Raw genomic sequence first — 95,777 nt, forward strand, 5'->3', positions numbered from 1 at the left:
CTGCGCGGATGCCTCCAAACCCACGTAGACGTCGAAGTTCTCGGGAATCAGGTCGCCGTAGGAGTGCCACCAGCTCTTGACGGCCGCCTGCTGTGCCAAACCCTTGAGTCCGTCGGCGATCTGGACGGGGATCCCGTAGATCCGGCACAGCTCCTGGATGTCGATGGTGCGGATGCGGTCCGCGTTGCCCTTCTCCAGCCGCTGCAGGGTGCTGGCGCCCCACTCCATCAGCTTGGCGGCCTCGGCGATGGTCAGTCCTGCCTGGATACGCCAGTCCCGTAGGTAGCGGCCGAGCTGGCGGCGCGGCAGTGTGGATGACGCGGGACCTTCTGACACAACACGCTCCATTCGCGTTCGCGGGCATGGATCGGGGGACGCGAGGTTCGTCCACTATGGAGAATCGTCCTCTCCCAGGTGGATTCGCTGCTGGGAATTCGCGCAATTTTGCGTTCTCCTTGTCGAAATTCGCCCGCTTGGCGTCTGCTCGTGGTGTGCTAGATGTGTGCCCGGAGCGGTGTAGCTAGGCCCCTTTCCTTTCCTGAACCTCCGGGCACTTCAGGAACCAGCGGGAACGAGGAGTGGTCTGGACATGCAACTGACGTCCCTCAATTTGCACATCGCCGTTTTGTCGCGCTGCCGCCGGGATCCCGGGGTGATGACCGCCGAACAGGCGCACGCAGCAATGCAATTGCACCTCGATTGCACCGTGCAGACCTGCAAGGTGCGTCGACGAGCCCGGGCCACCCTGGTGGAGGAGGGACGGTGCGTGCTCGACGAGCGCGCGTTGCCATGACGGCCGTCGATCCGGCGCACTCGGGCTTCGACCGGGTCGTGTATCGGCTGTTGTGGCTGGTGCTCGACGCCCGTTCCACGCGCCATCACACCCGGAAGATTTCGCGGCCCGGGACATACCGGGGAAGGCCCCCGGCCGCGATAAACGCTGCCGCACAGCGCTTTCGAACGCCCCGCGCCTAACCTCCGGGCAGCGGCGGCGTGGTCCCCACCGCGTGCAGCAGCGCGGTTCGGCCCGTTCGTTCCACAGACGGCGGGCGGGCCGAACCGCACCCAACCCTCGGCGTGACGCTTACCCTGGAATCCATCGCACTATGCGCCCGGGGTGGAGGGGAACACCGTTGTTGGCCTTCGAAGAGCCGGATATTCCGGTATGTCGGACTGCGTCGCTCGCGGATCTGGACGCCATTCGGGCGCTCGAGGTGGTCGAGTTCGAGCATCTCGCGTATCCGTATTTTGTTCTGCGGCAATTGTTCGAATTGCACGGAGCAAACTGGACGGTTGCTGAAGATGCGGGGGAGGTGTGCGGCTATGTCCTCACCGCCATCGACGGCGACAGCACGGCGTGGTTCCTCGGCTTCGCCGTGGCTTCCGCGTGCCGCGGCCGCGGTTTCGGCCGGGTCCTGCTGGAAGCCGCACTGGCCCAATGCCGCAAGGTCCACGCCGAACAGGTCTACGTGACCGTGAAGCCGGGCAATCGCACCGCCTACCACCTGTACAAGGAGGTGGGCTTCGCCTGGGCGGACCATGAGCCCAGCTACTTCGGCGCCGATGAGCCCCGAGATGTGCTGGTGCACAGGATCTATCATTGATCATGCTCGAGAGAAGCGCGCCGTCGTCACCCTTCGTGGCCGATATGAGCATGCGGATCGAGCGCCACGCCGACGCCTACGGCGAGAGCATCACCGAATTCCTGGCCCAGCCACACGGATTGCGCCGGCGTGCCACCGAACAACCCCTGCTGGATCTGTTCACCCGGCACACCGAGGCGGTGGTCGCCACCTACGATCCGCCCGGAATCCGCCGGGCCGGCGACAGTCTCGTCTTCGGCCACATCTACGCGCCCGCGCTGCGCCGCCCGGCCGGGCCGGATCCACAGGCCGTGCCGGTCAACGAGCTGCTCGCGGCGCTCATCGCCGCGGAGGTCGAGTTCCGGGGTCCGCTCCGGTTGAGCCGCACCCAGAATCGGCTGCTCGCCGAGGCATACGAACGTCTGGGCCGTCCGCTGGTCCAGGCCGGACTGCCCGGCCATGCCGCCCTGGCCTATCGGCGCGCGGGCAGTCTGTACCGCATCGACGAGGACACCGACGCCGAGGACCGCTGCGGGCTCGCGCTGTCCCGCGCCCGGCGTCAGGCGCAGCCGCAGGCCTGGCGCCGGCTCGGCGGCCTGGTCCCGGATCTGGTCTGCGGCTACGGGTATCGGCCGTTCCGGATGCTGTGGTTCGTGGTGTTCCAGCTCCTGGTATTCACCGGCGCGGTGGCGTTGCGCGCGGAGCAGCCGGTGGCCGTGACCGTATACCAGGTGCTGATGAACTACCTCAACCCGCTCGGTATCGGCGATACCGATCACCTGCGGGTGGGCGGCCGGGCGGTGTTCGTCACCGAGGCGTACACCGGCGCGGTCACCATGTCGGTGTTCTTCGCCCTGTTGGTGCGTCGCTGGTTCCGGCTCTGAGAACAGTCCTCACCACTGCACGGTGCTGATCTTGGAGCTGCGCAGCGCCTCCAGGGTGGCCACCGCCAGCCGGTCGCGCAGGTGCCCGACCTGCGCGGTCCACTGCCGGGTGAAGCCGGGATCGGATTCCAGCCGGGTCCACAGTTCACGCAGCCGGGGCGGGGTGTGCGCGCCCGGCATCCACAGGTGCACCAGCTGTTCGAGCAGGGGAGCCAGTTCGCCGGTGGGATCGCGTTCGAGCACGGGACGATTCGCGTCCGACAGCGCGGCGGCGAGGGTGGACAGCAGCCAGTCGTGCACGGCGAGATCTTCGCAGAAGCGCTGCACCCCGGCCAGATCCCGGACGGTCGGCACCATGATCCGGACCGATCGGGTGTTCTCGTCCTCCAGCCGGAAGGCGAACAGCGTCCGCCCCCGCGCGCTCCCGTCCACCGGCGGCGCGACCCGGGCGGCCCAGCGCAGCCGGGTCGCCCCGGAGTGCACCGGCGGGTCCTGGTCCAGCCGCGGATCGTTGCGCACCCGGGTGAGCAGTCGTTCGCTGATCGAGCCGAGGTCGAGGGTGGTGGCGCTGGACGCCTCCAGGAAGCCCTCGGTGAGGTCGACCGCCGTGGCGGTGTCGTCGCCGATGCGGTGCACCAGTTCGACGGTCCCGACCCGGTTCAGATAGTGCGACCAGGCCCGCCGGTTCTGATTGGCCGCCCGTACCACGGTGGAACAAGCCGAACTCTGGATCACCCGGCCGCCCACCAGCACCGCGTGCGCGGCGACCGTGCCGATGGCCCGGCTGTCGGACCGCGACACCGTCGCCAGTCGGCAGTCCACGCCCACCGGTGTAGTCGGCGAGATGGCCAGCGCCAGTGGGCGCTCCCGCATCAGCACCCGCTGCCCGGGCAGCAGCGAGAGCAGGGCGGACGCCTCCCGCGCCGCCAGTCCCCCCGCATTCGGCAGCAGCGCCGTGCGCACCTCCCCCAGCAGGACCAGCGGATCGCTCATAGGGCGGCCACCTCAGACGTCACCGAGGAACAGGTGGTTCAACCGGCGGGTGGCCTGACGCGGCACCTCGACCGGAATCCGTTCGCCCGCACCGCGTTCGGCGAGCTTGGCGTGCACGTCGTCGTCGATTTGCAGGTGGTCCAGGATCACCCGCACCGCGTGCTCGATGCCCAGGTAGCTGTAGGGCAGCACCGACAGCGCCCGATAGGCGGCGAACGGTTTGGCCTGCGGATTCAGCTGCACCACCGCGGGCAGCCGGGACCACTCCTCGGGCCACGGGTCGTCCCACGGCACGGGGGCGGCCACCATGGCGCCCTCGTCGCGAATCATCCCCAGCCGCAACAACTGCCAGATGGAGGCGAGGAACGGGCAGGACCAGAGGATGCGTTCCTCCTGCTGTCCGGCCACCTCCTCGAGCTGCCGGCTCCACAGCTGCACGTCCAGGAAGATGGAGTGGTTGCGCGCCCCGAATTCCTCCGGCGGCCGGTACCGCGCGATCCGCATGGCCTGGCCGGCATCGTATTCCGAGGAGCGGCGGCCGTTGCACAGCCAGCCGGATTCGACGGTGGGCGGGCGACGGCCGGTGCTGTCGCGTTCGGGTTCGGCGACGATGCGCGCCGCCATCATCTCGGCCAGCCGCACCGGTTCGCCCACGGGTTCGCCGTCCAGAAAGGACGGCACCTCCGCGCACCCGGCCTCGCGGGCCAGGTAGTCGATGCGGACCTCGCATTCCTCCGCGGCGGTCAGCAGTTTCTCGAGCACGTGCCGGGGGTCGGCGACGCGGCGGGCGTCACGGCCGCGACCCGGGGTGCGGCCCCAGAAGTAGTCGTCGACCAGGAAGCAGGTGCTGACCCGGGCGCCCGGACCGAATTCCTTTTCGGCGGCGGCGATCTGGGTCTCGACGATGGGCGCGACCTTGCGCAGTTGCGCGCGGATCCGGTCGACGCCGTTCACCAGTTCGTCCATGTAGAAGTGCCCGACCTCGATGGACAGGTGCGAGAGCGGCTGCCCGGCCACGCGGTTGCGTTCACCGGCCTCGCTGTAATCGGTCGCGGAGCTCATCTGCGTATCTCCACCTGTTCCCAGACGGCGTCGTTCATGAGTTTCTCGGTGAGCGTGCGGAACGCGTCCACGGTCTCGGCATTGGCGACGTGGGCGGCGACATCCACATCCAGGATCACCTGCTCCCGGCATTGCAGCATCGGTTCCACCGGGGTCTGGCCCAGTATCCCGCTCGGACCCATCCCGTGCCGGTTGGCCGCGCGGGTCAGGGTGTTGTGTTGTTCCTGGAGCCAGGCGGCCTGGGCCGGACGCAGTCCGGCGGTGCGGTTCAGTTCGGGGACCGCGATGCGGACGAAGCGCAGCGAGTTCAGCAGTCCGGTGCGGTCGTGTCCCCACGCCTCCCCTGTGGCCAGCACCCCGTGGTCGTCGTGCACCAGGCCGCGGGCGGCGGCGATGTGCTGGCGGGTCCAGCGATGGAAGATGAGCCACCGGCACACGGCGCGCGACAACTGCGACTGCTTGGTCGCGCTGAGCGCGAGCGCGAGCGCGATGGAGCGGCCCGCGCTCAGATCCACGAAGGTGACGTCGAATTCCTGCTCGCAGGTGGCGAACAGCGCGGCGCAGCGGTCGATCATGCGCTCGTCGAGGGTGGTGAACTCGGAGCCGCCGAGATCGCCGGGGAACAGCACCAAGCGGCCCGAGGGATGCCGGGACCGGCTCAGTTCCATCCGGTCGGTCTCCGAGCGCACGCTCAGCCGGGCGGGGGAGCCGTTCTCGTCGAGCAGGTACGCGTGCAGGCCGGTGCCGTCGCGCACCCCGTTGTCGATGCGGCTGATCTCGAAAGTGCCGCCCGCGGTGGGCGATCCGAAATCGAAGTCCAGATAGGCGACCTTGTGGCCCTTCATGCTCAGCCAGTACGCCATATTGCAGCTGGTGACCGAGCGGCCGGTGCCGCCCTTGTCGGACGCGGAGAACACGAGCACGGTCATTCGCTCCTGGTGGCGTCGAGCCGGGCGTAGGCGAGTTCGTCCAGCTCCATGAGGGCCTGCGAGGCCAGACTGACGGCGGTGCCCGGGCGCTCGTCGATGAGTGTGCGGGCCCGTTCCAAGCGTTGTTCGGCCAGCGCCAAAGCGGTGCGGCCCGCGGAGACGTCGGTTTCGCTGAGCTCCAGCATCTCCCGGTTGAGCAGGTGTTCGGCCTCGGTGAGCAGTTCCATCGCGCGGGTCACCGAGTTCGGCGCGCGCAGCGGCGGTTCCCGGTACATGCGGGCGGCGGTCACCATGCACTCGACCACGCGCTCGGTGAGATACCAGGACGGCAGATGCGAATCGCTGCCGCCGAAGATCCGGCTGGGGTCGTCCCAGAGGCCGGTGGCCGGTCCCTCGCGGAAGGCGCGCAGATCGAGGTGGTCCATGGTGGCCTGGGCCAGCGCCATCAGCTGATCCCGGGTCTCGATGGTGCCGGAGAGCCGGGCCGCCTGCAGGGTGCGCTTCAAAAGCACCGTGGCGTAGTCGGATACGGTCCACAGCAGCAGCGGGCCGTCCAGCTCCTCGCTGCCCAGCAGGCGCAGACTCACGCCCGGGGTGTGCATGGTGCGGGCCGGGTCCTCGGCGGTGAAGCGGCGGATGATGCGGCCGCGGCGGGCCAGTTCGTCGAAGATGGTGGCGGCGCGATCCAGGTCGTCGTCATTGGCCTCGCGGTTGAGCAGATCCTGCATGAGCACCGCGGACACGATGAGACTGAAGTAGTCGGACTCCTCGCCGTCGGAGGTGCGCCAGGGAATGTCCTCCAGCGGCCAGCGGCCATTGCCGAAGCGCGCCACCGCCGCCCAGTACCGCTGGGCCAGATCCCAGCGCAGCTGCAGCGCCTCGGCCAGGCGGCGCTGCTCGGTGTCGAGCAGGTCGAGTTCGCGGGTGCGCTGTGAGGTGAGGTCGTTGATGCCGTCCAGCGCCACCACGGTGAAATGCAGGTAGGGGCGGGCGACGGCGTGGCCGGGCCGCTGCGCGATGGGCAGGTCCACGAAGTCGATGTCGGCGGCCTTGCGGACGATGGCCCAGCTCCAGCCGCATTCGAACAACATGTCCGAACTGTCCAGGTCGACGCCCTCGATCTGGCTCAGCGTGGCGTCGTTGCGTAGTCGGATCCGAACCCGGTCCAGGCGGTCCCGCACCGCGCGCACCACCGCGTCGGTGGAACCGCCCGTCTGATTCAGCATCGACAGCATGGCCTGGCCGGCCGGGGATTTGGGCGTCACCGTGTTCACCACGAAACTGCGGATCAGCCCCACCATCGCGGCGGTCAGACGGGTATTGATGTGGGCGTCCAGGCGGTCGATGCGCGGGCCCAGGTCGATGGCGAGCCGGTTCCGCCGGCCCACCGCCAGCGCCGACACCGGACCGCTGAAGCCGCGCAGGAACTTCAGGGCCGCCAGGCACAGGGTCAGCGACATCGAATAGGAGTCGACGACTTCGAGCGCGTGCTGCTCCGAGGTGGGCTCGGCGCCGTTCGAAGAGGCCAGATAGCTGCCCGCGGCGAAGTTCGGCAGTTCCCTGCCGGTGTCCGGATCGTGGTCGGTGTGCCGTTCGACGTACTGCTCGAGCAGCCACACCACCCGCTCGCCGATTCGCAGGCCGTCATCGCCCAGCGGGGACAGCACCGCGAGGATGTCCTTGGCGATCTCGTCGGGCGTCTCCAGGCCGAACCCGTCGATCTCGGTGGCCGGATACAGCAGGCACAGCAGCTGTTCGGCGTCGCTGATCGAGTTGGAGCCGTTGCGGCCGCCCCAGACCCAGGCCTCGTCCTGGTAGCACGCGGTCAGCAGCGACCGCCAGACTCCGAGGATCTGCTCCCGTGGCTTGATTCTCATCGACGCCGTCCCCTGCCCTGTCGTGGCCAGCCTCGCCGTCATCGCAATGTACGAGCGCGGCACAAACTATCATGCGCCGACACCGCGCACCGGGTGGAAAGCGGGCTCGAAATCGCGTCGCGCACAGCGCAATATCGGACATCACACAATATCGGGCAAGTCGGGCGTGGGGTGGCGCGCGCACCCGCGCCGGGCCGGTAGCGTCGCCCGACATGGACCGGACGGCCCGCCGCGCCACAGCCGGCACCAGGCACGCCGCGGTCGGCTACGCGCTGCTGCTGCCCAGCCTGCTCGGGATCGGCTGCTTCCTGCTGTTGCCGATCGCGGTGGTGCTGTGGCTCAGCCTGCACAGCTGGAATCTGCTGGGGCCCATCCGATTCACCGGCTGGGACAACTGGCGATCGGTGCTCACCGACCGGCAATTCGGACATTCCATCCTGGTGACGCTGGCCTTGACGGCGCTGGTGGTGCCGGTGCAGACGGTTCTGGGATTCGCGGTGGCCGCGCTGCTGGCGCGCCGCGGGCGGGCCGGGACCGTGCTGCGGGTGGTCTACGCGCTGCCGTGGATGTGCGCGCCCGTGGCGGTGGGCGTGGTGTGGCAGTGGATCTTCGCGCCGACCGGTGGGGCGCTGAACGCTCTGCTCGGGCATCGGGTGGAGTGGTTGAGCTCGCCCAGCCTGGCGTTGCCCGCCGTCGCCGCGGTCATCGTGTGGATGAATGTCGGATATGTGGCTTTGTTTTTCGTGGCCGGGATCCGGGCCATCCCGCCCGAGATCCTCGACGCGGGCGCCCTGGACGGGGCCGTCGGGTGGCGGCGGGTGCGCTGGCTGATCCTGCCGCTGTTGCGGCCGACCATGTTCTTCGTGCTGGTCACCGGGGTGCTCAGCGTTTTCCAGACCTTCGACGCGGTGTACGCGCTGACCAAGGGCGGGCCGGGGCATCACACGGATGTCGTTGCCATGCGGATCTATTCGGAGGCGTTCGACGCCGCGCATCCGGGGCGGGCCGCGGTCATGGCGGTGGTGGTGTTCGCGGTGATGTTCGTGATCACGATGGCGCAGCACCGGTACTTCCGGAATCGGACCAGCTATGAGTACTGACCGGCGGGCGGCGGCGCGGGCGGTCGTGGCGTACGGGGTGTTGATCCTCGGGGCGCTGCTGACGGTGGCGCCACTCGTGTTGAGCGCCATGACGGCGTTCAAGACTCCCAAGCAGTTCGCGGCCGAATCCGCTCTGGCCACACCGGATCCAGTGACTGTGGATAACTTCCGCACGGTGCTGGATCAGGGGCTGGGCCGGGCCGTCGCGGTCACCGCGCTGATGACGGTGTGCATAACCTGTGGACAACTCGTGACGTCGATCCTGGCGGCATATGCGTTCGCGCGCACCCGATTTCCCGGCCGGGACGTGCTTTTCTGGGTGTACCTCGGGACCATGATGGTGCCCAGTGCGGTCACCCTCGTGCCGCTGTACCTCATGTTCGCGAAACTGGGGTGGCTCAACACCTTCTGGGCGCTGGTGCTGCCGTTCCTGTTCGGGTCGCCGTACGCGATCTTCCTGCTGCGCCAGTACTTCCTGGCCATTCCGGGGGAGATCATCGACGCGGCGCGGGTCGACGGCGCGAACACCCTCGACATCCTGTTCGGCGTGGTGGTGCCGATGAGCCGGCCGATTCTGGCCACCCTCACCGTCATCACCGTGGTCTCGCAGTGGAACAGCTTCATGTGGCCGTTGGTCGCCGCCTCCGGGTCGAAGTGGCAGGTGCTGACCGTGGCTACGGCCAACATGCAGACCCGGTACAACGCGCAGTGGACGCTGATCATGGCCGCCACCACGCTGGCCATCGCGCCGCTGGTGCTGCTGTTCGTGGTCTTCCAGCGGCAGGTGCTGCGATCCATCGCGGTGACGGGACTCAAATGAGGAGCCTCCGCGTGAAGGATTCGACCCGGGTGGTCCTCGGGATCCTCGTGGTCGCGGTACTGCTGGTGGCCGCGGCGTTGTGGCTCGGGCGCGATGCGGAGAGCGGCGGGCGGACGGTGGTGCGGCTGCGGATCTGGGATCAGAGTTTCGTCACCGCCTACCGGGCCTCGCTGGACGAGTTCCAGCGCGCCAACCCGGATGTCGAGGTGCGAATCACGCTGGTGCCGTGGGCGTCCTACGCGCAGAAGCTGCGGCTGGACGTGGCGGGCGGGATCGCCGACGACCTGTTCTGGACCAACCTCTACGAGGACTACGCCGACAGCGGGCACCTGATGGATATCGGCGCGGCGCTCGGACCGGAGGCCGCGCACGGCTGGGATCCCCAGGCCGTCACGCAGTTCACCCGGAACGGGACGCTCTGGGCGGTACCGCAATTCGTGGACGGCGGTAGCGCGGTCTACGTCAATCGGGACCTGCTCGGGCCGGCCGGAGTGGATCCGGGTGAACTGGCCGGGCTGCGGTGGAATCCGGATCCGGGGCGGGACACCTTGCGTCCCGTCCTGCGGCGACTGGCCGCGGTCTCGGCGTGGCCGTACAACGCCGCCAACGACTTTCAATCGATCTCGCTGCCGTATCTGGGCTCGGCGGGCGGGCAGTTCCAGCGGGACGGGCGATTCTCGTTCGACTCACCCCAGGGGCGCGACGCCTACGGATACACCGTGGGTCTGGTGGCCGACCGGCTGTCACCGTCGGCCGCCGACACCAATACCAGCGGTGACTTCGCCAAGAACGCTTTCTTGCAGGGCCGCATGGCGTTGTTCCAGTCCGGCACCTTCAATCTGGCGACCATCGCGCAGAACGCCGGATTCCAGTGGGGATTGGCCATGATTCCCGAGGGACCGGCCGGTCGGGTCAGCGCCAACAATGCCATCGGGGTCGCGGGCAATGCCGCCACCCCGCATCCGGACGCGGTGCGGCGCGTCCTGGCGTGGCTGGGGAGCGCGGCCGGCAACCGCTATCTCGGCCTGGACGGGAACACGATTCCGGCGGTGGTGTCGGAGCAGCAGGTGTATCGCGACTACTGGGCGCGGCACGGCGTGGACGTGTCACCATTCTTCGACGTACTGCGCGGCCGGACGATCAGCGCCGGTGGTGGGCCCGGATTCCCGGCAGCGCTGCAAGCGGTCACGCCGATCTTCGATGAGATGTACCTGGGCCGTATCCCGGTGCCCGAAGCCCTGACCCGCGCACAGCAGGCGGCGGAGTCCGCGGCCGAACAGCGGTGATCAGATGCGGCTGTGATCGGTGTAGGGCGTGCGCGGACCGAACTTCGGCTTGTGCGCGAAACCGGCCAGCCCGAGCAGCCGCACCGCGCGATACCGGTGCGGGCGTAGCGGTTCCAGGTATTCGACCATGGCGTCGTCGTCGATCGGCTCACCCAGCAGGGTCCAGCCGACCGTGGCGGCCAGATGGAAATCGCCCACCGACAGGGCGTCCGGATCACCGAAGGCCCGCTGCGCGATCTCGGCGGCGGTCCAGATCCCGATCCCCGGCACGGTCCGCAGCCGGTGCGCGGCGTCCGCGTGGCTCAAGGTGGCGGCCTGCTCCAGTTTCGGCGCGATCCGGGCCGCCAGCACAATGGTTTTCGAACGCTGCGGGCCGACATTGGCGCGGTGGTAGACCCACGACGGGATGTGGCGCCAGGTCTCGGCGTCCGGCATCACCCGCAGCCCTTCGGGAGCAGGTCCGGGTGCGGGAGTCCCGTAGCGCCACACCAGTTTCCGCCAGGAATCGTGGGCGGTCCTGGTGTGCACCTTCTGTTCCAGCACCGCGGGAACCAGCGCCTCCCACACCAGGTCGGTGCGGAGCATGCGCAGGCCCGGATTGCGGCGGTGCGCCTCGACGATCTTGGGATGTTCGGGACTGAAGTCGCTGACGTCCTCGTCCAGGCACAGCATGCGCGGCAGCTGCTCGAGGAATTCCTCGCTGCCCGGACCCCAGGCGCGGGCGTCCACGGTGTGGCGGTCGCGCTGCCGCAGCCGGTAGGTGACCTCGCCCGACGGCATCCGCGAGGCGTGCCAGTGCGAGCCGTCGGGGGTCTCGCGGTGGCAGGGGTCGCCGAAACCGTGGCGCAGCGGGGAGATGGTGGCGGCCAGATCCAGCGGCCGGTCCGAGCTCAGCGTCCGGCTGTGGTCCGCGGTGACAGCCACCGGCCCGCGAGCGGGCTGGGCGGGCGGCGCGGAAGTCACCGCGTCATTCTAGGGACGCCTCACCGGTCCAGCAGGAACTGGGCGAGATGGCGAGAGGAACGCCCGGCCAGCTGCGCGGCCTGGGTCCGGCAGGAGAAACCGTCGGCGAGCAGGATCGCGTTGGCGGGCGCGGTGCGCAGGGCCGGGAGCAGGCCGCGCTCGGCGACCGCGACCGACACGTCGTAGTGGCCGCGCTGCATGCCGAAGTTGCCCGCGAGTCCGCAGCAGCCGGTGACCTCGATCACCCGCGCGCCGGTGCGGTCCAGGATCCGGCGGTCGGCGGCGAAACCGAACACGGCGTGCTGGTGGCAGTGCGGCTGCACCAGCACCGTGCGGCCGGAACGGTCCGGGGGCTGCCAGCCGGGCTGGGTCTCCAGGAACTCGGCGAGGGTGTGCACCGCGGCCGCGACGGCGGCGGCGCGCGGGTCGTCCGGGAGCAGACGGGGGAGGTCGTCGCGGAGGGCGGCGGTGCAGGACGGCTCCATGCCGACGACCACGCCGCCGGATCGGACGTGGGCGTCGAGCGCGTCGACGGTGGCGCGCAGTCGCTGTCGCGCGCCGTCCAGTTGGCCGGTGCTGATCCAGGTCAGACCGCAGCAGACGCGCCGGTCCGGGATGTGCACGTGATGGCCGAGCGATTCGATCAATTCGACCGTGGCGGTGGCGATCTCGGGGTCGAAGGCGTCGGTGAAGGTATCCATCCACAACAGCACGCCCGGCCCGTCCTGCCCAAGCGCCGAAGGACGCCGACTCCGGCGGAAGCTCCGCTTCGCCAGGGTCGGCACCGCGCGGCGGGAATCCATTCCGGCCGCACGCAATCCGAGTCTGCGCAGCGGACCGGCACTGCTGAGCCGGTTGGCCAGGCCCGGCACTCGCGACGCCGCTGCCAGCCAGCGCGGCAGCTGACCGAGGGTGTAGTGGTCGATCGGTCGGAGCCTGCCCTGATAGCGGCGGTACAGCGTCTCCGACTTGTAGGTGGCCATGTCGATCCCGGCCGGACACTCGGAATGGCAGGCCTTGCAGGACAAACACAGGTCCAGGGACTCCGCGACGGCCTCCGACCGCCAATCCAGCTCGCCCCTGACGACATCCTGGAGGACTCGGGCGCGACCCCGGGTGCTGTCCTTCTCGTCGGCGGTCGCCAGATAGGACGGGCACATGACGCCGCCGGGGGTGTCCGCGCGGCACTTGCCGATCCCGACGCAGCGGTGCACCGCGGTGGCCAGATCTCCGTCGGCCGGAAAGGAGAATCCACCCGTGGTGGGCAACGGGCGCAGACCCGCCAGGCGCAGGTCGGCGTCGAGCGGGCGGGGATGAACGAGGACACCGGGATTCAGCACCGCGTCCGGGTCGAACAGCGCCTTGAAGCCCGCGAAGGCGTCGAGCGCGTCCCGGGAGTACATGAGCCGCAACAGATCCGAGCGGGCGCGGCCGTCGCCGTGCTCGCCCGACAGCGAGCCGCCGAAACCCACCACCTGCCGGGCCGCGTCCTCGAGGAAGGCGCGGAAGCGTTGCGGCGCTTCGGCTATCGGCAGATCCAGGCGCACATGGACGCAGCCGTCGCCGAAATGGCCGTACAGCAGGCCGTCCACGCCGTGCTCACGGGTGAGCCGGTCGAAGTCCCGCAGGTAGTCGCCCAGGCGGGCGGGCGGCACCGCGGCGTCCTCCCAGCCGGGCCAGGCCGGATGACCGTCCGGCGTGCGGCCGGCCAGGCCCGCGCCATCGGCGCGGATGCCCCACAGCGCGCGAGCCTCGGCCGCGTCGGTCACCAACCGGGCGTCGAGGGCGTGGGCGGACGCGCGCAATCCCTCGGCCTTCTCGCGCGCCTGTTCCGGTGTGTCACCATCGATTTCGATGAGGAGCCAGCCCCCGCCGCGCGGCAGTTCGGGCACCGCGCCCCGGTGCACGCGCACCACATCGACCAGGCGGGCGTCCATTCCCTCCACAGCGATCGGTCCGGCGGCCATGATCGTGGCGATATCGTCGGCGGCCGTGGGCATGTCCGGGTAGCCGAGTACGACCAGCACCGTCGCCGCGGGCACCGGGACCAGATCGACGGTCGCGTCGAGCAGCAGTCCACAGGTTCCCTCGGTGCCGACGAAGGCCTTGGCCACCGACGAACCGCGTTCCGGCAGCAGATGTTCCAGCGCGTATCCGGACGCCTGCCGCTCGAATCTGCCGAGTTCGGTGCGGATCAGGGCCAGGTGTTCCCGGGTGAATTCGGACAGTCCGGCGAGTACCGCCGGGTCGCCCGCGAGGGTCCGCTCCACGCCGCGCCCGTCGAGAATCCGCAACTCCCGCACCGTATCCGAGGTCCTGCCCCAGGCCACGGCGTGCGGGCCGCAGGCATTGTTGCCGATCATCCCGCCCAGGGTGCACCGGTTCTGGGTGGACGGATCCGGGCCGAACCGCAGCCCGTGCGCACCCGCGCGCCGCTGCAACGCGGCCAGCACTACGCCCGGCTGCACCCGCGCGATCCGCCGCTCGGGATCGAGATCGAGGATCTCGGTCAGGTGGCGGCTGAAGTCGAGGACCAGACCCGGTCCGATGGCATTGCCCGCGACCGAGGTACCCGCCCCGCGCGCGGTCACCGGCAGCCCCTCCGCCCGGGCGATATCGAGGGCGGCCATCACATCGGCGGCATCCCGCGGGAACACGACGGCCGCCGGGGGCACCCGGTAGTTCGACGCGTCCGAGGAGTACTCGGCCCGCCGGCGCGGTCCGGTGTCGACCTCGCCGGTGATCGACCCGCGCAATGCCCGCTCCCACGCCGCGCTCACGTCCCGACCTCGCTTCACGGGTCCAACCCTAGGCGGGTTTCGCTGCGAGCGAACTCCTGACCAGGCCGGAAGGATTTGCCCTCAACCTTTGTTGAGGTCTTACTGTCGGTGGTGCGGGGTTAGGTTTCCCCCGACAGGTGAGGAGCGGGGATGAGTATCGAATCGGTGGCGTGGAATCAGCTCTATCGGCAGATGCACGCGCCTACGGAGCAGCGGCCGCTGCGGATGGCGACGGCGAAGCGGATCCTCGCTTTCGCGCGCCCGCATCACCGGCAGCTGGTGTCGTTCCTGATCTTCAGCATCGTCTCCGCGCTACTCGCGGTGGCGACGCCGGTGCTGGCGGGACGCGTGGTCGACGCGATCGTCTCGCACGGCGCGCCGCGCACGGTGATCACGCTGGCGGTCATCATCGCCATCGTCGCAGTACTCGACGCCGGACTGGGACTGGTCATCCGGTGGCTGTCGGCGCGCATCGGAGAGGGGCTCATCTTCGATCTGCGCACCGCGGTTTTCGACCATGTCCAGAAGATGCCGATCGCCTTCTTCACGCGTACCCGGACCGGCGCACTGGTGAGCCGGTTGAACAATGATGTCATCGGGGCGCAACGGGCCTTCAGCACCACCTTGTCCGGCGTCGTCACCAATGTGGTGACCCTCGCGCTGACCCTGGCCGTGATGCTGCGGCTGTCCTGGCAGATCACCCTGCTCGCGCTGGTGCTGCTGCCGGTGTTCGTCCTGCCCGCGCGGCGCATGGGTGAACGGCTGGCCGGGATCCAGCGCGAGGCGGCCGGGCTCGACGCGGCCATGAGCACCCAGATGACCGAACGCTTCTCCGCGCCCGGCGCCACCCTGGTCAAACTGTTCGGGCGGCCGCGGCAGGAGTCGGCGGAGTTCGGGCTGCGGGCCGGGCGGGTGCGCGATATCGGGGTGCGCACCGCCATGCTCCAGACGGTCTTCGTCACCGCGCTCACCCTGGTCTCGGCGCTCGCGCTGGCGCTCGTCTACGGGCTCGGCGGCTACCTCGCGCTGAAGGGACAGATGGAACCCGGCTCGGTGGTCGCGCTCTCGCTGCTGCTGACCCGGCTGTACTCGCCGCTCACCGCGCTGGCCAGCGCCCGGGTGGACGTGATGTCGGCGCTGGTGAGCTTCGAGCGGGTCTTCGAGGTGCTGGATCTGAAGCCGCTGATCGAGGATTCGCCACTGGCCGGGCCGGTGCCGCCGGGACCGGTGGCGGTCGAGCTGGACGGCGTGAGCTTCGGCTACCCGTCGGCGGACAAGGTGTCGCTGGCCTCGCTCGAGGATGTGGCCACCCTGGACACCCGGGGCGGTGAGGAGGTGCTGCACGAGGTGTCGCTGCGCGCCGAGCCCGGGCAGATGGTGGCACTGGTCGGCTCCTCCGGGGCCGGGAAATCGACCATCGCGCAATTGGTTTCACGGCTCTACGACGTGGACTCGGGCGCGGTGCTGCTGGGCGGCAAGGATGTGCGGGAACTGACCGGGCAGTCCATCCAGGACACCGTCGGTCTGGTCACCCAGGACGGGCACCTGTTCCACGACAGTATTCGCGCCAACCTGCTGCTCGCGCGGCCCGAGGCCACCGAGGACGACCTCTGGGACGCGCTGCGGCGGGCCCGGCTGCGCGACCTCATCGAATCGCTGCCCGACGGTCTGGACACCGTGGTCGGCGAGCGCGGCTACCGCCTCTCCGGCGGTGAACGGCAGCGGCTGACCATCGCCCGGCTGCTGCTCAAGCAGCCGCGCGTGGTGATCCTCGACGAGGCCACCGCCTCACTGGACTCCACCTCGGAGGCGGCCGTGCAGGAAGCGCTGGCCGAGGCACTCGACGGCCGCACCGCCTTGGTGATCGCCCACCGGCTGTCCACCATCCGCAATGCCGACCAGATCATCGTGCTCGAGCACGGCCGGATCGTGGAACGCGGCACCCACACCGAACTGCTCGCCGCGGACGGCCGCTACACCGAGCTCTACCGCACCCAGTTCGCCGACTCGAGCGTGCCCGCCACGGCCTGATCGGGCTCGGCGGGGTCGGCCTGATCGGACCGGACACATTGCCGGATCGGCAAAAGGATTCGAGGCGGGTGGGCACTCCCCGATAGCGTCGGGGCATGAGCGCTCACTCCCACGAACAGGCAGGCACGCACGGACACCAGCATTCCCACGGGCATGCGCACGGTCACGGCCACACGCACGACGGAATCGACTGGGCGACCATGATTCCCGACCTGCAGCGCGACGACGCCATGTCGGCCGCCACCAATGCCGAGATCGCGCGCCGGCTGGTCGGATCGATTCCCGCCGGGACCGAGGCGGTCGTCCTCGACATAGGTGCGGGCGCGGGCGGTCAGAGCGTGGCGTTCGCGCGCGAACTGCTCGCCCGCGGCGGCGGCCGGCTACTGATCGTCGACGCCGTGCCCGAACTGCTCGAGGTCGCCCAGCAGGCCGTGAAGGTCGCGCTCGACGGCGACGACCGGGTCCATGTCGAAACGGTGACCGCCGACGCGGCGGCCGAGGACTTCGGCGCGGGACTCCCCGCGGCGGACCTGGTGTGGGCCTCCCGCATGGTGCATCACCTGCCCGATCAGCAGGCGGGCGTGGCACGCTTCGCCGGACTGCTGCGACCGGGCGGCCGGCTGGCGCTGGCCGAGGGCGGAGTGAGTGTGCGGTGCCTGCCGTGGGAACTCGGCATCGGCGCGCCCGGCCTCCAGGATCGGCTGCTGGGCCTGCGCGACGCGGGCTTCGCGCAGATGCGCACCGACATCACCGGCGCGGTCTCCATGCCCTACGGCTGGAATGTGGCACTGAACCGGGCCGGGCTGACCGAGGCCACCTCCTTCAGCGTGCTCACCGATCACCCCGCGCCGCCCGCCCCGGCCGTGCGCGACAGCGTGGTGGCGTGGCTGACCGGATTGAGCGAGCGGGTCGGCGAACGCCTCGAGGCGGCGGACCGGGCCACCATCGCGGCCCTGCTGGATCGCGACGCCGATACGTATATCGGTGCGCGCGAGGATATTTACATTCTCGGGGCCACCACGGTGTTCGTCGGCCGCCGCTGATCCGGCTCCCGCCACGCCGCGGGAGGACATGTCGGTCGGGCGCGATCGTGATCTGGCCGTGCCCGAACCGACACCGTGTTGTGGCCGCAGAACCCGCTCCGACCTCCCGAAATGCCCTGCTATGCGGCATAATTCGAGCTCCCATGGCATAACCCACATGATCGTTTCACATGCCGGGGGAGGAGTTTCGGTGACCCGTACCAAGGAGCAGCGGCAGACGGCCGCGACCCGCGTCGACGATATCGAGGGCGTGCTCGGTGCACGCCGATATCGGCCCTCGATGGACGCGCCTCCCCTGGAACTACGGGTGACCAGCGGCACCAAACGCACCGACGAGGACTGGACGGTCCCCAAGCAGCTGGTCGCCGAATGCGTTTCGGGCAAGCTGGTGGTGGACTTCACCCAGGCCCGGTGCTCCCGGCGCGAGATCGACATCCGGGTCGCGGCCGGTGCGGGCGCCATCGTGCTGATCGTGCCGCGCGGCTGGCGGGTCGACACGGACGGCGTGCGGCCCGGCAACGGCACCGTCGCCAATCGGGTCAAACTGCCGCGGTTCCCGGGCGCCCCGCTGATCCGGGTCACCGGGGAGGCCGATTCGGGTGCGGTGAAGGCGCGCTACGCCTACCGCTCGCCCATCGGGCTGCTGCGCCGCTCCCGCTGACCCGGGCGCGCCGCTCCGCCCGACCGCACCCGGTATCCCGGTAATTCGGAAGACCATGCGGTATGACGGAGGAGTACGCCGGTTTCGCCCCGGAGAGTCCGGGTTCAATACTGCGGGAGGATCCGCCGGCATGACGCGCTGGCTGCTGCACGTCGACCTCGACCAATTCCAGGCCGCGGTCGAATTCCGGCGGCACCCGGAGCTGCGCGGGCAGCCGGTCATCGTGGGCGGGAACGGCGATCCCACCGAACCTCGCAAAGTGGTGTCCTGCGCGTCCTATCCGGCGCGGGCGTTCGGGGTGCGCGCGGGCATGCCGCTGCGCACCGCCGCACGGGTCTGCCCGGACGGGGTCTTCCTGCCGCAGGATCTGGCCACCTACGCCGAGGCGTCCGAGGAGATCATGGCGCTGCTGCGCACCTTCTCCGGACGGGTGGAGGTGCTCGGCTTCGACGAGGCGTTCCTCGCGGTCGACACCGAGGACCCCGAGGAACTGGCGCGCGAGATCCGGTCGGCCATCGCGGAATTGGATCTGACCTGCGCGGTCGGCATCGGAGACAACAAGACCCGGGCCAAGCTGGCCACCGGGTTCGCCAAGACGGTGGGCAAGTCGCTGCCGGCGGCCGACGAGCCGCCGCCGGAACAGGACGCGGGGACCGGGATCTTCCGGCTGACCAGCGCCAACTGGGTCGAGTTGATGGCCCACCGGCCGACCACCGCGCTGTGGGGGGTCGGCGCGCGCATCGCGAAACGCATGAGCGGGTTGGGCATCGAGACCGTGGCCGATCTGGCCGCCGCCGACCGGGCCGTACTGGCGGCCGAGTTCGGTCCCAATACCGGGCCCTACCTGTGGGTACTCGGTCACGGGGCGGGCGACACCGATATCGCCGAGCCGCGAGAACCGGTGGGGCACAGCCGCTCCGAGACCTTCCCGCGCGACCTCACCGAACGCGACGAGATCGACGCGGCGGTGGTGCGGCTGGCCACCCAGGTCGCGGAGGAGACCTTCGCGGCCGGGCGGGCCGTCGGGCGGGTGAGCGTGACCGTGCGGACCAAGACCTTCTTCACCCGCAGCAAGCAGCGGAAACTACCCACGCCGACCACCGACGTGGACGAGATCGCGCAGACCGCGTTGGAGGTGTTGCACGCCTTCGAGTTGGATCGGCCGATCCGGTTGCTCGGGGTCCGGGTCGAGTACGCCATGCTGTGATCAGGTCTACCGACGGAAGGCATCCTCTCGATGAGCGACAACTACGAGAACATCCTGTTCGAGCATGACGGCCCGATCGCCCGCATCACGCTGAACCGGCCGAACGCCGCCAATGGCATCGATCAGGCGCTCGCCGAGGAGCTGGAGCGCGCGGCCATCTACTGCTCGGAGGATCCGGCGGTGAAGGTCGTGGTGCTGACCGGCGCCGGGCGGTTCTTCTCCGCGGGCGGCGACGTGCGGGCCATGGCGGCCAGCGGCGACACCGGCGCGTTCATCGAGAAGCTGGCCGGGACCCTGCACCGCGCGGTGTCCGCGCTGGCCCGGATGGACGCGCTGCTCATCGTGGGCGTGAACGGCACCGCCGCGGGCGCGGGCATGAGCCTCGCGGTGGCCGGTGACCTGGTGGTGGCCGCCGAGTCCGCCGCCTTCACCATGGCGTACACCAAGATCGGCCTGAGCCCGGACGGCGGCGCGTCCTACTACCTGCCGCGGCTGATCGGCCTGCGCAAGACCCAGGAGCTCATGCTCACCAACCGCACCCTGCGCGCGGCCGAGGCCCTGGAATGGGGTCTGCTGCACCGCGTGGTCGCCGACGACGAGCTGGCCGGGGCGGTCGAGGCGCTGGCCCAGGAGTTCGCGGCCGGCCCCAAGGCGTCGAATGCGGCGGTGAAGAAGCTGCTGCTGGTCTCCGGGCAGCACAATCTGGAGGAGCAGCTCAACACCGAGGCCGCTTTCATCACCCGCAACTCGGAGTCGGCGGACGGCCAGGAGGGTATCGCCGCCTTCACCGGGAAGCGCGCCCCGAAGTACGCCTGACGTCCGGATTCGTCTGAGCCCGGCCGTTTTCCCCGATCCGGCCGGAGCTCCGCCCCCTATGCTCGGACCATGGGTTTCCAGGCGATGGTGGCACGTGAATCGGACAACGGGATCGCCCTCATCCGGGAGGAAGTCGCCGACGACTTCCTCATGCCGGGTGACGTGACGATCAAGGTGCACTTCTCGAGCGCCAACTACAAGGACGGACTGGCCATCACCCCGCGCGGCGGCGTGGTGCGGCAGTACCCGCTCATCCCCGGCATCGACCTCACCGGCGAGGTGGTCAGCTCCACCGATCCGGAGTTCGCGCCCGGCGACCTGGTGGTCGCCCACGGCTACGACATCGGCGTCGCCCACCACGGCGGCTTCGCCGAATACGCCCGGGTGCCCGCCGGCTGGGTGGTGAAACTGGACGGCCTCACCCCGCGCGAGGCCGCCGCCATCGGCACCGCGGGCTACACCGCCGCCATGAGCGTGCAGGCCCTCCTCGACCGCGGCGTGACTCCGAACTCCGGCCCGGTCCTGGTCACCGGCGCCACCGGCGGCGTCGGCACCGTGGCCGTCGACATCCTCGCCGGCCTCGGCTTCGAGGTCATCGCCTCGACCGGCAAACTCGGTGCGACCGAACTGCTCTCCACCCTCGGCGCGTCCTCGGTCATCGGCCGCCTGCCCGCCGAAGGCGAAAAGCCCCGGGCCCTCGGCAAGGCTCAATGGGCCGCCGCCGTGGACAGTGTCGGCGGCGAATCCCTCGCCCACATCCTCAGCACCGTCAAATACGGTGGCGCGGTGGCCGTCTCCGGTCTCACCGGCGGCGCCGACCTCCCCACCACCGTCATGCCCTTCATCCTCCGCGGCGTCTCCCTGCTCGGTATCGACTCCGCTCACTTCCCCATCGCCGACCGCCGCGACCTCTGGTCCCGCCTCGCCAAAGACCTGAAACCCCAGCACCTCTCGTTGCTGGAAAATTACGCACCCATCACCGAAGCCGAGTCCGTCCTCCGCTCCATCCTCGACGGAACCCACTCCGGCCGAACGGTTCTCGGCGTGGCCGGGGAGTTCTGACCAGCGGCGCACCGTTTCATGTGAAACAAGTAGCGTTGCCCACCGGTTGCCACAGTCAGCCCGCCAGCACGTCGAGAGCGGCGGACAGATGCGGCAACGCGGTGGGCCCGTAGGACGAGGCGATCTCGGCCAGCGCCCGGGCCAGATGCGGAGCGATGTCCGATGCCGGGAGGAGTTCCTCGGCGAGGACTATGCCGCCGACTATGTGGTCGGCTTTTATGCGCTGGTCACGGGTGAGTTCGTAGCGCCAGGAACCGATCTGGACGCGTTCGGGGGTGGAGCGGAGCAGGGATTTGCGGGGCGGGGTTCGGGTCACGCCGGGGACGTTGGTGAAGACGGTGAAGACCATGGACAGGCCGCCGGGGCCGTCCAGGGCGGAGGCGATGGCCCGGGTGGCGGCGTCGGAGTCGAAGTCGGCGGTCACTGGTTCATTCCGAGGGTGAATTGGGGAGTGATGGGGTCGCCCTCGTTGATGCGGCGGATGGCCGTGCCGGAGGCGTAGAACTCGACGGTGTGATAGCCCCAGGCGTAGTTGGAGATGTCGACGCTGACGCCGGTGACACCGGTTGCGCCGTCGCGTTCCGCTTCGGCTTGCATACGGGACATGGCGAGTTCGCGGGCCTGGTAGTTGCCCTGGGTCCATTGGGGCATCTCCATATTGCGGCCCATCTGACTGAGCATCTGCCGGAAGCCCTGGACGGCCACGTGGAAGACGCAGTTGCCCATGACGAAGGCGATGGGGGCGTAGCCGGTCCGCATCAGGGTCACCATGTCCTGGCCGGAGAGGTGGCTGGTGAACGCCTGACCGTTGGGGCGGCGGTAGCTGCCGGGGGCCTTCGCGTAGCGGACGGCCGTGCCGACCGCGATGAATTCCAGGTGTTCCAGGGATTCGCCGTGCTGGCGCCATTCCAGGCGGACGCCCACGACGCCGTCGGCCTGGAGGGCGTCGGCTTCGGCCTGCATGCGGGACATGGCATTCCAGCGGGCCCGGTAGGTGGCCTCGGTCAGGACCGGGAGTTCCTGCTGCTGGCGGATGCCGGTGAACTGGAAGCCGACGTGATAGACGGACACGCCCATCACCAGGTCGATGGGTTCGAAGCCGGCGCCGTGCAGCAGTGCGAACTCGTTGACCGACAGGTCGGAGGTGAAGATGCGGTTCGCGTGCGAGAGGCGTTCGCCCGCGACCTGATCGAGCTGCTGCGGCTGACTCGGCTGGTTGGGTTGCATGCTGTTCACCCTCCGTCGGATCCCGGTTGGATCCCTCCCCGAGGGTACGACCGGAACACCCCCTCGGCCTGCCGAAACGACCGGAGCCGTGGGTCCGCACAGCGGACCCACGGCTCCCGCTCGAGCACCTACGCGGTGGCGCTCAGCTGCCGCCCGTCGTAGGCCGGTTCGGCGACCGGCTCGATGGCGTAGGCCAGGATCTCGGCCACGTCGGCGACGGGGCGGACATCCAGGGCGGCCAGCACCTCGGCGGGGACCTCGTCCAGGTCCGGCTCGTTGCGGGCCGGGATGAACACGGTCTTCAGGCCGGCGCGCTGGGCGGCGAGCAGCTTCTGCTTCACGCCGCCGATCGGCAGCACCCGTCCGTTCAGCGTGACCTCACCGGTCATGCCGACATCCGCGCGGACCTGGCGACCCAGGGCCAGCGACACCAGGGCGGTGACCATGGTGACGCCCGCGGACGGTCCGTCCTTCGGCACCGCGCCCGCCGGGAAGTGGATGTGGATATTGCGATCCAGCACGCTCGGCTCGATGCCGATCTCTTCCAGGTGGGAGCGGACGTAGGTCAGGGCGATCTGCGCGGACTCCTTCATGACGTCGCCCAGCTGGCCGGTCAGGGTCAGCGAGCGGTCGCCCTCGGCGGCATTGGCCTCGATGTAGAGGACGTCGCCGCCCGCGCCGGTCACGGCCAAACCCGTTGCGACACCGGGGACCGCGGTGCGTTCCACCCCGTCGGGGGTGAAGCGCGGACGGCCCAGGTAGTCCTTCAGGTCACCGAGTCCGATCACCAGCTTGCCGGACGCGGCCGCGTCGGTGTCGTAGCCCAGGTCCTTGTCGTACCCCAGGCCCTCCGGCACGAATTCGCCCTTGCTGACCAGGCTTTCGGTGTCCGAGATGTCCGCGGACTCCGACAGCTTGGTGGCCGCCTTGCGCAGCGCCTTCGCGATCAGCCGCTCCATCTGGCGCACACCGGCTTCCCGGGTGTAGTTGGCGGCGACCTCACGCAGCGCCTCGTCCGTGATCGAGACCTCCTCGGCGGTCAGGGCGTTGCGCTCCAGCTGCCGCGGGATCAGGAAGTCGCGGGCGATGGCCACCTTGTCGGCCTCGGTGTAGCCGTCGACGCTGATCAGTTCCATGCGGTCCAGCAGCGGGCCGGGAATCGTCTCCAGGACGTTCGCGGTCGCGATGAACAGCACGTCGGACAGGTCCAGATCCAGGTCCAGGTAGTGGTCGCGGAACGTGTGGTTCTGCGCCGGGTCCAGCACCTCCAGCAGGGCCGCCGCGGGATCGCCGCGGAAGTCGCTGCCGACCTTGTCGATCTCGTCCAGCAGGACAACGGGATTCATCGATCCCGCCTCCTTCATGGCGCGGACGATGCGGCCGGGCAGCGCGCCCACGTAGGTGCGCCGGTGACCGCGGATCTCGGCCTCGTCGCGCACGCCGCCCAGGGCGACGCGAACGAACTTGCGGCCCAATGCCCGTGCCACGGACTCACCCAGCGAGGTCTTGCCGACGCCGGGCGGACCGACCAGCACCAGCACCGCGCCGGAACCGCGTCCGCCGACGACCTCCAGGCCGCGGGCGGCCCGGCGGGAACGCACGGCCAGGTACTCGACCATGCGGTCCTTGACCTCGTCCAGACCGTGGTGGTCGGCGTCCAGCACCGCGCGGGCGGCCGAAACATCCGCGGAGTCGGTGGTTTTCACCGTCCACGGCAGTTCCAGCACGGTGTCCAGCCAGGTGCGGATCCAGCCCGTCTCCGGGCTCTGATCACTGGAGCGTTCCAGCCGTCCGACCTCGCGCAGCGCGGCCTCGCGGATGTCGCCGGGCAGGTCGGCGTTCTCGACGCGGGTGCGGTAGTCCTCCGCGCCGTCCGGCTCGTCCTCGCCCAGTTCCTTGCGAATCGCGTTGAGCTGCTGGCGCAGCAGGAATTCGCGCTGGGTCTTCTCCATCCCCTCGCGGACGTCCTCGCTGATCTTCTCGCTGATCTCGGTCTCTGCGATGTGCTGGGTGGTCCAGTCGATCAGCTTGTTCAGTCGCGCTTGGGTATCCGGGGTGTCGAGGATCTCGCGCTTCTGCTCGTTGCTCAGGTACGAGGCCCAGCCGGCCGCGTCGGCCAGCGTGGACGGATCGTTCATCTGATTGACCGCGTCGATGACCTGCCACGCCTCACGGCGCTGCAGGACCGACACGACCAGCTTCTTGTATTCGGCCGCAAGCTCTTTGGTGCGTCCGTCGGCGGCCGGAATCTCGACCGGCTCGGCCTCGACCCAGAGCGCCGCGCCGGGTCCGGTCACGCCGTGCCCGATCTTGGCCCGGCTCTCCGCCTTCAATACCGCCGCGGGCGCGCCACCGCGCATCCGGCCGACCTGTTCGATGGTGGCCACCACGCCGTAGGCGGCATAGCCCTCATCGAGGCGAGGCGCGACCAACACCTGGTTGACCTTGCCCGCGCGGGCGGCATCGATGGCGGCCTGCGACGACTCGTCCAGTTCGATCGGCACGACCATGCCGGGCAGCACGATCGGATCGGTCAGGAACAGGACCGGCAGGTTCTGAGGTGTAGTCACGTCTTCGACCCCTTCCAAGGTTGAGCGTTACCCAGTCAACCCTGGAGGTATACCGATTGTTCCGCCTCACCGTTCGCCGGGGGCGAACGCGGCCGTGACCTACGGAATGAGGATCGGGACCAGGTAGGTCTTGGCGAAGGCGGTGAGAGCGGCCTCCGAATCGAGGTCGATGCCGCCGGTCGGCTGAAGGATCAGGGAGTGGACTATCCGGCAGACGACCTCGGTGCGGGCGGAGAGGTCCGGGGGTTCGGGTAGGTCGTTGTCGCTGAGGACTTTTCGGAGGAGGTCGGTGGCGGAGACGACAGCGAGGACGAAGGGGGCGGCGCCGTCGGTGGTGAATTGGGGGAGGAGGCGCTCGGGTTCGAGGGTCATGAGGCGCTCGACCAGGGGGTGGGTGCGCCAGCGGGTGACGACGGTGGAGAAGACGGCGGCGACCGTGTCGGCGAAGGTGTCGTGGCGGGACGGGATGCTCTCGAGGTCTTCGAGGAGGCGGCGGACCTCGCGGGCGGTGACGGCCCGGACCAGTTCGTCCCGGGAGCCGATGCGGCGGTAGACGGTGACACGGTCGACCTCGGCCTGGCGGGCCACGTCCTCGATCGTCGTCTTCTTGACCCCGACGCGGCCGAATTGCACCAGGGCGGCGTCGAGGATGCGGTCCTCGATGGTGTCCGTTCCGGGGGTGTTCTTCGAGGTGGCGGCTGTCGGGGGCACGGTTCGAGGCTAACAGCCGGGTGCGGCGATGCAACAATTTGCGGCGATTTGTGGCTGCAACATTGCCATGGTGTTTGTTGCTTTGTTACGGTCGGGCCATGGCTGAGGACAGTGCAACGAGGCGCTCCTATCAGGACGAAGCCCACGCGATTCAGGCTCGGGACGTGCATTTCGACTTCTCGTCGGTGCCGATGCACTACATCCCGAGGGAGGTGCTGGCCACGCACGTCGTGAATGTCATGCACCTGGTGCTGCCGGAGGGGGAGCGGGCCATGGCGGCCTGCCTGGCCGAGGCGCTGCCATTGATCGACGACGAGCGGTTGCGGGAAGAGGTCGCGGGGTTCGTCGGACAGGAGTCGATGCACGCGAGCAGCCACGAGGGGGCGCGGAAACACCTGCAGGAGATCGGACTCGACGTCGAGTCGTATGTCTCGAAGATCGCGTGGCTCACCGATCGGGTGCTCGGCGATCACGGCCTCACCGGGCGCGCGAAGCAGGAGTGGCTCAAGGAGCGGCTCGGATTGTTCGCGGGGATGGAGCATTTCACCGCGGTCATCGGCGAGTGGCTGCTGGAAACCGACGCACTGCAACGCGCCGGAATGGATCCGACCATGCTGGATCTGGTCCGGTGGCACGGCGCCGAGGAGGTCGAGCACCGCAGCGTGGTGTTCGACGCGTACATGCACGTCGACGGCGGATACGGACGGCGGGCCCGGACCGGGCTGCTGGCCAGCGGACTGCTGCTGCCGCTGTTCGTGGTGTCGACCGCGTACCTGTACCGCCGCGATCCGAGCCCGGACAAGGGGCGCTTCTGGCTGAAGCAGTTCGTGAGCGCGACCCGGCGGCAGGTGATTCCGAACTTCACCACCTTCGTCACCGAGATGCCGCGCTACCTGGATCGGAGATTCCATCCCTCCCAATTGGGTTCGATGGACAACGCATTGCGCTACCTGGCGCACTCGCCGGCGGCCCGCGCATGACGGCCGCGCCGACCTTCGGCCTGCGGGCGCTGGGCGCGGCGGTGGACGTGTACAAGAAGGTGTTCACCACTCCCGGGCTGTCGCGACCGCACCCGGTGCGCCACAACGGCTTCGACATGGACGTCGTCGTCGAGACGGTCGAGGCGGAAGCCGAGGATGTGGTGAGCCTGACCCTGGTGCGGCCCGGCCGGGAACGGTTGCCCGCGTGGCGGCCCGGATCGCATCTGGACGTGTTCCTGCCGTCCGGCCGGCAGCGGCAGTACTCGCTCTGCGGCGATCCCGTCGACCAGCACTGTTATCGGATCGCGGTGCGCCGCCTGCCCGACGGCGACGGCGGATCACTGGAGATGCACGCGCTGCGCCCCGGCGATCTCGTGCGAATTCGCGGTCCCCGCAACGCGTTCACATTCGTCGAGCGCGCGCCTTCCTATCTCTTCCTCGCCGCCGGAATCGGCATCACGCCGATCCTGCCGATGGTGCACGCGGCCGGAAACCGCGGCCACCTCGTGTATCTGGGGCGGTCCCGGGACACCATGCCGTTCCTGGACGAACTGCCCGGCGACACCGATATCCGCCCCGATGACGAGTGCGGCGCGCCCGATATCGCGGCGATTCTGCGGACCGCGCGGCCCGGCGCTGCCGTCTATGTCTGCGGCCCGCCGCCGGTCCTGGAGGCCGCGCAGTGCACGCTGTTCGCTCTGAATCCGACGGCGTCCCTGCACACCGAACGCTTCTCCGCGCTCCCGGTGCTCGACGGCCGGGAGTTCGATCTGACCCTGGCGCGCAGCGGAATCCAGGTGCGGGTCGGCAGCGCCGAAACCGCGCTGGACGCCGTCCGCCGGGTGCGACCCGACGTCGCCTACTCCTGCCGCCAAGGCTTCTGCGGCACCTGCCGGACGCGCGTGCTGTCCGGCGCGGTCGACCATCGCGACCGGCTGCTCACCGAGGCCGAACGACCCGGTCACATGCTCACGTGTGTGTCCCGCGCGGTCGACGGCCCGCTCGTGCTCGACCTCTGACCAGTGAAAGGCCGAACGGTCTCATGCTCACTCGCTTTCCGCTCACACCCACCGACGACACCTTCCTCACCACCGCCGCGCACCGCTACGTCCACGTGGTCGATCTCCCCGGCACCCCGCAGGCGGTCTGGCAGCTGCTGATCGCCGACGATGCCCTGGCCTCCTGGTCGGCGGCGGTCACCGCGGTCGAATGGCTGTCGCCCCGACCTTTCCGGGCAGGCACCACCCGTGTGGTCACGCTCGGCGGCGTCGTCAGCCTGCTGGAGCGGTTCTACCGCTGGGAGCCCGGTTCGCGGATGACCTTCATGGTCGACGCCGCGTCGATCCCCGGTCTGAAGCACTTCGCCGAAGACATTCGGCTCGAGCCCATCTCGACGGGAACGCGGTTGACCTGGACCTTCGCTCTCGAAGGAACCCCGGCCCTGCGCCTCCTGCTCACCGCGGCGAGCCCACTCCAGCGGTACGTCACCGGGACGATCGCCCGGGGCATCGCCCGCCGGGCGCAGCCGACTTCCGCGGAGGCCCGACGATGACCGACACCATCGAACACCGGAACATCGTCATCCTCGGCGCGGGCTTCGGCGGGATCGGGCTCGCGATCAAGTTGCGGGAAGCCGGATTCGAGGATCTGGCGCTGCTGGAACGCGCGTCGGATCTGGGCGGGACCTGGCAGGCCAATACCTATCCCGGGTGCGCGTGCGATGTGCCGTCGCAGTTGTACAGCTACTCGTTCGCGCCGAATCCCGACTGGTCGCGCACGTATGGGCGGCAGCCGGAGATTCTGGAGTACATCCGGGCCGTCGCCACCGAACACGATGTGGTGCGGCACATTCGGCTCGACACCGAGGTGCTGGACGCGCGCTGGGACGAGGAGCGTTCGCACTGGCTGATCGAGACCTCGCGAGGGGCGATCACGGCGGACTACTTCATCGCGGCGGCGGGAATCTTCGCGGAGGCGAAGTATCCGGACCTGCCGGGACTGGATACCTTCGAGGGCAAGGCATTTCACTCCCTGCACTGGGACCACTCCCACGATCTGACCGGGGAGCGGGTCGCGGTGATCGGAACCGGCGCGTCGGCGGTGCAGTTCATTCCCGAGATCCAGCCGAAGGTCGGGCGGTTGACCGTGTTCCAGCGTTCCGCGCCCTGGATCGTGCCGCGCATGGACCGGCGCACGCTCGGCATGGAACGGGCCGTGCTGCGCCGGATTCCGTTGACGCAAAGGCTGGTTCGCGGCACCTGGTACGCGCTGATCGAGAGCTTCGGCCTGGTCGGATTCGTGGACAACCGGTTCCGGCACCCGTTCGAGACGCTCGGGCGGATCCAATTGCGACGGCAGATCCGCGATCCGGAGCTACGCGCGAAGGTGACGCCGGACTACATGATCGGCTGTAAGCGGGCGATCTTCTCCGACGCCTATCTGCCCGCGCTGGAGCGGGACAATGTCGAGGTCGTCACCGACGGTATCGCGGAAGTCCGCCCGCACTCGGTGGTGACGCGCGCCGGCGTCGAAATCCCGGTCGACACCATCGTTTTCGGCACCGGCTTCGAACCCCTCGCCGCCGCTTTCGAACACATTACCGGCCGCGACGGCCTCAGCATCGCCGAGCTGTATCGCAAACAGCCGCGCACCTACCTCGGGACGGCGGTTGCGGGCTTCCCCAACTTCTTCTGCACCCTCGGCCCGTTCGGCGCGGCGGGCAACCAGTCGGCCGTCTACATGATCGAGTCGCAGATCGCCTACATCGTCGACGCCCTCACCACCGTGCGCGACCGCGGCGCCCGCCGGGTGGAGGTGCGGGCCACGCAACAGGACGCGTTCGTGGCCGAGATGCATCGGCGCAGCGCGGCGACGGTGTGGCTCACCGGCGGCTGCGAGACGTACTACACGACGCCGGACGGCGGCAATGCCGGGCTGTATCCGGGCTGGAGCTTCGAGTACCGCAGGCGCACACAGCAGTTCGACTCCGACGCGTACGAGGTGAGCGCCTGATGGAGTACGACATCGACGGCAAGGTCGTCCTGATCACCGGTGCGGGACAGGGCATCGGCCGGGCCCTCGCCGCCATCCTGTACCGGCGCGGGGCGCGGGTGATCGTCGCCGACGTCGACGAAACCGCCGCGCGGCGAACCGCACTCGACCTCGGCGAGCGCGCCCACGCCGTCACCGCCGACGTCACCGATCGGGCGCGGATGGCGGCCGTGGTCGCGGAGGCGGTCGAGCGGTTCGGCGGCCTGGACGTGGTCGTCGCCAACGCGGGCGTGACCCCGGTGCCCGCCACCCTGCGCACCATGGACCCCCGCGACTTCGACCGCGTCCTCGGCATCAACCTGACCGGCGTCTTCAATACCGTGCACCCCGCCCTCGACCACATCGTCCGCGCCCGCGGCCACGTCGTCGTGGTGTCCTCCTGCGCCGCCTTCGCCCCCGGCATGGGCGGTTCGCCGTACATGATGAGCAAGGCCGGGGTCGAGCAGCTGGGCCGCGCCCTGCGGGTGGAGCTCGCCGCGAGCGGGGCCACCGCCGGGGTCGCCTACTTCGGCATCGTCGAGACCGCCATGACCCACGACATGCTCGACGCCGACGACCTCGGCCGCCGCCTGGACGCACTGCTGCCCTGGCCGCTGAGCGTGCGCATCACCGCCGACCAGGCCGCCCGCACCATCGCCGACGGCATCGCGCACCGTGCCGCCCGCACCATCGCACCACGCGGATGGACGCCCTACGCCCTGCTGCGCGGCGCGATCAATGTCGTGCTCGACGGCCGCCTGGCCGCGAATCCCACTGTCCACCAGCTCATTCACGCGATCGAGGACCGCCGATGACCGACACCCTGCCCGCGGCCTTCCAGCACACCGCCGCCATCGACCCCGACGCGATCGCCCTCCGCACTCCCGGCGACACCCTGACTCTGACCTGGCGGGACTACGCCCGTCAGGTGCGGGAGGTCGCCGCCGGACTCGCCGCCATCGGCGTCACGTGTGGGGACACCGTGGCGTTGATGATGAGCAACCGGGTCGAGTTCTATCCCCTCGAAGTCGGTGCGCAGCATCTGGGAGCGACCTCGTTCTCGGTGTACAACACACTGCCCGCCGAGCAGCTGGCGTACGTGCTCGGGAACGCGGGAGCGCGAATCGTGCTGTGCGAGTCGCAGTATGTGGAGCGGTTGCGGAGCTGCGGGGTCGCACTCGATCGGATCATCTGCGTGGACGACGCACCCGACGGGACCATGACGGTCGCCGAGCTGATCGCCGCCGGGGCCGCGGATTTCGACTTCGAGGCCGCATGGCGGGCCGTCCGCCCGGAGGACATCGCCACCCTGATCTACACGTCCGGGACCACCGGCAATCCCAAGGGCGTGGAGACCACGCACGCCAATCTGCTGTTCCAGGTGCGCGGGATCGCCGAGGTGCTGGGGTTCGTCTTCGGCGACACCATCACCTCGTTCATGCCGACCGCGCACATCGCCGACCGGCTCACCGCGCTGTACGTGCAGGAAGTGCTCGGTACCCAGGTGACCTGCGTCCGCGACGCCAAGGAGATCGCGCCGGCACTGGTCGATCTGAAGCCGACCGTGTGGGGTGCGGTGCCCCGGGTGTGGGAGAAGCTGAAGGCCGCAATCGAATTCAAGGTCGCCAACGAACCGGATGTGGATCGGCGGTCGGCGATGGAGTGGGCGCTGTCGGTGGCGGCCACCCGTAGCGGCTACCAGCTGGCCGGCGCAGCCGTGCCCGAGGACGTCGCCGCGGACTGGAAGCGTGCCGACGACCTGGTGTTGCGGCACCTGCGGGCCGCTCTGGGGTTCGACCGGCTGCGCTGGGCGTTGTCGGGAGCCGCGCCGATTCCACCGCAGACCCTGGGATTCTTTGCCGGACTGGGTATTCCGATCGCGGAGATCTGGGGCATGTCGGAGCTGTCGTGCATCTGCAGCGTCTCCCATCCGGACGACGCGAAACTCGGCACGGTCGGAAAACTGTTGCCCGGCATGGCGGCCCGACACACCGCCGACGGTGAGCTCCAGGTGCGCGGACCACTGGTGATGAAGGGGTATCGAGGGCTGCCCGAGCAGACCGCGGAGGCGATCGACGCGGAGGGCTGGCTGTCCACCGGCGACATCATCACCGTCGACGCGGACGGATTCCTGACGGTCGTGGACCGCAAGAAGGAACTGATCATCAACGCGGCGGGCAAGAACATGTCGCCCACCCACATCGAGAACACGGTGAAGGCCGCCACCCCGCTGATCGGGGCCATGGCGGTGATCGGTGACGGGCGGCCGTACAACACGGCGCTGATCGTGCTCGACGAGGAGACCGGGGAACGATTCGCCGACCCGGCGGTGCTCGAGGCGATCTCGGCCGGGGTGACCGCCGGGAACGAACGCCTGTCCCGGGTGGAGCAGATCAAGCGGTTCGTGGTGCTGCCGACCTTCTGGGAGGCGGGCGGCGACGAGATCACGCTGACCATGAAGCTCAAGCGCAAGGCCATCGCCGTCAAGTACGCGAAGGAGATCGACGAACTCTACGAAGTCAGGGGTTGACGCGGTTGGCTAACTCGATTAGCTTTATGGCTATCGCAGTTAGCTACTCCCAGAGAGCGACAAGACCATGACGCAGTACGTGGACATCGACGGCGGCCGGATCGCATACGACGAGCAGGGCACCGGCCCGCTGGTGGTGCTGTCCCACGGAATGGGCATCGACCGCACCGTGAACCGGCACCTCGCCCCGCTGCTGGCGGCGGCCGGATACCGGGTGATCAACACCGATATGCGCGGCCACGGCGAATCCAGCCTGGACTGGGCGTCGGAGACCGGGAAGGCGGCCATCAGCCGCACCGACGTCGCCCACGACCTGCTGGCCGTCATCGAGAAGCTGGGCGGCGGCCCCGCCATCGTGGTGGGCCACTCGCTCTCGGGCGGATCGGCCACCATCGCCGCCGCGCTGCGGCCCGACCTGGTGCGGGCCATCGTGGAGATCAACCCCTTCACCCTCACCCAGAAGGCCGACGTGGGAGCGCTTTTCACCAACGCGCACCACCGCCGCGGCATGCTCCCGCTGATGGGCACCATGATGTTCAAGAGCATCGGGCAGTGGCTGAAGTACCTGCGGGTGGCCATGCCGTCCCAGCCCGCCGACCTCGACGCCTACCTGGGCGAGGTGTCCGCCAAGCTGAACGAGCCCGGCCGCATGGCCGAGTTCATGAAGTGCGGCAAGTCCACCCCGGCCGACGCGGAAGCCCAGGTGCCCAACGTGACCCGGCCCGCGCTCATCCTGATGGGCACCGCCGACCCGGACTTCCCGAGCCCCGAGGCCGAGGGCCAGCGCATCGTCGCCGCCCTGCCCGCCGGACTGGGCAGCCTGGGCCTGATCGAGGGCACCGGCCACTACCCGCAGTTCGAGGCCGCCGAGCGCACCGCCGAACTGATGCTGCCGTTCCTGAAGGAACACCTTGCCTAGGGTCGGGCTGAACCGGACCGACGTCATCGCCGCCGGCGCCGTCCTCGCCGATGAGGTCGGCTTCGGCGACCTGGCGCTGGGCGCGCTCGCGCAGCGGCTCGGGGTGCGCACGCCCTCGCTGTACAAGCACATCGAGAGCCTGGCCGACCTGCAGCACGGCATCGCCGCGCTCGCCATGGCCGAACTCGACACCCGGGTCCGCGACGCCATGCACGGACTCGCGGGCCGCGACGCGCTCACCGCCTTCGCCAACGCCTTCCGCGGCTACGTGGTCGAACATCCGGGCCGATACGCCGCCACCGTGGGCGCGCGGTTCACCGGGCCGGACGACCCACTGCTGCAATCGGGTTCACGGCTGCTGGAATCCATGGAGGCGGTGCTGCGCGGCTACGGCATCGACGCCGACGAGATGGTGCACGCGCTGCGCACGCTGCGTTCCACCTTCCACGGTTTCGCCAGCCTGCAGGCCTCCGACGGCTTCCAGTGGAGCGACGACGCCGAGCAGAGTTTCGTCTGGATGATCCGTTTTCTCGACCGTGGACTCACCGACATCGGCCTACGATGAGCCGATGACGATGCTGGCCGCACGACTCCATCTGGGACCCGAACGCCGACTCGAACTGGACCGGGTGCCGATCCCGGAACCCGGCCCGGACCACGTCCTGATCAAGGTCGAGGCCGCCGGCGTATGCCTGTCCGACGTGCACCTCATCGACGGCACCCTGACCCCGCTGTTCCTGCGCGGCGACGTGGTGACCCTGGGCCACGAGGTCGCGGGCACCGTCCACACCCTCGGACCGGGCGTCACCACCGCCAAGGTCGGCGATCGAGTCCTGCTGCAGGCGGGCGAACTGCGCGGCGGCGCCACCTTCACCCGCGGCGTCGACTACGACGGCGGCTGGGCCGAATACACCCTGGCCCGCGTCGACACCCTGGTCCCGATTCCCGACGAACTGCCCTTCGAACAGGCCTGCTTCATCCCCGACGCGGTGTCCACGCCGTGGGCGGCCATCACCGCCACCGCCGAGGTGAAAGCCGGTGAAGCCGTGGGCGTCTGGGGCGTCGGCGGGCTCGGCGCGCACGGGATCCAGCTGCTGCGCCTGGTCGGAGCCGCACCCATCATCGCGGTGGATCCGCTGCCGGCCGCCCGCGAACGCGCGCTGTCCTTCGGCGCGGATCTCGCCTTCGATCCGGCCGATCCGGACCTGCGCGCCAAGATCTTCCAGGCCAGCGGCACCGGTCTGGCCGCGGCCTTCGACTTCGCGGGCGTGGCGCCGGTGCGCGAACAGGCGGTCACCTGCCTCGCGCCGCAGGGCCGCCTGGTGCTGGTCGGGCTCACCGACAAGCCGATCACCATCACCGGCGGCACCGCGTTCAGCTTCTTCCAGCAGCAGCTGCGCGGACACTACGGGTCCGCGCCGGAGCACGTCACCCAGCTGGTGAAACTCCAAGGGCTGCAACGAATCGACTTCGCGCGCTCGGTGAGCGCCGTGGTGCCGCTCGCCGACGCCCCCAAGGCCGTGCACGCCCTGGAGGCCAAGGAAGGCAACCCGATCCGGATCGTCCTGAAGCCGTAGGCGGCGCGAGGGTCTTTCCCGGTCAACCCAGCCGACGTTGGAAGACGTTGGCGGACCGGCCGTTCGAGAGGTCGACGGTGTAGACCCCCAGGTCCGCGGATGAGGGGGTCAGGTCCAGGACCATGAAACCCAGATCGTTGTAGTTCTCGTACAGCGCGCCGTTGGGGCCGCTCTTGCCGCCCGAGGACGGTTCGCCGTGCACGGATTTCGCGGCCGCGCCGGAGATGATCTGCCGGGTGCCCTTCGACGCCATGGTGGGTTCGAGCACCTGCAGCGAATGGTCGTGACCCGAGAGCAGGAACTGGCAGCGGCCGACCACGTGCGCCTCGAAGAACTCCCGCGCGTGGCGGCCGTCGATCGGGTCGATGGTCAATCCGTCGTATTCACCAGCGTTCCCGTGCGGCCCGTTGTTGCGGTACGGGTGGTGGGTGCAGGCGATCTTCCAGGGCGCGGGGGATTCGTCGAGGGCGCGGTCCAGCCAGGCCGCCTGCTCGGTCATGAACTGGCCGTCGGCCGCCCAGTACGGCTGGAAGAGCGGGGGCAGGTAGGCGGCGACGGGGTTCAGGTCGAGCACGAAGAACTCGACGACCGGGTTCTCCTGCGGAACCCGCACCGAGTAGTAGCGCGACGGCATGAACCAGCGAGCCGAGCGGGCGTGATAGGCGACCTCGTGATCGCCGCGTAGCAGCCAGCCGCCGTCGCCGGGCAGGATCGAGGAGTTGTCGTGATTGCCCTGCACCATGAGCCAGGGGAAGTCGAGGTCGTGGTTGGGGTTCTCGAACTTGGCCGCGAACTGGGCGTCGTCGTCGGCCCACGGGCCCTGCTCGTAGACATTGTCGCCGAGGGCGAGGGCGAGCGAGAACGGGTCGCGCGCATGCTGTTCGCGCATGGCGTCGGCGACCTGCCACTGCGGGCGCGCGCCGGTGCCCGCGTCGCCGGTGACGAGCACGCGCAGCCGCTGCGCGTCGGGGAAGGCGAATTTGCCGACGGGCGGGGCGTTCTCGGCATGGGCGGGCGCCGCGCCCACGGTCAGCGCCGCGGCGCCGCCCACTGCCGCGGCGGCGGTGCCCCCGATGAAGGCCCGACGATCGACGGTCATGCTCTGCTCCCTGCCTGTCACCCTGAACTCCCTGGCTGCCACCCTGGTCAGTTGACCAGTATTCCGAACTCCCGGACCCGCCGCAGAGTACGTCGCCATGACCCCGCCCACACCGGCGCGACACGACACGTTCGTCCAGGCCAGGACCTTTTGACAGCGACTCGACCCGATGAGAGTGTTGGGGATCTGATTTCTCACCACGAGCTCGGCCGTAGGGGGACCCCGCAATGACGACACTGGCCTCGGGCCTGTTCCTGGATTGGGAACAACTGACGGGCCAGTCCAAACTCGTGGTCGATCTGATCAGCTTCCCCATCTTCAGCGCCATCGCCGGCTGGCTCACCAACTGGACCGGCGTGCTGATGTTGTTCTGGCCGGTCTACTTCAAGGGTTTCCGGGTGCCCGGCCTCGAGATCCTCTACCCCTACCTGCCGCGCCGCGTCCAGGTGCTGCCCACCTTCTCCGGCGACGGCAGGCAGCTCGGCTTCCAAGGATTCATCCCCGCGCGCGCCGAGAAGATGGCCAGCATCTGCGTGGACGTGGCCATCATGCGGATCGGCAGTCCCAAGGACTTCATTCGCGAACTCGACCTCGAGGGCATCGCCGACTACATCGCCGAGGTGGGCCGCAAACAGGTGCCGGGCATGGTCGACGAGATCATGAGCAAGGAGAACCCGGACCTGTGGGGCGCGGTGCCCAAGTCCGTGCGCAATGTGCTCTACCAGCGCATCGAACGCGAACTGCCGTCGCTGGCCCGGACCGCCTTCGACCAGCTCGGCGACAATGTCGACCAGCTGATCGACATCAAGGACTTCGTCATCCGGTATCTGCGGGAGAACCCGGAGATCCTCAAGGACCTGACCACCACCATCGCCGCGCCGGAACTCAAGTTCATGGTCCGCATCGGCCTGCTGGGCGCGCCGTTCGGCCTGCTGCTGGCGCTGTACATGCATGTGCACCAGAGCATTCCGGTGCTGGGCTGGATCCCGCCGTGGCTGATCATCCTGTCCGCGACCGCGACCATCGGCGTGCTGGTCAATGTCATCGCCGTCAAGATGGTGTTCGAGCCGGGCGATCCCCAGCCCTGGTACAAGTACCTGTGGAAGCAGGCGCTGCTGGCCAAGCGGCAGCCCGAGGCCGCCGCCGATCTGGCCCACATCCTCGCCTACCAGGTGCTGACCCTGCCGAACCTCGCGGGCGAACTGCTCAGCGGCCCGAACGGTGACAAGACCCGGCAGCTGCTCGAACGGCTCATCGCCACGGAGATCCACCGCCAGCTCGGGCCCACACACTCGGTGGTGCGGACCGTGTTCGGCAAGCGGCAGTTCGACAATCTGAAGATCGGCGCGACCACCGCCGCGGTGGGGCTGGCCCCGAGCCTGGCCGACGATCCGGAGTTCGCGGCCGCGCAGGCCAAGAAGATCGACGAGTTCGCGGCCCGCAAGCTGCAGCAGCTCACGCCCGGCGAATTCATGGAGATGTTCTACGCCTCCGTCGAACAGGACGCCTGGCTGCTGTATCTCCACGGCGCCGCCCTGGGCCTGGTGGTCGGGGCCGTGCATCTGATCCTTTTCGGCTGGTAGACGACCCTTTCGGAGCAACTCTCAGGCTGCCCTCAAAAATCAAGCACGCATGCTTGCATTTTTCCGGGACGGCTGGGATGCTGACCCCGTGGCCGATCTCGAGGCATTGCTCGCCGACTTCACCGCCGAATGCGCCGATCTCGATCGGCTGATCGCGGACCTGGATCCGACCGGCTGGGAGCGCGACACCCCCGCCGCCGGGTGGACCATCGCGCACCAGATCGCCCACCTGAACTGGACCGATCAGGTCGCCGCCGTCGCGGCCACCGATGCGGCCGAATTCGACAGGCTGGTCCAGGCCGCGCTGCCGAAGGCCCTCACCTTCGTGGACGAGGCCGCCGAGGAGGGGGCGAAAACCCCTGCGCCGCAACTGCTCGCCGACTGGCGTCGCGACCGTGCCGCCCTGGTGGAGGCGCTGCGCACGGTCCCGGCCGGCACCAAGCTGCCCTGGTTCGGCCCGCCCATGAGCCCGGCCTCCATGGTCACCGCCCGCCTGATGGAGACCTGGGCGCACGGCCAGGACGTGGCCGACACGCTCGGCCTCACCCGGGAGCCCACCGCGCGGCTGCGGCACATCGCGCACATCGGCGTCCGGACCCGGAACTTCGCGTACCTGACGCACGGCAAGGCCGAGCCCGGCGAGGAGTTCCGGATCGAGCTGGCCGCTCCCGACGGGACGCCGTGGACCTGGGGACCGGAGGATGCCGCGCAGCGGGTCAGCGGGCCCGCCCTGGATTTCTGCCTGGCGGTCACCCAGCGTCGCCACCTCGACGATCTCGCGCTCGAGGTACGGGGCGAGGAGGCGTTGGAATGGCTGGGCCTGGCCCAGGCCTTCGCCGGTCCGCCCGGAAGCGGCAGAACGGCGGGCCAGTTCGCCTGACCCGCCGTCGATCCCGGCCTCCGACCAGAATCCCCAATTCCCACAGGGGCTTTTCTCCCAGCCGTCCGGGCGATGCCGGACCGGCCGAGAGGGAGCGAGCGAGCGCCAGCCTGGGTGCGCCGTGCCTGGTGCCGACCGGACGCCGTTGGCCGGAGGTCTCTTCGATGGCAGTCGAGTTGGCGCTCGCCGCTAACAAGTTTTTACCCAGGCTTTCGCTGCCGAAAACCTGATGATGCCCAACCTTTCTCGATAGTGATCCTGGTCTCACCTACCGCATGTGGTACCCGCCGCCACCGTAATCTGGACGCGCGTACGACTTTCAATGGTGCGGGTCTGCGTTGCGCAGGGGGCCCCAGGGGAGAGGGAGAGGACGCACCAGTCATGTCGCATCAATTGGCGACCCAGGCCGCCCGGTCGACCCGGCGAACGGCCCAGGTGATCCGCTACAGCGCCATCGTCACCGCCAGCATGGCCAGCATCGGGCTGACCGTCGCGGCGGGCTCGTACATCGCCAACGAGATGGCCCAGCGGCCCGGCAAACTCACGACCACCACACCGGCCGGACGCCCGGCGCTCGCCGCGCCCGGCCCCGCCACCGATCGGCCGGGCGTCCAGCTCGGCGCGCCGATCGCCGAGAAGATCACGCTGACCTCGCTTTTCAACGGATATCCGCTGGATCCGGCGGTGGCGCAGGGGAATCCGGACCACACCCCGGGCAGCGCTCCCGCGGCCGAGGCGCCGCGTCCGCTGGCCGGTCAGCTCCGGCTCGGCACCACCTATGTGGGCGCGCAGCTGGCCGGGGCCCAGCACGAGACGGTGACCCTCACCCTCGACACCAACGTCTTCGCCACCGTGGCCGACCTGCTGCTGAACTCGCCGCTCGGGCAGCAGCTGGGGATCACCACCGACCCGACCGCCAACACCCGGCTGCGCACCGATGTGGACAGCCACGGCGACGTGACGCTGACCCTGTCGGATCCGGCGCTGGGCACCTACGGCCTGCAGATCGCCCGGCATCCGGTCCCGGCCGCGACCGATGCGAACGTCGTCCACGGAGAAGACTCGGCGACCGTCACTGTGTGAGACTTCCGGTGTGTACGACTACTGCGTGATCGGCGGGGGCATCGTCGGGGTGGCGACCGCGCACCGCGTTCTCGAGCGTCACCCGGGGGCGAGCCTGCTGCTGGTGGAGAAGGCCGGACAACTGGGCCTGCACCAGACCGGGCACAACAGCGGGGTCATCCACTCCGGCATCTACTACGAGCCCGGCAGCCTGAAGGCGCGGCTGTGCGTGCGCGGCGCGGAGCTGACCAAGGAATTCGCGGCGGCACACCACATTCCGTTCGAGGAATGCGGAAAACTGCTGGTGGCCACCGATGCGGCAGAGCACGCGCGGATGCTCGCGCTCTATGAGCGGTCGGTCGCCAACGGGGTCGAGGTGGAATTGCTCGACGCCGCCGAACTGGTGCGGCGGGAGCCGCGGATCACCGGGGTCGGGGCCCTGTTCGTGGCGAGCACCGGCATCATCGACTACGGCAAGGTGACCCGGGCGCTGGCCGAGGACGTGCGCGCGGCCGGGGGCGAGATCGTGCTGAACGCGGAGATCGCCGCCATCACCGAAACAGACTCAGCGGTAACAATTTCCGGTCCGGCCGGCAGCTGGCAGGCCCGGCGGCTGGTGGTGTGCGCGGGCCTGCAGGCCGACCGGATGGCGCGACTGGCGCGACTCGACATCGATCTGCGCATCGTGCCGTTCCGCGGCGAGTACTACCAGCTGCCGTCGCACCGCAAAGATCTGGTGAACACCCTCATCTACCCGATCCCGGATCCCGAATTGCCCTTCCTGGGGGTGCATCTGAGCCCCACCATCGACGGCGCGCTGACCGTCGGGCCCAATGCCGTGCTCGGCCTGGCGCGCGAGGGGTACCGGAAGGGGAGCGTGAATCTGCGCGACGCCCGGGAGATCCTGGGCTACCGCGGTTTTCACAAGGTGGCGGCCGCCAATATCGGCACCGGGCTGCGCGAGCTGCGCAACTCCCTGTTCAAGCGCGGCTACCTGGCCGAATGCCGCCGGTACTGCCCGGAGTTGACGGTCGCCGACCTGTTGCCACGGGAGGCCGGAATCCGCGCTCAGGCGGTGCTGCGCGACGGTAGCCTGGCTCACGACTTCCTGCTCGAGCGCACGCCGCGCTCGGTGCACGTGCTCAACGCACCGTCCCCGGCGGCCACCTCCGCGCTGCCGATCGCCGAGTACATCGTGGATCGATTGGACGACTCCGTTCAATAAATAGGATTGCTGTAGTACTTTTAATGGCAGCCGTGGGACAGGGAGCAGCCTATGGGCCATTTCAAATACGCGAGTGATGTCGGCGCACCGGTGGAAGTCGCGTTCACATATACGGACAACCATCAGTTCGTGCCGGACTGGGCGTTCGGCGTGGCCGCCTTCGAGCCGGTCGGGGATTCCGACCATGGCCTCGGAGCGGTCTTCGCAGCGACGTTGCGCGTCGGCCTGTGGCATCCCACGATCGAGTGTGAGATCACCGACTACCGCCGCAACGCGGTCATCGAGTACACACTGCGCCGACGCCGGAAGGGGAAGCCGGCGTCGGCGTGCTCCAACTTCTGTGTCATCACCCTGCGCTTCGACCCGCTCGGGTACGGACGCGCGGTGCTGACCTCGGAGACCGAGTACTGGGCGCCACGCGGCGTCACCGGCAAGTTGCTCTCCTCGGCGCTGGCCGCATTGGTGCAGGCCACGGTCCGGCAGACCGAATCGCAATTGCGCAGGGAGATAGAGGAATTCCACGGCACCGATCTTGTCGGCCGGATCGCGTAGGGTAGGCCGCATGATCATCGTGAGCACCGACGGATCATGCCTGCGCAATCCGGGCGGGGCGATCGGCTGGGCCTGGGTCAATCACGCGGGCGGCTCGGCCAGCGGCGGCGGGCCCTCGGGCACCAATCAGATCGCGGAACTGCGCGCGCTACTCGAGGCGGTCCGGGCCCATCCGAGCGCCGAACCCCTACTCATCGAGAGCGATTCGCTCTACGCCATCAAATGCGCCTCCGAGTGGATCAACGGCTGGCGCAACAACGGCTGGAAGACCTCGACCGGCGCGGCGGTCAAGAATGTCGAACTGATCCAGCAGATCGACCGCGCCATCGCCACCCGCCCCGGCCCGGTCCGGTTCCGCTGGGTACGCGGCCACGTCGGCAACTACTTCAACGAGCAGGCCGACACGCTGGCCGGACAGGCCGCCCGCCAGGCCGCCGCCACCGGGCAGACCACCGACTCCGATGCCGGTCAGCCGGAGCCCTTCGATCCGCCCACCGCACCGATCCCGATCGCGGAACCCAAGACCGAGCCGCTGCCGGTGACCCCGCCCGCGGAACCGGCCGAGAAGATCGGCGCGACCGCGCATTCCGCACCCGCCACCCCGCGCCGCCGGGCCGCCGCGGCCAAAGCGCCTGTCACCGAAGCACTCACACTGTTCTGAGAACAGCCTCCGAGGACCCTGCTGCGGTGCGCCTACCTGCGACGATGACGCCGCGATAGAACCAGAAGGGCCCGCCCCCGGAAAGCTCCGGGGGCGGGCCCTTTTCGCGCTGTGGCGGACTACTCAGTTGCCGGGCTTGGGAGCCGCGGGCGTCGGCGCGGGCTGCGCCGGGGGAGTCGCCTGGCCCGAGGGCTGGACGCCCTGCTTGTCGCCACCCGCACCCGGGATGGCGCTGTCATCGTTGCCGTAGACCGTGCGGTACTTGGTGACCAGCCACTTGTCGCCCTTCTTCTCCAACTCGACGTAGGAGGGCAGCGGCAGCACGACCGGCTGGGCGTGCAGATCGTTGTTGGCGGTTTGGAGCACGTCCACCAGGATGGTCGCCTTGTTCGCGTCGCCGGACTCGTAGGCGCAGCGCAGCATGCCCAGCGTCGCCTTGGCGTGCTGCTTGATCAGCAGGTCCTGCAGGTCGGCGGCGACCGGTTCGAAGCTCTGCGCGAACTCGCCGCCGTCGGCGATCTGCGCCTTCATCCGGGCGGCGAAGTCGGGCAGCGACTTCTCGTCGTACGCGGTGAGGGTGCGCACGAAACCGCAGGCCGCCGAGGTGGCGTCGTCGCGGTCGGCGAGTTGCTGTGCGCGCGAATGCGACTGCCACCAGAATCCGGCGGCGCCCGCGATGGCCGCGACCAGCAGCACACCGAGCGCGACGAGCGCGGCCAGCGGCAGCGACACCGCGGACAGCAGGCCGGACTTGCCGCCCGCCTTCGGATCGGCGGCCGGCTCGGAGCCCGCCGCGGCCTCGGCGTCCACACTCGCCTTCGGCTCGGCGTCCTTGCTCATCGCCACCGTCTCTGCGGCTTCGCTCGCCTTCGGCTCAGCGGTCTCAGCCGCCTTCGACTCAGCGGCCTCGCTCGCCTTCGGCTCGGTGACCTGCTCGGCGTTGCCCTGGCTATCGGCCTCGGCGATGGAATCGTCTTCGGTTTTCTTGTCCTGGGCAGCGTCGTCCGACATCTGATAGATCACTTTCCCGGTGCGCTGCGGACGCACCGTGTTGGTTGAGGCCCTACTTGACCGGCGGCAGAGTCCGCTCGTTCGGATCCGCGCCCGCGGGCGGGAGCGCGCCGTTGTTGGGCACGTCCGGTCGCGGTGCGTTGGCCGAACCACGGATCTGCTGGTCCTGCGGCGGGTTCTGGCAGTAACCCGCCCACTTCGGGAAGGTGCTCTCGGTGGCCACATCGGGCCGGACCTTCTTGGTGACGTAGTCACAGAAGGCACGCGGCCAGATATCGACGATCGTGTAGAACTCGCCGTCGTGCGCGGGCACACCCATGGCGGAGGTGCCGATCACCAGCGACGGGAACAGTGCCCGCAGCGCCGGCGCGCGCAGCTGCGCGGCCCTGGTGATGGCCGCGAAGTTGGTGGCCAGACTGGTCATCGGGTCGGCGGTCTTGTCCAGCACCGCACCGAGGTCCCGCATCTGGCCGGGGGCCTGCTCCAGGATCTTCTGGAGTTCGGCATTCGCGTCGTTGAACTGATTGAACAACACACTCGAATTACGGGTCAGCGTACCCAGGTCGGGTTGCGCCAGCGCGGTGGTGCCGGAAATGACCTGCAAATTCTTGAGCAGATTGGTGGTCTGCGGGAGCAGATCGTCCAGGCCCTTGGTGGCGATGCTCACCGCGTTGATCAGCGAGCGCAGCTGGTCCGGGCCGCCGGACAGCGCGGTGTCCAACTCGGTCAGGATGACGCTGAACTTGTCCGGATCCACCTGCGCGATCAGGGCGCTGGCATTGTCGAGCACCGACCACACCGGGGTGGGCGTCTTGACCTTGGCCGGATCGAACTGCACGAGCGAACCGTTGTGCAGGAACGGACCGCTCTCGGTGTTCGGGCGGAAGTCGATGTACTGCTCGCCCGCGCCCGAGAGCGCGCCCACCGCGACCACGGTGTCCGCGGGGATGGAGTACTTCTTGTCGATCTCGGCGGTGGCCGCGATGGCCGCGCCGTTGTCGATCAGCTTGATGTCGTTGACCTTGCCGACCCGGAAGCCGCGCAGGGTCACGTCATTGCCCGCCTGCAGACCGCCGGAACGGTCGAGATTGACCGTGACCGTGTAGGTCTCGCGCAGCGGATTCACCCGCATCACGCTGATCGCCAGGTAGGACGCGCCCACCAGCAGGATCAGCACCAGCGCGGCATTGGACACCAGGTTCTTGTGTCGCGATACCCAGTTCATCGGTGTCCCCCGTTGATCCGGCCGTAGATGATCTGCAGGACCTGGATCAGGCTGCCGCCGAAATCGTTGAGATCCTTCAGATCCGGGAACTTGCTGTTGGCCGGGTCGGTCAGCAGGCCGACATCGAGCATGGTGAGGGTGCCCGCGACCGCCAGCGTGTCGCCCTTGAACGAGGCGTCGGCCTTGGGCCGGATGTCGTGCAGGGCGTCCAGCGCCGGGCCGAGCGTCTGATCGGTGCGGGCCAGCGCGGACATCAGCTGGTTCAGGTTGTCGAGCAGGCTGCCCAGCGAATCCGAGGTGGTGTTCGCGTAATCGCCCAGGGCCGCACTGGTCGTCGAGATCTTGTTGAGCAGATCGCCGATGGCCTGATTGTTCTCGGCGATGGCGCCGATCATGCCGGGCAGGCTGTCGGCCACCTGGCCGAGCTGCTGGTGGTTGGCCTCGATGGTGTTGGCCAGCGCGCTGAAGCCGGACAGCACATTGTCGACGCGCGCGCTGTTCTTGTTGAGACTGGCCATCACACTGGTCATCTGGGTCAGCACATGGCCGAGCTGTTCGCCGCGGCCGCCGACGATGGAGTCCATCTCGGAGGTCAGCTTGGACAGGCTGGCGATGCCGCCGCCGTTGAACAGCAACGAGACCGAGATCAGCAGCTCTTCGACGGTGGCGCCGGCCGAGGTGTTCTCGATCCGGGCGCCGTCCTTCAGCATCTCCGCGCCGGGCTGGGTCTTGGGCTTGGACACCGCCACGAAGACGTCGCCGAGCGGGGTGGCCTGCCGCAGTTCCGCCGTGCTGCCCTGGGGCAATTCGATGTCCTTGCGGATGGCCAGGTCCACATTGGCCTTGAAGTCCTTCGTGGTGATCTTGGTGACCACCCCGACGTCGGAACCACCGATCTTGACCTTGGCCTGATCCGGAAGGTTCAGGGCATTGTCGAAGGCCGCGTGAATCGTGTAGGTATCGCTGCCCGGACCGGGTTTGGGCAACGGCAGGCTCTCCACCGTGATACCGCAGCCCGACGCCACCACGGCCGTCGCGGTGACCGCGACCGCCACGATCGCGCGCCGCGCCCGGCGGCCGGTGCGCTCACCCCGGAGGGCCGACATTCGATTGCTCATTTGGTCATCCCCAGCGCCGCCGCCATCAGACCGAAGTCGGGTCCGAAGTCCTCCATCTTGCCCGTCCGGCAGCCGTCCGCCCGCATCTGGACGCGCTCACAGAACACGCTGATGAGCTCGCCCGAGAGCGCGGTGCCGATCAGGCCGTGCAGGCGAATGAAGTTGCCCTGCCGGTTGACCGAGCGGTCCAGGTTCTGCATGAGCAGCGGCGTCACGTCGACCACCTCGGTCACGCCGGCCGCGTTGTCGCGCAGCTGCTTGGTGACCGCGGTGAGCCCGGTGAGGGTGCCGTTGAGCTGATCGGAGTACTGCGAGAACGCGCCACTGGTGTTGGCCAGGAAGCCGTTCAGCTGATCGAGGGTGGCCCGCAGGCCGGGGGCCTGCTCGGACAGCAGCCCGGTCATCTGGGTGATCTTGTTGCTGAACCCGCGCACCGAATCGTCGTTCTCGGCGAGCATGGTGGTCAGCTCGTTCAGCTTGATGATGATGGTGGAGATGGCGTCCTTGTTGTCCAGGCCCGTCTTCAACGCCCCGGACAGCGAGTTGAGCACATCGCGCATCTTCTCGCCGTTGCCGTTCATCATCGGGTAGAGCACCCGGCCCGAGAGCGGGCCGATGCCGTCCTGTCCCTCTTGGGGTTTCAGCGCGGCGGCGAACGAGTCGATGGTCTTGATCATGGTGTCCAGCTCGACCGGGGTCTTGGTCTGCTGGGTGGTCAGGTGCGCGCCGTCGCGCAGCTTGTCACCGCCGGTGTAGCGCGGGGTGAGCTCGATGTGCCGGTCGGTCACGATGGACGGCGAAACCAGCGCGGCCTGAACGTTCTTCGGGATGTCGACGCCCTTGTCCACGGTCATGTGGACCTCGACGTACTGGCCCTTGGGCACGATCTTGTCGACCCGGCCCACCTCGAGGCCGAGCACGGTGATCGGGTTGCCCTCGAACATGCCCGCGATATTGAGGAAGTCGGCGGTGAAGTGCTGGGTCTGGCCAGCGGCGTCCTTCACTCCGAGCGGAACCAGCGAGCACGAGCCGACGGCGGCGGCCGCCACACCGATCATGGCCGCCTGGGCGATTCGTTTCAGCATCATTGGTGGCACCCCTCGTTCACCTGCGCGAAGCACAACCAGTTGTCCGGGAACAGCCAGGGCAGCGCGACCTCGCCGTAGTTGCCGTTACCGAAGGCATTGTTGAACTGCCGGATGGCCGGCGGCATGATCGACAGCAGCCGGTCCAGGTTGTCCTTGTTCTTCTGCAGACCCTCGGCCATGGTGTTGAGCTGCGTCAGCGTCGGACCGAACCGGTTGTCGTTCTGCGCGCCGATCTGCTGCAACTGCTTGCTGAGCGTGGCGATATTGTCCAGCAGGCTCTTGAGCAGGCCCTGCCGCTCCATCACCCGGTTGGCGATGGCCTCGCCCTGGGTGATGACCAGCAGCACGCTGTTGCGGTTGTCGCCGAGGATCTTGGTGACCTTGTCCAGGTCCTTGAGCAGCTGGTCGACCTGGTCCTTGCGGTTGTTCATGGTCTTGGCCAGCGCGCCGATGGCGTCGAGGGCCTGCACCGTCATCTGGGGGGTGTCGCCCATCTGCTGATTGATCAGATTGAGCGAGTCCGCCAGCTTCTTGGTGTCGAGCTCCTCGAACTTCGGCGTGCCCTCCTGGACCACGTCGGCCAGGTTGTAGGGAACCACGGTGTTGGACTTGGGGATCCGGTTGCCCTTCAGGCCCTTGCCGTCACCCGGGACGAGGTCGACGTAGCGCGCGCCCAGCAGGGTCGCCATCTTGATCGACGCCTTGGCGTCCGGGCCGAGCTTCACATCGTCGTTGACGCTCAGGGTGATCAGCACGTGGTCGCCCTCGAGCTCGGCGGCCGAGACGGTGCCGACCGGGACGCCGGAGACGTCCACCTTGTCACCGACCTTGATGCCGGCGGTCTGCACGAACTCTGCCTTGACGCTCTTGGTGCCGATGCCGACCGACTTGTAGATGGAGGAGCCCATCAGCAAGCCGACGATCACCGCGGCGCCGAGCACGCCGAGCCAGAAATTGCGGTTGGAATTGAAGCGGGACTTGAGTTTCGACATCATGGCCGGCACACCGCCGAGTGGGAGTTGCCGCCGATCTGCGAGAACAGACCGCGCGGGAAGAGGACACCGTACAGCGACACGTCGAGGCTGCAGAGATAGGCATTGGCGTAGGCGCCGTTCTGGGTGAACTTGCCGACGTCGGAGAGGATGCCGGGCAGATCCACCGCGGCCTGGTCCAGCTTGGAACCGTTGGCCAGCAGCAGCGCGAGCGCGTCGTTGCTGGAGGCCTGCGCCGCCACCAGCTTGGGCTGGATCTTGCCGAACATGTCGACCAGACCCAGTGTGGCGTCGGCGATCTGGACCGTGGACGCCTGCAGCGACTGGCCCTGGGCGTACAGGCCGCCGATCAGGGCGCGGGTCTGGGTGACCAGCGTCTCCAGTTCGTCGCCGCGCTTGGCCAGGCCGGACATGACGCTGGACAGGTTGGTGATCACGTCGGAGAGGATCCCGTCGCGGCGTTCGAAGTCCGAGGCCACCGCGGCGGCCTGGGTGATGAACGCGCTCAGCGACACATTGTCGCCCTGCAACGCCAGGATGAAGGTGTTGGACAGGTTGTTCACCTGCTCCGGCTGCAGCACCTGGAACAGCGGCTGGAAACCGTTGAGCAGACCCGAGACGTCGAAGGACGGCTCGGTGCGCTCGATCGGGATCACGCCATTGTTCTTCAGCGCCACGTGATCACCGGTCTTGGGCTTGCCCGCGACCGGCGGGGTCAGCGCGACATACCGCTGACCGATCAGGTTCTGGTAGCGGACCAGCGCCTTGGTGTCGCCGAACAGCGTCTGATCACGCTGCACGATGAAGGTCACCTTGGCCTGGTTCTTGCTGTCCAGTTCGATCTTGTTCACCTTGCCGACGCGCACGCCCGCCATCCGGACGTCATCGCCCGGACGCAGACCCAGCACATCGGTGAAGGTCGCGGAGTAGGTGTTGGTGGAACCCTGCACCGTGCGGGCCAGCGTGTTCCAGATGACCGCGGTCACCAGGACGGACACGATCGCGAAGATGCCGAAGCCGATCAGCGGTTTGCGAATGCTCATCGGCCGGCCTCGCTCTGCGTCAGGTGCACGGTCGCATCCTTCAGAATCGGGCTCAGCAGCAGGTATTCCGCCGCGGTGGGACGCCGGCCGAGCATCGCGGTGATGGCGTCGTCACCGGCGAGGGAGATGTCCTTGCCGGTCGCCGGCGCGTCCGGCCGGCTCGCCGGAGCCGCGGGGACCAGGTTCGGGAACATGCCCTGCAACGGGGTGCCCGCGAGCGGGTCGTTGCCCGGCTTCGGAGCGTCGCCCGGCTGGGTCGAGGGCACACCGGTGACGGTGACGCCCGGGATCAGCGGGAAGCCCGGCGGCGGCGCGGTGATCGGCAGACCCGCCGCGGCGTCGATGGCCCTGGGCCGCATGGATTCCGGCAGCGTGCCCGGGTCCGAGGTGAGCGGCGCGGTACCACAGCTGGGCGCGGCCAGCTCGCCGTACCGCGGGCAGTCCTCGCGGGTGTAGGGCTTGTAGGGCGTGAACGTGATGCCCACGTTCCAGATCATCTGGTTCTGCGGACCCCAGTGGAAGCTCGAACTCAGCTTGCGGATCGAGTCGTTGAGGTTCGCGATGGCCTGCGGAATCGCGTCCGGGTTGTCCGACAGCGCGCCGAACAGGGCGCTGGTGCCGGTGGTGACGTCCTTACCGACATTGGGGTTGCGGGCGAAGAGGCCGTTCACCTTGTCGATGGTGTTGGACGTCCCGGCCAGCAGCGCGGTCAGCTCGGCCCGGCGGTCGGAGATGGTCTGCGCGGTCTTGACCGAATCCTGCAGCACCCCCATCAGTTCCGGCGCGGACTGGTTGAGCGCGCGGAAGGAGGTGGAGAAGTCGTCGAGGAAGCCGCCCACATCCGGGACCGCCCCGCGCACCCCGGCGAGCCAGGTGTCGACGCGCTCGATGGTGGAGCCGGGCATCCGGCCGCTGCCGTCGAGGGCGTAGGACAGGGTGCCCAGCACCCGGCCCAGCTGCACCGGATCCAGCTTGCCGAGGATGTTGCGGACCGTGGTGAGGGTGTCCTGCAGGGCGATGGTGCCCTTGGAGGTGTCCTCCGCGATCTGCGAACCCTCTTTGATGTGCGCGGAATCGGTTCCGTTGTAGACCAGTTCGACCGAGGTGACGGCGAACAGGTTGGACGGCACCACACGCGCGGTGACATTGGCCGGGATGCCCGAGGTGTACTCGGGCTTCATCTCGATGTGCACCTGCTGCAGCTCGCCCTTGGCGGCCACCGACACATCCTTGACCGCGCCCACCAGCACACCGCGGAACTTCACGTCCGCGTTGGCCGGCAGGCCGTCACCGGTGGTGGTGAGATTCGCGGTGACATTGACCTTTTCGACGAAGTAGCCCTTGTACCGCGCCATCAGGAATCCCAGGATGACGGCCATGACGGTGAGGCCGCAGACTCCGGCGATGAGCAGCTGCCGCATCGTCGGTCCGCGCCCGCTCGGATCGATGATCATCGTGTGCGCCCCCTATCCAGAGATCCGGATACCGGGGTTGACCCCCCAGATCGCCAAGGTCATGAACAGGTCGGCGAAGACGACCGCGATGATGCAGTACTTGATCGCGCGACCAGCGGCCACACCCACGCCCTCCGGGCCGCCGGAGGCGAAATACCCGTAGTAGCACTGGATGAAGGTGGTGATCGCGACGAAGATGATCGCCTTCAGCAGTGAGTACAGCACATCGTGGGGGATCAGGAACTGATAGAAGTAGTGCTGGAAAGTGCCTGTCGCGGTACCGCCCACCAGGGACACGGTCAGCGAACAGGAGATGTAGGCCAGCGGCAGCGCCAGGCAGTACAGCGGCACGATGGCGATCATGGCCGCGATCATGCGAGTGCTGACCAGGTACGGAAGCGGCCGGATGGCAACCGATTCCAGCGCGTCGATCTCCTCGGAGATGCGCATGGCGCCCAGCTGCGCGGTGAACCGGCAGCCCGCCTGCGCCGCGAAAGCGACCGTGGCGAGCATGGGTCCGAGCTCACGCGTGGTGGCGAAGGCGGAGATGGCGCCGGTCAGCGGGCTCAACCCGAGCAGGTTCAGCGAGGTGTAGCCCTGGATGGCGACGGTCATACCGCCGAACGCCGACAGGATCAGCACCACGCCGATGGTGCCGCCACCGACCACGAGATTGCCGTTGCCCCAGGTGACGTCGGACAGCAGCCGCCACACCTCTTTGGGGTACTGCTTGAACGCCATCGGCATGGAGCCGATCGAGCGTAGGAAGAAGAAGACCTGGTGGCCGATGCGGGCCAGCCAGTCGCGCGGCCATCCGGCCGCGCCCTTGATCCGTTGGAACGGCCGCAGCAGCGGCGGTACGTAAGTAGCTGACACGGCTCAGACCATCGCTGGGGGGAAGAAGGAGTTGTACAGCTGCGTGATGATCAGATTGACGCCGAAGAGCATGACCGCCGACATGACCACGGCGGTGTTCACCGCGTTGGCGACACCGCCCGGGCCGCCCTTGGCATTGAGCCCGGAGTCGCAGGCGATGATCGCGGCGAGCAGGCCGAAGATGAGCGACTTCAGCAGGGCGGCAATCAGATCGGCCGTGACGGCGAAGGACGAGAAGGTGCCGATGTAGGAGCCCGGCGTGCCGTTCTGCGCGAAGATATTGAAGACGTAGCCGGTCAGGAAGCCGACGAAAACCACGAAGCCGCAGAGCAGTACGGAGACCAGCATGGCCGCGCCGAGGCGGGGGGCCACCAGCCGCCGCATGGGGTCGACGCCCATCACCTTCATGGCGTCGATCTCCTCGCGGATGGTCCGCGAGCCGAGGTCGGCGCAGATGGCCGAACCGACCGCGCCGGCGATCATGAGCGAGGTGACCAGCGGCGCGCCCTGCTGAATGATGCCCAGTCCGTTGGCCGCACCGATGAACGAGGTCGCACCGACCTGTCCGGCAACCGAACCCACCTGGATCGAGACGATGACGCCGATCGGAATGGCGACCAACAGGGTGGGAGCGGCGGCGACATTAGCCATGAAGGCGCACTGCCGGACGAACTCACCGTAGGGGAAACGTCGGCGGAAGATGGCCACGAAGAGCTCGGTGACCGCCGCGACACCCATCACCATCATGCGGCCGCCGGTTTCCAGCGACCGTTTCGGATGGTCCCGCCAGTACCCCTTGGCCCAATCCACTGCCGTATTCATCCGTGACGCCGGCGGTGGACTCCCCGGTCCCCCCGGGATCGTGGTCGACTGCACTGACTACCCCTCTCGACGCCGGAGTTACCCGCCTCCGGCGACTGTTTGCTTGACGCACCCTACTACGGAGTTAGGAAAAACACACCACCGATTGTGGTTCCGATCATAGAGCCGGATCACATTCACGCTATGGCTGTGAACAGCCACATCAGAGTTGGTTTTCGTGCAAAAGAACCTGGCAGATATCTAGAACTTGTTCTAGTTTTCGACTAACTGCCGGAAGATGTGAACACCTACCGGTATCAATTTGTAGGACCAAATTTATCGGAATTCGATAGCCATTGTGCATTGGGCCGATATCCCCATCCAACTAGGTAAGTGCCGCGAAGCCCAGCAGGACACGGCTCGGCAACACAAGGCGGTACAACCGCCAACCGGGCCCGAATACTGACAGGATGTGTAACCGCAGGTTGCGATTCGTGCGGCTTCCGACACCTGGAGGGACATGATCAACAAACTGGCCGGGGCGACCGGCGTGTTCGCCGTCGCTATCGGCACCGTGCTCACCGGCGCCGGAGCCGCTCACGCCGATGGAGGCGCCGTCATCGGCGGCGGCTCCGGGATCATCATCGACGATCAATACGAATGCACCGTCACCACGATCGGTTACGACGGAGCAGGTCGCCTGGTCGGCCTCACCGCCGGTCACTGTGGCGACGCGGGCTCCAAGGTCTGGGCCGAGAAGGACCGGGCCGCAGGGCAGATCGGCCAGTTCGTGTACTCCAACCACGATCTGGACTACGCCGTCATCCAGTTCGATCCGAACCGGGTCATCCCGGTCAACCGGATCGGCGGCGTCACCATCACCGGCATGGGCGGCCCGGCGACCTTCCCCGCCATCGTCTGCAAGGAGGGCCGGACCACCGGCAACACCTGCGGCGTGGCGTGGGGCGACGTCTTCGACACCAATGTCGAGACCTGGAGCCAGATGTGCGTCGTCGAGGGCGATTCCGGCGCGCCGGTCGTCGTCGGCACCACCCTGGTCGGCATGGTCAACGCCTACCTGGCGGTGGCCTGCTTCGGCCCGGAGGTCGGCACCAACATGAGCGCGATCATGGATGACGTCAACGGACGGGGCGGCGTCGGCGCGGGCTACCGGCCCGTCTGACCCGGCCCTCGGTCATCCGAGCCGAGAAATGCCGAAAGCGGCGGTGATTCGAGAATCACCGCCGCTTTCCGTCGTACCGGTCCCGGAGCGTTCCGGCCCGGTCCTAGAGCGTGTTGACGCAGACGACGAAGTTGCGATCGTCGTAGACGTAGCCCTGATCGCCGTCCGGGCAGTCGTCGACGCTGGTGCTGTGCTGCACGATCGACACCACCTTGACGCCCTCGGTGGCCGTCTTGCTGGTGCACGGGATGCGGTGCGCGGTGTCACCGCCGACCTCCATGCAGTCGCCCACCACCCAGTCGATGGTCAGGCAGAGCGCGCCGGTCTCGGAACCGTTGAGGGTCTCGTAGTAGACCTGGTCGGAGTCCTTGCCGCACTGGGCATTCTTCGGAGCCTTGCCGGTCACCTTGTAATTGGAGTCCTGGCTGCCGCACACCGCCTTGTCGATGGTGGCGTTCTCGGTGGTGCCGCCCAGCTTCACGCAGTCGCCGATCGAGGCGTGGAAGTCGGTCTTGCCACCGCGATCCGCGCGCGGCGTGGTGGTGGGCGCACCGGGCTTACCGGGCTTGGTGGGGGTGTTCCCCGGGGTCTTGGTCGTGGTCGGGAGCACGATATCGCCGGGGGCGGCCGTCGGATGGCCGGTGACGGTGCTCCCACAGCCGGCGAGCAGCAGGGCGGCGACGGCGGAGATCGCGGGCACGACGATCCGGACGGAAAGCTGCTGACGCAACACGGGCGAGTCCTATATTTCGAAACAAACAGGTTTGAGTTGTGCGCCCATGAGTACACCACGGGCACCCAGAAGATCGAATCAAGGCCGCGAACCATTTCATCCGGGCACCCGTATAGGAAGCCATGAGCGCCGACATCCTGGAGCGGTACGTCACCTGGCGGCGGGCCCGCGACGGCGATCCCTTCCGGGTGCGCATGCCCACGCTCGGTTCGGTGCTCTTCACCGGCACCGCCGCGGGTGCGCGGGAACTGTTCCGCGCGCCCACGGATCTGCTGGAACCGCCGCTGCCCAATCCGATCGAGCCGATGGTCGGCGCGGCCTCGCTCATCCTGGCCCGCGCCGAGCGGCACCGGCGCGAGCGCGCCCTGCTCGCGCCCGCCTTCCACCGCAATCGAATCAGCGCCTACGGCAACGCCATTCGCGACGCCACCCGTGCCGAACTGGACGGCGAGCGCACCGGGACACCGTGGCGGCCGGGCACCCGCGTCGACGCCCGCGCGGCGGCCCGGGCGCTCACGCTGCGGGTGATCCTGGCGGCCGTGTTCGGCATCGACGAGCCCGCACGGCGCGCCGAGTACACCGCCGCCACCACCGCCTTCCTGGAATCCTTCGGCAGCACGCTGTTCCTGGTTCCCGGCTTGCGGCGCAACATGTTCGGGCTGACCGGCTGGGAGCGGTTCGCCGCCGCGCGGGACCGGATCGACGAACTCATCGACGCCGAGGTGACGCGGCGGCGCGCGCACGGCGGCGGCACGGATCTGCTGGCGCTGCTGCTCGATACGCGCTACGAGGACGGCGACGCCATCACCGACGCCGACCTGCGCGAGCAGTTGCGCACGCTGCTGGTCGCCGGGCATGAAACCACCGCCACCGCACTGGTGTGGGCGCTGTACCGGCTGCACCGGGAACCGGACACGCTGGCCCGGCTGCGCGCCGAATTATCCGCTGCCGGAACCGATCCCGATCCGGCCGAGCTGATGAAGCTGCCCTACCTGGACGCGGTCTGCCAGGAGACGCTGCGGCTGCATCCACCGGTGCCGATCGTATTGCGCAGGCTCACCGGCGATTTCACGCTGCTCGGCAAGCCGCTGGTGGCGGGGGACACCATGGGGGTGTCGGTGCACCTGCTGCACACCGATCCCGCGGTGTGGCCGGAGCCGCGGCGTTTTCGGCCCGAACGGTTCCTCGAGCGCAAATACGGCCCGTTCGAATACGCGCCGTTCGGGGGCGGTCACCGGCGCTGTATCGGCGCCACCCTGGCCGATTACGAGCTGCGCATCGTGCTGGCAACCGTGCTGAGCGGGGTGCGGATGCGGCTCTCACCACGGTTCGCGCGCGGGGGTGCGCCGATGTCGGTGCCGCACACCATCACGGTCGGACCGCGGCGCGCCATCACGTTCGACATCGTCGAGTCGTGAAGCGACGTCGGTGATCTCGATCACAAGTAGGTTTTGGGAAGCGATCACTCCGAAAGCGGCCGTACCGGTGTCACTTTCGGTGAATCGCCGCCGCCATCGGCGCATACACGCCCACCGAGGAACCGACCCACAGTGTTGTGATCGGGCACACACCTAGCAGTCGGTACGGATAACTAGCAGAACGCGGTTGGCGCACTCGAAAGATCGCTGTAGTAATGGACGCGGGGTTGGGACTACTGCGGGTGAAGTGCGCCCGCGTTCTGCGTGAAGAACAAAGATCTGAGAGGACCAAGCTGTGCGCCATACCCGGTATCGAAAGACGGGACTGATCGCCCTTGCCGCCATCGCGGCAACCGGAGCAGTGGTGGCAGCACCCGCCTCAGCGACTCCGCTATGGCCGGGCGGTCCGGACGTTCCGGGCACCCCCTCCGCGGTCATGCCGCAGCCCGAGCCGGGCTCGCTGCCGACCGACCCGAACGCCAAGGCGCCGATTCCGCCCGCCAACTTCGCGGCCCCGAACGTCAGCCCCGGCGACGGTGACGTGGTCGGCGTGGCCATGCCGATCATCATCAACTTCAAGGACCCGGTCGGCGACCACGCCGCCGCCGAGAAGTCGATCCGCATCACCTCCACCAACAAGGTGAACGGCCACTTCTACTGGATGGGCGATAAGCAGGTCCGCTGGCGGCCCGAGAACTTCTGGCCCTCCGGCTCCAAGGTGACCGTGCAGGCCGGCGGCACCGACGTGGCCTACACGGTCGGCGACGAGTTCATCACCACCGCCGACGACACCACCCACATGATCACCGTGACCCGCAATGGCGAGGTCGTGAAGACCATGCCGACCTCCATGGGCAAGAAGGGTCACGAGACCCCGAACGGGACCTACATCGTCAGCGAGAAGAACCGCAAGATGATCATGGACTCGTCCACCTACGGCGTGCCGACCACCGCGGCCGAGGGCTACAAGCTCGAGGTCGAATACGCGACCCGCATGTCCAACAGCGGCATCTTCGTGCATGCCGCCCCGTGGAGCGTGGCGCAGCAGGGCGTTTCCAACGCCTCGCACGGCTGCCTGAACGTCTCCACCGAGGACGCCAAGTGGTTCCAGGAGAACGTGCAGAAGGGCGACCCGGTCATCGTGCAGAACACCGCCGGCGGCACCCTGAACACGGGCGACGGCTGGGGCGATTGGAACTGATGCGGCACTGAGCCGCCAACTCGCAGCGAGGGTCCCGCTCGATCGGAGCGGGACCCTCGCTTGTTTTCTGTTGGCTAACCGTTCATTCGGTTTTGGTCTCGAAACATCTTGGGCGGTCGTACGATTCGCCCCATGTCCGCGCCCCTAGATGGTGTGAGCGGTGAACAGTCGGTGGCGGAGAACGACCGACAGTTCAGCGAGCTACCATCCGGAATTAACCAGACAGTTGCCATAGGCCGTAAAGCTGCGCGGGTGCGATCTTGGCCCGAACGAGTACTCCCGACGCCCCCCGGGCGCGGGTGGCGAAGCAGACCCTGGCGGGACTACGCGCTCTTCACCGTCCTGGTCGCGCCCAACCTGATCCTGTTGGGGCTGTTCGTCTATCGGCCGCTGATCGACAACGTGCGTCTGTCCTTCACCGACTGGAACATCTCCGCGACCACCCTGAACTGGGTCGGATTCGACAACTACACCGAATGGTTCGGGCGCGACGACACCTGGCAGATCGTCGGCAATACCGTCGTGTTCACCGTCGCCGCGGTGCTCGGCAGCATGATCCTGGGCCTGGCCCTCGCGCTGCTGCTGGACCGCAAACTGGTCGGGCGCAATGTGGTTCGATCCGCCATCTTCGCGCCGTACGTGATCTCCGGCGCTGCCATCGGCGTGGGCTTCCAGTTCATCTTCGACCCCGGCTTCGGCCTGATCCCGGACCTGCTGCAGCGGATGGGAATCCACTCACCCGACTTCGCGCAGGACCCGCACTGGGCGCTGTTCATGATCACGGTCACCTACATCTGGAAGAACCTGGGCTACAGCTTCGTCATCTATCTGGCGGCGCTGCAAGGCGTTCGGGCCGACCTGATGGAGGCCGCCGAGATCGACGGCGCGAGCCGCTGGACCACTTTCACCCGGGTGTTGCTGCCGCAGCTGCGGCCCACCACCTACTTCCTGTCGATCACGGTGCTGCTCAACTCGCTGCAGGTCTTCGACCTCATCAATGTGATGACGCGCGGCGGGCCCATCGGCACCGGCACCACCACCATGATCTACCAGGTCTATCGCGAATCCTGGGTGAACCAGCGGGCGGGCTACGGCGCGGCCGTGGCCACCATCATGTTCCTGGTGCTGCTGATCGTGACATTGATCCAGGTGCGCGTCATGGACCGAGGGGACGAGAAGTGAAGCGGCTGAACCTACTGCGCGCGTTCAACGATCGGGAGTTGTGGGCCAAGGTGTTCGGCTACGCCGCCATGGTGTGCGTGCTGATCATCATCGGCGTCCCGCTGTACTACATCCTCACGCGCTCGTTCATGGCGCACGCGGAGGTCTACTCCCAGCCGGTCAGCTACTGGCCGAAACAGTGGCTGGCCTCCAACTATCACGACGCCACCACCACGCTGCCGTTCTGGCAGTTCCTGCGTAACTCCATCATCGTGACCAGCATCGTGTCCGCGGTGAAGTTCGTGCTCGGCGTGCTCAGCGCCTACGGACTGGTGTTCCTGCGCTTCCCCGGCAAGAACATCGTGTTCCTGGTGATCATCGCGGCGCTCATGGTGCCCAACCAGATCACCATCATCTCCAACTACGCGCTCATCGCGCAGCTGGGCTGGCGGAACACCTTCCAGGGCATCATCGTTCCGCTCTGCGGCGTCGCCTTCGGCACCTTCCTCATGCGCAACCACTTCCTGTCGCTGCCCTCCGAGGTGATCGAGGCGGCGCGGATGGACGGCGCGGGCTGGTGGCGGCTGCTCACCCGGGTGGTGCTGCCCATGTCCGGGCCCACCATGGTGGCGTTCGCGGTGGTCACCCTGGTGAACGAGTGGAACGAATACCTGTGGCCGTTCCTGATGGCCGACGACGCGCGGGTCGCCACCCTGCCGGTCGGCCTGACCCTGCTCCAGAACACCGAGAACCCCAGCGTCACCAACTGGGGACCGGTCATGGCCGGGGTCATCCTGACCATGCTTCCCATCCTCGTCGTCTTCCTGGTGCTCCAGCGCCAGATGATCAAGGGCCTCACCTCCGGTGCGGTCAAGGGTTAAGTCCCAGAAGGAGATCCCTGTGTCCGAATCACGATTTCCCGCGCTCTCGCGTCGCGGCTTCCTCGGCCTGGCCGGTGCGGCCGCCGGCGCCGCGGCCCTGACCGCGTGCGCCGGTTCCGGTGGCGGCGGCACCCAGGGCGGCGACTCGAAGACCATCACCTTCTGGTCCAACCACCCGGGCACCTCCAAGGACCAGGAAACCGAGCTGATCAACCGGTTCCAGGCCAAGTACCCGGACCTGAAGGTCAACCTGGTCGACGCCGGCAAGAACTACGAGGAGGTCGCGACCAAGTTCAATGCCGCGCTCTCCGGCGGCGAACTGCCCGACGTGGTCATCCTGTCCGACGTGTGGTGGTTCAACTACGCGCTCAACGGCACCATCGAGCCGCTGGACAGCCACTTCGCCAGCGCCGGGGTGAACGTGTCCGATTACGTGGACACCTTCATCGGCGACTACAAGTTCAACGGCAAGACCTGGGCGCTGCCGTACTCGCGCTCGACGCAGATCTTCTACTACAACAAGGACGTCTGGGCGAAGGCCGGGCTGCCCGACCGCACCCCGAACAGCTGGGACGAATTCGACGAGTGGGGCCCCAAGATCCAGGGCGTGCTCGGCGGCGACAAGTGGGCGCACGGCTGGGGCGACGCGAAGAACTACCTGGCCTGGACCTTCCAGGGCCCGTGCTGGACCTTCGGTGGCGCGTACTCCGACGAGTGGAAGCTCAAGTTCACCGACCCGGCCACCATCAAGGCCGGCCAGTACCTGCGCGACTCCATCAACACCAAGAAGTACGCCAGCATCCGGCCCACCTACGCGGTCGACTTCGGCAACGGCATCATCGCCTCCGCCATCGGCTCCACCGGTGACCTCAAGAGCATCAAGACCAACTCCGCGGGCAAGACCGAATTCGGCACCGGCTTCCTGCCGCACCCGAACGGGGCGGGCGCGACCACCGGTGGTGCGGGCCTGGCGATTCCGTCGCGCATCAGCGACGCCCGCAAGGAGAACGCGCTGAAGTTCATCGACTTCATCACCAACGCGGCCAACACCTCCTACTTCTCGCAGGCCACCGGCTACATTCCGGTGCGCAAGTCGGCGCAGCAGGATCCGAGCATGGCGGACTTCCTGTCCAAGAACCCGAACTTCAAGACCGCCATCGAGCAGCTGCCGCTGACCAAGCCGCAGAACTACGCGCGCGTGTTCGTGCCCGGCGGCGACCAGATCATCGGCACCGGGCTCGAGCAGATCGGCCTGCAGAACCGGGATGTCGCAGGCGCTTTCGGCGATATCGGCAACCAGCTGCAGACCATCATCGACCGCCAGATCACGCCCAAGCTGCCCAAGTAAGAACTAGCCCTCACGCTGCCGTCAGGGGCCGGAGGCGTCGCTCCGCCTCCCCGTGCTTGCCCGCGTAACCACGTAGGCCCCCGGCAGCGTGAGTATTGAACAAGGAGACCCGCCCGACATGGCGACTGTGCAGTTCGAGGGTGTTTCCCTCACCTATCCGGGTGCGCCCGGCCCCGCGGTCGACGACCTGAACCTGGAGATCGCCGACGGCGAATTCCTGGTGCTGGTCGGGCCTTCGGGCTGCGGCAAGTCCACCAGTCTGCGCATGCTGGCGGGTCTCGAAGCGGTGACCGCCGGGCGGCTGCGCATCGGCGGCCTGGACGTCACCGGCCTGCCGCCGCGCTCGCGCGACGTGGCCATGGTGTTCCAGAGCTACGCGCTCTACCCGAACATGACCGTGGCCGACAATATGGGATTCGCGCTGCGCAATGCCGGAATGAGCAAGGCCGACACCCTGGTTCGGGTGAAGGAGGCCGCGGCCATGCTGGAGCTCGAGGACCTGCTGGACCGCAAACCCGCGCGGCTGTCCGGCGGCCAGCGGCAGCGCGTCGCCATGGGCCGGGCCATCGTGCGGCGGCCGCAGGTGTTCTGCATGGACGAACCGCTGTCGAATCTCGATGCGAAACTGCGGGTCTCGACCCGCTCGCAGATCGCCGCACTGCAGAAGCGGCTCGGCACCACCACCGTCTACGTCACCCACGACCAGGTCGAGGCCATGACCATGGGACACCGGGTGGCGGTGATGAAGGACGGGAAGCTGCAGCAGGTCGCCGCGCCACGGGAGCTCTACGACAACCCGGTCAACACCTTCGTCGCCGGATTCATCGGATCGCCCGGCATGAACCTGCTCACCGCGCCCGTGCGCGAGGGCGGAGCCGTGCTGAACGAGCTGCGAATCCCGCTGCCGCACAGCGTCGACGGCGCGAGCGTCATAATCGGCATCCGGCCGGAATCGTGGGAGGTCACCACCGACGCGAGCGATGCGCTCGCGGTCGAGGTGGAGCTGCTCGAGGAGCTGGGCTCGGAGTCGTTCGTCTACTCGCACGGCGTGGCCGACGAATGGTCCAGCCGTTCGGGCCGGGTGGTGGCGCGCGTCGACCGGCGCTTCCAGGTCGCGCTCGGCGACCGGCTCTACCTGACGCCCAAGCAGGACGAACTGTTCTTCTTCGACGCCGAAACCGAAGAGCGCCTGCGCTGATCCACCGCTCCCCGGCCTCGAGCCCCACCCGTCGGGACGGGGCTCGAGGTCTTCAGCGGTGAGTGATCACCAGATCTTCACGCGCTCCGCAGGATCCAGGTAGAGAGCATCGCCGGGAGTGACCTCGAAGGCTTCGTGGAAGCTGTCGAGGTTGCGGACGACGCCATTGCAACGGAACTCCGGCGGGGAGTGCGGATCGACCGCGAGACGGCGAATCGCCTCCTCCGAGCGAGCCTTGGTGCGCCACACCTGCGCCCAGCCGAAGAACACACGCTGCAAGCCGGTCAGCTGGTCGAGGACGGGGGAGTCCTGACCCTCGATGGCGATCTTGTACGCCTCCAGCGCGATCGAGAGACCACCCAGATCGCCGATGTTCTCACCGATGGTGAACTCGCCGTTGACCGTGTGGTCGTCGGACAGGTCCTTGGGCGAGAAGGTGCTGTACTGGGCGATCAGCGCCTTGGTGCGCTTGCCGAACTCGGTGCGGTCCGACTCGGTCCACCAGTCGATCATGTTGCCGTCGCCGTCGTACTTCGAACCCTGATCGTCGAAGCCGTGGCCGATCTCGTGGCCGATGACCGCGCCGATCCCGCCGTAGTTGGCGGCGTCGTCGGCGTTCATATCGAAGAACGGGGGCTGCAGGATCGCTGCCGGGAAGACGATCTCGTTCATGCCCGGGTTGTAGTACGCGTTCACCGTCTGCGGGGTCATGAACCACTCACCGCGGTCCACCGGGCCGCCCAGCTTGTTCAGATCCCGGTCGTGCTCGGCGGCGTACCCGCTGCGGTAGTTGCCCACCACGTCGGCGGGATCCACGGTGACGGCGGCGTAGTCGCGCCACTCCTCCGGGTAGCCGATCTTGGGGGTGAACTTCTCCAGCTTGGCCAGCGCGGCCTTCCGGGTGTCCGGGCCCATCCACTCCAGCTGGGAGATATTGCGGCGGTAGGCCTCCTGCAGGTTCTCCACCAGCTCGACCATGCGGGCCTTGGCCGCGGGCGGGAAGTGCCGGGCCACATAGAGTTTGCCGACCGCCTCGCCGAGCAGGTCCTGCACCAGGGAGACGCCGCGCTTCCAGCGCTCCCGGTTCTCCTGCGCGCCGGTCAGGGTGCGGCCGTAGAAGTCGAAGCTCTCCTCGACCAGGGCCTCGGTGAGATACGGGGCGCGGGCCTTCACGACTCGCCAGGCGGCCCAGCCCTTCCAGTCCTCCAGCGACTCCGACGCCCAGGTCTGGGCGAAGGTGCGCACGTAATCGGGCTGGCGCACCACCAGTTCCGCGAACAGCTCCGCGCCCGAGCGGTCCAGGCCGGCGGCCAGCGCGGAAGTCCAGGCGGTCCAGTCGAATTCCGGGTTCTCCGCGGCCAGGTCCGCGAAAGTCACCAGGTTGTAGCTCAATTCGGCGTCGCGACGGCGCACCACGTCCCAATGGCCCGCGGCCAGCTTGGCTTCCAGGTCGAAGACCCGCTGCGCGTCGTAGTCCAGGCCCGCCAGCTCGAACATGCGGCGCATGTGGGCGACGTACTTCGCGCGGATCTCCGCGTATTCGTCCTTGTGGTAGTACGACTCGTCGGGCAGGCCGATGCCGGACTGGGTGGCGTGCACCAGGTAGCGGGTGGAGTTCTTGTCGTCGGTGTCGACGTAGAAGGCCAGCGCGCCGCCGACGCCGGTGCGCTGCAGGCGGCCGATGAGGGCGGCGAACTCCGCGCGGTCGGCGACCGCGGCGACGGCGGCCAGCTCCTCGGCGATCGGGGTCAGGCCCGCGGCCTCGATGACCTCGGCGGCCATGAAGCTGTTGTACAGATCGCCGATCTTGCGTTCTTCGGAGCCGGGCGCGGCGTCGGCGGCCGAGGCGTCCTGGATGATCTTCTGAACATCCAGTTCGGCCTGGTCGTAGAGCGTGCGGAAGGCACCGTCGACCGCTCGGTCGGCCGGTATTTCATAGGTGTCCAGCCATTTGCCGTTGACGTGCGCGAACAGGTCGTCCTGCACCCGAACGTCCGCGTCACGGAAGGACAGGTCGATACCGGAGGGAGGCGTCAGCTGCGAAGTCACGATCCCCAGTATGCCCACTGCGAGGGCATCCGGCCGGGGTGTGTGAACTTCGCACCCATTGCGTTCACGTTGGGTGAACGCAATGATTCAGGCGCCGACCGGCACCCGGTCGAATTCCCCGTCCCGGGCGCCCTCGACGAAAGCGCGCCATTCGCCGGGGGTGTACACCAGGGTGATCGGTCCGTGCCGGAGTGAGGTGTGGCCGTCTGCACCGGTCTCCGCGATGAGCGCGGTGCGGTGGATATGGCGGCCCAGCACGACGGCCAGGAATGTCATCCATTCGGCCGCGGTGACGGTGATGATGGGCTCGTCGTCAGGGCGATGTTCCGGATTGCGCCGGTACTTGCTGTCGCGGATGAGCACCGCATCACCGTCGAATCGAACCTCCACGCACTGATTTCCGTTATTGGTACGAGTCGACGTGAACCAGCCGCTGGATTCCGGCTGATACTTCGCGGTGGTAAGCATGTGCAGCATTTTACCGTTACGCATGCGTCTCCTACCCTTGCGAATAGCGTTTGATGAGCTCCAAAGATTCTGCGCGACCGAGTGATTGGTCGAGTGCGCGCACAAATGCGAACCGCAGATCGCGAATCTGATCCGGATCCTCCACGGCCCCACCGAAAACCGCGCTCTCCACCCAGGTGAAGGTGGGAAGACTTTCGGAAGCGAAATCCAGCAGATGGAAACTCGAACCACCCAGCATCGCGCCGCGTGTCGCGGTGAACGGAATCACCCGCACCGAAATGGAATCCAGTTCGTCGAGCAGTGTCGCCAGATGTTCGAGTTGGCCGCGCAATACTTTCGGGCCGCCGATCTGCTGCAACAGGGTGGCCTCGCCGATCACCGCGGTGAGCTCCACCCGGTCGTCGCCGCGCAGCCGTTCCTGCCGTTTCAGCCGCACCGCCACCAGCTGTTCCACCTGCACCGGACGGATCATGACGTCGGCGCTGATCAGCGCCCGCGCGTATTCCTCGGTCTGCAGCAGGCCCGGCACGACCAGGCTGTCGTAGCTGAGGATGCTCTCCGCGCCCAGCTCCATGCCGTAATACCGTTGCAGCTCAGGCCCGATCAGCGCCGAGGACTTGGCCCACCAGCCGCGCTCCTTGCTGAGCAGCAGCAGCTCCAGCAGTTCGTCGCGCTCCTCGCCCTCCACCTCCAGCAGCTCCAGCACCGGGCCGATGGTGGTCGCGGTGAGGACGCGGCGGCCCTTCTCCACATGCGACCAATTGGCCGGGGTGAAGCCGACGCGCTTGGCGAACGTCGCCGAATCGAAGCCGCACTGCTCGCGTAATTCACGCAGCCGCAGGACCAGCTCCCACCGGGCGACGGTAGGCGAGACGGGTGCCATGGCGACCGATGCTACGCCGCGAAACTCGCTGGCGTGTGACTATTGTCATAGTGATTGCGCGGGCTTACTGTCGGTAGCAGGAGGTTCGCCATGAGCGCGCTGGACCCGTCGTCGTACACCGCCACCCAGGAAGCGCTGGCCCGGTGCAGACGCTACCGCAAGGACCACGGGCTGTACGGCGTGGTGGATTCGACGCTGGGCCGAATCATGTTGGAGGTCGGGGCCGTCGGCGCCGTGACCATGCCCGCCGAGCTGGGCCGCAGGGTCCGCGACCAGCTCACCGCGCGCGAGCGGCGCGGTCCGGTCATCGCCCATCCGCGCTCCGGCCGCTGGACCTTCCTCACCGGACCCAGCGACGACTCATATCTCGACATCACGCTGTTCTCGGATCTTTTCCGCGATTGCGCATCCGTTGCGCAGCCCGGCAGCACCATCGTGTTGCCCTCACCCACCGACGAGCACAACGCCTACCGCACCTGGATTCACCCGCCGGAAGGGGACTTTCGACCGGAACTGTCGGAAGTGCTGGCCGCCGTACGCGAATGCCACCCGGGGGCAGCCGGATCCAGCACCGGCGGCGTCAGCGCGTCGGAACCGGTGTGAGCGTCACGCTGAACTTGTCCTCCAGCCGCTGATCGAACTCACGCTGGCACTGATCGACCTTGGCCTGATCGCCGTTGGCGTCGCGGACACAGTCCAGGAAGTCGGTGGCGCCGGTGTCCTTGAACACCGTCCACACCAGCACGCCGATCACCGCGCCGCCGATCAGGCTGATCACACCCATGATCGTGCCCGTCAGCGCCATCCCGAAGCCCCCGGCCGCCCCGCGCCGCGCCTTCATCACCGCGATCAGGCCCAGCACGATGGCCACCACGCCGCAGATCAGGCCGACGATGGTGAACAGGACGGTCCAGAACGTCAGCAGGCCGATGATGCCGAAGACCAGGGCGGTGATCGCCATGCCCTTGCGCTGCGGCGACTCCTGCCAGTACTGCCCGCCGCCCGGCGGCGGATAGTTGCCCGGCGGCGGGTACGCGCCCGGCGGGTAGTTCCCCGGCTGCCCCTGCTGCGGCGGGTAGTTCCCCGGCTGCCCCTGCTGCGGCGGGTACTGACCGTACTGGTCCGGCGGCGGGTACTGGTTCATGGGCCGATGCTATTGCCCGCCGAGCCGGGCATGCATTTCCCACACCAGGATCTCCGACGGCAGGTTGGCCGTGACCCGCTGGCCGCCGCTGCGGGCCAGCCGGACCGCGTCGCCCTCGTACAGGGTCCCCGCGCCCTCCATCTCCACCTCGCCGCGTGCGACGAAAACGTGCAGGTAGGGGGCCTCGGGTAAGCGGACCTCGGCGCCCTCACCGGGCATCCGGGCCACATGCATGGCGGAATGGCTGCTGGCGATGGCGATGGCCGTGCGGTCGCGGTAGCGGGGCAGGCCCGAGGCCACCGTGACCAGGTCGCCGCTCGCGAGTTCGGCGTCGATCTCGAGCTGCTGGTAGCCGGGGGTCAGCCCGGAGTCGTCGGGCACCACCCACATCTGCACGAAATGCACCGGCTCCTGGTGTTCGGGCGCATTGCTGAGCCGCCAGGAGTCGTTCTTCTCCGAGTGCAGGATGCCGGTGCCGGCGCTCATCCGCTGGGCCAGGCCCGGGTAGATGACGCCGTTGTGGCCCAGGGAATCCTGATGCACCAGGCTGCCGCTCAGCACCCAGGTGACGATCTCCATGTCCCGGTGCGGATGGGTCTCGAACCCCTCGCCGGGCAGGACGATGTCCTCGTTGTTGACCAGCAGCAGGCCGTGATGGGTGTTGTCGGGATCGTAGTGTTCTCCGAAGGAGAAAGAATGCTTCGAATCCAGCCACGCCACACGGGTTTTCATGCGGTCGCCGCCACGATGGATATCGATGTGTGGTGTCGTGAGGGTGGACACCGCCGTACTCCTCTCACCGGCGAGCACCGATCGGATTCCAGGGTAGGGGCCGATACAGCGGCCCAACTTGAATTCCGGGTTAAATTCTAGCGTGCGGGCAGCGCTGCCCCACCTGCCGCCGACCAGGTACTACGCTTCCGGCAATCGACCCGGGCAAATGCTCGGCGATTGTCCGGTCGCCCGGTCGCCACCTTCCCGGATCCCGCCCCGACCATCAGCGGGTTTCGGTCGGCGACCGTATCATGATGTGCCGCAAGCGAAACGGGAGGGAGAGCAGGGGGATGCGACCCGAGGTACTCGCGGGCATCGAGCGCGAACTCCGGCAGCAGGCCGAGAGCGAGGGGATCGCTCATTTCGTCATGGGCGTGGCCGTCTTCCGGGACGGCAAACTCCTGGTCGTACGGCGTGTCGAGGAAGGCTCGCACGCGGGGATGTGGGAACTGCCGGGCGGCGGTGTGGAATCGGGGGAGACCTTCGCCGACTGCGTGGCCCGCGAGCTGTTCGAGGAGACCGGGCTGCGGGTCGTGAACATCACCGATGTGCTGGGCGGCTTCGACTACGCCACCCGCACCAAGTCGCGGGTCCGCAAATACAGCTTCGTGGTCGAGGCCGAACCCGGCGAGATCCGGCTCGACCCGCTCGAGCACGACCGCTACCAGTGGATCGATTCCGACAGCGTCGACAACCTGCCCATGGCCGATGACATGCGCGCCGCCGTGTTCGCCCTGGTGACCACGCACCCGTCGCGGTGACCGCGCCCCCGCCCGCCGAGCCGCGCACCCGGCTCGCCGCGGTGACGGCCGCGCTGCGCGAGAACCCGGGCACCCTGCGCCTGACCATGGTCCGGCTCACCGGGCAGTTCGGCGACGGCATGTTCCAGGCCGCGCTGTCGGGCGCGATCCTGTTCAACCCCGAGCGGCAGACCGATCCGCTGGCCATCGCCGGGGGCTTCGCCGCGCTGCTGCTGCCGTATTCGATCATCGGGCCGTTCGCGGGCGCGCTGCTCGACCGCTGGGACCGCCGCCGGGTGCTGCTGTACGCCAACCTGCTGCGCGCGGTGCTCATCCTGGCCACCGCGGCCGGGCTGCTGGCCGGGATCCGGGCCACGCCGCTCCTGCTGGGCGCGCTGGCCGTGGTCGGGGTGAGCCGCTTCGTGGGCGCGGGCGTGTCCGCGTCGCTGCCCAAGGTGCTGTCCCAACGCTGGCTGGTCCCGATGAACTCGGTGCTGGCGACCGTGGCGTCCGGGTGCGCGATTCTCGGCGCGGGCCTGGGGTTCTCGCTCATCGGGCTGATCGGGGCCGGTGACTTCGCGTCCGCGGTGGCGACCGCCGCCAGCGCCTCGGGCTCGATCGTGAGCGGGCTGGTGGTGGCCGGATTCCGGCCCCGGGCACTGGGTCCCGACCGGGACGGGCCCACCGGCGACACCGCGGGCGGGCTCGCCACCGTGCGGGCCATCATGGCCGGACTGCGCCGGGGCGCCACCGCGGCCTGGGGATCGCGGGACGTGACCACCGCCTTCCTCGGGATCGGCGCGCACCGCGTCGTGTTCGGCGCGGACACCCTGCTCATGGTGCTGGCGCTGCGCCGCGGCGACGAGTCCGCGGTCGGCACCCACCTCGCCAAGTTCAGCGCGGCCATCACCGCGACCGGGGCTGGACTGGTGACCGCGGCCGTGGTGGCCCCCTTCCTGATCCCGCGGCTGGGCCGCCCGCGCACCGTGGTGAGCTGCCTGGTGGCCGCGATCATCGTGCAGCTGACCCTGGTCACGCCGATCACCGTCGCCACCGGCGAGACCGAGCGGCGGGCGGAACTGCTGCTGCTCGCGGCGGCCTTCCTGCTCGGGCTGGCCGGGCAGGTCATCAAGCTGACCGGCGACGCGGCCATGCAGATCGAGATCGACGACACCCACCGCGGCCAGGTGTTCGCGCTGCAGGACACGATCTTCAACATCACCTTCGTGCTGGCGCTGGCCGGGACCGCGCTGCTGATCCCGGCGGACGGGCGCTCCCCCGCGGTGGTGGTGGCCGCGGCCGCCGTCTACGCCTGCGGAATCGTCGCCATCGGGGCGAATTGCCGCCGACGGACCGGTCCGTCCGCGGCATAGATATCGGCTCGATCACACCGGCCCGGCGACACGCGGCAGCGCTCTGGCGGATGCGACCGGGCCCGATACCGTGGATTCAATGACTGCGCGGCGCTCCGAAGCACCTGCGGCACTGGCACTCTCCAGCCTGGCGATGGCCGGGGTCATGTTGCTGCCCGGCGTGCCCGCCACCGCGAACGCCCTGGCGCCCTGGGCCCCGCCGCCGCTGAACGCCTGCGGCGAAACGGGATTCGATCCGCTGGCCCGGGAACCGAATCCGGACCTCCCGCCGCCGCCACCCCCGCCGGTGGACACCACCATCCACATCCAGCTCCCGGTCCCGAAGTTCACGCCGGTCCCGATCCCCGGACCCCGCCAGAACAACACCCGGATCGACCCGGCGCCGCTGCCCGCGGACCCGTGCGCCAACCCGTGCCCGGACATTCGCACCGACCAGAGCCCCCGGCCCGAGAACCTCCCGCCCGAGACCGAACCCGACGAGCCGGGCGACGACGAGGACACCACCGACGAGCCGCCCACCACCGAGCCGGCACCCGAACCCGCGCCCCCGCCGCCGGCCAACAGCGGATCGGGCGGAATTCCGTTGCCGCGGCTGCAGATCGATCAGGTCCCCGAGACCATTCCGATCCCGATCCCCGGCGGGGAGCCCCCCGAACCGCAGCCGCAGCCCGCACCGGCCGTGCCGTCGCCGGCGCCCGCGCCGGTCGCCGCGCCCGTCGCCCCCGTCGCGCTCGACGCACTCGAGCTGGTGAACCAGGTGACCGGGCACGGCTCCAGCAACCGCACCGACATGCGCTGGTCGGTGGACGGCACCGACCTCGGCCTCATGTGGGAGACCGAGCCCGGGCGGATCGCCGTCGTGTTCGGCGACACCTTCGGCAAGGGCTGGGAGCCGGTCGGGGCGGGCAACGGCGACCAGGACTGGCGCAGCAACGCCATCGCCTTCAGCACCGAGCGCGACCTGTCCAAGGGCCTGGTGCTGGACACCTTCGCCCAGGACAGCCGCTGCCACGCGGCCGAGATCCTGGCCAGCCGCAAGGTCGACAACTTCGAGATCACCACCATCCCCACCTCGGGATTCGCGCTGCACGGCCGCCAGTACCTGACCTACATGTCGGTGGCGCGGTGGAGCCGCCTGCGGCCCGGCATGTGGTGGACCACCCTGGGCGGGCTGGCCTGGTCCGACGACGGCGGCGACACCTGGACCAAATCCGAATGGGCGCGCTGGGACAACGTTTTCGGACTCGGGCGGTTCCAGGTCATGGCGATGACCCCGCACGACGGGTACGCGTACATGTTCGGCACGCCCAACGGCCGGTTCGGCACCATCGCGCTGGCCCGGGTGCCCAGCGATCAGGTGCTCAACAAGTCGGCGTACCAGTACTGGATCGGCAACACCTGGGTACCCGCGTTCGGACCCGACGAATTACTGGCCACGCCGGTGATTTCCGGAACCGCCGGGGAGGTGTCGGTGCGCTACGACGCGTCGACGCGGCGGTGGCAGATGCTGTACCTGGACCTCGACCGGGGGGCGCTGGTGCTGCGCACCGCCGCCGAACCGCAGGGGACGTGGACCGATCCGGTGACGCTGGTCAACACCGGCGAATACCCCACCACCTACGGCGGATTCATCCATCCCTGGTCGAGCGGGAACGATCTGTACTTCACCATGTCGGCGTGGAACAGCTACAACGTGTACCTCATGCACGCCAAGCTGAAGTAGCGCAACGGAATCCGTGCGGCCGCGCGGTCACTCGACGCGGCGGAAGCGCAGCGGCTGCCCCGGCCGGGCCTGCGCCACCGTGTCCACATCGGCGTCCACCACCACCGCGATCACCGGATAGCCGCCGGTGATCGGGTGATCCGCGAGGAAGACGACGGGCTGACCGCTGGGCGGCACCTGCACCGAACCCAAGGCCATACCCTCCGTGGGCAATTCACCGGCGACGCTGCGCCGCAACGCGGGCCCGCGTCGCCGGTCCAGCCGTGCGCCGATCCGGTCGGTGTCCGGCGACACCGTCCACTCGCCCGCGAAAAGCGCTGCGGCATCGGTGAACCAGTCCGCCCGCGGGCCGGGCACCGCGCGCACCGTGAGCAGGTCGTTGCCCAGCGCCGGAACCGGCGCGACGTCCACGATCGGCAGCGCGCGCGGCGGCGGGCCCACCGGCAGCAGGTCACCCGGGCGCAGCGGTTCGGGGCCGATGCCGGAGAGGGTGTCGCGGCTGCGGGAACCCAGCACCGGCGAGACCTCGATCCCGCCCCGCACCGCTACATAACTGCGCAGACCGGTGGCGGCGAGCCCCAGCCGAAGCCGTTGGCCCTCCTCGATTTCGAGCACGCTGGCCGTGCCCATCGGGCGGTCGTCGACGGTGACGGGGGCCGACGCGCCGGTCACCGCCACTGTGACATGCCGCTGGGCCAGTAGCTCCAATCCGCCCAGCAGCACTTCGATGCCCGCCGCGCCTTCGGAGTTGCCGACCAGTCGGTTCGCCAACCGGAGTGAGGCCCGGTCCGCGGCCCCGGCCGCGCCCACCCCCGAATCGAACCAGCCCGGACGGCCCAGATCCTGAATGGTGGCCAGCGGCCCCACCCGATCGACCCGCAGTGCGCTCATGACTTACCTCCCCGCGTCGACGAACCTGACCGGCGTCCCCGCCCGCACGAGGGCGGGCGGATCCCGGTCCACATCCCACATCGATGAATCGGTGGTGCCGATCAACTGCCATCCGCCCGGGCTGCGGCGCGGGTAGACGGCCGAATAGCCGCCCGCCAGGGCCACCGCGCCCGCCGGGATCGCGGTCCGCGACTGGGTGCGCCGCGGCACGGTCAGCCGGGCGTCGGGTGATTCCAGATAGCCGAAACCGGGCGCGAAACCCACGAAGGCGCAATGCCATACGGTCCCGGTGTGCTGGGCGACGACCTCGGCCTCGGACAGGCCGAGCAGGCGCGCGACCTCGGGCAGATCCTCGCCGTCGTAGCGGACCGGGATCACGACCGGTTCGCGGGGCGCGGCCCGCTCACCCCGATCGCCGACGGCGTCGTCACGAGTCCAGCCGTCGAGGGCGGAAGGCTGCGCCGGTGACCGCCGATCACCGGCACCGACCCGGGCCGCCGAGTCCAGCCGGTTCAGCAAGGCCAGCAACCGCTTTCGCACCGGCTCCCGCGACCGCGGCGAATCCAGGGTCACCAGCACGGTTTCGGCGGCGGGCAGGACATCCAGCACGCCACGCGGCCGCGGCTCCAGCGCGGACACCAGCGCGGCGACCATGGCGTGGTGCGGTGGAATCACCAGCAGCGCACGGTCACCCGCCGCCCGCACCTCGCCGGCGGCGTCGATCTGCCGGGGATCGGTCATGGCACACCATTCCCGATCAGGTGAAAGCCCGCACGGGCGTACCGGATTCGTCGAGTGCCGCGCGGATCCGGCGCGCCATCTCGACCGCCGCCGGCGTGTCGCCGTGCACGCAGATGCTGGCCGCCGTCACCGCCACCGTGCCGCCGTCCACGGCCGTCGCCTTGCCGTCCCGCGCGATCGACAGCGCCTGCGCCACCGCCGCGTCCGCGCCGAGTACGGCGCCGGGCAGCCCACGCGGGGCGAGCAGACCCTCCGGCGTATAGGCGCGATCGGCGAAACCCTCACCCACGAACGGAGTTCCGGCCGCCCGGGCCGCGTGCTCGAGCTCCGTGCCCGCCGGGCCCAGCAGGGCCAGATCGGTGTCGAAGTCGCGCAGCGCCGCGACGATCGCGTCGGCCAGCGCCCGGTCGGCGGCCGCCTGGTGATACAGCGCGCCATGAGGTTTCACGTAGCGGACCCGGTCCCCGGCCGCGGCGGCGAAGCCGGCCAGCGCGCCGATCTGATACAGCGTCTCGTCCCGCAGGTCGTCCGGGGTGACGGCGATGGCGCGGCGGCCGAACCCGGCCAGATCGCGATGGCCCACGTGCGCGCCGATCCGGACGCCCTTCTCCACGGCCAGGGCGCAGGTGCGGCGCATGATGGCCGGATCGCCCGCGTGGAAGCCGCAGGCGATGTTCGCGCTGGTGACCACGTCCAGCATGGCGGCGTCATCGCCCATGGCCCAGTCGCCGAAACCCTCACCGAGGTCGCTGTTCAGATCCAGCGTCATCCGCGTCCTCCCGCTGTCGTCGTGATCCGATTGTGGGCGCGCCCGCATCCGGCGACAAGAATGTCACGACAGAAACTGTGTCATGGATCACAGCGATGTGCGGCCGGTTCCGGCGGCGGTCCAGGCATCAATACGCGTAGACGTCCACCCGACATCCCGGTCGTGCAGGCGGGCGGACACCTCGAGCCCGGTCACGGCGTCAGCTCTCCCAGCAGGGCGCCCAGGTGGCGCGGCGCGGGGGAGCCGTGCGCGAGCATCGCGTCGTGCCAGTCCCGCAGGGGAGTGGCGGCGGGGCGCGCGGCGGCCAGCGCGGCCACCTCGGTGTAGCCGACGAAATAGGTGGAGAGCTGGGTGGAGGTGAGCAGGGTGCGACGCCATTTGCCGGCGGCCTCGCCCTCCTCCTGGAAGCCGCGGTCGAGCATCAGGCGCATGGCCTCGGACTCGGTCATGGCGTCGCAGTGCACGGACTGGTCCAGGATGGCGTTGATGGTCATGCGGAGGTGGGACTTCAACTGCTGCAACCGGACCGGGAGCCCGCCGAAACCGGTGTCGGCCATGAGCTTCTCGGTGTAGACGGCCCAGCCCTCGATGAAGGTTCCGCTCGAGCACAATGCGCGGACCGCGGTCGAACCGCGGAAGCGGCGGGCCCGCGCCAACTGGAGATAGTGGCCGGGCATGGCCTCGTGCACGGTCAGATTGCGCATCATGTGGTCGTTGTATTCGCGATAGAACGACGCCGCCCGCTCCGGCGACCACCCCTCCGGAGTCGGGGCGATGGCGAAGAAGGTAGGGAGCTCTGCGGTTTCGAGCGGACCCACCGAATCGCAGTAGGCCACCGCCACCCCGCGCGCGAATTCCGGCATCTCCTGGATCACCAGCGGGTCCTCGACCAGCGACGCCAGGTCTTGCTCGCGGACGAAGGCGGTGGCCTCGGCGAGCGCGTCGGTGGCCACGGCCACCACCGTGTCGTTCGACGGGCGCTCGGCCGACACCCGCTCCAGCGCGCGGCGCACGGTGTCGTCGTCGGGGTGCGCGACGCCGAGCAGTTCACCCGCCGCCGAACGGATTTCGCCGGTCAGCTGCTCGAGATGACGATGGGCGCGGTCCAGGATCTCCCGCGAGCCCAGTTCGGTGTCGAGGGTGTGCCAGAGCTTCGCCTCCCACAACCGACGGCCCAGGCGCGGATCACGGTCCGCGCCGTCCAGGCGACCGGCCAGCCAGGAGGTGAACTCCTGCAGCGCCGACACCGCACCGGCGGCGGCGGGCTCGATGACGAACCCGGGCGCCTCGGCGGCCAGCGCCGGCACCTGGTCGCGCAGCAGCGCGGCCACCCCTGCGAACTGGCCGATCGCGGTTTCGGCATGGACGCCCGGCATGTCACCGAGCACCGCGCGCGCCGTGGCCAGCGCGTCCGGCAGCGCGGTGAGCCGGGCACGCAGCGCCTCCAGGCGCACCTCGGCGGGCGCGAACGGGCGGGCGATCAGGTGATGCAGCAGCGGACCGGGATTGTGCACCAGCGGATTCCACTCGTGCTCGCGGATCTCGGTGAGCTCGAAGAGCAGGCCGTCTACCCGCTGCTGCAGCAAGGCCAGATCGACGCCGTCCTCCGGCGCGAGGTCGTCGGGATCCACCTCGGCCAACGTGTGCGAGGCGTCGCGCAGCAGCGCGACCCGCTCGGCCACCGCACCCGGCGACAGATCCGGCAGCCGGTCATCGGCGCGATGATCACCGACCTCGGCGGCCAGGTGCGGATCGGCAGTCAGCAGCGCATCGACGATGCGCTCGGCACGGGAGGCGAAGATCGGCGACATGGTGGTCACGTTAGCGTTCCGATACATCCGCGAGTACGGATGACAAGAGGCGCCGGGAGTGTTCCTGTTCACCTTCGCCACCCTGGTGTCGCCACCGGCGGCCAGTACGCTCGAAGCAATCATGGCCACGTATTTCGATCCGAAGGCCTGGTCACCCCTGCGCGCGGTGGACCTGGGCATGGACCTCGGAAAACGCTTGTTCGACCAGGTCTGGGTGGAGCAATGGACGAGCTTCACCAGCGCCTGGCTCGAACCGGCCGCCGACTTCGGGTCCGGAACCGTCACCGCGCTGATGCCCGATGTCCTCATGACCCTGCTGTCCGAAGGCATCCTCAGCCAGTTCGGCGGCCAGGAGGTCAGCGCCACCCTGCTCGGCAGCGATATGCGGGCCACCCTGCACACGCTCAAGGTGCGGCGGCGCGGCGCGCACTTCCAAGCAAAGACCGTGCTCACCGGACTGCTCTGGAACACCCACCCGATCGAGGAACTCACCGTCATCGCCCACGGGTTGCGGCTCATCCCCGGCGTCCCCACCAAGGTCCGCACCTCACAGCTCGACCTCACCGGCGTGATAACCCTTGCGGCACTGCTGGAATGGATCAACAGCTGGCAGCCCGACTGGGAACTGGAACGCGCCGACGACGGACTGATCCTGGCCCGGCACCGGCGGCGCCGGATCCGGGCGCTGGCCGCCGCCGAGGTCATCGACAATGTCCTGTCGATCACCGTGCACCGCGCGCACTGGCGAAAAGTCCGCGCGCCCAAGCGGTTCACCACGCTCAACCCGATTCCGCTGACCGGGCTGCCCAGTCAGGCGCGGATCAGCCGGGCCGAACTGGTCGGCGAGCATGTGTTCTTCCGCATCGACCTGCCGGGCATCACCGGCTCGTTCGATCTCGCGCAGATCCGATCGGCCATCGTCGCGGGGACGACGCTGATCATCTTCTGACGCAACGCCTTACCGCTGGGCCGGACACTACTTCTGCGTCGGCCACCATTCGACCAGGGCCGCCTCGGCTTCGTCGCGGGTCATCGGACCGCGGTCCAGGCGCAGTTCCTTCAGGAAACGCCACGCCTTGCCGACATCCGGGCCCGGCTTCAGATCCAGCAGCTCCATGATCGCGTTGCCGTCCAGGTCCGGCCGCACCCGCGCCAGATCCTCCTGCTCGGCCAGCACCGCGATGCGCGTCTCCAGCCCGTCGTAGGTCGAACGCAGCGCGGCGGCCCGGCGCTTGTTGCGGGTGGTGCAGTCGGCGCGAACCAGCTTGTGCAGGCGGGGGAGCAGGTCGCCGCCGTCGGTCACGTAGCGGCGCACCGCCGAATCGGTCCACTGACCCTTGCCGTAGCCGTGGAAACGCAGGTGCAGGTACACCAGCCGCGCCACGTCCTCGGTGAACTGCTTGGGATACTTCAAGGCGCGCAGGCGTTTTCGCACCATCTTCGCGCCCACCACCTCGTGATGGTGGAAGCTGACGCCGCCACCGGGCTCATTGCGCTTGGTCGGCGGCTTCCCGATGTCGTGCAGCAGGGCTGCCCACCGCAAGACCAGGTCCGGATCGCCCTCCTCCTGATCGATGGCCTGGCGCAGCACGGTCAGCGAATGCTGGTAGACGTCCTTGTGCTGGTGGTGCTCGTCGATCTCCAGCTGCATGGCCGGAACCTCGGGCAGCACCCGCTCGGCCAGACCGGTCTCGACCATGATGTCGATGCCATCGGTCGGGTACTCGCCGCCGATCAGCTTGTCCAGCTCGGCCTGCACCCGCTCGGCGGTGATGCGGTCGATCTCGGGAGCCATCTCCACGATCGCCGCCCGCACCCGCGGGGCCAGCTCGAAACCCAGCTGCGAGACGAACCGCGCGCCGCGCAGCATGCGCAGCGGATCGTCGGCGAACGAATCCTGCGGCAGCGCAGGTGTATCCAGGACACCGGCCAGCAGCGCCTCGACACCGCCCAGCGGGTCCACGAACTCCAGCTCGCCCAGCGAGCCGATCCGCACCGCCATGGCGTTCACCGTGAAGTCCCGGCGCACCAGATCACCCTCGAGGGTGTCGCCGAAGGTGACCTCCGGATTGCGGGAGACCCGATCGTAGGCGTCGCTGCGGAACGTGGTGATCTCCAGCTGCTGGCCGTCCTTGGCCGCGCTCACCGTGCCGAAGGCCAGGCCGCCGGTATCCCACAGGTTGTCGGCCCAGCCGCGCATCAACTCCTGCACCACCTCGGGGCGGGCGTCGGTGGTGAAATCCAGATCGGTGCCGAGCCGGCCCAGCACCGCGTCGCGGACGCTGCCACCGACCAGATACAGGTGATGGCCGTGCGCGGCGAACAGTTCGCCGAGGGGAGTCAGCACTTCCGAGAGCCTGCCGAGGGTTATCGCCGCCGCCGCCAGCAAACGAGTACGGCGATCCTCGACAAGCGCGGGGTGACGGAGCGCTGCTTCCTCGGACTTCGGCGAAACCACGAAGACGCAGCTTAGTCGCACGTGGGCGCAATTCCCGAATAGTGTCCCGCGACCCGGTGCGGGCATCCGGCGTGCCGCCTCACGACCGGTGTCTACCTGCTATGAGAGCTCTGTATATATAGGAGCCACCGCGCTGGGGCGGGCAGAGCCGCCCTCCCCTATAGACTGACGCAGTGTCCCCGGCCGATCGTGCGAACAGTCGACGCCGCCAGCCCCGGCGGCGTGGTTCGGCCGGTAATGCGGCGAAAGCTACCGGCGCGGCGAAACCGCGCATGCGCACCGTCCGCGAGACCTCCGCGGGCGGACTCGTGGTGGACGGCCTCGACGGCCCCAGCGAGAAGCGCTGCGCCGCCCTCATCGGGCGCACCGACCGGCGCGGACGCCTGCTCTGGTCCCTGCCCAAGGGACACATCGAAGAAGGCGAGACCTCCGAGCAGACCGCCATCCGGGAAGTCCAGGAGGAGACCGGCATCCACGGCACCGTGGTCGCCGAACTCGGCAGCATCGACTACTGGTTCGTCACCGAGGGCCGGCGGGTACACAAGACCGTGCACCATTACCTGATGCGCTCACTGGGCGGTGAGCTCTCCGACGCCGACGTCGAGGTCACCAAGGTGGCCTGGGTTCCCTTGAGCGAACTGGACTCCCGGCTCGCCTACGCTGACGAACGCAGGCTGGCCGAGGTCGCCAACCGGCTGATCGACCGGATGGAGAACGGCAGACAATGACGCGTGCGGGATCGCGGCGCACGCTGCTGTCACTCGTCGCGGTAATGCTGGCGGTGCTCACGTCACTGGGAATCGGCCCGGGAATCGGCACGCCCATTGCCGCCGCCGAACCCACCGGCAGCGGTAGCGGACAGAACAGTGGACCCAAATTCCTGAAACTGTCACTGGATTCGGTGACACCGACCGCCATCACGGCCGGCAGCGACCCCTACTTCGTGGTGTCGGGCACCGTGACCAATATCGGCGACCGGCCGGTCGACGACGTCAGCGTGCGCATCCAGCGCGGCGCGGCCGTCACCAACCCCAGCGCGCTGCGCACCACGCTGCGCCTGGACCAGGCCAGTTACGACGTCGCCGGTGAATTCCAGGACGTCGCAGACCGATTGACCGCCGGACAGCGCAAGCAGTTCAGCGTCACCGTCGCCCTGCACTCCGGAACCGAGCTGCCCAGCGACATCTCGTCGCTGAACATCGACGCGCCCGGCGTCTACCCGCTGCTGCTCAATGTGAACGGGCAACCCGCCTACGGCGGCCAGGCCCGCCTCGACGACGCCCGCTTCCTGCTGCCGGTGCTCGGCGTGCCCGGCGGCGCCGACCCCAAACACGCGCCCGGCCAGCCCGTCCCGTCCGTCGTCGACGCCCCGCCGGTCGCCACCACCCTGCTCTGGCCGCTGGCCGACCGGCCCCGCCTGGTCGCCGGGCAGCCCGGCGCACCCGACGCCCAGGCCCTGCTCACCGACGACGACCTCGCCGCCTCACTGGCCCAGGGCGGGCGGCTCGACCAGCTGCTCTCGGCCCTGGAGAGCATCGTCAAACCCGACAGCGCCCGCGATCGCAGCCTGATCAACGCGGTCTGCCTGGCCGTCGACCCGGACCTGCTGATCACCGTGTCCGACATGACCAGGGACTACCGGGTGCTGGCCAGCCCCTCCGACCCCGAAGGACCCACCCGGTCCGGCAGCGGCGGCCGCGCCGCCAAGGCGTGGCTGGAACGACTGCGCACGCTCGCGCCCGGAATGTGCGTGACCGCACTGCCGTTCGCGCAGGTCGACCCGAACGCGCTGGCCGCGGCCGGGGACGTCACGCTCGCCGACCGCGCGCTCAACGCGCCCGCCGACCTGGTCGACTCCGTACTCGGCGTGAAATCGGTGCGTGGCGTGGCCATTCCGGACGCGGGCACCGTCGACAACGAGGGCGCCGCGCTCTTCGCGCACCACGGCTTCACCACCACCGTGCTCGCCGACAACGCGGTCGCACCGGCCGACGGCCGCTCCAACCTGCTCACCGCCAAGACGCCGCCCGCGACCCCCGCGGCGCCCGGCGTCGCACCCGAACCCGGCACCCCCGACATGGTCACCCTGGCCGACGTCAGCCCGCCGCCCGCCGGCGGCACCACCACGCAGCCCGCACCGGCCGCGCCGCACGCCGCCACCTTCGACATCTGGGCCGCCACCGCGCTCGCCGCCATCGGATCCAACCCGCCGACCCCGCCCTTCACCCCGGACAAGGCCCGCTACGACGTCACCGTCGACTCGCGCGCCGCCCGGTTGCAGGACGCGCTCGGGGCCGTCGCCTGGACCGCGCTCAACCCACAGCTCGGCCGTCCGCGTTCCGCGCTGCTGGTGCCGCCGCAGCAGTGGGGGGCCAACCGGGACGAGGCCTCCTCCGTTCTCGCCCTGCTGGACCTGCAGCTGCGCAACAACCTCGCCACTCCGCGACCGCTCACCGAACTGCTTGCGCAACAGCCCGATCCGCAGCCCTACACGCTCGACTATCTGGAGCAGGCCGCCGACGACGCGGTCCCCGCGCACTACGCCGAACCCGTGCACCAGCAGGGCCAGCGCATCACCGAACTGATGAGCGCGCTGGTGGACGTGCCGCAGCAGGAACTCAGCCCGCGCGCCTTCCTCACCCCGCTGCGCGACGACCTGATCCGGGTGCTGTCGCTGACCGACCGCCGGGCCGGGGGCGCCGCCGCCGACACCAATGCCCAGCGGCGGCTGGACCAGACCACCAAAACCATGAACAACCTGTACGGATCGGTGACCGTGCTGCCGCCCGGCGGCGTCTACACCCTCGCCTCCGAACAGAGCCCGCTGCTGCTGGTCGCCCGCAACGACCTGCCGGTGGCCATCCGGGTGCGCTTCAAGATCAACGCACCGGCCGAGACGAATATCACCGATATCGGCGAACAGCAGCTGCCGGCCAAGGGAAACCGGTCCTTCCAGATCCCGACCGAGGTCTCCGACAGCCGAAACCTGGCCATTCCGATCGGACTCAGCACACCGGACGGCGTGCCGCTCGGCAACGCGGTATCGGTATCGGTGCGATCCAACGCCTACGGTCAGGTGTTGGCAATAATTACGGCGAGCGCCTGTGCACTCCTGCTCCTGCTGGTCGGTCGCCGGCTCTGGCACCGCTTCCGCGGACAGTCCGATCCGGCCGACGAGGAGGGGTTCGACGCCGGCGCCGCCCACGGTCCCGAGCAGGACGGCCGCGGGCGCAAGCAGGACATGAAACGACAGGAGGCACGGTGAGCGAGTACGGCGGGCCACGCTCATCCGGCCGACCGGAGGACTCATCGGGCCGGGCCGCGGGCCACCCCGGACATCACGAAGGACAGGGCGGGCGGCAGGACGGGCCCGACGGGCCGCAGCAGGCGCGCCGCGCCCCCTCCGCGCCGTGGGAACGCGGCGCGCCCCGCCCCGGACCGCGCGGTCCGCAGGGCCCCGCCTCCGGAGCACAGCGAGCGGTTCCCGGTAATCCGCAGGGCATTCCGGGCCGCCCTTATCCGGGTCAACCGACCGGTCCGCAACGACACGTCCCCGCGCCCGGCGAATCCGGGCCCATCATGCGACGACCCCAGCAGGGCCGCCCCGAACCCGCCGCCGGCCACGTCCCGCCCGAAGAGCGCTACCACTGGGGACATCCCGGCGCCGCGGGTAACCGCGCGCCCGGAACCGGGCCCATCTCGATGCCACCCGACGCCCAGCGCTACCCGACGCCTCCCATGTCGAATCCGCGCCCGATGGCCGCACCGCGCCCTGGACCGCCGACCGGGCCACAGCGGCAAGCCAATTCGGGCCGGCAGGCCGTGGTCACCGCACCGCGCGCCGAGGAGAAGCCGGACAACTCCAACGCCAAACTCGTGCGCGACACCGGCTCGCTCGCGCTGGCGACGCTGATCAGCCGCATCACCGGATTCGCGAAACAGGCGCTGCTGCTGACCGTGCTCGGCCCAGCCATCGCCAGTGCCTTCACCATCGCCAGCTCGATCCCCAACATGATCTCCGAGCTGCTGCTCGGCGCGGTGCTCACCGCCATCGTGGTGCCCACCCTGGTCCGCGCCGAACGCGAGGACGCCGACGGGGGAGCGGCCTTCGTCCGACGGTTGTTCACCACCGCGCTCACCGTGCTCGGCACCGGAACCGTCATCGCGCTGATCCTGACCCCGGTGCTCACCGAGCACGTCTTCCTGTCCAGCGACAGCAAGGTCAACTCCGCACTCACCACGGCGCTGACCTTCATGTTGGTGCCCGCAGTGCTGCTGTACGGCATGTCGGCGCTGCTCATGGCGATCCTGAACACCCACCAGGTGTTCAAACCCGGCGCCTGGGCGCCGGTGCTCAACAACTGCGTCGCCCTGGTGGTGCTCGGGCTCTACGCCCTGCTACCCGGCGAGCTGACGCTGAACCCGGTCCGGATGGGCGAACCCAAACTGCTGCTGCTCGGCATCGGCACCACCGTCGGCGTCGCCGTCCAGGTCGCCACCCTGCTGCCCGCCATCCGCCGCGAAGGCATCGACCTGCGGCCGCTGTGGGGCGTCGACGCCCGGCTCAAGCAGTTCGGCGGCATGGCCGCGGCCATCATCCTGTACGTGCTGATCAGCCAGATCGGCTTCAGCTTCACCCTGCGCGTGGCCTCGCACGCCGACGTCGCGGGCCCGACCATCTACCAGAACGCGTGGCTGCTGCTGCAGCTGCCGTGGGGCGTGCTCGGCGTGACCCTGCTGACCGCGATCATGCCGCGACTCAGCCGCAACGCCGCCGCCGACGACACACCGGCCGTGGTCGACGACCTGAGCGCGGCCACCCGGCTCACCATGATCGCGCTGGTGCCGATCGTCACCTTCCTGACCTTCGCCGGCACCCAGATCGGTGAGGCCATCTACGGGTACGGCCGCTTCGGCGGCGACGCGGCCCGCCTCGGCGAAGCCGTGTCCTGGTCCGCGTTCAACCTGATCCCGTACGCGCTGGTGCTGATCCACCTGCGCGTCTTCTACGCCCGCGAACAGGCGTGGACGCCCACCTGGATCATCCTCGGCATCACCAGCGTGCAGATCACGCTGTCGGCGCTGGCGCCGGTGTTCTTCTCACCCGAGCACGTGGTCATCGCGCTCGGCGTGGCCCGCGGGCTCGGCTTCGTCACCGGCGCGATGATCGGCGGCTGGCTGCTGCACCGCAGCCTCGGCGATCTGCGGATGGCCAATGTCGGCCAGACCATCACGCGCGTCGTGCTCGCCTCGCTGGCGGGCGGCGCGGTGCTGCTCATCGTGGACAAGGTGCTGGGCCTGCACCGGCTCTCGGACTCCTTCGGCGGCTTCGGCTCGCTCATCCGGGTCGGCATCACCGCGATCGTCATGTTCGGCGTGGCCTTCGGGCTGATGCGCCTGCTCGGCATCCCCGAGATCGTGGCCATCACCGTCGCCGTGTCGCGGCGGCTCGGCTTCACGCCGCCGGCCCCGGATCTGGACCTCGACGGCACCCCGCTCGAGGACCTCCACGAGACCACCCTGCTGCCCAAACCGGACCTGCGCGCCGCGCCGTACTACTACCGCTTCGATCCGTACCTCGACGCGCAGACCATGGTGCTTCCGGTCATCCGACCCGATGCGGTTGAACTCACCGAGAAGGTGGAGTTCCCGTACCCTGTTCGGCAGGCAAACGCAACTGCCCAAACCGGCCTGCCCGCGGACAGCTCCCGCGGCGCGCCGGATGCCGCCCGGAACCCCGACGGCGGCTTCCGCACTACTCCGGAGGCCGCAGCGGCGGGTCCGGCGCCGACACATCGGTCTTCGAGATATGAGGGCGAAGGAGGACAGAGGGTGAGCGACGACGCGGCGGGCGGTGTTCCGGCCGCCGAATCCGCACAGGCCGCGGGCGGCGGGCTCTCCACGGACACCCCTCCGGCCGGCGAGGCCGGCGGAAAGCCCGGGGTCAGAGCCGAGTCCGCGGACCGCAAGAGCGGTTCCGGCGGACCGGAGGAACTACCGGAGGACCAGGACCACGCGGGTCCCGAAACCGGTGTCTACGAGGCCATCTCACCGCAGATGCCGCCCATGCGGGTGGAATCGCCGACCAAGCGGATCCAGCGCGGCCCCAAGCTGACCCCCGGCGCCTCCGTGGCGGGCGGCCGCTACCGGCTGCTGGCCGGGCACGGCGGCGCACGCGGCCTGCGCTTCTGGCAGGCCCTGGACGTGAAGCTCGACCGCGAGGTGGCCCTCACCTTCGTCGACGCCGACCAGGAGGCCACCGAGAACTCCGGGCACGACGGACCGCAGGCCATCCTGTCCCGCACCCTGCGCCTGGGCCGGATCAACTCGCCCGGCCTGGCCCGCGTCCTGGACGTGGTGCGCGGCTCCTCCGGCGGCATCGTGGTGGCCGAATGGACGCCCGGCCGCTCGCTCAAGGAGATGGCCGACACCGTGCCGTCCCCGATCGGCGCGGCCCGCGCCATCCGGGCGCTGGCGGCCGCGGCCGAGATGGCGCACCGCGGCGGCGGCTCGCTGTCCATCGACCACCCCGACCGGGTGCGGATCAGCGCCTCCGGCGACGCCGTGCTGGCCTTCCCCGGCACCCTGTCCGACTCCGACGCCCAGTCCGACGTGCGCGGGCTCGGCGCCATGCTCTACGCGCTCATCACCGCGCACTGGCCCATCCGCCCCGGCGGCATCTCCGGCACCGCGATCACCGTCGGCGGACTGCCGCTGGCCGATTTCGGGCCCGACGGAACCCCGGTGGAGCCCCGCAACATCCGGCCCGAGGTGCCCTTCGAGATCTCCGCGGTCGCGGTGCGCTCGCTGGAGTCCAACAAGGGCGTCCGCACCGCCGCCACCGTCCAGCACGTGCTGGAGCAGGCGTCGGTGGTGGACCAGAAGACCGACTTCATCCCGGTGCTGCGGCTCGGGCAGAAGCCGCCCAGCGCACCCGACGAGACCCTCGCCGATCCGGAACTGCTCGCCGCCGAGAAGGAACGCTCGCAGCGGATGATGTGGATCCTGGTCGGACTCGGCGTGCTGGCCGCGCTCGTGGTCGGCGTCATCATCTGGTGGCTGCTGAGCGTGTTCGCGCCCGGCTCCTCCAACGCGCCGCTCAACGAACAGCGCAATATCGGCCTCACCACCTCGGCGACGCCGCCGCCCAGCCCGGGCGCGGCCACCCAGACCCCGGTCGGCGCGCCGCCCGTCGGCGGTGTGCCGGTGCCGGTCACCGGCGCGACGGTGTTCTCCCCGGAGGGCACCCCGGACAATGTGGGCAGCGTCGGGGCCGTGCTGGACAACAACCCCACCACCACCTGGCGCAGCGACGCCTACTTCCAGCAGTTCCCGGCCCTCAAGAAGGGCGTGGGCGTGCTCGCCACCCTCGGCAGCCCGTCCAAGCTGACCAAGGTGAGCATCGAATCGCCTTCGCCCGGAACGCAGGTCGAGATCCGCACCTCGCCGACCGCCTCCCCGACCCTCGACCAGACCCAGCTGGTCGGGTCGGCGGTGCTCGGCGAGGGTACGACCGAGATCCCGGTGCGGGCCGACCAGCCCGCCCGGTACGTGCTCCTGTGGATCACCCAGCTCGCGAACAACGGTGGCCAGTTCCAGTCGGCCATCGCCGAAATCCGCTTCGAAGCAAGTGCCTGACGGGCTCTTCCGACATCCTCAGCGCTGACCGCCACCAGGTCGCTTGATACGAACCAAACGCCCGCTACCTGCGCATTCTCGCGCGATTCACCGCTGCTGAACCGTTGTCCCCGATATGATCTTGACACTCTCGGCATGGGGAGTTCGCCGCTCTGAGGGGATGCATTGTCGTCACCGAACGCAGTGTCAGCATCGAGGACAGAGTCACCGTCGAACGCGAGCGATCGCGAACTATTGGCCGCGCACGCCGCGGGCGCACCGCACGCCTTCGCCGAACTGTTCCGCCGCCATCGCGACCACCTCTACCAAACCGCGCTACGCGCCTCCTACAGTCCCGAGGACGCCGCCGACTCGCTCCAGGACGCCCTGCTGTCCGCGCATCGCGGCGCGGCCGGATTCCGCGGCGACGCCGAGGTCCGCAGCTGGATGCACCGCATCGTGGTCAACGCCTGCCTGGACCGTATCCGCCGCAACAAACTGCGCCGCACCGAACCGCTGTCCGAGGACACCGCCGACGAGCCCGCTTGTCCGCGAGACGATTTCGCGGCCCTGGAGGCCAGCCTACTGGTCGACGCGGCACTGTTCACGCTGCCCGCCGACCAGCGCACCGCACTGGTCGCGGTGGAACTCGAGGGCTACTCCATCGCGGATGCCGCTGCCCTGCTGGGCATCCCGGAGGGCACGGTCAAGAGCCGCTGCGCCCGCGGCCGCCGTAGGCTCGAGATGAAACTTCGCGAATAGGACGTTTGCACCCCGACACAGCCGGGCAATGAACACCTGAATTCCGCTCGAACACCGCACTATTGGGGGAACCTTGTACGGTTCCCGTACGTCCGATACGAAGACAGGTCTGTGATTCCCACTCGACGCCCTGGAGGGGCAATGGAGGAAACCTTCTCCACCGAGCTGCTGGCCGATCTGCACGGCGGCAGCCTGCCGCCGGAGCAGGCCGCACGGCTCTGGCCCGCGGTCCGGCGCGACCCGGAGGCCATGCGCTACCTCGAGGCCCTCGACGGCATCGACGACCGGCTGCGCGAACTCGGACGCGACGAGAACATCACCCGCCCCATCCCCACCGACGTGGCCGACCGCTTGGAACGCATGATCGACGACCTCGCGGCCGGGGACACCCCTATCCCCACCGCACCCATGCCGGTCCTCGACGGCTCCATCTTCGCCACCGGCCGCCTCGACCCCCGCGAACTCGAGGAACCGCTCCTCCCGCCGGACCTGGACGAGGACGAGACCGAGCCCGCCGAGTTCACCGAACGCCCGTCCCGCCGCCTGCGCTGGCTCACCGCCGCCGCGGCCGCCGCCGCCCTGGCCGCGGGCGCCGTCGTCGCCGTGGACGCCCTGAGCACCCGCCCGACCACCCCGGCCGCCCAGCCCAGCGCCGACGAACTGGACCCCGCCCTCTCACCCGGCGTCGTCCTGACCGCCATGGGCCGCCACGACATCACCGGCCCCCTGGCCGCGGGCACCGCCCTCAGAGACTGCCTACGCGCCGCCGATCTGGACCGCCAGGTCCTCGGCAGCCGCAGCGTCGTGTTCTCCGGCACCCCGGGTGTCCTGGTCCTGCTCCAAGGCCCGAAAGCGCCACAGATCACTGCGGCCGTGCTCGGAACGAACTGCGCGCCCGGCCATCCGCAGGTCCTCGGCCGCACCGATATCGGCTAGCCCGTCCGCGAACCCGCCGCAGCGAGCGGAGGCGATCAAGCCCGGGAATGACAGCGTTTAGGCTGTTGTTGACCGGTTCGCTCACGCTCGAGCGATCGAGATTCTGTACTACAGCTTCGGAGGGCCATCTTGAGCACGCCTGTTCGCGACCTGATCATCGTCGGCTCCGGCCCGGCCGGCTACACCGCCGCGGTGTACGCCGCCCGCGCGGAACTGGAACCGCTGCTGTTCGAGGGCACCCAGTTCGGCGGCGCGCTCATGACCACCACCGAGGTCGAGAACTTCCCCGGCTTCCGCGAGGGCATCATGGGCCCCGATCTGATGGAGGAGATGCGGGAGCAGGCCAAGCGCTTCGGCACCGACATCCGCACCGAGGACGTGGACGCCCTCGACCTGACCGGTCCGGTCAAGAAGGTGACCGTCGGCGGCGACGTGTACGAGGCGCACGCCGTGATCCTCGCCATGGGTTCGGCGGCCCGCTACCTCAATGTCCCGGGCGAACAGGAGCTGCTCGGCCGCGGCGTCAGCGCCTGCGCCACCTGTGACGGCTTCTTCTTCAAGGGCCAGGACATCGTGGTGGTCGGCGGCGGCGACTCGGCCATGGAAGAGGCGACCTTCCTCACCAAGTTCGCCAGCTCGGTGACCGTCATCCACCGCCGCGAGGAGTTCCGCGCCTCCCGGATCATGCTCGAACGGGCCAAGAACAACGACAAGATCCGCTTCATCCTGAACTCGGAAGTCACTGCGGTGCACGGTGATTCGAGCGTCACCAGCCTGACCCTGCGCGACACCCGCACCGGTGAGACCTCCGAGCTGGCCGCCACCGGCCTGTTCGTCGCCATCGGCCACGACCCGCGCAGCGAACTGGTGCGCGGCCAGGTCGATCTGGACGACGAGGGCTACGTGCTGGTCCAGGGCCAGAGCACCTACACCTCGGTGCCGGGCGTCTTCGCCGCCGGCGACCTGGTGGACCACACCTACCGGCAGGCCATCACCGCCGCCGGCACCGGCTGCCGCGCGGCCATCGACGCCGAGCGCTGGCTCGCCGACCAGGGTGACATCACCAGCAACACTCTCGATCACGCCGGTCAGCCGGTGGAAGTGAACAACTAAGGAGTTTGGCAATGTCCGACGCCAAGACCGGTGCCACCAAGACGGTGACCGACGCCACCTTCGCCGACGAAGTACTGCTCAGCGAGAAGCCCGTGCTCGTCGACTTCTGGGCGGCCTGGTGCGGCCCGTGCAAGATGGTCGCCCCCGTGCTGGAGGAGATCGCCGCCAACACGGACAAGATCACCATCGCCAAGCTCGATGCCGACAACAACCCGGAGACCTCGAAGCACTACGGGATCCTGTCGCTGCCTACCATGGTCCTGTTCCAAGGGGGCAAGGAAACCAAGCGGATCGTCGGAGCAAAGGGCAAAGCCGCCCTCTTGCGCGAACTCGAAGAAGTTCTTTAGCGACGCTGGATAGAATTTCGGCGCCAGCGGGGGCCTACGTGGTTACACAGGCAAGCGCGGAGAGGCGGAGCGACGCCTTCGGCCCCTGACGCTGGCGCCGGGGTTAGTATCCCTGCACTCGACAGTTGCCGAAATTCGGTCCGGGTCTGAAACAATCGTTCGACGCTCCGGTCGCGCGGTGGTGTGAACCACCGCGCGAATGGGTACCCGGGTTGGCGGAAGGAAAGGGCTCTCACGCATGCACCGACTTCGTCACGGCGATACAGGACCAGCCGTAGCAGAGGTTCGGAGCACCCTGGCAAGCCTCGGGTTCCTGCACACTCATCCCACCAGCGATCCGGCGGGTCTGGACGGGGAGTACTGGAAGGACGCCGACGCCACCTTCGACCATGATCTGGACTCCGCGGTCCGCGCTTTTCAGCAATACCGCGGTCTCCTGGTCGATGGCGTGGTCGGCCCGGCCACCTACCGTGCGCTGAAGGAGGCCTCGTACCGCCTCGGCGCCCGTACGCTCATCTACCAGCTCTCCGCACCGCTCTACGGCGACGACGTCGCCACCCTGCAGCGTCGGCTGCAGGATCTCGGCTTCTATGTGGGCCGGGTCGACGGGTACTTCGGCCCGCACACCCACGATGCGCTCACCGCGTTCCAGCGCGAGATCGGGCTCTCCTCGGACGGCATCTGCGGTCCGGACACGCTCCGCTCGCTGGATCTGCTGGGCGCCCGCGTCACCGGCGGCAATCCGCATCGGATCGCCGAGGAAGAGGTGGTGCACCGGGCCGGGCCGCAGCTCACCGGCAAGCGCATCGTCATCGATCCGGGTCTGGGTGGGCCGGACAAGGGTTCGCCGGTGCCGACCGAATTCGGTGACGTCTACGAATCGGAGATCCTCTGGGATCTGGCCAGCCGGCTCGAAGGCCGCATGGCGGCAACGGGTATGGAGACCTTCCTGTCGCGGCCGTGGGGGGCCAACCCCTCCGATGCCGAGCGGGCGGAGACCTCCAATACCTTCGACGCCGACCTGATGATCTCGCTGCGCTGCGCCAGCAGTGACAACGATTCCGCCAGCGGCGTGGCCAGCTTCCACTTCGGCAACTCGCACGGGTCGACCTCGATGATCGGTCAGGTGCTGGCCGGGTTCATCCAGCGCGAGATCGTGGCCCGCACCTCGCTGCAGGACTGCCGGACCCACGCCCGCACCTGGGACCTGCTGCGCCTCACCAAGATGCCGACCGTGCAGGTCGACATCGGCTATCTCACCAGTGATTACGACGCGACGGTGCTGACCAACCCGCGCATGCGCGACGTCATCGCCGAGGCCATCCTGATCTCGGTGAAGCGGCTGTACCTGCTGGGCCAGGACGACCAGCCCACCGGGACTTACACATTCGCCGAACTGCTCGCCGAAGAGTTGGCGGCCGCAGACCGGCTGTAATGTTTCACATGAAACAACCCCGCCTCCCGAACTTCCGGGAGGCGGGGTTTTTCGTTGTGGTGGAACCGGGCGGGGGAGTGGTCAGCGGGTGGAGATGCGGGTCGGCATGGTGAGCGCCGCCGCCGCGAGGAGCTGATCGAGCGCGCGCTCGACGTCTTCCTTCCACAGGTGCTCGTGATCCAATTCCAGCCGCAGGCGCGGGAACCGGTGATGCGAGGCGACCACCTTGAATCCGACGTCCTCCAGGAAGTCCGCCTCGATCATGCAGTTCTCGGGGGAGCACCCCGAGGGCGACGGTGCGGGGGAGCGCAACGGCGAACCGATCCGCTCGCGCAGCGACATGGAACCGACGGCGGGCATGGAACTGGTCGGCGGATCCTTGCGGATACCGAACGCCTCGATGGCCCGCACACCGCGGCGTACCAGATCGCCCACCACGGCCTGGAGCAGCTGCTGACCAACCTGCTCCCCTTGGAACGGGATTTCGGCGCTCAGCGTGGTCAGCAGCACCGCATCCGGGCTCACCGGGGACGTGGGGAAGAGACCCGCGCGCGGCACCGCACTCGGTGGCGCGTAGATGGCACAGCCGGCCGGTTTGTCCTCGATGACGGCGACCTGGCCACACAACCCCCACTGCAACATGACGGTCGAGAGCCAGGCCTCCTTTTCGAAGACCGGGTCACTGAAGCTATGGGAATCCGCCGCCACCGCCGGATCGATCTCCCAGAACACGCATCGCCGCGCATGCACCGGGAGTTTGTCGAGTCCGCCGAGGGTAAGTGCGGTCACGCTGGTCGACACTGCTCTGCTCAGCCTCCAGCTGTCTGATTCATCCACACTCACGCCGCATCACACAGTGCTCGCCAGCAAGAATAAGCGATCAACGCTTTACGCCTCTCCAGGGCCGTAAACCCGAACGTCACAGTGACGTTTCCACTGTGACCTCCGGGATGGGCCCTCCTTAGGGCCTGGACTGCTCCATCATGCTGACAATCCGCTCCAGATCGTCGATGGAGCCGAATTCGACAGTGATCTTTCCCTTGCGCTTGCCGAGGCTGACCGTGACGCGAGTGTCGAACGACTCCGACAACCGCTCCGCCACATCCTGCAGACCCGGCATCTGAATCGGCTTCCGCTTCGCCGCCGGGGGAGCGGCCGCATCCGGATTCCGGTTCGCCAGCGTCACCGCTTCCTCGGTGGCCCGGACCGACATGCCCTCGGCGACGATCCGCGCGGCCAACGCCTCCTGCGCATCGGCTCCCGCCTCCAGCGCCAGCAGAGCGCGCGCGTGGCCGGCGGACAAGACGTTCGCGGCCACCCGGCGCTGCACCGGAATCGGAAGCTTCAGCAGCCGAATCATATTCGTCACCACCGGACGCGAGCGGCCGATCCGCGAAGCCAGTTCCTCGTGGGTGACGCCGAACTCCTCCAGCAGCTGCTGATAGGCGGCCGCCTCTTCGAGCGGGTTCAGCTGCACGCGATGGATGTTCTCCAGCAACGCATCCCGCAGCATGGAGTCGTCCGCGGTCTCGCGCACGATGGCGGGGATGGCCTCCAGCCCCGCCTCCTGGCTGGCCCGCCAACGCCGCTCACCCATGATGAGCTGATAGCGGGGGACCGGCCCGGACTCGACCTGACGCACCACGATGGGCTGCATCAGACCGAATTCCTTGATGGAGTGCACCAGTTCGGCCAGCGCCTCTTCTTCGAAGACGGAGCGCGGCTGCTTCGGGTTGGGCTCGATCTGCTGCGGCGGGATCTCCCGGTACACCGCACCCGGGTCCGCGCCGTCGACCGCCTCGACCGGATCGGGGACCCGATGCAGGTGCGCCGACGCGGGTTGCGGCCCGCTCGGATCGACGCCGATGACGACATTGGCCGCGGCACTGCCGAGCCCGCCCGGTGTGGTGGCCGGTCCGGTCGGAATCAATGCCGCGAGGCCGCGCCCCAGTCCACCCTTCTTCGCCTGACTCATCGGCCTACCGACCCCTTCCATTGTTCACCGTCACCGCCACCGAGATTCTCTATCTACACACCGGATTGTGCGTCCGAAGCGGGCACCTGCGCCGCTTGGCGCGCCGAGTTCCGCGACGCGATCTCACGACCGGCGTCGAGGTAGCTCATCGCACCCCGCGAGCCCGGATCGTAATCGAGGACGGTCATGCCGTACCCGGGAGCCTCCGACACCTTCACGCTGCGGGGGATGACCGAGCGCAGCACCGCGTCACCGAAGTGCGAGCGGACTTCCTCGGCCACCTGATCGGCGAGCTTGGTGCGGCCGTCGTACATGGTGAGCACGACGGTGGAGACGTGCAGTCCGGGATTCAGGTGCGCCTGCACCAGACCAATATTGCGGAGCAGCTGACCCACGCCCTCGAGTGCGTAGTACTCGCACTGGATGGGGATCAACACCTCCTTGGCGGCGACCATGGCATTGACGGTGAGCAGACCCAGCGACGGCGGGCAGTCGATCATCACGTAGTCGATGTCGTACCCGGCGAGGTTGGCTTCCTGGATGGCGGCCTTGAGGCGACCCTCGCGGGCGACCATGGAGACGAGTTCGATCTCGGCGCCGGCGAGGTCGATGGTGGCGGGGATGCAGAGCAGTCGTTCATTGTGCGGGCTCTGCTGGATGGCGTCGCTGACCGAGCACTCGCCGATGAGGAGTTCGTAGCTGGACGGGGTGCCCGACTGGTGGGGGATGCCGAGCGCGGTGCTGGCATTGCCCTGCGGGTCGAGGTCGATGACGAGCACCCGCATGCCCTGGATGGCGAGCGCGGCAGCCAGATTCACGGCCGTGGTGGTCTTGCCCACGCCGCCCTTCTGATTGGCGATGGTGATGACGCGCTGTTCTTTGGGACGTGGAATGTGGGCATTGGTTCCCGACAGCACCTGGCTGGCGCGCTGCGCCTCGGCGGCAATCGGGGTGTCGGCGGAGATGTTGCCGTAGGGGGTGCGGCTGAACTCGTCCGTTTCGAAGGGACCGCTATCGAGCATGCCGGGAACCCGAGACGTTGTTTCCCGTGAAACATTCGTCGGACCGTTGGACATACAGGCTCCTAACCCCGAGAACTCAAAGACACGTGGCCGAGCTGAAATTCGCGCGCCTGGCAGCAGCAGCCGCGTCACTGCGTTGTCACTGAGGGCTGGCTGGAATCGGCTGGAAGTCGTTCATTGCTCGACGTTCATTAGCTTGCCAGTAGAGGACACAATACGGAAGTTGAACGCACAGCTTCGCACCACGACACACCCCGAGGCGACTCAAAGATCGCAAAGGGGTGCATGTTTCACGGGAAACATCGCTTCGTCAGTGACGCTTCGAGGGCGGGGTCCCACGACCCCCGGCTTTGCGCTCCGCACTCGCCGCTTTGCGTTCCGCACTGCCCGCCTTGCGCTCCGCGCGACGCTCGGCGCGGGCCAGCCGCTCCGCGCTGATGACGAAGGTGGGCGTCTCGAGCACTCCCACACCGCATTCCAGAACTTCGGCGTGACCCGCGCCCGCCTTGGTGAGCTCGTCGCGATCGCGCTCGAGTTCCTCGGCGGCACTGATTCCCTTGAGGGCCAACATCCGTCCGTGCTCGTGCACCAGCGGCATGGACCATCCGGCGAGCTTCGCCAGGGGAGCGACCGCACGGGAGGTGACGATGTCCGCGCCGCCCGCTTCCTTCTTCACGCCCGCCTGCTCGGCCCGGCCGCGCACGATGACGATATTGTCCAGACCCGCCTCGGCCGCGAACTCGGCGAGGAAGACGGTCCGGCGAAGCAGCGGCTCCACCAAGGTGATCCGGAGATCGGGCCGGGCGATGGCGAGCGGGATGCCGGGCAGCCCCGCGCCGCTGCCGATGTCGACCACGCGCGCGCCGGGTGCGATGAGGTCACCGATCACCGCGCAATTGAGGATGTGGCGATCCCAGAGCCGGGGAACCTCGCGGGGGCCGATCAGTCCGCGCTCCACACCCGCGGTCGCGAGCGCGGTGTAGTACTGCCGGGCCTTGTCGAGCCGATCGCCGAAAACGACCGCGGCGGCGGGCGGCGGATCGACCGGACCCGGAGCGGTCATCTCGGTGTCTGGTTCCACGTGAAACATCCTTCCGGGGGGACGACTATAGCTAAAAGAGTAGGGCCCCCGGGTTTCCGAAACCCGGGGGCCCTACCGCTGCGATCCGCGTGTCAGGCGGGGAGTACCACCACGTGACGATTCGGCTCGACACCCTCGCTCTCGCTCACGACACCGTCGATCGCGGCCACGGCGTCGTGCACGATCTTGCGCTCGAACGGAGTCATGGGGGAGAGCGCCTCGCGCTCGCCGGATTCCAGCACGCGCTTGCCGGCCTCGGTGCCGAGCGCGCTCAGCTCCGAACGACGCGCGGCCCGCCAGCCCGCCACATCCAGCATGAGCCGGCTGCGGATGCCGGTCGCCTGCTGCACGGCCAGCCGGGTCAGCTCCTGGAGCGCGTCCAGCACCTCACCGCGGCGGCCCACCAGCTTCGCCAGATCCTTGCCGCCGTCGATGCTCACGATGGCGCGGTCGCCCTCGACATCGAGGTCGATATCGCCGTCGAAGTCGAGGACATCCAGCAACTGCTCGAGGTAGTCGCCGGCGATCTCGCCCTCTTCGATGAGCGCTTCCTCGGCGTCGCCCGGTGCGGCCGTCGCTGACGTCACAGTGGGATCCCCTCCGTCGGTTTCAACAGTCATGGTTGTTTCCTTCATCTGGAGTTGCAAGTCTCAGCGACGCCGCTTCTGGTTGGCGCGACCACGGTTGCCCGACCGCTTCTTTCCGGTGGTGGGCTTGGCGCCGGCGGCCGGCTTGGCGGGGGTCACACCATTCTGCGACGCGTCGTCGGCGGCATCGGTCACGGCGTCCTCGACCTTGGTCCCGGACTGCTTCTTGCGGACGTCGACCGGCTTCGCGCCCGGCTTCGGGGCGTTCTGGGCGCGGCGCTCGATCGCGGCAGCCTTCTTCTCGTCTTCTTCCTTGCTGATCTTGCTGAAGACGAGGTGCTGCTGACCGTAGGTCCAGATGTTGTTGGAGACCCAGTAGATCAGGATGGCGACGGGCAGGAACGGACCACCGACGAGCACGCCGAGCGGGAACACGTACAGCGCCAGCTTGTTCATCATGGCGGCCTGCGGGTTGGCCGCGGCCTCCGCCGACTGCCGTTCCACCGAGGCGCGGGCGTTCATGTGGGTCGCGACACCGGCGATCACCATGAGCGGAATCGAGACCAGCGCGATGGCCAGCTTGGTCGGCACGCCGCCGTAATCGGCGAAGGACTCCAGCACCTTCGCCGGCTCGGTGATGTACGCCGAGAGGGGAGCGCCGAAGAGCCGCGCGGTCAGGAACGACTGGACGTCACCCGCGGAGAAGATGTAGTTCGGGGTGTGGGCGTTGTCGTAGGGCGACATGCCCAGCTGCCCGATCCCGGTGCCGGTGCGGTTGAACGACCGCAGCACGTGGAACAGACCCAGGAACACCGGAACCTGCAGCAGCACCGGCAGACAGCCCATGAGCGGGTTGAAGCCGTGTTCCTTCTGCAGCTTCTGCATCTCGACCGTCATCTGCTGACGGTCGTTCTTGTACTTCTTCTGCAGCTCCTTGATCTGGGGCTGCAGCTCCTGCATCTGCCGGGTGGTGCGGACCTGCTTCACGAACGGCTTGTAGAGCACCAGCCGCAACGTGAACACCAGGAACACCACGGCCAGGGCCCAGGCGAATCCGCTGTTCTTGCCCAGCACATACCCGAATGCCTGGTGCCAGAACCACAGAATGGCCGACACCGGGTAATAGATGAAGTCGAGCACGGCGCTATGCACTCCCGTCGTTCGTATCGCCGGTCACCGCGGGCGATGATCCTTCGTAAGCTGATGCCGCGTGCCGGTGCTTGCGCTCCGGAACGGGGTCCCACCCACCAGGGTGCCAGGGCGCACATTTCGCCAGACGGACGGCTGCCAGTCCGAGTCCGACGAACAGTCCGCGGGTGCGCAACGCCGTCACCGCGTACTCACTGCACGTGGGAGTGAATCGGCACACCGGCATGCGGGTGGGGGAGATGTAGGTCCGATACAGCTCGATGAGGAATATCAGAGCTTTGGCCGGTAATCCGGCAGCCGCGCGCAGCGCGCCCGCAGAAGAATGCGGCGCGTTCATGCGAGGGAGCCGAGCTTGCGCAGCCCACTGTGCAACTGGCGCAGCAGTTCTTCGGAGGGCGCGTCGGCGGCACCCGGGAGGGCGCGAATGACAACATCTGCGCCGCCGGGCAATTCGGCCGTCAGGCTTGCGCAGATATGACGCAGGCGGCGGGCCACCCGGTGGCGTACCACCGCCGGACCCACCGCCTTGCTGACGATCAAGCCGAAACGCGGACCGCCCACCCGGATAGCCGGGGTCGATCCGTTCGCTTGATCGTCGTGTAGCAGTACGTGCACAACAAGGTCCCGTCTCCCGATCCGCCGGCCCTGGCGCACCGTCCGGGAAAAGTCGGTGCGCCGGTGCAGCCGGTAGGGCTCAGGCAGCACCTGAGCGTCCAGCGGAGTGCGGGCGGATGGGGGACCGGAGACCGGACGGCGAGTCGCTCATACGACGCCGCATCCGGGGTTTCCGAATCAGGCGGTCAGCTTGGCGCGGCCCTTGCCACGACGAGCCGACACGATGGCGCGACCCGCACGGGTCCGCATCCGGAGACGGAAGCCGTGGACGCGCGCCCGACGACGGTTGTTCGGCTGGAACGTCCGCTTGCCCTTGGCCACGGTCAACACTCCTCTAGGTGGTGGGCGTCCGGTGACGCCCGAAGCTGTTCGGTGAAACGGTGCTCTCGACGGACGGGAGTCCCTCGGCGCAATACCCTTGTCGGCACGGGCAGCAGACAGCCGCCACCGCACCATAGGGTGACTGTAGAAGGGTACTTACCCCCTGGACGAGGGTCAAACTCGGGGGTCGAGGCCCGATTTCGCGGGACTGGATCGATCGTTCCGCGTGGCGCTCGGTGGGGGTTCGTGTCGGAGCACCGGTGTCGTGTACGGTCCTTCCCAGTCCCTTCCGGTGACCGCGGATGGCCTCGTCCTCCGCCCCGCGAGCGGTATTGCCAGCTGGTAGCTGTGAAGCCGCAGGTACGCGCCGGATCCGAGGAATCAGACACGCGGACGCGTGTATCCCCAGGTTGTCCACATCTGTGGATAATTGTGTGGAAATACCCCTGGAGTGGCATATTCGTAGGGCCGACGGTACCCGCCGACGCCCGGTGACTGGGGGAGCCGAGCAGCGCAACCGTCTGCTCCTATCGACCTACATCCGGGGAGGACTGCGTTC

The 95,777-nt window shown here is 68.6% G+C and carries 88 protein-coding genes (1 of these 88 only partly in view); 47 read left to right on the forward strand and 41 right to left on the reverse strand.

Going from position 1 to position 95,777, the window contains the following annotated elements:
• On the reverse strand, positions 1–336 hold the start of the coding sequence (locus ACQP06_RS35040) for a helix-turn-helix domain-containing protein (protein ID WP_433669414.1). Its footprint begins 552 nt before the window's first position; only the first 336 of its 888 coding nucleotides appear in the window; it begins with the start codon at positions 334–336; its stop codon lies beyond the left edge, outside the window.
• 253 nt (positions 337–589) lie between these two features.
• On the opposite strand from ACQP06_RS35040, the gene ACQP06_RS35045 reads away from it, so the two are divergent.
• The 3 genes from ACQP06_RS35045 to ACQP06_RS35055 all read left to right on the forward strand — a co-directional run bounded on the left by ACQP06_RS35045 (position 590) and on the right by ACQP06_RS35055 (position 2,467).
• Positions 590–793, forward strand: a complete 204-nt coding sequence (locus ACQP06_RS35045) for a hypothetical protein (protein WP_357088694.1) — start codon at positions 590–592, stop codon at positions 791–793.
• Between the two features lie 343 nt (positions 794–1,136).
• The gene (locus tag ACQP06_RS35050) at positions 1,137–1,604 is read left to right on the forward strand and encodes an N-acetyltransferase family protein (RefSeq protein WP_433669415.1); all 468 of its coding nucleotides are present in this window, start codon (positions 1,137–1,139) and stop codon (positions 1,602–1,604) included.
• Between the two features lie 2 nt (positions 1,605–1,606).
• Positions 1,607–2,467 (forward strand): hypothetical protein, encoded by an 861-nt coding sequence (locus tag ACQP06_RS35055; RefSeq protein ID WP_433669417.1) that lies wholly within the window; start codon positions 1,607–1,609, stop codon positions 2,465–2,467.
• A gap of 9 nt (positions 2,468–2,476) precedes the next feature.
• Here ACQP06_RS35055 and ACQP06_RS35060 read toward each other — a convergent pair whose 3' ends face one another.
• From ACQP06_RS35060 to ACQP06_RS35075, 4 genes are read right to left on the reverse strand one after another with little or no spacing between them, the layout of a single operon-like run.
• Positions 2,477–3,460: an SCO2521 family protein gene (locus ACQP06_RS35060; protein ID WP_433669419.1), complete on the reverse strand. Its 984-nt coding sequence runs from the start codon at positions 3,458–3,460 to the stop codon at positions 2,477–2,479.
• A 12-nt stretch (positions 3,461–3,472) separates the two neighbouring features.
• Entirely contained in the window at positions 3,473–4,522 is a 1,050-nt protein-coding gene (locus tag ACQP06_RS35065; RefSeq protein ID WP_433669421.1) for an SCO2522 family protein, read from the reverse strand.
• A complete protein-coding gene (locus ACQP06_RS35070) occupies positions 4,519–5,451 on the reverse strand; it encodes an SCO2523 family variant P-loop protein (protein WP_379275767.1) in 933 nt (310 codons plus the stop codon). Before ACQP06_RS35070 ends, ACQP06_RS35065 begins: the two co-directional genes overlap by 4 nt.
• Positions 5,448–7,328 carry an SCO2524 family protein gene (locus ACQP06_RS35075; RefSeq protein ID WP_433669423.1) on the reverse strand — a complete coding sequence of 627 codons (1,881 nt, stop codon included), beginning with the start codon at positions 7,326–7,328 and terminating at the stop codon, positions 5,448–5,450. Before ACQP06_RS35075 ends, ACQP06_RS35070 begins: the two co-directional genes overlap by 4 nt.
• Before the next feature lie 212 nt (positions 7,329–7,540).
• Here ACQP06_RS35075 and ACQP06_RS35080 point away from each other — a divergent pair, with 212 nt between their 5' ends.
• Genes ACQP06_RS35080 through ACQP06_RS35090 form a run of 3 tightly spaced genes read left to right on the forward strand, consistent with a single transcriptional unit; the run spans position 7,541 to position 10,534 of the window.
• The gene (locus ACQP06_RS35080; RefSeq protein WP_433669424.1) at positions 7,541–8,428 is read left to right on the forward strand and encodes a carbohydrate ABC transporter permease; all 888 of its coding nucleotides are present in this window, start codon (positions 7,541–7,543) and stop codon (positions 8,426–8,428) included.
• The gene (locus ACQP06_RS35085) at positions 8,418–9,248 is read left to right on the forward strand and encodes a carbohydrate ABC transporter permease (protein WP_433669425.1); all 831 of its coding nucleotides are present in this window, start codon (positions 8,418–8,420) and stop codon (positions 9,246–9,248) included. Before ACQP06_RS35080 ends, ACQP06_RS35085 begins: the two co-directional genes overlap by 11 nt.
• Positions 9,249–9,259: 11 nt before the next feature.
• Positions 9,260–10,534 (forward strand): extracellular solute-binding protein, encoded by a 1,275-nt coding sequence (locus ACQP06_RS35090; RefSeq protein WP_433669427.1) that lies wholly within the window; start codon positions 9,260–9,262, stop codon positions 10,532–10,534.
• On the opposite strand, the gene ACQP06_RS35095 is transcribed toward ACQP06_RS35090, so the two are convergent.
• Both ACQP06_RS35095 and ACQP06_RS35100 read right to left on the reverse strand, forming a co-directional pair.
• Complete coding sequence (locus tag ACQP06_RS35095; RefSeq protein WP_433673526.1) at positions 10,535–11,458, reverse strand: DNA-3-methyladenine glycosylase family protein; 924 nt, start codon at positions 11,456–11,458, stop codon at positions 10,535–10,537. It lies immediately after the preceding gene.
• 59 nt (positions 11,459–11,517) lie between these two features.
• Positions 11,518–14,295 carry an FAD-binding and (Fe-S)-binding domain-containing protein gene (locus ACQP06_RS35100; protein ID WP_433669429.1) on the reverse strand — a complete coding sequence of 926 codons (2,778 nt, stop codon included), beginning with the start codon at positions 14,293–14,295 and terminating at the stop codon, positions 11,518–11,520.
• A gap of 132 nt (positions 14,296–14,427) precedes the next feature.
• Here ACQP06_RS35100 and ACQP06_RS35105 point away from each other — a divergent pair, with 132 nt between their 5' ends.
• From ACQP06_RS35105 to ACQP06_RS35130, 6 genes are all read left to right on the forward strand, one after another.
• Entirely contained in the window at positions 14,428–16,308 is a 1,881-nt protein-coding gene (locus ACQP06_RS35105; RefSeq protein WP_433669430.1) for an ABC transporter ATP-binding protein, read from the forward strand.
• Between the two features lie 95 nt (positions 16,309–16,403).
• Complete coding sequence (locus ACQP06_RS35110; protein ID WP_433669432.1) at positions 16,404–17,351, forward strand: class I SAM-dependent methyltransferase; 948 nt, start codon at positions 16,404–16,406, stop codon at positions 17,349–17,351.
• A gap of 190 nt (positions 17,352–17,541) precedes the next feature.
• Positions 17,542–18,012: a hypothetical protein gene (locus tag ACQP06_RS35115; protein ID WP_357088661.1), complete on the forward strand. Its 471-nt coding sequence runs from the start codon at positions 17,542–17,544 to the stop codon at positions 18,010–18,012.
• A gap of 130 nt (positions 18,013–18,142) precedes the next feature.
• Complete coding sequence (locus tag ACQP06_RS35120) at positions 18,143–19,219, forward strand: DNA polymerase IV (RefSeq protein ID WP_433669433.1); 1,077 nt, start codon at positions 18,143–18,145, stop codon at positions 19,217–19,219.
• 30 nt (positions 19,220–19,249) lie between these two features.
• Positions 19,250–20,035 carry an enoyl-CoA hydratase/isomerase family protein gene (locus tag ACQP06_RS35125; protein WP_433669435.1) on the forward strand — a complete coding sequence of 262 codons (786 nt, stop codon included), beginning with the start codon at positions 19,250–19,252 and terminating at the stop codon, positions 20,033–20,035.
• A 69-nt stretch (positions 20,036–20,104) separates the two neighbouring features.
• Positions 20,105–21,097 (forward strand): oxidoreductase, encoded by a 993-nt coding sequence (locus tag ACQP06_RS35130; protein WP_433669436.1) that lies wholly within the window; start codon positions 20,105–20,107, stop codon positions 21,095–21,097.
• Positions 21,098–21,152: 55 nt separating this feature from the next.
• Here ACQP06_RS35130 and ACQP06_RS35135 read toward each other — a convergent pair whose 3' ends face one another.
• The 4 genes from ACQP06_RS35135 to ACQP06_RS35150 all read right to left on the reverse strand — a co-directional run bounded on the left by ACQP06_RS35135 (position 21,153) and on the right by ACQP06_RS35150 (position 25,605).
• On the reverse strand, positions 21,153–21,521 hold the full coding sequence (locus ACQP06_RS35135) for a DUF5073 family protein (protein WP_433669438.1): 369 nt from the start codon (positions 21,519–21,521) through the stop codon (positions 21,153–21,155).
• Positions 21,518–22,324: a heavy metal-binding domain-containing protein gene (locus tag ACQP06_RS35140; RefSeq protein WP_433669440.1), complete on the reverse strand. Its 807-nt coding sequence runs from the start codon at positions 22,322–22,324 to the stop codon at positions 21,518–21,520. Before ACQP06_RS35140 ends, ACQP06_RS35135 begins: the two co-directional genes overlap by 4 nt.
• A gap of 128 nt (positions 22,325–22,452) precedes the next feature.
• Complete coding sequence (gene lon, locus ACQP06_RS35145) at positions 22,453–24,834, reverse strand: endopeptidase La (RefSeq protein ID WP_433673527.1); 2,382 nt, start codon at positions 24,832–24,834, stop codon at positions 22,453–22,455.
• A gap of 159 nt (positions 24,835–24,993) precedes the next feature.
• Positions 24,994–25,605, reverse strand: a complete 612-nt coding sequence (locus tag ACQP06_RS35150) for a TetR/AcrR family transcriptional regulator (RefSeq protein WP_433669442.1) — start codon at positions 25,603–25,605, stop codon at positions 24,994–24,996.
• A 98-nt stretch (positions 25,606–25,703) separates the two neighbouring features.
• Here ACQP06_RS35150 and ACQP06_RS35155 point away from each other — a divergent pair, with 98 nt between their 5' ends.
• The 9 genes from ACQP06_RS35155 to ACQP06_RS35195 all read left to right on the forward strand — a co-directional run bounded on the left by ACQP06_RS35155 (position 25,704) and on the right by ACQP06_RS35195 (position 34,641).
• Entirely contained in the window at positions 25,704–26,585 is an 882-nt protein-coding gene (locus ACQP06_RS35155) for a metal-dependent hydrolase (protein WP_433669443.1), read from the forward strand.
• A complete protein-coding gene (locus ACQP06_RS35160) occupies positions 26,582–27,604 on the forward strand; it encodes a PDR/VanB family oxidoreductase (RefSeq protein WP_433669445.1) in 1,023 nt (340 codons plus the stop codon). Before ACQP06_RS35155 ends, ACQP06_RS35160 begins: the two co-directional genes overlap by 4 nt.
• Before the next feature lie 23 nt (positions 27,605–27,627).
• On the forward strand, positions 27,628–28,137 hold the full coding sequence (locus tag ACQP06_RS35165) for an SRPBCC family protein (protein ID WP_433669447.1): 510 nt from the start codon (positions 27,628–27,630) through the stop codon (positions 28,135–28,137).
• The gene (locus ACQP06_RS35170) at positions 28,134–29,597 is read left to right on the forward strand and encodes a flavin-containing monooxygenase (RefSeq protein WP_433669449.1); all 1,464 of its coding nucleotides are present in this window, start codon (positions 28,134–28,136) and stop codon (positions 29,595–29,597) included. Before ACQP06_RS35165 ends, ACQP06_RS35170 begins: the two co-directional genes overlap by 4 nt.
• Positions 29,597–30,430, forward strand: coding sequence for a short-chain dehydrogenase/reductase (locus tag ACQP06_RS35175; RefSeq protein WP_433669451.1), 834 nt, complete (start codon positions 29,597–29,599; stop codon positions 30,428–30,430). Before ACQP06_RS35170 ends, ACQP06_RS35175 begins: the two co-directional genes overlap by 1 nt.
• Positions 30,427–32,145, forward strand: coding sequence for a fatty acid--CoA ligase FadD11 (gene fadD11, locus ACQP06_RS35180; RefSeq protein WP_433669452.1), 1,719 nt, complete (start codon positions 30,427–30,429; stop codon positions 32,143–32,145). The genes ACQP06_RS35175 and fadD11 overlap by 4 nt, the downstream gene beginning before the upstream one ends.
• Positions 32,146–32,212: 67 nt before the next feature.
• On the forward strand, positions 32,213–33,064 hold the full coding sequence (locus ACQP06_RS35185) for an alpha/beta fold hydrolase (RefSeq protein ID WP_433669454.1): 852 nt from the start codon (positions 32,213–32,215) through the stop codon (positions 33,062–33,064).
• On the forward strand, positions 33,057–33,629 hold the full coding sequence (locus tag ACQP06_RS35190; protein ID WP_433669456.1) for a TetR/AcrR family transcriptional regulator: 573 nt from the start codon (positions 33,057–33,059) through the stop codon (positions 33,627–33,629). The genes ACQP06_RS35185 and ACQP06_RS35190 overlap by 8 nt, the downstream gene beginning before the upstream one ends.
• Positions 33,630–33,633: 4 nt before the next feature.
• Entirely contained in the window at positions 33,634–34,641 is a 1,008-nt protein-coding gene (locus tag ACQP06_RS35195; RefSeq protein WP_433669458.1) for a zinc-binding dehydrogenase, read from the forward strand.
• A 22-nt stretch (positions 34,642–34,663) separates the two neighbouring features.
• Here the strand turns inward: ACQP06_RS35195 and ACQP06_RS35200 are convergent, their stop codons facing one another.
• Entirely contained in the window at positions 34,664–35,740 is a 1,077-nt protein-coding gene (locus tag ACQP06_RS35200) for a metallophosphoesterase (RefSeq protein ID WP_433669460.1), read from the reverse strand.
• A gap of 227 nt (positions 35,741–35,967) precedes the next feature.
• On the opposite strand from ACQP06_RS35200, the gene ACQP06_RS35205 reads away from it, so the two are divergent.
• The 6 genes from ACQP06_RS35205 to ACQP06_RS35230 all read left to right on the forward strand — a co-directional run bounded on the left by ACQP06_RS35205 (position 35,968) and on the right by ACQP06_RS35230 (position 41,703).
• Positions 35,968–37,323, forward strand: coding sequence for a hypothetical protein (locus ACQP06_RS35205; protein ID WP_433669462.1), 1,356 nt, complete (start codon positions 35,968–35,970; stop codon positions 37,321–37,323).
• A gap of 88 nt (positions 37,324–37,411) precedes the next feature.
• Positions 37,412–38,203 (forward strand): TIGR03084 family metal-binding protein, encoded by a 792-nt coding sequence (locus tag ACQP06_RS35210; protein ID WP_433669464.1) that lies wholly within the window; start codon positions 37,412–37,414, stop codon positions 38,201–38,203.
• 381 nt (positions 38,204–38,584) lie between these two features.
• Complete coding sequence (locus ACQP06_RS35215; protein ID WP_433669465.1) at positions 38,585–39,286, forward strand: hypothetical protein; 702 nt, start codon at positions 38,585–38,587, stop codon at positions 39,284–39,286.
• Positions 39,287–39,296: 10 nt separating this feature from the next.
• The gene (gene lhgO, locus ACQP06_RS35220) at positions 39,297–40,490 is read left to right on the forward strand and encodes an L-2-hydroxyglutarate oxidase (RefSeq protein WP_433669467.1); all 1,194 of its coding nucleotides are present in this window, start codon (positions 39,297–39,299) and stop codon (positions 40,488–40,490) included.
• 51 nt (positions 40,491–40,541) lie between these two features.
• Positions 40,542–41,042, forward strand: coding sequence for an SRPBCC family protein (locus tag ACQP06_RS35225; protein WP_433669469.1), 501 nt, complete (start codon positions 40,542–40,544; stop codon positions 41,040–41,042).
• A 10-nt stretch (positions 41,043–41,052) separates the two neighbouring features.
• Entirely contained in the window at positions 41,053–41,703 is a 651-nt protein-coding gene (locus ACQP06_RS35230) for a ribonuclease H family protein (RefSeq protein ID WP_433669470.1), read from the forward strand.
• 123 nt (positions 41,704–41,826) lie between these two features.
• On the opposite strand, the gene ACQP06_RS35235 is transcribed toward ACQP06_RS35230, so the two are convergent.
• Genes ACQP06_RS35235 through ACQP06_RS35275 form a run of 9 tightly spaced genes read right to left on the reverse strand, consistent with a single transcriptional unit; the run spans position 41,827 to position 51,332 of the window.
• On the reverse strand, positions 41,827–42,714 hold the full coding sequence (locus ACQP06_RS35235) for a hypothetical protein (protein WP_433669471.1): 888 nt from the start codon (positions 42,712–42,714) through the stop codon (positions 41,827–41,829).
• A gap of 52 nt (positions 42,715–42,766) precedes the next feature.
• The gene (locus ACQP06_RS35240) at positions 42,767–43,939 is read right to left on the reverse strand and encodes an MlaD family protein (RefSeq protein WP_433669472.1); all 1,173 of its coding nucleotides are present in this window, start codon (positions 43,937–43,939) and stop codon (positions 42,767–42,769) included.
• Entirely contained in the window at positions 43,936–45,057 is a 1,122-nt protein-coding gene (locus ACQP06_RS35245) for an MCE family protein (RefSeq protein WP_433669474.1), read from the reverse strand. The genes ACQP06_RS35240 and ACQP06_RS35245 overlap by 4 nt, the downstream gene beginning before the upstream one ends.
• The gene (locus ACQP06_RS35250) at positions 45,054–46,145 is read right to left on the reverse strand and encodes an MCE family protein (protein WP_433669475.1); all 1,092 of its coding nucleotides are present in this window, start codon (positions 46,143–46,145) and stop codon (positions 45,054–45,056) included. Before ACQP06_RS35250 ends, ACQP06_RS35245 begins: the two co-directional genes overlap by 4 nt.
• Entirely contained in the window at positions 46,142–47,137 is a 996-nt protein-coding gene (locus tag ACQP06_RS35255; protein WP_433673528.1) for an MCE family protein, read from the reverse strand. Before ACQP06_RS35255 ends, ACQP06_RS35250 begins: the two co-directional genes overlap by 4 nt.
• On the reverse strand, positions 47,137–48,180 hold the full coding sequence (locus ACQP06_RS35260) for an MCE family protein (protein ID WP_433669477.1): 1,044 nt from the start codon (positions 48,178–48,180) through the stop codon (positions 47,137–47,139). Before ACQP06_RS35260 ends, ACQP06_RS35255 begins: the two co-directional genes overlap by 1 nt.
• Positions 48,177–49,634 (reverse strand): MCE family protein, encoded by a 1,458-nt coding sequence (locus ACQP06_RS35265; protein WP_433669478.1) that lies wholly within the window; start codon positions 49,632–49,634, stop codon positions 48,177–48,179. Before ACQP06_RS35265 ends, ACQP06_RS35260 begins: the two co-directional genes overlap by 4 nt.
• Positions 49,635–49,646: 12 nt before the next feature.
• A complete protein-coding gene (locus tag ACQP06_RS35270) occupies positions 49,647–50,510 on the reverse strand; it encodes an ABC transporter permease (RefSeq protein WP_433669480.1) in 864 nt (287 codons plus the stop codon).
• A gap of 3 nt (positions 50,511–50,513) precedes the next feature.
• A complete protein-coding gene (locus ACQP06_RS35275; protein ID WP_357088587.1) occupies positions 50,514–51,332 on the reverse strand; it encodes an MlaE family ABC transporter permease in 819 nt (272 codons plus the stop codon).
• Positions 51,333–51,831: 499 nt separating this feature from the next.
• Between ACQP06_RS35275 and ACQP06_RS35280 the strand changes: the two genes are divergently transcribed.
• Positions 51,832–52,494, forward strand: coding sequence for a serine protease (locus tag ACQP06_RS35280; RefSeq protein WP_433669482.1), 663 nt, complete (start codon positions 51,832–51,834; stop codon positions 52,492–52,494).
• A gap of 103 nt (positions 52,495–52,597) precedes the next feature.
• Here ACQP06_RS35280 and lppU read toward each other — a convergent pair whose 3' ends face one another.
• Positions 52,598–53,224, reverse strand: coding sequence for an LppU family putative lipoprotein (gene lppU, locus ACQP06_RS35285; protein WP_433594799.1), 627 nt, complete (start codon positions 53,222–53,224; stop codon positions 52,598–52,600).
• A 125-nt stretch (positions 53,225–53,349) separates the two neighbouring features.
• Here lppU and ACQP06_RS35290 point away from each other — a divergent pair, with 125 nt between their 5' ends.
• The 6 genes from ACQP06_RS35290 to ACQP06_RS35315 all read left to right on the forward strand — a co-directional run bounded on the left by ACQP06_RS35290 (position 53,350) and on the right by ACQP06_RS35315 (position 60,434).
• The gene (locus tag ACQP06_RS35290) at positions 53,350–54,645 is read left to right on the forward strand and encodes a cytochrome P450 (RefSeq protein ID WP_433669484.1); all 1,296 of its coding nucleotides are present in this window, start codon (positions 53,350–53,352) and stop codon (positions 54,643–54,645) included.
• A gap of 295 nt (positions 54,646–54,940) precedes the next feature.
• Positions 54,941–55,846, forward strand: coding sequence for an Ig-like domain-containing protein (locus ACQP06_RS35295; protein WP_433669486.1), 906 nt, complete (start codon positions 54,941–54,943; stop codon positions 55,844–55,846).
• A 252-nt stretch (positions 55,847–56,098) separates the two neighbouring features.
• Complete coding sequence (locus tag ACQP06_RS35300; protein ID WP_433669488.1) at positions 56,099–57,028, forward strand: carbohydrate ABC transporter permease; 930 nt, start codon at positions 56,099–56,101, stop codon at positions 57,026–57,028.
• Positions 57,029–57,096: 68 nt separating this feature from the next.
• Positions 57,097–57,888, forward strand: a complete 792-nt coding sequence (locus tag ACQP06_RS35305; RefSeq protein ID WP_433673529.1) for a carbohydrate ABC transporter permease — start codon at positions 57,097–57,099, stop codon at positions 57,886–57,888.
• Between the two features lie 19 nt (positions 57,889–57,907).
• Positions 57,908–59,236: an ABC transporter substrate-binding protein gene (locus ACQP06_RS35310; RefSeq protein ID WP_433669490.1), complete on the forward strand. Its 1,329-nt coding sequence runs from the start codon at positions 57,908–57,910 to the stop codon at positions 59,234–59,236.
• Between the two features lie 118 nt (positions 59,237–59,354).
• Positions 59,355–60,434 carry an ABC transporter ATP-binding protein gene (locus tag ACQP06_RS35315; RefSeq protein ID WP_433669492.1) on the forward strand — a complete coding sequence of 360 codons (1,080 nt, stop codon included), beginning with the start codon at positions 59,355–59,357 and terminating at the stop codon, positions 60,432–60,434.
• A 66-nt stretch (positions 60,435–60,500) separates the two neighbouring features.
• On the opposite strand, the gene ACQP06_RS35320 is transcribed toward ACQP06_RS35315, so the two are convergent.
• From ACQP06_RS35320 to ACQP06_RS35330, 3 genes are all read right to left on the reverse strand, one after another.
• On the reverse strand, positions 60,501–62,483 hold the full coding sequence (locus ACQP06_RS35320; RefSeq protein WP_433669493.1) for a M13 family metallopeptidase: 1,983 nt from the start codon (positions 62,481–62,483) through the stop codon (positions 60,501–60,503).
• 87 nt (positions 62,484–62,570) lie between these two features.
• Positions 62,571–62,951 (reverse strand): DUF397 domain-containing protein, encoded by a 381-nt coding sequence (locus tag ACQP06_RS35325; protein ID WP_433669495.1) that lies wholly within the window; start codon positions 62,949–62,951, stop codon positions 62,571–62,573.
• A 31-nt stretch (positions 62,952–62,982) separates the two neighbouring features.
• A complete protein-coding gene (locus ACQP06_RS35330; RefSeq protein ID WP_379271834.1) occupies positions 62,983–63,834 on the reverse strand; it encodes a Scr1 family TA system antitoxin-like transcriptional regulator in 852 nt (283 codons plus the stop codon).
• A gap of 90 nt (positions 63,835–63,924) precedes the next feature.
• On the opposite strand from ACQP06_RS35330, the gene ACQP06_RS35335 reads away from it, so the two are divergent.
• Positions 63,925–64,437 (forward strand): hypothetical protein, encoded by a 513-nt coding sequence (locus ACQP06_RS35335; RefSeq protein WP_433669497.1) that lies wholly within the window; start codon positions 63,925–63,927, stop codon positions 64,435–64,437.
• Here ACQP06_RS35335 and ACQP06_RS35340 read toward each other — a convergent pair.
• Both ACQP06_RS35340 and ACQP06_RS35345 read right to left on the reverse strand, forming a co-directional pair.
• Positions 64,415–64,978 (reverse strand): DUF4190 domain-containing protein, encoded by a 564-nt coding sequence (locus tag ACQP06_RS35340; RefSeq protein ID WP_433669498.1) that lies wholly within the window; start codon positions 64,976–64,978, stop codon positions 64,415–64,417. The two genes, ACQP06_RS35335 and ACQP06_RS35340, sit on opposite strands and share 23 nt — an antisense overlap.
• 9 nt (positions 64,979–64,987) lie before the next feature.
• Complete coding sequence (locus ACQP06_RS35345) at positions 64,988–65,761, reverse strand: pirin family protein (RefSeq protein ID WP_357088559.1); 774 nt, start codon at positions 65,759–65,761, stop codon at positions 64,988–64,990.
• Between the two features lie 281 nt (positions 65,762–66,042).
• Here ACQP06_RS35345 and ACQP06_RS35350 point away from each other — a divergent pair, with 281 nt between their 5' ends.
• From ACQP06_RS35350 to ACQP06_RS35360, 3 genes are all read left to right on the forward strand, one after another.
• Positions 66,043–66,513: an NUDIX hydrolase gene (locus tag ACQP06_RS35350; RefSeq protein WP_433669500.1), complete on the forward strand. Its 471-nt coding sequence runs from the start codon at positions 66,043–66,045 to the stop codon at positions 66,511–66,513.
• Positions 66,510–67,865 carry a hypothetical protein gene (locus ACQP06_RS35355; protein WP_433669502.1) on the forward strand — a complete coding sequence of 452 codons (1,356 nt, stop codon included), beginning with the start codon at positions 66,510–66,512 and terminating at the stop codon, positions 67,863–67,865. The genes ACQP06_RS35350 and ACQP06_RS35355 overlap by 4 nt, the downstream gene beginning before the upstream one ends.
• A 79-nt stretch (positions 67,866–67,944) precedes the next feature.
• Entirely contained in the window at positions 67,945–69,588 is a 1,644-nt protein-coding gene (locus ACQP06_RS35360) for a DUF4185 domain-containing protein (RefSeq protein WP_433669503.1), read from the forward strand.
• 27 nt (positions 69,589–69,615) lie between these two features.
• Here the strand turns inward: ACQP06_RS35360 and ACQP06_RS35365 are convergent, their stop codons facing one another.
• The 4 genes from ACQP06_RS35365 to ACQP06_RS35380 form a co-directional block, all read right to left on the reverse strand.
• Positions 69,616–70,479, reverse strand: coding sequence for a biotin-dependent carboxyltransferase family protein (locus ACQP06_RS35365; RefSeq protein ID WP_433669505.1), 864 nt, complete (start codon positions 70,477–70,479; stop codon positions 69,616–69,618).
• A gap of 3 nt (positions 70,480–70,482) precedes the next feature.
• A complete protein-coding gene (locus tag ACQP06_RS35370) occupies positions 70,483–71,220 on the reverse strand; it encodes a 5-oxoprolinase subunit B family protein (RefSeq protein ID WP_433669507.1) in 738 nt (245 codons plus the stop codon).
• Between the two features lie 16 nt (positions 71,221–71,236).
• Positions 71,237–71,989 (reverse strand): LamB/YcsF family protein, encoded by a 753-nt coding sequence (locus ACQP06_RS35375; RefSeq protein ID WP_433669509.1) that lies wholly within the window; start codon positions 71,987–71,989, stop codon positions 71,237–71,239.
• Positions 71,990–72,180: 191 nt separating this feature from the next.
• Complete coding sequence (locus ACQP06_RS35380) at positions 72,181–73,800, reverse strand: DUF885 domain-containing protein (protein WP_433673530.1); 1,620 nt, start codon at positions 73,798–73,800, stop codon at positions 72,181–72,183.
• Positions 73,801–73,858: 58 nt separating this feature from the next.
• On the opposite strand from ACQP06_RS35380, the gene ACQP06_RS35385 reads away from it, so the two are divergent.
• A complete protein-coding gene (locus tag ACQP06_RS35385) occupies positions 73,859–74,749 on the forward strand; it encodes a hypothetical protein (RefSeq protein WP_433669511.1) in 891 nt (296 codons plus the stop codon).
• Between the two features lie 27 nt (positions 74,750–74,776).
• Here the strand turns inward: ACQP06_RS35385 and ACQP06_RS35390 are convergent, their stop codons facing one another.
• Complete coding sequence (locus ACQP06_RS35390; protein ID WP_433669512.1) at positions 74,777–76,258, reverse strand: CCA tRNA nucleotidyltransferase; 1,482 nt, start codon at positions 76,256–76,258, stop codon at positions 74,777–74,779.
• A 173-nt stretch (positions 76,259–76,431) separates the two neighbouring features.
• Here ACQP06_RS35390 and ACQP06_RS35395 point away from each other — a divergent pair, with 173 nt between their 5' ends.
• The 8 genes from ACQP06_RS35395 (at position 76,432) to ACQP06_RS35430 (ending at position 88,468) form a co-directional block, all read left to right on the forward strand.
• Entirely contained in the window at positions 76,432–76,986 is a 555-nt protein-coding gene (locus tag ACQP06_RS35395; protein WP_357088536.1) for an NUDIX hydrolase, read from the forward strand.
• Positions 76,983–79,523: a DUF6049 family protein gene (locus ACQP06_RS35400; protein ID WP_433669514.1), complete on the forward strand. Its 2,541-nt coding sequence runs from the start codon at positions 76,983–76,985 to the stop codon at positions 79,521–79,523. Before ACQP06_RS35395 ends, ACQP06_RS35400 begins: the two co-directional genes overlap by 4 nt.
• A 473-nt stretch (positions 79,524–79,996) precedes the next feature.
• A complete protein-coding gene (locus tag ACQP06_RS35405; RefSeq protein WP_433673531.1) occupies positions 79,997–83,896 on the forward strand; it encodes a murein biosynthesis integral membrane protein MurJ in 3,900 nt (1,299 codons plus the stop codon).
• A 183-nt stretch (positions 83,897–84,079) separates the two neighbouring features.
• On the forward strand, positions 84,080–84,637 hold the full coding sequence (gene sigM, locus ACQP06_RS35410) for an RNA polymerase sigma factor SigM (protein ID WP_433669516.1): 558 nt from the start codon (positions 84,080–84,082) through the stop codon (positions 84,635–84,637).
• 141 nt (positions 84,638–84,778) lie between these two features.
• Positions 84,779–85,573, forward strand: coding sequence for a hypothetical protein (locus tag ACQP06_RS35415; RefSeq protein ID WP_433669517.1), 795 nt, complete (start codon positions 84,779–84,781; stop codon positions 85,571–85,573).
• Positions 85,574–85,702: 129 nt separating this feature from the next.
• Positions 85,703–86,686 carry a thioredoxin-disulfide reductase gene (gene trxB, locus ACQP06_RS35420; protein ID WP_433669519.1) on the forward strand — a complete coding sequence of 328 codons (984 nt, stop codon included), beginning with the start codon at positions 85,703–85,705 and terminating at the stop codon, positions 86,684–86,686.
• An 11-nt stretch (positions 86,687–86,697) separates the two neighbouring features.
• Positions 86,698–87,033 carry a thioredoxin gene (trxA, locus tag ACQP06_RS35425; RefSeq protein WP_357088521.1) on the forward strand — a complete coding sequence of 112 codons (336 nt, stop codon included), beginning with the start codon at positions 86,698–86,700 and terminating at the stop codon, positions 87,031–87,033.
• Between the two features lie 238 nt (positions 87,034–87,271).
• Positions 87,272–88,468, forward strand: coding sequence for an N-acetylmuramoyl-L-alanine amidase (locus tag ACQP06_RS35430; protein WP_379271853.1), 1,197 nt, complete (start codon positions 87,272–87,274; stop codon positions 88,466–88,468).
• An 81-nt stretch (positions 88,469–88,549) separates the two neighbouring features.
• Here ACQP06_RS35430 and ACQP06_RS35435 read toward each other — a convergent pair whose 3' ends face one another.
• The 9 genes from ACQP06_RS35435 to rpmH form a co-directional block, all read right to left on the reverse strand.
• The gene (locus ACQP06_RS35435) at positions 88,550–89,269 is read right to left on the reverse strand and encodes a GNAT family N-acetyltransferase (protein WP_433669522.1); all 720 of its coding nucleotides are present in this window, start codon (positions 89,267–89,269) and stop codon (positions 88,550–88,552) included.
• A 160-nt stretch (positions 89,270–89,429) separates the two neighbouring features.
• Positions 89,430–90,443, reverse strand: a complete 1,014-nt coding sequence (locus ACQP06_RS35440; protein ID WP_433669523.1) for a ParB/RepB/Spo0J family partition protein — start codon at positions 90,441–90,443, stop codon at positions 89,430–89,432.
• A gap of 53 nt (positions 90,444–90,496) precedes the next feature.
• Positions 90,497–91,519 (reverse strand): ParA family protein, encoded by a 1,023-nt coding sequence (locus ACQP06_RS35445; RefSeq protein WP_433669525.1) that lies wholly within the window; start codon positions 91,517–91,519, stop codon positions 90,497–90,499.
• Positions 91,520–91,775: 256 nt separating this feature from the next.
• Entirely contained in the window at positions 91,776–92,555 is a 780-nt protein-coding gene (gene rsmG / locus ACQP06_RS35450) for a 16S rRNA (guanine(527)-N(7))-methyltransferase RsmG (protein WP_433669527.1), read from the reverse strand.
• A gap of 83 nt (positions 92,556–92,638) precedes the next feature.
• Positions 92,639–93,166, reverse strand: coding sequence for a protein jag (locus ACQP06_RS35455; RefSeq protein ID WP_433669528.1), 528 nt, complete (start codon positions 93,164–93,166; stop codon positions 92,639–92,641).
• Positions 93,167–93,196: 30 nt separating this feature from the next.
• Positions 93,197–94,273 carry a membrane protein insertase YidC gene (gene yidC, locus ACQP06_RS35460; protein WP_433673532.1) on the reverse strand — a complete coding sequence of 359 codons (1,077 nt, stop codon included), beginning with the start codon at positions 94,271–94,273 and terminating at the stop codon, positions 93,197–93,199.
• A 4-nt stretch (positions 94,274–94,277) separates the two neighbouring features.
• Positions 94,278–94,619 carry a membrane protein insertion efficiency factor YidD gene (gene yidD, locus ACQP06_RS35465; RefSeq protein ID WP_357088502.1) on the reverse strand — a complete coding sequence of 114 codons (342 nt, stop codon included), beginning with the start codon at positions 94,617–94,619 and terminating at the stop codon, positions 94,278–94,280.
• Positions 94,616–94,987, reverse strand: coding sequence for a ribonuclease P protein component (gene rnpA, locus ACQP06_RS35470; protein ID WP_357088500.1), 372 nt, complete (start codon positions 94,985–94,987; stop codon positions 94,616–94,618). The genes yidD and rnpA overlap by 4 nt, the downstream gene beginning before the upstream one ends.
• 87 nt (positions 94,988–95,074) lie before the next feature.
• Entirely contained in the window at positions 95,075–95,218 is a 144-nt protein-coding gene (rpmH, locus tag ACQP06_RS35475) for a 50S ribosomal protein L34 (RefSeq protein ID WP_033085250.1), read from the reverse strand.
• Between the last annotated feature and the right edge of the window lie 559 nt (positions 95,219–95,777).

The sequence above is a fragment of the Nocardia sp. CA-136227 genome (assembly GCF_050955695.1).
Taxonomy (GTDB): Bacteria; Actinomycetota; Actinomycetes; order Mycobacteriales; family Mycobacteriaceae; genus Nocardia.

What these genes read in the sequence shown, in the direction of transcription:
- ACQP06_RS35245 (WP_433669474.1), bottom strand. Translation starts at nt 45,057, where the DNA reads ATGAGCAATCGAATGTCGGCCCTCCGGGGTGAGCGCACCGGCCGCCGG.
- ACQP06_RS35130 (WP_433669436.1), top strand. Translation starts at nt 20,105, where the DNA reads ATGGGTTTCCAGGCGATGGTGGCACGTGAATCGGACAACGGGATCGCC.
- ACQP06_RS35080 (WP_433669424.1), top strand. Translation starts at nt 7,541, where the DNA reads ATGGACCGGACGGCCCGCCGCGCCACAGCCGGCACCAGGCACGCCGCG.
- ACQP06_RS35230 (WP_433669470.1), top strand. Translation starts at nt 41,053, where the DNA reads ATGATCATCGTGAGCACCGACGGATCATGCCTGCGCAATCCGGGCGGG.
- ACQP06_RS35125 (WP_433669435.1), top strand. Translation starts at nt 19,250, where the DNA reads ATGAGCGACAACTACGAGAACATCCTGTTCGAGCATGACGGCCCGATC.
- ACQP06_RS35225 (WP_433669469.1), top strand. Translation starts at nt 40,542, where the DNA reads ATGGGCCATTTCAAATACGCGAGTGATGTCGGCGCACCGGTGGAAGTC.
- ACQP06_RS35110 (WP_433669432.1), top strand. Translation starts at nt 16,404, where the DNA reads ATGAGCGCTCACTCCCACGAACAGGCAGGCACGCACGGACACCAGCAT.
- ACQP06_RS35140 (WP_433669440.1), bottom strand. Translation starts at nt 22,324, where the DNA reads ATGCAACCCAACCAGCCGAGTCAGCCGCAGCAGCTCGATCAGGTCGCG.
- ACQP06_RS35350 (WP_433669500.1), top strand. Translation starts at nt 66,043, where the DNA reads ATGCGACCCGAGGTACTCGCGGGCATCGAGCGCGAACTCCGGCAGCAG.
- lon (WP_433673527.1), bottom strand. Translation starts at nt 24,834, where the DNA reads ATGGTCGTGCCGATCGAACTGGACGAGTCGTCGCAGGCCGCCATCGAT.
- ACQP06_RS35280 (WP_433669482.1), top strand. Translation starts at nt 51,832, where the DNA reads ATGATCAACAAACTGGCCGGGGCGACCGGCGTGTTCGCCGTCGCTATC.
- ACQP06_RS35170 (WP_433669449.1), top strand. Translation starts at nt 28,134, where the DNA reads ATGACCGACACCATCGAACACCGGAACATCGTCATCCTCGGCGCGGGC.
- ACQP06_RS35250 (WP_433669475.1), bottom strand. Translation starts at nt 46,145, where the DNA reads ATGATGCTGAAACGAATCGCCCAGGCGGCCATGATCGGTGTGGCGGCC.
- ACQP06_RS35275 (WP_357088587.1), bottom strand. Translation starts at nt 51,332, where the DNA reads ATGAATACGGCAGTGGATTGGGCCAAGGGGTACTGGCGGGACCATCCG.
- ACQP06_RS35155 (WP_433669443.1), top strand. Translation starts at nt 25,704, where the DNA reads ATGGCTGAGGACAGTGCAACGAGGCGCTCCTATCAGGACGAAGCCCAC.
- ACQP06_RS35325 (WP_433669495.1), bottom strand. Translation starts at nt 62,951, where the DNA reads ATGCTTACCACCGCGAAGTATCAGCCGGAATCCAGCGGCTGGTTCACG.
- ACQP06_RS35400 (WP_433669514.1), top strand. Translation starts at nt 76,983, where the DNA reads ATGACGCGTGCGGGATCGCGGCGCACGCTGCTGTCACTCGTCGCGGTA.
- ACQP06_RS35205 (WP_433669462.1), top strand. Translation starts at nt 35,968, where the DNA reads ATGACGACACTGGCCTCGGGCCTGTTCCTGGATTGGGAACAACTGACG.
- ACQP06_RS35380 (WP_433673530.1), bottom strand. Translation starts at nt 73,800, where the DNA reads ATGTCGCCGATCTTCGCCTCCCGTGCCGAGCGCATCGTCGATGCGCTG.
- fadD11 (WP_433669452.1), top strand. Translation starts at nt 30,427, where the DNA reads ATGACCGACACCCTGCCCGCGGCCTTCCAGCACACCGCCGCCATCGAC.
- ACQP06_RS35255 (WP_433673528.1), bottom strand. Translation starts at nt 47,137, where the DNA reads ATGTCGAAACTCAAGTCCCGCTTCAATTCCAACCGCAATTTCTGGCTC.
- ACQP06_RS35455 (WP_433669528.1), bottom strand. Translation starts at nt 93,166, where the DNA reads ATGACTGTTGAAACCGACGGAGGGGATCCCACTGTGACGTCAGCGACG.
- ACQP06_RS35200 (WP_433669460.1), bottom strand. Translation starts at nt 35,740, where the DNA reads ATGACCGTCGATCGTCGGGCCTTCATCGGGGGCACCGCCGCCGCGGCA.
- ACQP06_RS35305 (WP_433673529.1), top strand. Translation starts at nt 57,097, where the DNA reads ATGGTGTGCGTGCTGATCATCATCGGCGTCCCGCTGTACTACATCCTC.
- ACQP06_RS35215 (WP_433669465.1), top strand. Translation starts at nt 38,585, where the DNA reads ATGTCGCATCAATTGGCGACCCAGGCCGCCCGGTCGACCCGGCGAACG.
- ACQP06_RS35075 (WP_433669423.1), bottom strand. Translation starts at nt 7,328, where the DNA reads ATGAGAATCAAGCCACGGGAGCAGATCCTCGGAGTCTGGCGGTCGCTG.
- rsmG (WP_433669527.1), bottom strand. Translation starts at nt 92,555, where the DNA reads ATGTTTCACGTGGAACCAGACACCGAGATGACCGCTCCGGGTCCGGTC.
- ACQP06_RS35105 (WP_433669430.1), top strand. Translation starts at nt 14,428, where the DNA reads ATGAGTATCGAATCGGTGGCGTGGAATCAGCTCTATCGGCAGATGCAC.
- ACQP06_RS35430 (WP_379271853.1), top strand. Translation starts at nt 87,272, where the DNA reads ATGCACCGACTTCGTCACGGCGATACAGGACCAGCCGTAGCAGAGGTT.
- ACQP06_RS35070 (WP_379275767.1), bottom strand. Translation starts at nt 5,451, where the DNA reads ATGACCGTGCTCGTGTTCTCCGCGTCCGACAAGGGCGGCACCGGCCGC.
- trxA (WP_357088521.1), top strand. Translation starts at nt 86,698, where the DNA reads ATGTCCGACGCCAAGACCGGTGCCACCAAGACGGTGACCGACGCCACC.
- ACQP06_RS35370 (WP_433669507.1), bottom strand. Translation starts at nt 71,220, where the DNA reads ATGACCGATCCCCGGCAGATCGACGCCGCCGGCGAGGTGCGGGCGGCG.
- ACQP06_RS35265 (WP_433669478.1), bottom strand. Translation starts at nt 49,634, where the DNA reads ATGATCATCGATCCGAGCGGGCGCGGACCGACGATGCGGCAGCTGCTC.
- ACQP06_RS35055 (WP_433669417.1), top strand. Translation starts at nt 1,607, where the DNA reads ATGCTCGAGAGAAGCGCGCCGTCGTCACCCTTCGTGGCCGATATGAGC.
- ACQP06_RS35335 (WP_433669497.1), top strand. Translation starts at nt 63,925, where the DNA reads ATGAGCGCGCTGGACCCGTCGTCGTACACCGCCACCCAGGAAGCGCTG.
- ACQP06_RS35365 (WP_433669505.1), bottom strand. Translation starts at nt 70,479, where the DNA reads ATGAGCGCACTGCGGGTCGATCGGGTGGGGCCGCTGGCCACCATTCAG.
- ACQP06_RS35445 (WP_433669525.1), bottom strand. Translation starts at nt 91,519, where the DNA reads ATGTCCAACGGTCCGACGAATGTTTCACGGGAAACAACGTCTCGGGTT.
- ACQP06_RS35415 (WP_433669517.1), top strand. Translation starts at nt 84,779, where the DNA reads ATGGAGGAAACCTTCTCCACCGAGCTGCTGGCCGATCTGCACGGCGGC.
- ACQP06_RS35165 (WP_433669447.1), top strand. Translation starts at nt 27,628, where the DNA reads ATGCTCACTCGCTTTCCGCTCACACCCACCGACGACACCTTCCTCACC.
- ACQP06_RS35175 (WP_433669451.1), top strand. Translation starts at nt 29,597, where the DNA reads ATGGAGTACGACATCGACGGCAAGGTCGTCCTGATCACCGGTGCGGGA.
- ACQP06_RS35185 (WP_433669454.1), top strand. Translation starts at nt 32,213, where the DNA reads ATGACGCAGTACGTGGACATCGACGGCGGCCGGATCGCATACGACGAG.
- ACQP06_RS35235 (WP_433669471.1), bottom strand. Translation starts at nt 42,714, where the DNA reads ATGTCGGACGACGCTGCCCAGGACAAGAAAACCGAAGACGATTCCATC.
- ACQP06_RS35160 (WP_433669445.1), top strand. Translation starts at nt 26,582, where the DNA reads ATGACGGCCGCGCCGACCTTCGGCCTGCGGGCGCTGGGCGCGGCGGTG.
- ACQP06_RS35060 (WP_433669419.1), bottom strand. Translation starts at nt 3,460, where the DNA reads ATGAGCGATCCGCTGGTCCTGCTGGGGGAGGTGCGCACGGCGCTGCTG.
- ACQP06_RS35440 (WP_433669523.1), bottom strand. Translation starts at nt 90,443, where the DNA reads ATGAGTCAGGCGAAGAAGGGTGGACTGGGGCGCGGCCTCGCGGCATTG.
- ACQP06_RS35290 (WP_433669484.1), top strand. Translation starts at nt 53,350, where the DNA reads ATGAGCGCCGACATCCTGGAGCGGTACGTCACCTGGCGGCGGGCCCGC.
- ACQP06_RS35240 (WP_433669472.1), bottom strand. Translation starts at nt 43,939, where the DNA reads ATGAACTGGGTATCGCGACACAAGAACCTGGTGTCCAATGCCGCGCTG.
- ACQP06_RS35085 (WP_433669425.1), top strand. Translation starts at nt 8,418, where the DNA reads ATGAGTACTGACCGGCGGGCGGCGGCGCGGGCGGTCGTGGCGTACGGG.
- ACQP06_RS35195 (WP_433669458.1), top strand. Translation starts at nt 33,634, where the DNA reads ATGACGATGCTGGCCGCACGACTCCATCTGGGACCCGAACGCCGACTC.
- ACQP06_RS35330 (WP_379271834.1), bottom strand. Translation starts at nt 63,834, where the DNA reads ATGGCACCCGTCTCGCCTACCGTCGCCCGGTGGGAGCTGGTCCTGCGG.
- ACQP06_RS35405 (WP_433673531.1), top strand. Translation starts at nt 79,997, where the DNA reads ATGTCGAATCCGCGCCCGATGGCCGCACCGCGCCCTGGACCGCCGACC.
- ACQP06_RS35120 (WP_433669433.1), top strand. Translation starts at nt 18,143, where the DNA reads ATGACGCGCTGGCTGCTGCACGTCGACCTCGACCAATTCCAGGCCGCG.
- ACQP06_RS35260 (WP_433669477.1), bottom strand. Translation starts at nt 48,180, where the DNA reads ATGAGCATTCGCAAACCGCTGATCGGCTTCGGCATCTTCGCGATCGTG.
- ACQP06_RS35315 (WP_433669492.1), top strand. Translation starts at nt 59,355, where the DNA reads ATGGCGACTGTGCAGTTCGAGGGTGTTTCCCTCACCTATCCGGGTGCG.
- yidD (WP_357088502.1), bottom strand. Translation starts at nt 94,619, where the DNA reads ATGAACGCGCCGCATTCTTCTGCGGGCGCGCTGCGCGCGGCTGCCGGA.
- ACQP06_RS35065 (WP_433669421.1), bottom strand. Translation starts at nt 4,522, where the DNA reads ATGAGCTCCGCGACCGATTACAGCGAGGCCGGTGAACGCAACCGCGTG.
- ACQP06_RS35375 (WP_433669509.1), bottom strand. Translation starts at nt 71,989, where the DNA reads ATGACGCTGGATCTGAACAGCGACCTCGGTGAGGGTTTCGGCGACTGG.
- ACQP06_RS35045 (WP_357088694.1), top strand. Translation starts at nt 590, where the DNA reads ATGCAACTGACGTCCCTCAATTTGCACATCGCCGTTTTGTCGCGCTGC.
- ACQP06_RS35340 (WP_433669498.1), bottom strand. Translation starts at nt 64,978, where the DNA reads ATGAACCAGTACCCGCCGCCGGACCAGTACGGTCAGTACCCGCCGCAG.
- ACQP06_RS35360 (WP_433669503.1), top strand. Translation starts at nt 67,945, where the DNA reads ATGACTGCGCGGCGCTCCGAAGCACCTGCGGCACTGGCACTCTCCAGC.